Consider the following 113,951-nt stretch of genomic DNA (forward strand, 5'->3'; position numbering starts at 1 on the left):
AGTCGAGACACGCTGCGCGAGGTGTCTCGACTTCGCTCGACACGAACGGATGGATGGTGAAATTTCTGTGCTCGGTCAGTAAACCGCCGCCGGGTTCTTCGGGTTCGGGCTGCCCAGCATTTCGCGGTGCGAGGGGCGGTCGTTCCCATGGTCCTTGATCCCGAGTTCACGGGCGATTTCCGCGCCGATCAGGGTCTGGCCGGACAATTCGTCGCGGTTCGGGGCGCGGCTGATCGCGTCGATGATGTGGCCGGTGAACTCCGGGTTTTCGGCCATCGCCATGAACCCTTCGTATTGTTCGGGGTTCACGTCTCTGGCGATCATCGCACGTTCGGTGATTTGCGGCCCAAGCCAGATCGACACCGCAACCACGCCGGTTCCGCGCAAGTCATGTTCCATGTCGTGCGCCAGCTTGTCCAGCCCGGCTTTCTGCGCGCCGTAAGCCGGTCCGTGCATATAGCAGCTGGCACCGAACGACGATCCCATCGCAATGATCCCGCTGCCCTGCGGCACCATGATCTGCGCCGCGTGCCAGCTGGCGACATAGGCCGAGCGCAGGCCCACATCGAGGATCTTCATCGCGTCCAGCTCCTTCTCCCAGAAGGGCAGCTTCTCGATCAGCTGGTGGTGCATGTAGGCGGCGTTGTTGACCAGCACGTCGAGTCGGCCCTGCTCGTCGCGAATCTGCTGGAACAGGCGGGCGACTTGCGCGTCATCAGCATGATCGCAGACCACCGCAATGCCCTTGCCGCCGCGCTCGGTGATGATCGCGGCGGTTTCCGACACGGTGCCGGGCAGGACGGTGCCGTCCCAGCCCTTGGCATCACCCGGCGTGACGGTGCGGCCCGTGACATAGACGGTATAGCCCAGTTCCCCCAGCCCGCGCGCAATCCCCGCGCCCGCGCCGCGGCTGGCGCCGGTTACCAGTGCGACCTTGCCGCTGCCCACTTTGCTATCGCCCATCTTGTCTCTCCTGAAAGTCCTGGCCGTTCGTCTATGGCGTTTGCTGTCCGGCGCAACGGCCTTTGGTCACGCGGTGGCACGATCTGTGCCGGTTCTCAGCGCGGCTTGCCGACCTTCCCGGCCTTTTGCTGGCGGTATTGCAGCGGCGTCATGCCGGTCGCCCGGCGGAACGTGCGCGAAAAGCTGTTGGCGTGATCGAACCCGGCGGCCTGTGCAATCTGCTTCACCGTCAGCGCGGAGGAGCCGAGCATGGTCTTGGCCTGATTGACCAGATGCGTTTCGACATAATCCGAAATCGTCACGCCGGTCAGGTTCAGGAACTGACGGTGCAGATGCCGCACGCTGATCCCGCACAGGGCGGCGAGTTCCGGCACGCTGGGGCGGTTGCCGCCCGCTTCAAGCCGTTCACGCACGCGGCGGAACTGCCACGGGGCCAGCCGCCCGCCCGCCTTGGGTTCCAGGTCCTGATCAAGCAGGCGGGTGATCTCGATCTCCAGCAGCTTGACGTGGGCGGCCGCGGCGACGGGCGAGGCAAGGTGCGGGCTTTCCACCTCGCGCAGCATCATCCGCATCACCGCGCGGATCGTGTCCTGGCGGATGTTCATCAGCGTCTGCATCATCGCCAGCGACGGATGATGGCGACTGCCCAGCATCTCGCGCCGTTTCGCTTCGCTGAAGGTGCAGCGCAGGATCCGCATCTGTCCGCCCTGCGCGCGGGTCTTGATCGCGAGGCCGGGGTAGCGGATGAACAGGGTGCCCATGTGGCAATTGGTGCCGGGCGCGAGCGTCGGGAACATTGCCGAGGCATGATTGGCCAGCGGCGGCAGCGACATTTCGATCATCAGGTCATGCTCGACCATCACGTGTTCCGCCAGTTCGGGCCAGTGCCATTCCAGCACCTGCACCAGTGCGTCAGGCGTGACGACTTCTGCCAGGATCATTGGAGGAATGCTGGTTTCCTGCGCCACCTTGGAATCGCTGCTGCGCTTGGGCAGGGCGGCGGGCGAGCGGACAAAAACCGTGCCGGGCAAGTGATTGCCGTTCAACGGAGTGCCGGTGATCGGAACGGGCGTATGCGGCGTGATGCTGTGCATGATACCTCAACAATCGTACTGGCTGGTGGGAATGATATCGATCCGGGTAAAGTCGATGAAACGGCTGCAACTGTCCATCATCGTGGCCAGGTTCGCCTGGAGCTTTGCCGGATCGCCTGCGGCATCGAAGAATGCGGCCGGATCGTCCATCGCCTCGGCGGGGAAGCATTCCTCGACGAACGCGTCATAGGCCGGGGCATCTTGCGTCAGCGGGCGGACGATCAGGTTCTGGACATATTCGAAGTTCGCCTGGGTATCGATCGCCACGCGGGTGTGGTGCGAATGCCAGGCCTTGATCGCCTCGATCCGCGTCAGGTCCGGGCGAAACGTGATGAAGCTGGCCTGCGACCAGCCCCAGCCGCGCGTGCCGGTGGGCATGGGATGGGCGTGGTTGGGGATGATCGTCGATTCCGCGACCAGCCAGGCGGCAAACCGGCCTGAATGCGCGGACAATGCTGCATCAATGGCCGTGCGGAAAATCGCATTGGCGCTGGGCACCCAGAACTGCACGACGGCGTCCTGCTGGGGGGCCTGCCATTGCTGGATCAGCCGGTGGGCGGGTTCGACCGCGACGTCGCGCAAGTTGAGGCGAACCTTGCTTGCACCGGCAGCACGCAGCGCAGCTGGAAGGGACTGCACCAGCTGTGCATTGAACCCGGGCCGGTTCTGGTCCGGGGCGGCCCAGAGGGCAGCAATCACCTTTTCCATCGTGCCGCCTCCCTCTGGCTCAGTCGAAGTTCGCTTGCCCGCCGTCGAGCGGGATCGTCGCGCCGGTCAGGTAGGACAGGTCGGTGCCGCACAGCGCCGCGACCGCACGGCCGATATCTTCTTCCAGCTGGCCAATCCGGCCGAGCGGGATTGTGCGGAAGAACGCGGCGGCTTCTTCCGGGTTGTTCTCGACCCACCATTTCAGGCCGGGCGATTCCGCGTGCGGTGCAATGGTCAGAACGCGGATGTTCTCCCGGCCCCACTCTGCCGCACCGGCCCGGGTGAGTGCGCGGATCGCCTGCTTGACCGCCGCATAGGCACCGTATCCGGTCATGTCCCAGCGGATGCCCGCAGAGGAGGCCAGGTTGATGATCGTGCCGCCGCCGCGCGCGGCCATGATCGGCTGGACCAGTTTCATCAGCCGGAACGTGGCGAGCGGTCCCGATTCGAATCCGGCCAGAAAGGCCTCATCGGTCACGTCGAGCAGCTTGCCCTGCGGTACTTCCTGCGCGTTGTTGACCAGAATATCGACGCCGCCGAACGCGCCTTGCGCGGCGGTCACCAGTGCGGCCAGATCCGCCACATCCTTCACGTTGCAGGCCAGCGCCAGGGCTTTGCCGCCACGCGATTTTATCAGGTCGGCCGCTGTTTCGACCTTGCTGAGCGTGCGCCCGGCGAGCACAACCGACACGCCCGCCGCAGCCAGCGCGAGGGCGATACCCTGGCCGACACCCTGTCCAGCGCCGGTGACAATCGCGGTCTTGCCTTGCAAGTCAGTCATCCATTCCCCGTTCACGTAATTTTCGTCCGCCATATTTACGCATGGCGTTGACTTTGTCACCCATATAACCACAAATTGCGTTAAAGCATAGCGGGAGAGGAACTTAATCGTGATTCGTGATCTTACCGGGCGCGTGGCGCTTGTGACGGGCGGCAGCGACGGGATTGGTTTCGCCACGGCCAAACTGTTGCTGGAACGCGGGGCTATCGTTGCGATCTGTGCCCGCCGTCAGGAAAAGCTGGATGAGGCCACCGCCGCGCTCAGCGGGCTGGGCACGTTCGAAGCGCATCAGCTCGATGTGACCGATGAGGTTGCCTACAACGGCTTGATCGAGGATCTGGCCAAACGCCACGGCCGGTTCGACATGCTCGTCAACAATGCGATGTCCGTGCATTACGCGCCGCTCACGCAGCTGACGATGGCCCATTGGCGCAAGGATTTTGCAGTCAATGCCGATGCGGTGTTCACCGGCACCCGCGCGGCGATGCGGATCATGCTGAAGCAGGGTTCCGGATCGATCGTGAACATCGCTTCGACCAACGGGTTGAAGGCCGCGCCCTACATGACCAGCTATTCCGCATCGAAGGCGGCGCTGATCCACTTCACCGCCGTCGCAGCGATGGAAGGCGCGCCCTATGGCGTGCGGGTCAACACGATCGTGCCCGGCATGATCATGACCGCCGCGACCGAGGATTACCTCGCCAAGGCGGGTGAGCAGGGCCAGAAGACGATGGACGCGATCCCGATGAAGCGCGGGGCCAACCCGGTCGAAGTGGCCAGGGCGATTGCGTTCATGCTGTCGGACGAGGCCAGTTACATCACCGGCGTCGCCTTGCCGGTCGATGGCGGCAAGGCCGTCCAGCTCTATTTACCCTGATGCGAAAGAGTGCTGCCATGATCGACTTCACGGGCCAACACGTGCTGGACCGCGCGGTTCCCGGAATGCTGGCGGAGCAGATCGCCAGGACGGCGGGGTGGACCCGCACGCCGACGGGTGAATGGACGGCGGTGCCGATGGTCGTCGGCAATGGCCTGAAGATTCCCGGTCAATGACGCCGTCTGACGCTGAACTGGCCGATCTGGCCCGCCTTCGCCACGCGGCGGAAACCTATGCGCGCGGGGCAGATCGCAAGGATAAGGACTTGTGGAGCGCGGTGCTGGCGGCGGACTGCGTGATCGCGGGTCCGGGGTTCCGGACCGAGGGTCGCGATGCGGTGTTGGGCCTGATCGACACGCTGGGGCAGATGTTCCGCGCGACGCTGCACCAGATCCATCAGGTCACCGCGACGTTCGACGGCGATACGGCGACCGGTGAGACATACTGCATCGCCGAACACGTGCTGAAGGATTCTGACACCGTGCTGGTTTGGGCGATCCGCTATCAGGACCAGTGGCGGCGCGCGGACGGCGCATGGCAGTTCACGCAGCGCGAACTGATCGTCGAATGGGAAGAAACAAGGCCGGTCACGGTCACGGCCGGTGCGCCGGCGGGGGAGCAGGAAACATGAAAGTTCTGGTAGTCGGCGGCACGGGCGCGCTGGGCGGTCATGCCGCGATCCATCTGGCCGCGCAGGGCCATGACGTTTCGATTGGCGGGCGCAACCCAGCCAACCCGGATACGCCGATGGCGGCAATGCCGTTCGTGCAGGGTGACTATGTGGCGGGCGATTTCACGCCGCAGCGGCTGGCCGGGTTCGACTGGGTGGTGTTCGCCGCCGGGAACGATCCGCGTCATGTCCCGCAGGGGGCGGACTTTGCCGAATTCCTGATCAAGGCCAATCACGAAGCCGTTCCGGCCTTCTTTGCCGCCTGCCGCGAGGCCGGGGTGAAGCGCGCGGTGCAGCTGGGCAGCTATTACCATCAGGCCGCGCCCGAGCTGCTGGAAAACAACGGCTATATCCGTTCACGCAAGGCGGCGTGCGAAGGCGCGCGGGCACAGGGCGCACCGGGGTTCGATGTCGTCAGCGTCAATGCGCCCTTCATGGTCGGATCGGTGCCGGGGCTGCCGAGCGCGATTTTCGAACCTTATGTGCAATGGGCCAAAGGGCTGATCCCGATCGAGGCCTATGCGCCGACCGGCGGCACCAACTTCATGTCGTTCCGCTCGCTGTCCGAGGCGATACTGGGCGCGCTGGAGCGGGGTGAACCGGGCAAGGCCTATCTGGTCGGGGATGAGAACCTGTCATTCCGCGAATATTTCCAGCTGTTCTTCGATGCCGTTGGCAGCGCCGTGCAGGTGGAGGAACGCGATGCGGAAATGCCGCTGTTGCCCGATGTCGCGATCCCGCAGGGGCGCGGCAACTGGGTGAGGGTCAATCCGCCAGCGGACGAAGTGGCTTTGCTGGGCTATCGCCGCAATGACGTGGCGCAGGCCGTGGCCGACGTTGCAGTGCAGTTCGGGGGCTGAGGGCATGGCCGTTGCAGTCATCACCGGCGCGGCAGGCGGGATCGGCGCGGGTCTGGCGCGTGAGGCGGCGCGGCGCGGCATGCAGGTCGTGCTGGCAGACCGTGACGCGGATGCGCTGGCGCAAGTTGCCGCCGGAATCGGCGCGGCGGCGCTGGCGGTGCCGACCGATGTGACGGACGCGGCCTCGGTCGAGGCGCTGGCCGAGGCGGCTTATGCAACATACGGGCAGGTCGACCTGCTGTTCAACAACGCGGGCGTGCTGACCACAGGCTTCAGCTGGGAAATCCCGGCGGACAAGTGGCAGCAGTCGCTGGACGTCAACGTGACCGGCATCCTCAACGGCATCCGCGCGTTCGTGCCGCGCCTGCTGGCGGCGGATCGCCCGGCGCGGATCATCAATACGGCGTCGGTCGGCGGGTTCCTGCCATCGCCGCTGATGGCGCCCTATTCGGTGACGAAGTTTGCGGCTGTGGCGCTGACTGAATGTTTGGCGGGCGAATTGAAAATCGTGAAATCGCCGATCGAGGTGTCACTGCTCGCTCCCGGTCCGGTCAAATCCGGCATTTTCCGCGAAGCCCCGCCCGGCGTGGCCGAGCAGTTCCACCGCGCGATGGTGGATCTGCTGGAAGCCAACGGCCTGACCGGCGATGAATTCGCGCCGCTGGTGTTCGATGCGATCAAGCGCGGCGAATACTGGATCATCCCGCAGCCCGGTGCGTTCGAGCCGGGCTTTTCAAACCGCAACGCAGGGATCGCAGAGCGGCGGCCCCCGCAGTTTTTCCTGGTGGAAGAAGACTGAACATGACGGCTGGTTGGGACAAGGAAGTCGATGTGCTGGTGGTCGGCTCGGGCGCGGGCGGGATGCTTTGCGCGCTTGCTGCGGCAGACCGGCACGCCGATGTGATGATAATCGAAAAGGAACCGCTGTGGGGCGGCACGTCCGCCACGTCGGGCGCGGGGATCTGGATTCCGAACAGCGATGTGGCCAAAGCCGCCGGGTTCGTCGACGATCTGGACGATGCGTTTACCTATGTCCGCGCGCTGTCGGCGGACAACGTGCCGGATGAAAATATCCGCGCCTTCGTGACCAATGCTGCGCCGATGCTGCGCTGGCTGATGGACAACACGCCGATTGAATACATGGCGTTTCCCTATCCCGATTATCATGCCGAAAACCCGGGCGGATCGCCGACCGGCTTTCGCACGCACATGCCGATGCCGCTGGACGGGCGGGCGCTGGGCAAGGATGTGGAGACGCTGCGCTTCTCGTCCCCGGCGGCGAACCTGTTCGGCTATCTCAACTGGCATTTCGATGAGACGTATCTGCTGCTCTATCGCGGCAAGGGCTGGGCTACCCATCTGGCCAAATCGCTGGCGAAATACTGGCTCGACCTGCCGTTTCGACTGAAATCGCGCAAGGACCGCCGCCTGACGCTGGGCAATGCGCTGGCGGGGGGCCTGCGCATGGCGCTGAACCAGCGCGGCGTGCCGTTGTGGCTCGAAACGCCGATGACCGATCTGGTCCGCGACGGCGACCGGGTGACCGGCGTGGTCGTCACCCATCAGGGCAAGACGATGCGGATCGGCGCGCGCAAGGGCGTGGTGCTGGCGGCGGGCGGCTTTGACAAGAACCCCGAAATGCGCGCGCAATATGCGCCGCTCTATCCCTCGGCGCAGTATTCGGGCGGGATCACCGGCAACACCGGCGACAGCATCCGGGCGGGAATCGCGCTGGGCGCGCAGACGCTGAACATGCAGTCGGCCTGGGCCGCGCCGGTGTTCTACATTCCGGGCGAGGACCGGGGGCGGCTCTGCACGATCGAGCGCGCGCTGCCGGGCTGCATCATGGTCAATCAGGCGGGCGAGCGCTATCTGAACGAGGCCGCGTCCTATCACGTGACCGGGCAGGTCATGGCGCGGCATCAGCAGGAACATGGCAACACCAGCCCCAGCTGGATGGTGTTCGACGCCACGTACCGTGCGAAATTCCCGATGGGGCCGGTCTATCCCGGCGTGCCCGATTTCGCGCTGAACCCCCGCGTCCGCAAGATCCTGAAAAAGGGCCGCACGGTGGAGGAACTGGCGCGCAAGATCGGTGTCAATCCGGCCAGCCTCTCGGCCACGGTGCAGCGCTTCAACCAGAACGCTGCCAAGGGCGAAGATCCCGATTTCCAGCGCGGCGCGGCGGCCTATGACAAGATGTATGGCGATCCGTCGCAGACCCCCAATCCTTGCCTGCGGGCGCTGGACAAGGGGCCGTTCTATGCCCTGCCGATCTATCCCGGCGACATCGGCACCAATGGCGGCTTGCTCACCAACGCCAAGGCGCAAGTGATCGGGCAGGACGGGCAACCCATTCAGGGACTGTACGCTATCGGCAACAACGCGGCCTCGTCGATGGGTGAAAGCTATCCCGGCGCGGGCGTGACGATTGGCCCGGCGATGACCTTCGGCTTCATCGCGGCGCAGGACATGACAGGAGCAAATGCATGAGCGGCGGGCGATTGGCCGGGCGCGGGGCGATTGTCACCGGCGCGGGGCGCGGGATCGGCAAGGCGATTGTCGAGCGGCTGACGGCGGACGGTGCGCGGGTCGCCGCGCTCGACATGGACGAAGCGGCGGCGAAAGCCAGCGGCGCGGAGCTGGGCCTTGCCTGCAACGTGGCGGATTCGGCGGACGTTGCGCGCTGCATCGCGGCGGCGCGGGCCGCGTTCGGGCGGCTCGACATCGCGGTCAACAACGCCGGGATCGGCCGCGCCGAGGGCGATGGGTCAGACGAATTCTATGCCGCGATGGGCCAGCGCAACGCAGAACTGGCCGAGCATGGCAAGAGCGACGTGATCGTCGATCACCTGATCCACATGGGCGATGATGGCTGGGCGGGCGTGCTGGCGGTCAACATCAACGGTACGTTCTACGTCTGCCGCGAATTCACCCGTGTGCTGGCGCAGGACGGCAATCCGGGCGCGATCATCAACATCAGTTCGACCAGCGCCCAATCGGGCGAGGGCAGCGCGCATTACGTCACCAGCAAGGCGGCGGTGATCGGGCTGACCCGGCAGCTTTCGCGCGAACTCGCCCCGCGCAAAATCCGCGTCAACGCGGTCGCGCCGGGGCCGACCAATACGCCGATCATGTCGGGCATTCCGGCGGAATGGATCACCGCAATGGAAGCCAGCGTGCCGCTGGGCCGCATGGCCGACCCGGCCGAAATCGCAGCGGCGGTGGCTTACCTAGCGAGCGACGATGCCAGCTATGTCACCGGATCGGTGCTGGTGGCGAATGGAGGCAGCTATTTCTTCTGACCTCCGGCCGCGTCTCGGACAGCCCGGCAGCGGCGTGATTGTGACCGGCGGTGCGTCCGGCATTGGCCTGGCCTGCGCACAGGCGCTGGCAGCCGTGGGACGCGGCGCGGCGCTGTGGGACATCAACGGCGACAAGGCGCGGGCCGAAGCGGCGGCACTGCATGAGCAGACCGGAGTGCCTGCCATCGGCGTGGCGATCGACCTGACCGACCTGTCGGCCTATCCGTCGGCAATCGAGTCCAGCCGTGCGGCACTGGGATCGCTGGGCGGTCTGGTCCATGCCGCAGGCGTGGTCGATACCGGATCGCTCGACGGGCTGGACGAGGATGTCTGGGCCGCCGGGATTAATACCCACCTGCGCCCGCTGGCGATGCTCGCCAAGGCACTGCTGCCCGATTTCAGGGCCAATCCCGGTTCGGCGATTGTCGGCATTGCCTCGATCAACGCGACGCTCGGCCACATGGCCAACCCGGTCTACAGCGCGGCCAAGGGCGGGATGCTGGCGCTGATCCGCTCGGTGGCGGACCGGCTGGCGCAGGATGGCATCCGCATCAACGCGGTGTCGCCGGGGCAGATCCTGACCCCGATGCTGAAACCCACCGTCGATCTCTTGCCCAAGGGCACGTTCGAACGGCGCATCCTGCTGGAGCGGCTCGGCGATCCGGAGGAAGTGGCCCGCGCCGTGCGCTTCCTGCTGTCGGACGAAGCCAGCTATGTCACCGCCGCCGAACTGGTGGTCGACGGCGGTAACATCTCCTCGCAGCGGATGTAGGGTCAGGTAATAGGTCCTGACCCTAATCAGCCGCCCGCGAGCGCGCTGGCTTCCGCCGCGCAGTCGCGCGCCGGGGCCTGACGCGGCGCTGACGCAAGCTCTTCGCGCACGGCGGCGAGGTCGGCCTGATAGGCGGCATCGGCCTGCAACCGTGCATAGACGGCAGCGGCCACGATGCGGCCTTCCTCGACATCGCTTTGCCAGTGGACGTTGCAGAACCGGCGGCTTTCACCAAACGCCCGCCCGCGTGAGACCACTTGCGTGGCGCGATCCGGGACCAGTCCCGCCAGCATCAGTCCCCAGCCGAACCCGATGGCCGAATGGCCCGATGGGTACGAGCCATCCTTGCGCAGCATGGCATCCTGATCGGGCGTGCAGATTGGCCGCTTGTTCGTTTCGAACGGGCGATCACGATTGAACTTCTGCTTCGCGCGGTAGGTCGAAAAGCCGAAGTCGATGATGGTGCGGCGCAGCAACTTGTCGAGTTTTGGCGTGGTCTGCGGCGAAATCTCAAACCCTGCCGCGCAAGACAATGCGCCAGTGGCCTTGGGGCTGAATAAGTCCGCATCGCTGGCGGCAAAGGCCCAGCGCGGGGTGCTGCGCGCGGCCAGCGCAACCCTGGAGGCGGCCTTGTCGCGCGCCTCTGTGCCCGATTTCTTCGCAGGCGCGGGCGGAACCAGCGCGGCGCTGTCGGGCACGGCTTCAAGCGCGAGGTATCCCGGCACCATCCCCGGCGGCAAGCGGGGCGGGGCGCCAGCCTGTTCGGCCGCGACGGCAGTGCTGCCCAGCAGCAGCGCAGCAATCGTCAGGTTGCGGATGTTCATGGCAGTTTCTCCCCCGGTTCTGAGCGGTCCTACCATCGCTTCTGCCGCACCGTCACGGGTCAATCCGCACGAACTTTCACCTTTGGCGCATTCTGGCCGCGCCGCATCGTTTCAAGGAACTGTTCGAGCGGTGCGGGTTCGGCCACCGGTGTTCCGGCATCGCCTTCGCGCGCCCAGAATTCGGCGAAGCTGGGGAACAGCTTGTGGAAATTGCCTTCTGCCCATTCGGTATCGGGCCAGCGCATCTTGCGATCGCCGATCGGCGGCTGGTTGAGGTCGGTCGCATACCAGTAAAGCGGCAGGCGGCGCGCAAAGAACCAGCGGCCATCATGGCGGACATAGTCGTCCGAATACATCATCTGCATGATCACCCATTCGGCGCCGGTTTCATGCTCGTTCTTGGAATAGACGATGCCGTGGGCATGGTCGGCGTCATCGAATTCGATCACGTGTCCGCCGATGTGATGCGACGTGCCGGTGAAGGGCGAGCGCAGCGTGCGGTCCATATAGGACCGCAAGGCCTGTCGCCCGGAGGCATCCTTGCCGACCCGCACGTCTGCGGGGAACAGTGAAACCATCGCGTCCATATCCCGCATGTCCAGCGCCAGCGCGTACTTGGCGGGCAGCTGGCGGATGGCATCGAGCGATTCCAGCCGGTCGATCCGGGCTTCGAGCGAAAGGGTGGTCATGGTCATGGCGGCGGCGTCCTTCTGTGGCATAGCGGCAACGCAATGCGGAAAATTATGCGATATAATTTAGCTTATCGATTGGACTGGTTGCAATGGATAATCGAAAAGCGTATCTGACGGCCAACAATCTTACGCGAATGGTGGTTCGCGTGGCTATAATCGGAGGGACCCTATGCGCCACTTTGCCTTTGCTACTGCCTTGAGCACCAGCCTTGTGCTGATTCCCGCCCCCGCGCTTGCGCAAGACGCACAGAACGATGCCGAATCCGTCGGGATCGGCGATATCGTCGTCACCGCGCAGAAGCGTTCGGAAAACCTGCAGGACGTGCCGATTGCGATTTCCGCCGTCAGCAGCGCGTTCATCGAAAGCCGCGGGGTCGATTCCATCGACAACCTGGGCACCATTGCCCCGAACGTGAAAATTGAACGCGCGCCGTCGAGCAAGACGATTTCGCAGATCGCCATTCGCGGCTCGGTCACCATCAACCCCGCGATTACGTGGGAACCGGCGGTCGGCCTCTATATCGACGGCGTTTATATCGCCAAGGCGCAAGGTTCGATCTTCGACGTCGCCGATCTGGAGCGCGTGGAAATCCTGCGCGGGCCGCAAGGGACGCTCTATGGCCGCAACGCGCTGGCCGGTGCCGTCAACCTGGTGACCAAGAAGCCCAGCGGTGAAATGGGCGGCTTTGCCGAACTGACGTATGGCAGCTTTGATGAAATCAAGGTGCGCGGCTCGCTCGATCTTCCGCAGGTCGGGATCTTCTCGGCGAAGGTGTCGGGCCAGTACCGCAAGCGTGACGGGCTGGTGAAGCTGGTGCCGAACCCGGTGGCCGGCGTGTTCACGGCGCAGCCCAACAAGTTCAGCGATACCGACACCATCGACAGCGCCAGCGTGCTGGTGCAGCTGCGCGCGGAGCTGAGTGAAACGATCACCGCCGATTACACCTATGACTACAGCAAGCAGGATCAACGCCCGCCGTTCGCCCAGTTGATCAGCGTGAACCGCAACGGCGATCCGCGCGATATCTTCGATCCGAATTCGCCCAGCTATGCCTATGGCGGGGCGTACTTCCCACTCGACAAGTACACCAACCCCAACCGCGTCGAAACGGCGTCGATGGACGGGGCGGTCTATGAAAAGTCGCGCAGCTATGGCCACGCGCTGACGCTGACGGCGGAACTGGGCGATGCCACGCTGAAGTCGATCTCAGCCTATCGCGATCTGGCCTGGTCGGACGGGCTGGACCTCGATGGTTCGCCGACCCCGGTGGCGTTCACCCAGCGCATTACCGATTACAACGCATTCAGCCAGGAACTGCAGCTGACGGGCCGGGCGTTTGATGACCGGCTCGCCTATGTGCTGGGCGGGTTCTATTTCAAGGAAAAGGCTGAAACACTTGGCCCGCAATCGTTCTTTGGCGGCGCGGCCGATTACCAGTCGGACTATGGTTCCAACACCGAGGCGTTCGCGCTCTACACCCAGCTGGACTACAACCTCACCGATGCACTGAAGCTGACGCTCGGCGCGCGTTATACCCACGAAAAGAAGGATATCCGCCGGTACATGCGGATCAACTATGACGCGGCGAACGGCATCACCAGCCCGCTGGTGGTGGCCAACATCGCGTACGGCGCGGTGCCGGATGCGAAATACAACGACTTCTCGCCCGCCGCGACGATCAGCTATGCCGTGAACGATGATATCAACGTCTATGCCCGTTATGCGCGCGGCTTCAAGTCGGGCGGGTTCAACGGCGAAACCAACCTGTTCGCCGCGCCGACCGCCGCTTGCCCGACCGGGGCGCTGGAACTGTGCGAACCCTACCGCCCGGAAAAGGTCGACAGCTATGAACTAGGGCTCAAGACCCGGCTGCTGGACGGCAAGCTGATCTTCAACGTCGCCGCCTTCCAGGATGAGCACAAGGACATCCAGCTGTCGGTATTCACCGCCAGCGGCGCGGCGGCATCGATTGTCCGCAACGCGGCGGCAGCGCGCATTCGCGGGCTGGAGTTTGAAACCGTGGTCCGCCCGGTCGATGCGATCACGCTCAACGCCTCGCTCGCCATTCTGGACGCGAAGTACAAGAGCTACCTCGACGGCGGCGTTGATGTGTCAAACAACCGCGCGTTCCCGCACACGCCCAAGACCACCGCTTCGGCCGGTCTGGATGTGCGGCTGGCCAAGGGCGATTGGGGCAAGGTCAACGTCTATGCCGACGTGAACCACGTGTCGTCCTACTACACGTTCCCTTATGCCTTCACGACGCCGACGGTGTCCGATCAGGATGCGTTCAACACCCGGTCCAACGGGCGGACGATCGTGAACCTGCGGCTGTCGGTGGCGGATATTCCGCTGGGCGGCGCGCGCGCTGAAATCTCCGGCTGGGTGCGCAATCTGACCAAGGAAGCCAACGCGTCGAACTTCATCGATTTTGGCCCCGGCTTTGGCGGGCTGACGCTGGGGTACTTCCCCGATCCGCGCACGTTCGGCGTGACCGGCGCGGTCCGCTTCTAAGCTGGACAGACAAGGGCGCTCCGGACCATCCGGGGCGCCCTTTTCCTATCGGGAGAGAACTTGATGACACTGGCGGGCAAGCATGCGCTGGTAACCGGCGCGGCATCGGGTATCGGACGGGCCACCGCGATCCGCTTTGCGGCAGAGGGTGCGGTGGTGACGATTGCGGACCGCAACGCCGCAGGGCTGGCTGAAACGGCCGCGCTGATGGCCAGTGCGCCGGTGATCCAGACATTCGACGCGGCTGACTATGCCTCGTGCCGCGAACTGGTGGCGGTGGCGGCGAAGGACGGGCTGGATATTCTGGCCAACGTTGCCGGGGTGCTGGATTGGGGCAATTCGCTCGACTTTGATGAAGACCGGTTCGACCGGGTGATGCGGATCAATCTGGGCAGCGTGTGGTGCCTGTCGCGCGCAGCTTTGCCGCACCTGATCGAGAGCAAGGGCAACATCGTCAACACCGCTTCGACGGCTGCGTTGCAGGGGATTGCCTATACCTGCGCCTATGCCGCGTCGAAGCATGGCGTTGCGGCGCTGACCAAGAGCCTGGCCGTGGAATTCGCCAGCAAGGGCGTGCGCGTGAATGCGATCTGTCCGGGGCAGGTCAACACCGCAATGGGGCTGAGCGCGCCGCCGCCTGGCGATGTCGACTGGTCGCTGGTCATGCGCAACGCGCCCAAGCTGCCCAACGGATCGTGCGAGCCGGAAGATATCGCCGAACTGTTCGCTTATCTGGCCAGTGACCGCGCGGCGAAAGTGACCGGGTCGCTGTTCACGATCGATGGTGGTCAGCTAGCGGGGTGAGCCCGCCCAAGGCCGCAGCAATTCTCTCGCCGCTTCATCGCCTTGCAACAAGGCATTGTCGCGGCGGGTGACTTGCCAGCCAGAATCGCTGCGCGCCAAGACCCAGCGATTGGCGGCGACCCGCAGCACTTCAAACGCTGTTCCCGTCCAGCGCAGCACGACGCTGTGCCCGCGTGCGGTGGCAGAGTCGTCCGCCAGATCGATGGCGACCGGTCCCAGCATGTGCGCGCAGCCATCGGTCAGCAGTTGCTGATGATAGGGCGCGTTGATCAGCGCGGCGATTTCATTACGTCCCGTAGCATCGGCAAACCCGGCCACGCCGTAACGGCCGTCTTCGGACCATAACGCGGCCGCGTCCTGCGCCGCGCCGCAATCGGCCAGCGGGCCATAGCTGGCGATCAGTTCACGGATCGCTTCGCGGTCCTCAAGCGCGCGCAGGCGCTGCTCAAGGTCCGCCATGGTCCGTTCAACCCGCTGCTGCGCGTCCGGCCTGCCGCCCGAAGAACGTGCAGTCGGCCAGGCTCAGGCCCGATGAATAGCCATGCCCCCATGCGGGCAGGCCCGATGTGCAACGCCCCGCTGCAAACAGGCCGGGAATGGCCGCGCCCGCCCGGTCCAGCACTTCGCCAGCCGTGCTGGTGCGCAGGCCGCCGAGTGTGAAGAAGCTGAAATAGCTCGACTGGAAATTGAGTTCGAGCGCGACGAACGGTCCCTGATCGAGCGGGGTCAGGATTGGCGGGCGCTTGCCGAACAGCGGATCGCGGCCTTCGCGGGCGTGTTCGTTATAGACCGCCATGGTCGCGCTGAGCGTGCCCTTGGGCAGTTCCAGTTCCGCCTCGACCTCGTCCCAGCTGTCGCCGGTCCCGGCGATGGTGATCCGCGCGAAGTCCATCGGCTGCACGAAATGCGCGTTGTCGAGCAGCAGGTAGACCTTGCCGCCGGGCTGATCGACCGCGCAGCGGCTGACCCGGCCGTGATAGCAATCCTCGTTGATGAAGCGCGCGCCTTGGGCGTTCACGAACACGCCGCAGGCGTGGCTTTCGGGCATGGTCCACGGGCAGGTGGTGAAGAATTGCTCCATGTGGATCGCATCGCCGCCCGCGCCGAGGCCCAGTTCGATGCCGACGCCGTCGTCCTTGTCGCCGATCGGATCGCTCAGCCTGAAGGTTTCAGGGCAGTATTTGCGGCGCATATCTTCGTTGAACACGAAGCCGCCCGTGGCCAGCACCACGCCCTTGTCCGCTTTCACGAACCGGGTCTGGTTGTCGATCCGGACCACGACGCCGACGATCTTCGCGCCATCGCGCACCAGCGCCACGGCGCGGGCATCGGTGACCACGTCCACACCCTTGGCGCGGGCGCTGGCTTCCAGAATATCGACCAGCGGGCGTCCGCCGCCCCAGCCCATGTGCTGGATCACGTGGCCGCGCGGGGCGGGCTTGGCGATGTCGCAGAACGGCGCGGCGGCCTCGCTGCCGGACCAGATCAGGGTGGAATCGTCAGTCGGCTCGATATGCTTGCCGGGCAGGAAATTGCCGCGATACGGCACGCCCTGCGCCTTCAGCCAGCCGAAATGGTTGAGCGCCTCGGTGGCATAGAGATCGCACTTGGCCTTGTCCGCGCAAGCGCCCCCGGCGGCCTTCAGATAGGCTGCGAAGTCCTCGGTCGTGTCGGAAAAACCGGCGGCGATCTGGGCATCGGTGCCGCCGTTGCCGCCGATATAGATTTCCCCGCCCGACAGCCCGGATGCGCCGCCGCTGCCCGAATTGCGTTCGAACAGCATGACTTTCGCGCCCGCATCCGCCGCTTCGATTGCCGCGCAGGCGCCGGTGGCGCCGAACCCGATCACGGCCACGTCGGTGCTGAAATCCCACTGCGGAACGTCAGCGGCGGGGAAGGGCACGTGCCGCGAAATATCGGTCATCGGATCAGGCCTTGTGCGCTTTCAGGAAGTCGATGGCATAGCTGTTGAATTCGGCGGCGCGTTCAACCTGCACCCAGTGGCCGGTGCGGGCGAAGGTGATCGCGCGCACGTCATCGCAACTGTCCAGGAACAGGCGCGCGTGCGCTTCGGGGCAGAATTCATCGTTCAGGCCCCACAGCACGAAGATCGGCTGCTTGATCTCACCCAGACGCGGCGACAGATCGGGGGTGCGCATCCGCACCAGCACGTCCTTGGGCTGGGTGCGGGCGACGGCAAAGCGTTCCGCGATCAACTCGTCCGAAATGTTCGGCGCGAAATCGGGGTGGACCAGATTGGACACCAGCCGCTTCTGCTCGGCCAGGTTGAAATCCGGCCCGCCGAAGTTGGACACCATCTTGGCGATCCCCGGCATCACGAAATAGCTTTCGCGTTCCGCCACGCAGCCCGCTGCCATCAGCACCAGCGAACTGGTAAACTCCGGATGGTCGAGCGTCAGCTGCAACGCGATCCCGCCGCCCAGCGAATTGCCGACCAGTGCCGCGCGTTCCACGCCGTGCTGGCGCAGCGCGTCATAGACCGTGTCGGTGAACAGCTGCAGCGTGTAGTCGATCCCTTCGGGCTTCGATGACGCGCCGTACCCGATCAGGTCAGGCAGGATCACCCGGAAGCCCGCGTCCACGAATGCATCGATGTTCTGGCGAAAGTTCGATGCACCCGACGCGCCCGGACCGCTGCCGTGGAGGAACACCACTGCGGGGCCGGACCCGGCCTCCGCCACGTGAATGTCGTAATCGCCCGCAACGCGGTAGGTCGCCTGTTTCAGTTTGGTCATGCTGCGCCCCCGTTACTGGAAGGTGAAAGTCGGCGCTTCGCCGAACATCGCGCCGACCACGTCGCCGTAGCGGTTACCCGGATCGTTGGCGACGTGGGCGCGGCCCGCGTTGATATCCAGCCAGGGCTGAATGATCTCGCTGGTCATGTAGACCGCGCGGCCGCCCAGCAGCTGCACCATGTCATCGACCAGATCGGCCAGCCGGCGCACCACGCTGGAGGAGTTGTAGGCATAGAGCGAGCGCTTCTCCATCGGGATCGGCTCGCCGCGTTCGGCATAGACCATCAAGTCATCGAAGGTCAGCCGCAGGGTGGTTTCCATTTCCAGGATCTGCGCGTGCGCCCTGGCAATCGCCGCCTGAAGATAGGGGTCGGCTTTCGATGCCTTGCCGGTGTTGGTCGAAACGCGGCTTTCCATGATGCTGGCCGCCGCTTTCACGGCTGCCCGCGCACCACCGAAGGCGGCGGTTGAAACCGAGCGAACGAACACTTGCGCCCACGGCAGCGAATAGAGCGGACCGGTGTTTTCAGCCTGACCGGGGTTCTGGCAGAGGAATCCGTCGCTGGCCTTGTGCGTGCGATATTCCGGCACGAACACATCGCTCACGTGGATGTCGTGGCTGCCGGTCCCCTGCAAGCCAAAGGTGTGCCAGGCGTCGCGGTCAATCGTATAGTCGCTGCGCGGCAGCAGGAAGGTGCGCATGTCGAACGGATCGCCATCCTTTTCCGGCGGTACGACCGCGCCCAGCAGCACCCAGCCGCAGTGGACCGATCCGGTTGAAAAGCCCCAGTGGCCCGACAGCCGGAAACCGCCCTCAACCCGCGTCACTTTCCCGACTGGCTGATAAGTCGACGATACCAGCATGTCGCTGTCCGAAGCCCAGACTTCTTCCTGCGCTTCGCTGTGGAACAGCGCCAATTCGTAAGGGTGGCAGCCGACCACACCGTACATCCAGCCGGTCGACATGCAGCCTTCGGCCAGCGCCTTTTGCACGTCGAAGAACACGTTGGGGTGCATTTCATAGCCGCCCCAGCGTTTGGGCTGGAGGATCTTGAAAAAGCCGGCCGCTTTCATTTCCGCGATGGTCTGTTCCGAGACGTCGCGGTTGGCGATGCATTCTTTCGCGCGCGATTTCAGCACTGGAATCATGGCATGGGCACACGCCACGAGTTCTTCCGGTGCGGGGCTGATCGGGGCGACAGAAATGGACACTGCGGCGCTTGCCATAAGAGCGGCTCTCCCTTGCTCGAATCGTGCCGGCTCATTGGCCAGCCTTCGTAATTTTTTCTGCCATCGAATACGCAAATCGTCAATTGAAAAGCATTCCGGCTTTCGATAATGAAGATTTTCGAATCCGTGAAACAGGCAAACCCTGCTTTGACGGCATTATGGGGAGAGTGGGCTGTGAAAGGTGGCAACGCCATCGATCTGACCGGGCGCGTGGCAATCGTGACGGGCGGTACGCGCGGGCTGGGCAAGGATATTGCCGCCGCGCTGGCACAGGCGGGCTGTGCGGTGGTCGTCTGCGGCCGAAACGCGCCTGCTGAACTGCCGGACGGCGTGTCATTTGTCGCCGCCGACATTCGCGAACCGGACCAGGCCAGGGCGCTGGTCGATCACACGATTGCGGCGCACGGGCGGCTCGACATCCTGGTCAACAATGCCGGTGGATCGCCGACGGTTGAGGCGGCGAGGGCCAGCCCGCGCTTTTTCGATTCCATCCTGAAGCTCAACCTGCACGCCCCGATGTACATGGCGCAGGCGGCCTATCCGCACATGGTTGCAGCGGGCGGCGGCAACGTGATCAACATTGCCAGTGTATCGGGCATCCGCCCGTCACCCGGCACCGCAGCCTATGGTGCTGCGAAGGCGGGCCTGCTGAACCTTACGCAAAGTCTGGCGCAGGAATGGGGTCCGCAAGGCGTGCGTGTGAACGCAATTATCGCTGGGCTGATGCAAACCGAAACTGCCGATCTGACTTACGGCGATGCGCAGGCCCAGGCCGAAGTCGGCCGGTCCATGCCGCTGGGCCGCATGGGCACCGGATCGGACATCGCCGGGGCCGTGCTGTGGCTCTGCTCCGATCTCGCCAGCTGGGTCAGCGGTGCAAGGATCAACGTCGATGGCGGGGGCGAACGCCCCTACTTCCTCGACCTCGTGAAAGGAAATTGACAGCTATGGGCATCAAGGCGCTCGGCTATGTGGTGATCGAAACCGCGCAGCCGGACAGATGGGATCACTTCCTGACGCAAGTCGCAGGTGTGATGCGCGCACCCGACGCCGCCGATGGCGCGGCGCTTTACCGTGTCGATCAGCGCCCGTTCCGGTTCCGGATCGAGCAGGGGCGGCGTGAGTATTTCCTGGCCGCCGGGTACGAAGTGGCTGATGGTGCTGCGCTTGAGGCGCTGGCCACCGCGATTGGCGCTGCGGGCCGTCCGGTTGAGCAGGGCAGCCCTGCGGATGCCGCGCTGCGCGGGGTGGCAGCATTCTTCCGCACCAGCGATCCGGCGGGCAACGGGCTGGAGTTTTACCATGGCGACAGCGCGACCGACCTGCCGTTCGTCTCCCCGGTGGGCGTGCCGTCGTTCGTGACCGGCGCAATGGGCATGGGCCATGCGGTGTTCTCCGCGCCGAACTTTGACGAATGCGTGACGTTCTACCGCGATGTCGTGGGTTTCCATGAAACCGATATGCCGCGCTTTGAACTGTTCGGACCCGAAGGCCCTTCAATGGGCTTTGCTTTCATGCACGCCGACAATGGCCGCCATCATTCGATCGCGCTGGGCGAAGGGCCGATCCCGCCGTCTGGCGCGGTCCACATCATGCTGGAAATGCCGACCTTGATCGAAGTCGGCAAAGCGCACGACCGGATGAAGCAGCACGGCTATCCTGAAAGCGCCACGCTGGGCAGCCACGTGAATGACGAAACGACCGGTTTCTATGTCCAGACCCCCGGCGGGTTCGATCTGGAAATTGGCTTCGACAGCCTGGTGATTGATCCGGTCAACTGGAAAACCACCCGGCACACCGCCATCAGCGTCTGGGGCCATGACTGGGCCTGGATGAAGGCCTTGAACGAACAGCAACAGAACGCGGCGGAATGAACATGCTCGATAAACGGATGACGCCGGCGGAAATCGTCGCGCAACTGAAAGACGGAATGACGCTGGGGATCGGCGGCTGGGGCCCGCGGCGCAAGCCGATGGCGCTGGTCCGCGAAATCCTGCGGTCTGACCTGAAAGACCTGACCGTGGTCGCCTATGGCGGCGCGGACGTGGGGATGCTCTGCGCGGCGGGCAAAGTGAAGAAACTGGTCTTCGCGTTCGTCAGCCTGGACGCGATCCCGCTGGAGCCGTGGTTCCGTAAAAGCCGTGAGGCCGGGCAGATCGAGGTGATGGAACTCGACGAAGGCATGTTCCAGTGGGGCCTCAAAGCCGCCGCGTTCGGTCTGCCGTTCCTGCCGACCCGCGTGGGCCTTGGCACCGATCTGGCGGACCTCGGCGGGTTGAAGCACGTGCAGTCGCCCTATGATGATGGCGAAGTGCTGATCGCGATGCCCGCGCTGAAGCTGGATGCGGCGCTGCTGCACGTCAACCGCAGCGACTGGCGCGGCAACGTCCAGCTGTTCGGGCCGGATGCCTACTACGACGAATGGTTCGCCAAGGCGGCGGTGAAAACCTACCTCAGCTGTGAGGAACTGGTGGACAGGATGGAGGACCATTATCCTGACACCGCGCAGGCCAACGTGTTCGAACGCTGCTTCGTCAGCGGCGTCACCCATATCCCGTGCGGCGCGCATCCCGGTTCGATGCCGCCGGCCTATGGCTGGGACATGAAGGCGTTCAAGGCCTATACCGATGCAGCGAAAGATCCGGGCGACTGGAACGCAGTCAAGGACCGTTTCGTCGGCGCGGATGAGGCCGCATATCTGGAATCCGTTGGCGGAAAGGAGGCGGTTGCGGCTCTCCCGCTGCCGGTGTTCTGATGAGCGAAGTTACCCTGGCAGAACTCTGCATTTTCGCAGCTTCGGAAGCGTTCCGGGGCAATGGTGAAGTCGTCGCGACCGGCGTTGGCCCGGTCCCGCGTCTCGGCGCGAGCTTGGCCAAGCTGACTCATACCCCCGAACTGATGATGACCGACGGCGAGGCCTATCTGGTTGAGCAGCCCGTGCCGCTCGGCCCGCGCGGGGATTATCAGCCCAAGTTTGCCGGACACCTGCCGTTCTCGCGCTTCTTCGACAGCGCGGTGTGGAGCGGGCGGCGTCATGCGATGGTCACGCCGACGCAGATTGACCGGTTCGGGCAGATCAACCTGTCGCAGTTGGGCGGCACGCACCAGCAGCCCAAGACGCAGATGCTGGGTGTGCGCGGATTTCCCGGCAACACGATCTACCACCCCAACAGCTTCTTCTTCCCCAGCCATACGCCCCGCGTGTTTGTGGCCGGTGAAGTCGATATGGTGTCGGGCGTGGGCTATAACCCGGCGAAGCGCGTGCCGGGGGGGAACTATTCCGCCGTCGATCTGCGCGTGATCGTGACCAACCTGTGCGTGATGGACTTTGGCGGCACGGACAACGCGGTCCGCGTCGTGTCGCTGCACCCCGGCGTGACGTTCGAGCAGGTGCAGGAAGCGACCGGCTTCGCGCTGGAGCGCGGTGCGCTGACCGAAACGTCGCTGCCGGGAGCCGAGGAACTGGCGATCATCGCCCGGCTCGATCCGCACAATATCCGCGCCAGTGTCATCAAGGATAACCCGCCAGCCCGTCCCGGGCAGGCCTGAGGGGAGAGAGAACCATGAGCGATCTAGTCGAGCCGAAACAGGTGGACGTCGTTTACGAAACCGACCAGCCGGTGCTGTATGAAGTGATCGATGGCGTGGCCTGGGTCACGCTCAATCGCCCGGACTTCAACAATGCCCAGAACGGGCAGATGACGTATGCGCTGGATGATGCGTTCATGCGCGCGACCAACGACGATGCGGTGAAGTGCATCGTGCTGGCGGGCAACGGCAAGCACTTCAGCGCGGGCCATGACATCGGCACGCCGGGGCGCGATCTGTACACGCAGTTCGAAAACCGCCTGATGGTGCCGCCGCACGTGACGCGCCCCGGTGCGGAACTGCTCTACACGCGCGAGCAGGAACAATACCTCGGCATGTGCCGCCGCTGGCGCGACATTGCCAAGCCGACCATTGCCATGGTGCAGGGCGCCTGTATCGCGGGCGGACTGATGCTGGCGTGGGTCTGCGACCTGATCGTGGCAACCGATGACGCATTCTTCCAGGACCCGGTCAACCGCATGGGCATTCCCGGCGTGGAATACTTCGCCCACGCGTTTGAACTGCCGCCGCGCGTGGCCAAGGAATTCCTGCTGCTGGGTGAACGGATGAGCGCGAGCCGCGCCGAACAGTTCGGCATGGTCAACAAGATCGTGTCCCGCGCGGAACTGCGCGACACGGTTGCGGCGATGGCGGCCAAGCTGGCCGCGCAGCCGCGCCTTGGCAACTGGCTGACCAAGCAGGCGATCAACCACGTCGAGGAACTGCGCGGCAAGCGGACCGCGATGGATGCGGTGTTCCACATGCACCACTTTGCCCACGCGCAGAACGATCTGGTGATGGGCAATTCGCTGGGCGGGCTGGACGGCAAGACCATGGCGGCGCAGAACAAGCAGCAGGCCAAGGAAGGCTGACCGGCGTGATCGAAACTGCGCTGACACAGGCACTGGGCTGCCGTGTTCCCGTGATCCAGACCGCGATGGGCTGGATCGCGATGCCCGAACTGGTGGCCGCCTCCAGCAATGCCGGGGCGTTCGGGTTCCTGGCCTGCGCGGTGATGACCCCGGCCGAGGCGCGGGCGGAAGTGGCGCGGCTGCGCGATCTGACGGCGCACAATTTCGGCATCAATTTCCACAGCTTCCAGCCGGGCGCTGCGGAAATCGTCGAAGTGATCCTGGCCAACCGCGACCGGGTGCGCGCGGTCAGTTTCGGGCGCGGTCCGGATTCGAAGATGATCGCCCGGTTCAAGGATGCGGGTATCCTGTGCATCCCCACGGTCGGCGCGGTGAAGCATGCTGAAAAGATGGTGCAACTGGGCTGCGACATGGTCGTGGTGCAGGGCGGCGAGGGCGGCGGGCATACAGGATCGGTCCCCTCTACCGTGCTGCTGCCACAAGTGCTGGACGCGGTGGACGTGCCGGTCGTCGCGGCGGGCGGATTTGGCGACGGGCGCGGGCTGGCGGCGGCGCTGGCCTATGGTGCCTGCGGCATCGCGATGGGCACGCGGTTCCTGATGACGGCGGAAAGCCCGGTCCCGGCCAGCACCAAGGGCCGCTATGTCAAAGCGGGCACGAACGACATCGTCGTCACCACCAAGGTTGACGGCATCCCGCAGCGGATGATCCTGAACCCCGCGCTGCAGCGCATCGAGCAGTCCGGCCGGATCGGCATGTGGCTGCGCGCGGTGGAGGCGGGGCTGGCGATGAAGCGCCAGACCGGCGCATCCTTCGCGGACCTGTACCGCGCGGCGAAGGGCATGACCTCGCACGGCGGGCTGTCGCTGATGCAGGCGATGATGGCCGCAGCCGCCCCGATGTTGATCCAGCGCGCCGTGGTCGACGGCGCTGACGCAGACGGCCTGATGGCCACCGGTTTGGTGGGCGGACGGCTGGGCGACCTGCCGACCTGCGCCGCCCTGATCGACAGCATCGTGGCGCAAGCGGACGCGCGGCTGGCCGCGCTTTGCCAACATTCAAACACCCCGCCGTTCGTGTCGAGCGAAGTCGAGACACGGGTGCCGGGCTTCTCGACTTCGCTCGAAGCGAACGGAGAATAATATGCCGATTACAACTCATATCGCTGACCGGATCGCGGAAATCGTGTTCGATGTCCCCCCGGTCAACGCGTTCGACAGCCAGACCTGGATGTCCTTGCCCGACATCATCACCGCTGCGGCGCGCAACCCCGAAGTCAACTGCGTGCTGATCCGCGCGGCTGAGGAATCGCGCGGGTTCTGCGGCGGGGTCGATATCAAGGAAATGCAGGCGCATCCGGAACGGATCACCGTGCTCAACCGCGGCAATTACCTGACCTTCAAGGCGATCCGCGATGCCGAAGTGCCGGTGGTGGTCGCGGCGCACAAGTTCGTGATCGGCGGCGGGATCGGGATTTGCGGCGCGTCCGATACGATCATCGCGGCGGACGATGCGTTCTTCTCGCTGCCGGAGGTCGATCGCGGCGCGATGGGCGGGGCCAGCCACTTGTCGCGGATGCTCCCCCTGCACAAGGTCCGCGCGGCGTTCTTCACGGGCGGCAATATTCCGGCGGCGGAAGCCTACCGGCTGGGCGCGGTCGAACAGGTGGTGCCGCGCGCCGATCTGGTGGCCGAAGCGCGCGCGTTCTGCGCGGTCATCGCATCCAAGAGCCGCAAGGCGCTGGTCATCGCCAAGGAAGCGCTCAACGGGCTGGAGCCGCGTGACGTCGATCGCGGTTATCGCTGGGAACAGGGCTTCACGCTGGAAATGTACATGCACGAAGACAGCCAGAAGAGCCGCGACGCGTTCGTCGAAACCGGCAAGGCGGCCAAATTCTGATGCAACTGGTATATACCGCCGAACAGCAGGCGTTCCGGGCCGAAGTGCGCGCCTGGATGGAAGCGCACGTGCCGAAGGAGCCGCTCGTCACGCTGGAATGCCGCGAAGGCTATGACCAGCATGTCGAGTGGGAGCGCACGCTGGCCAGCGGCAACTGGGGCATGGTCACCTGGCCCGAAGCCTATGGCGGGCGCGGGCTGGACCTGATCCAGTGGCTGATCTTCGAGGAGGAATATTTCCGCGCAGGGGGGCCGAACCGGGCCAATCAGAACGGCATTTTCCTGCTCGGCCCGACGATCATGGAATTCGGGACCGAGGAACAAAAGGCCCGCTTCCTGACCCCGATGGCCAAGGGCGAAGTGATCTGGGCGCAGGCCTGGTCCGAACCCGGTGCGGGCAGCGATATGGCCGCGATCCAGTCAAAGGCGGTGCGGAACGGCGATCACTACGTCATCACGGGCCAGAAAACGTGGTCGAGCCGCGCGGCTTTTGCCGACTGGGGCTTTGGCATTTTCCGCACCGACCCGGACAGCACGCGCCACAAGGGCCTGACCTTCATCCTGTTCGATCTGAACAGCCCCGGCATCACCCGCCGCCCGATCCGCCAGCTGCACGGCGACACAGGCTTTGCCGAACTGTTCTTCGATGAAGTGCGCGTGCCGGTGGAAAATTGCCTGGCGGGCGAAGGGCAGGGCTGGAACGTGGCGATGGCCACTGCCGGGTTCGAACGCGGACTGATGCTGCGCTCGCCCGGACGGTTTCAGGCGACGGCGAAGCGGCTGGTCGAACTCTACCGCCAGCACGCCGATCATGCCGCACCGTCGGCGCGCGAGGCAGTGGTGCAGGCGTGGGGCGCGGCGCAGGCCTATGCCTATAATACCTATGCCGTGGCCGCGAAAATCATGGCCGGGGGCAAGATCGGCGCAGAGGCGAGCCTCAACAAGATCTTCTGGTCCGAACTCGACCGCTCGATGCACCGCACCGCGATGCAGCTGCTGGGCGCAGCGGCTGAACTGAAGCGGTTTGACGATGGCCGCATCAACCAGTGGCTTGAAGGCTATATCTTCTCGCTCTCTGGCCCGGTCTATGCCGGATCGAACGAGGTGCAGCGCAACATCACGGCCGAACGCCTGCTCGGCCTTCCTCGCGTGGGAGCGGGCTGATGGATTTCCGGTTTTCCGACGACCAGCTGACGCTGGCGACAAGCGTGCGCGATTACCTGTCGGGCACGCACGGCCCCGAAGTGCTGCGGCATCTGGACGAGGCCGGCCCGCGCGATCCGGCGATCTGGCAGGGGTTGGTCGATATGGGTCTGACCGGGCTGCTGGTGCCAGAAGCGCACGGCGGGCTGGGCATGGGGCTGATCGAAGCCGCGCTGATCGCGGCGGAATGCGGGCGCGCCTGTCTGGCCGAACCGCTGGTCGATACCGCATTTGTTGGCGTGCCGTGGCTGCTCTCGCAAGGACAGACGGACGGCCTGGCCGATGTGGTGGCGGGCACGCGCAAGCTGGCCCCGGCGCACGCGATCAATCCGTGGGTGGCCGATGGGGACGGGGATGCGCTGGTCAGCGTTGATCCACTCAGAAAACTCACCGTTCGTGTCGAGCGAAGTCGAGACACGGCAGCGCAAGGCGTCTCGACTTCGCTCGACGCGAACGGCGCGGGGGATGACTATCTCCTCAACCTTGGCGCATTGATGAGTGCGGCGCAGCTGGTCGGGCTGGCCGATGCGATGCTGCATCAGGCGGTTGAGTACGCGAAGCTGCGCACCCAGTTCGGCCAGCCGATTGGCGCGTTTCAGGGGATCAAGCACCAGCTGGCGAGTTGCTCGGTTGCGATCGAGTTTGCCAAGCCGGTGGTCTGGCGCGCGGCGGCGGCGCTGCAGGACGGGCTGGCCAGCGCTGCTGCCCATGTCAGCCATGCCAAGCTGGCGGCAAGCGACGCGGCGATGCTGACCGCCGAAACCGCGATCCAGGTCCACGGCGCGATGGGTTACACCTATGAAGTGGACCTGCACTTCTGGATGAAGCGCAGCTGGGCACTGTGCGGCGCCTGGGGCGACCGCGCGTTCCATCTCAAACGGATTGACGATGCCGTGCTGGGCGGCAGCTTGCCGATCGGCCCCGAACACACCTTTGCCTGAGGATCACCATGGCTGAAGCATATATCATCGACGCTGTCCGCACGCCCATCGGGCGCAAGAAGGGCAGTCTGGCCGGGGTTCATCCGGCGGACCTTGGCGCGCATCCAATCAAGGCGCTGGTGGAGCGCACCGGGATCGACGCCAATCTGGTGGACGACGTCGTCTGGGGTTGCTGCGACACCATTGGACCGCAAGCGGGCGACATTGGCCGCACCGTGTGGCTGGTCGCAGGCCTGCCGCAGCACGTTCCCGGCACCACGATTGACCGCCAGTGCGGATCGAGCCAGCAGGCCGTCCACTTCGCCGCGCAAGGGGTGATGAGCGGGACGCAGGATCTGGTCGTCGCGGGCGGCAGTCAGGCGATGAACGCGATTCCCATTTCGGCGGCAATGCTGGCAGCGGAGCCGTACGGCTTCTCCAACCCGTTCAACACCTCGCCCGGCTGGGTCGCGCGCTATGGCGACGGGATCCTCAACCAGATCAATTCGGCGGAAATGATCGCGGCAAAGTGGGGCCTGTCCCGCGCCGAGATGGAGGCGTTCGCGGTCGAATCCCATCAGCGCGCGCAGGCGGCCGCGGACAACGGCTGGTTCGCCAATGAAATTGCACCGATGGCCGAACTGGCAGCGGACGAAACCATTCGTCCGACCACCTCGCTCGAAGGGCTGGCGGGCCTGCGCACCGTGCAGGAAGGCGGGATCATCACCGCCGGGATTTCCAGCCAGAACTGCGACGGGGCCGCCGCGATGCTGGTCGCCAGCGAACGCGCGGTGAAGGAACACAACCTGAAGCCGCGCGCCCGCATCCACCACATATCTGTCCGCGCCGACGATCCGGTGTGGATGCTGACCGCGCCGATCCCGGCCACCGAATATGCGTTGAAGAAAGCGGGCATGACCGTTGCCGATATCGATCTGTTCGAATGCAACGAGGCGTTCGCATCCGTGCCGATGGCATGGATGAAGGAACTCGGCATTCCGCATGACAAGGTCAACATTCACGGCGGCGCGATTGCGCTGGGCCATCCGCTGGGCGCGACCGGCGCGCGGCTGATGACCACGCTGCTGAACGCGCTGGAACGCACCGGGGGGCGCTACGGCCTGCAGACCATGTGCGAAGGCGGCGGCCAGGCCAACGTCACGATTATCGAGAGGCTGTAATGGGTATTTGCGAAAACCGGACCGTCATCATCACCGGCGCCGCACGCGGGCTGGGCCGGGCCTATGCGCTGGCCTTCGCGGCTGAAGGCGCCAACGTGGTAGTCAACGACATCGGCACCTCGCTGAACGGCGAAGGGCGCGACACCAGCGCTGCCGACGGCGTGGTGGCCGAAATCGTCGCCGCTGGCGGTAAGGCCATCGCCAATTACGAAGACATCACCGACTGGGACGCCGCCAAGCGGATCGTCGATGCCGCCGTGGCTGCATTTGGTGACCTGCACGTGGTGGTCAATAACGCCGGGATCGTGCGCGACCGGATGTTCGTTTCCGCCACGCTGGAGGAATGGGACGCGACGATGCACGTCCACTTGCGCGGGCATTTCTGCCTGTCGCGCCACGCTGTGGACTATTGGCGCGCCAAGCAGAAGGCCGGGACCAATCCCGACGCGCGGATCATCAACACCTCGTCCGGTGCGGGGCTGCAAGGTTCGATTGCGCAGGCCGCCTATTCGACCGCCAAGGGCGGGATTGCTTCGCTCACGCTGGTGCAGGCGGCGGAACTGGGGCGTTACGGCATCACCGCCAATGCGCTCGCCCCGTCGGCCCGCACCCGCATGACCGAGCAGGCCTTTGCCGACAAGATGGCGACCGAAGGCCAGACGTTCGACGTGATGGACCCGGCCAACATCGCGCCGACCGTCGTGTGGCTGGGCAGCGGTGAAAGCGCCGACGTGACCGGCTGCGTCTTCGAACTCGAAGGCGGCAAGATCATGCTGGAAGACGGCTGGCGCGAAGGTCCGGTGGTGGACAAGGGCGCGCAGTGGGCACCGGCCGAAGTCGGCGCGGCGGTCGAACAACTGATCGCCGCCCGCGTGGCTCCACGCAAGGTCTGGGGGACCGCCTGACATGGAATTCGCATTTACCGACGAACAGGCGATGATCGCGGAAACCGCACGCGCCTTTTTCACTGAAAACGCCACCTCCGAACGCACCCGCAAGGCGATGGCGGCAGACGGGATCGACCACGCACTGTGGACGGCGTTCTGTCAGGAACTGGGCCTGTCGGGCATCGGCATTCCCGAAAACGCTGGCGGCGCCGGGCTGGGGTTGGTCGAGCTGGCGATCATTGCCGAAGCGGCGGGCGCGCAAGTTGCCGCGCTGCCGATGCTGGGCTCGCTCGCCATGGCGGCGCAGGCGATTGCCGCTGGCGGCAGCGCCGAACAGCAGGCCGAATGGCTTCCCCGGCTGCTGTCGGGCGAGGTGATCGCGGGCTATGTCCACGATGCCGCGCTGACGGCGGATGGCAATGCGCTGACCGGCGCGGACCAGTTCGTGGCGCATGGCGCAGCGGCGCAGGTGTTCGTCGTCACCAGCAACACGGGCGCTTGGATTATCCCCGCCGATGCGGCCGGTGTGACCGTCACCGCCTGCACCACGATGGACCAGACCCGGCCCTATGCGCGCGTTGCGCTGTCCGGCGCGGCGGCAGCACCTTTGGCGGACGCCGCCAGCGCAATCGCGGCGGCGCACCGCGCGGGCTTTGTCACGGTTGCCGCCGAGGCATTGGGCGGGGCGCAGGCTGCGCTCGACCGCACGGTGGGCTACGCAAAGGAGCGCGTCCAGTTCGGCCGCGTGATCGGGTCGTTCCAGGCCTACAAGCACCGCCTGGCCGACATGATGATCGAAATCGAACAGGCTCGCTCTGCTGTCTATTGGGCGGCTTGCGCGGTCGACGAAGGCTCGGACGAGGCGGAGCTGGCGGTCCATTCCGCGAAGAGCTTTGCTGCCGACACCTACTTCATGTGCGCGGGCAACATGATCCAGCTGCACGGTGGGATCGGCTTTACCTGGGAACACGACGCCCACCTCTATTTCAAACGCGCCCGCGCGCTCCAGTCGATGCTGGGGAGCGGGAACTGGCACCGCGAACGGATTGCCAGCATGATCCTGGGAGACGCGGCATGAAGCTGGGCTTTTCACGCGCGGACGAGCTGTTCCGGGCCGAATGCGCCGACTGGCTGAACGGCCAGATGGCGGGCGAGTTCAGGGACATCAAGGGCATCACCAAGCTGACCGCCAGTCCCGAACGCCGCAAGGAATGGGAACAGCAGCTGGCCGCGCACAAGTGGTCGTGCATCGGCTGGCCTGAGGAATGGGGCGGCCGCAATGCCAGCCTGGCCCATCAGGTGATCTTTGCCGAGGAATACGCCCGCGCCGGGGTTCCGGGCCGGGTCAACCACATTGGCATCGAGCTGGCCGGGCCGACCATTCTGGCGTTTGGCACCGACGCGCAGAAGCAGCGCTTCCTGCCCGATATCGCGGCGGGCAAGACGATTTTCTGTCAGGGCTTTTCCGAACCCGGCGCCGGGTCCGACCTGGCCTCGGTCCGCACCAAGGCGCGGCTTGAGGTGGTGAGTGGCCAAGAGGAATGGATCGTTAACGGCCAGAAGATCTGGACCAGTCTGGCGCATATTTCCGACTGGATTTTCGTTGTTTCCCGCAGCGAGGAGGGTTCGAAGGGGCCGAAGGGCCTGACCTTCCTGATGATGGAAATCGACCAGCCGGGGATCGAGATCCGCGGGATCACGCAGATCAACGGCGATGCCGAATTCAACGAAACCTTCTTCACCGACGCGCGCTGCCCGGCGGACAGCCTGATTGGCGCGCCGGGTGAGGGGTGGAAGATCGCGATGGGCCTGCTGGCGTTCGAACGCGGCGTCTCGACGCTCGGCCAGCAGATGGGCTTCCGCAACGAACTGGATGAGATTATCGCTGCGGCGAAGGCCAATGGCGCGGCCAGCGACCCGCTGATCCGGCAGCGCATTGCGAAGGCCGAAATCGGCCTCAACCTGATGCGCTATGGTGCCCTCAGGATGCTGTCGCAGACCGATCATTCGAAGATCGACGGGGCGGCGCTGACCTACAAGATCCAGTGGGCCAGCTGGCGGCGCGCCTTGGGCGAACTGGCAATGGACGTGCTGGGGCAGGCCGGGGAAGTGGCCGATGGCGCAGAGTATGAATGGGACACGCTGCCCAACCTGTTCCTCTACAGCCGCGCCGACACGATTTACGGCGGGACCAACCAGATTCAGCGCAACCTGATTGCCGAACGCGGGCTGGGTATGCCGCGCGAACCCAGAGGAGACGTCTGATGGCCGCCCCGATCCCGGCTTATCCGCAGGGCCGCAATCTGCTGACCGGCAAGACCGTGGTGGTGACCGCCGCTGCCGGCACCGGCATTGGCTTTTCCGCCGCCAAACGCGCGGTGGAAGAAGGTGCGACCGTCTTGATGAGCGATTTTCACGAACGCCGTCTGGGCGAAGCGGCGGACCGGATCGCGGCTGAATGCGGCCAGCGTCCCGCGACGGTCGTGTGCGATGTGACCAGTCAGGATCAGGTCGACGCGCTCCATGCCGGTGCGCTGGCGCAGCTGGGCCATGTCGATGTGCTGATCAACAACGCGGGCCTTGGCGGCGAAGTCGATGTGGTCGACATGACCGACGATCAGTGGTTCCGCGTGCTCGACGTCACGCTCAACAGCGTGTTCCGGATGAGCCGTGCGTTCCTGCCCGCGATGTATCAGCGCAAGTCCGGCGTGGTGGTCAACAACGCCTCCGTGCTGGGCTGGCGCGCGCAAAAGGGGCAGGCGCATTATGCCGCTGCCAAGGCTGGCGTGATGGCCTTTACCCGCTGTTCGGCGGTCGAGGCGGCAGAACACAACGTGCGGATCAACGCGGTTGCCCCGTCGATTGCGATGCACGCGTTTCTGGCCAAGGTGACGACCGACGATCTGCTGGCCGAACTGTCGGCCAAGGAGGCCTTCGGGCGGCCTGCCGAAGTCTGGGAAGTCGCCAATGTGATGCTGTTCCTTGCGTCAGACCTGTCGTCCTACATGACCGGCGAAGTGCTGTCGGTTTCCAGCCAGCGGGCCTGACCATGACCAAGATCTTTGCTTCCCCCCGCGACCTGATCGGGCAAGAGGGCACGGCCCTTGGGGCCACGGAGTGGCTCACCATTGAGCAGGACCGGGTCAACGGCTTTGCCGAAGTGACCGGCGATCACCAGTGGATCCACGTTGACGTTGACCGCGCCAAGGATGGCCCGTTCGGCGGCACCATCGCCCACGGCTACCTGACCATGAGCCTGGTCAATTTCTTCCTGCCCGACCTGATCGAAGTGCGTGGGTTCTCCCACGCGGTGAACGTCGGCGCGGATCGGTTGCGGTTCCTCAGCCCGGTCAAGGTCGGCAGCCGCATTCGCGGAGTGGGCGAGATCGTGAGCGTCGAGGAAGTGAAGGGTGCGATCCAGTCGGTCGTGCGCGTCACCGTGGAGATCGAGGGCGGTGATAAGCCGGCCTGCGTGGTCGACACCATCAGCCGCTATTTTCCGGAAGGATGACCATGCCAACACCTGAACAGATGGAAGCCGCCGTCCACGCCTATGTCGCCGCCTTTGCGGCGGGCGATCCGGAACAGGCCGTGGCGATCTTTGCCGAAGATGCCGTGGTCGAGGACCCGATCGGCACCCCGCCGAAAGTGGGGCGGGCGGCGATCCGCGAATTTTATCAGGCCTCGATGGCGACCGGCGCGAAGCTCGTGCTGGATGGGCCAGTGCGCGTGGCAACCGATCACGCCGCTTTTGCGTTCCACGTGCTGCTGCACTTCGATGGCAAGGACATGGAAATCCACGTGATCGATACTTTCGCCTTCGACGGGAACGGCAAGGTCAGGGAAATGAAGGCCTATTTCGGTCCCGGCAACATGATTGCCGGTTGAGGACAAGGACCCAGACCATGCGCGACGCCGCCATCGCTTCCGCCGCCCGCACCGCCATTGGCAAAGCCTGTCGCGGGGCGTTCAACGATACCGAGGGGCGCGTGCTGTCGGTGCATGTCATCGATGCCGCGCTGGACCGCGCCGGGATCGATCCGGCCCGCGTGGATGATGTCTATCCGGGCGGCGGCATCGGCGCGGCCGGTCTGTTCGAGGTCGCCTGATGCTCAGTCCGCTGCCCGCCACGATCCCTCACGCTGCCGAGGCCGCCGCGCGGACCTGGCCCGATGCTCCGGCGGTGATTGAGGGCGCGGTGACCTGGACCTTTGCCGAGCTGTGGGGCCGGTCGCGCGCCGGGGCCTCTGCGCTGCTGGCGCGCGGGGTCGGTCCGGGGGACCGGGTGGCGATCTGGGCGCCGAACCGCCGCGAATGGATCGTCGCGGCGCTGGCGGCGATGAGCGTTGGCGCGGCGGTGGTCACGCTCAACACCCGCCTGAAAGGGCGCGAGGCGGGGGACATCCTGCGCCGTACCCAGGCGCGGCTGCTGTTCACCGTGAACGACTTTCTGGGGATCGATTACCGCACGCTGCTGGCGGATGAGGATCTGCCGGACTTGCGCGAAACGGTGATGCTGGACGGCGAGTTTGACGCGTTCCTGACCAGCGGCAAAGGCGCGTCCGATCCGGCGGTGGATGCGGCGTTGGCGGCAATCGATGCCGACACGATCAGCGATATCCTGTTCACCAGCGGCACCACCGGCAGCCCCAAGGGCGTGCTGATGACGCACGGCCGCGTCCTGCCGCAATGCGCGGTGTGGATCGGCAACACGGGGCTGGCATTTGGCGAACGCTACCTGATCGCCAATCCGTTTTTCCATTCGTTCGGGCTGAAAGTGGGCTGGGTGGCCTGCCTGTTGTCCGGCGCGGTCGCGGTGCCGATGGCGCAGTTCGATGTGCATCAGGCGATTGACCTGATCGAGCGGGAGAAGATCAACTTCTTTCCCGGACCGCCCACGGTTTTCCAGATGCTGCTGAGCGAGCTGGAAAAGGCCGCGTTCGATACCGCGTCGCTGCGCGGCGGGACGACCGGCGCGGCGACGGTTCCGCCGGTGCTGGTCGAACGCATCCGCAGCGAACTGGGCATCCGCGACATCATCACCGCCTATGGCATGACCGAATGCGTCAACATCACCGGCTGCCGCCCCGGCGACCCGGTGGACCTGATCGCGCAGACTTGCGGCGCGGCGATTCCCGGCAACGAAGTGATCATTGCCGATGCGGCGGGCGATGAAGTGCCGCGCGGCGAGACCGGCGAGATTCTGGTGCGCGGGCAGGGGGTGATGCTGGGCTACCTCGATGATCCCGAAGCCACGGCCGAGGCGATCGACGCCGACGGCTGGCTGCACACCGGCGATGTCGGGACGATGGACGAGGCTGGCTATGTGCGGATCACCGACCGCATGAAGGACCTCTATATTTCGGGCGGCTTCAACGTCTATCCGGCGGAAGTTGAAAAGCTGCTGGCAGTTCATCCGGCCATTGCGATGGTTGCCGTGGTGGGCGTGGCGGACGAGCGGATGGGCGAAGTCGGCAAGGCCTATGTCGTACAGCGCCCCGGCGCGCGTGTGACCGAGGCCGAACTAATCGGGTGGAGCCGCGAGAACATGGCCAACTACAAGGTGCCGCGCAGCTTTGTGCTGGTCGACGACCTGCCCCGCAACGCCAGCGGCAAAGTGCTGAAAACCGAACTGCGCGGATAGGGCGCGTTTAGTCGCGGACGTGGTGTTGGCGCTTGGGGTTGGAGGCCGCGCTCAGCCCGCCACCCCTGCAATCGCCCGCACGGCAGCCCGCGCACCGTGCATCGCGCCTTCAATGTAACCGACCCCGGTGGCGTCACCGATTGGGTAAACGGTGAAGCCGGCGGTTTTCAGATTGTCGGCCAGTGTCAGATCGCCTTCCGCGCCCTTGGCGACAATCACGTTGTCCGCCGGCACAGTCTGCGCAGTGCCCTGCATGTCGGTGAAGGTAACCGTCTTCGCCCCAATCGTCACCGCGCTGGCCCCGCCGTGCAGGGCGACCCCGTGTTCGGCCAGTTCGGTCAGGATGCGCATCCGCCGCACCAGCGTGAGGCCCTTGCCCAGGCGCGGGGATTCCTCGATCACGGTCACCTTGCGGCCGCGTTCGGCGAGGAATTCGGCGAGTTCGATGCCGACCAGTTCGCCGCCGATGATCGCGATGTTGTCGCCCAGCGGCATCCACGCGTGGGTCGCCTTGCGCACCAGCGCGAGGTTGGCCGTGGCCCCGGTCGCCGCGCCAACCTTGGTCGCCAGCCGCGTGAACAGGCCGGTCTTGCGCTTCAGTTCCTCGGAACTTTCGCCCAGCATCATCCGGCGCATGTCATCGCCCGAAAAGACGTGCGGCAGATCGCCGCCGGGGATTTCGGGCATACCCCGGATTGCGCCGGTTGCCACGATCACTTCATCCACGTTCAAACCGCGCAGCAAGTCGGGCGTGGCAGTGGTGGACAGGCGCACGTCGACGGCGGCTTCGGTTACTTCCAGCCGCAGCCAGTCGAGCAGGCGTTCGTTGGCCGGGTAAGCCAGGCTGGCAAAGCGCAGCGTACCGCCCAGCCGGTCGCCCTGTTCGATCAGCGTCACCTTGTGGCCCAGCGCGGCGAGGCGGCGCGCGCTTTCCATGCCGCCGGGGCCGCCGCCGATGACGGCCACGTGCTTGGGCGCAGATGCCGCCAATTCGGCCGGTTCATGTTCGAACGACAAGTCCGGATTGACCGCGCAGCGCGCCCCGCCGCCCATGTAGATCGCGCTGATGCAGGTGTAGCAATAGACGCAGGGCCGGACCTTGTCCGGATTGCCCGCCAGCAGCTTGTTGGGCAGCGCCGGATCGGCCAGCAGCTTGCGGCCCATCGCCACGAAATCAAGCTCACCAGCGCCGATGGAGCGGTCGGCCACTTCGGGTTCGACCCGGCCTGATCCGATCACCGGGATGCTCACCGCGCTGCGCATTTCGGCGGTGGCGGACATGTTGAAGCTTTCCACGTGCGGGGTGTGCGATTCCGAATGGAGCGCGCCCTTGCCGGTTTCGTGATAGGCGGTGACGGTGATCGCGTCGGCCCCGGCGGCTTCGACCAGCCGGGCCGCCGCCTTGCCATCCTCAATCGTGATGCCGTCCTTGCCGACTTCGCGCGAGTCCAGCTTTACCCAGACCGGGTAATCCGCCCCCACTTCGGCGCGGACCGCCGCCAGCACTTCCAGCAGCAGCCGCAGCCGGTTTTCCAGCGATCCGCCATACAGGTCGGTGCGCTGGTTGGTGTAGGGCGAAATGAAGCTGGAGAGCAGATAGCCATGCCCGGCGTGGACCTCCACTCCGTCGAACCCGGCTTGCTTCGCCCGGCGCGCGCCCGCGCCGAACTGGGCGACGACCAGATCGATGTCGGCCTGTTCCAGCACCTTGATTTCGGGCGGCTTCATGTTGGCGAACCCGGCCATTTCCTCGATCAGGAAATGCTCGGTAAAGTTGCCCTTGGGGGCGGGGGGATAGCCCGGTGCCCACAGCGGGTGGCCATATCGCGCGTGCGAATAGCCCGCCACCAGACCGCCGTGGTGCAGTTGGATTGCGATTTTCGCGCCGTGGGCATGGACCCGCTCGGTCAGGCTCTTCAGGCCGGGAATGAACTTGTCATCCGAAATCGCGGTCTGCTGCCATGCGACCTGACCCACCGGCCAGGCAACCCCGGCCACCCCGCAAATGATCAGCCCGGCACCGCCGCGCGCCTGTTCCTCGTGATAGGCGATCAGCTGTTCGCCGACGGTGCCGTCGTCTTCCGAAAGGCTGACCCCCATCGCGGTCACGGCGATGCGGTTCTTGAGTTCCAGCGTGCCGATCTTGCCGGGGGAGAGCAGGTGGGGATAGCGGTTCGAGGTCATCGCAGGGGTTCCATCGTCAGGTCGGTAAGGGCCAGGCAGGCATCGAGCGCGTCGGCGCAGGCCTGCATGGCAAAGCCGGTGGTTTGGGCATCAAGCTCGGCGTTGAACGCCTCGACCCCGATGGGGCAAAACGTGCCGGTGGCGGCCAGCGCCTGCATGAAGGCGGGCCAATCGACCGCACCTTCGCCGGGCAGCAGACGGTTGGTCATTTCCTTTGCCAGATCGGCATCCGGGACGGCGGGGGCATCGGACAGCTGGACTGACAGAATCCGGTCACCGGGGATACCGGCCAGTTGATCCAGCGACGATCCGCTGCGCAGGAAATGCCAGCTGTCGACCATCAGACCGCCGTTGAGGCAGTCAGCCCGCTCGATCACTTCCCATGCCTCGGACAGCGAGCGCACGCCGCCCGTCGGCACGAATTCCAATGCAACCGACAGGCCGTGATCAGCAGCAGCGCGGCACAGTTCGCGGAAATGGCAGGCGAAATCCGGACCATCGAACGGCACGGCGAACAGTTCCGCCACCGATACGCACTGCGCCCCCAGCGCCGCTGCAATCGGCAGCACGTGCGCCGCCGTCTGCCATTTGATCGCGCGCCATGGGCCATCCGGAACAGCGGCATGAGCAGGCAGCCAGTTACCGACCAGTTCCACGTCGGTCACCGTCAGCCCGGCAGCGTCGATCGCTGCGCGTAGTTCGGCCAGGTCAGCCCCGCGCGCATCGCTGGGCCAGATCGACAGGGCGGTGAAGCCAGCGGCGCGGGCAGGGGCCAGACGCTCCAGCACCGGAGTGTGGAGCCGGGATCCCGCATAAAGGACGCGGTGCCGCCCGTTCATGTCCGCTAGCGCTCCTTCCCTTGCCGCGCGGGCCGTTGCCAGCGGGGCGCGCAAATGACTAAGCATCTGGGGCGGGCGCGTGCAATCGGCAGTCCGGGCCGGGCGGCACACATTCGGCCACTTACTGGCGCGCTTGCCGCCGCTGCCGGTCCGCCGCGAACAGCGGCAAGCGGGAATAGAGCGGGTCGAGCCCGCTGGGCTGGCCGGTCGCCACGCCCTGATCAATTGACGGCCCGGCGCTGCGCTGCACGGCGCGGTCCTCGAACCAATCCAGCACGAGCGAGCGGCGTTGGAATTTCCAGACGCCGTCCGCCTTGCGGTATTGGTCCAGATAACGGCCGTGGGCGATGATTTCCCGCAGGCCATCGGCGGTGCGGTGATAGGCGGTGGTGGCCAGTTCGCCCTCGGCCAGATCGCCCGCGATCAGGAAATGCATGGTGCTGATCGTGTGCGATGTCAGCGCCCAGTTGGCCAGCATCGCGGGCAGCCACGCCACATATTCATCGGGCGAGCCAATGAACATCGGGCTGTGATCGTCCACGGCGTCATCGTGATAAAGGCTGCGGACCAGCGCCAGATCCTGCCGGTCAATCGCGTGGCAATAAGTCCAAGCCAGCTTTTGCAGCGCCAGCCGGTCGAGCGCTTCGGCAAGGTCCAGCGGAGCGGGGCCGAGCGTGTCAGACACCGAAGCCGCCCGACACCGAAATCGTCTGTCCGGTCACGTAATTGGCCTTGGCCGATGCAAAGAACACCGCCGCCGCGCCGATGTCCGCCGCCTGGCCCCAGCGGCGCAGGCACAGCAGCTTGTGGGTTTCCTGCACCCACTGGTCATCGAACACGCCTTGCGCGGACAGTTCATGGAACATCCCCGCATCGATCACTCCGACCAGCACCGAATTGGCGCGGATGTTGTGCTCGCCCTCTTCCTTGGCGATGCCCTTGATCAGGGCTTCGTTGGCCGCCTTGGGGACCACCGACAGTCCATCCAGCTTGGGGAACCAGTCATGCCCGGCGGACCCCAGATGCACGAAGCTGCCCCCACCGTGGGCGCGCATATGCGGGATCAGCGCGCGGGTGGCGTTGTAAAAGCCGAATACCTCGACCTCCATCGCACCCCGAAACTGGTCCTCGCTCCACTCCGCCAGCGGGGTCTGCGCGACCAGCGGCCCAGCGCCCCAGACCATCGAGTGAATCCGGCCATGCTGCGCAGCAATCGCGGCGATTGCAGCGTCCACGCCCGCCCGCTCACGCACATCGACCTGATGGGTTGAGGCTTTGACCCCCAGCGCGCGGATCGCGTCGGCGGTGCGTTCGGCGACGTCCTGCTTGGAGCGATAGCAGATCGCCACAGCGCTGCCCGCGCGGCCGAATTCCAGCGCCACGCCCTGACCGATTCCGCCGCTGCCCCCGAACACCACGCAGGCGCCTGTCGGAAAGTCCGTTGTCATCACTGTCTCCCACGCTCGTTGTTCTTTGAGCGGACTGTGCCAGACGGTCCAGGATTGAACATAACCCTAATGGGTGATGTTGGCGCAGGTTCGGACCCATATGCCATGCTCCAACAAACAATCGGCAGAGGAACCCGTTCATGACCAGCACACCCAAGGCACTGCGATACGCGATCATCGGCGCGGGGATGGCCGGCGTTCTGGCCGCGATCAAGCTGAAGGAGCGGGGCGAGCAGTTCACCGTCTATGAAAAGGCCGCGAAGATCGGCGGGACCTGGCGCGAAAACCGCTATCCGGGCCTGACCTGCGATGTGCCGGCCCATGCCTATACCTACTCGTTCGAACCTTATGCCGAATGGCGTAATTATTACGCCACGGGCAGCGAAGTGCAGGGCTATTTCGAATATGTCGCGGACAAGTACGGCATCCTGCCGTCGATCCGGTTTGGCTGCGAGGTCGTGTCCACCGTATTCGATGATGCCCGGCAGGTCTGGACGCTGGGGCTGGCGAATGGCGAAACGGTGGAAGCCGATGTCGTGATCGCCGCATCGGGCGTGCTGCACCATCCCAAGATGCCGGATATTCCGGGGCTGGATACGTTCGCGGGCAAGGCGTTCCACACCGCCCGGTGGGATGACAGCGCACAGATCGATGGCGCCAAAGTGGGCCTGATCGGCTGCGGATCGACCGGCATCCAGATCGTTACCGCGATCAACAAGCAGGTCGACAAGCTGGTCCATTTCCAGCGCAGCCCGCAGTGGGTCATGCCCGTGCCGCAGTTCGAATACACCGATGAGGAGCGCGCGGCATTCCGCAGCAATCCGGAACTGATGGATGCGATCCGCTATAACGAGGAATACATCGGCGCGATCAAGCGGTTCACCGACGGCGTTACCGATATCGAAGGCCCGGAGATGCACGAGATCGAGGAAGTCTGCCGCCAGAACCTGGAAAACAGCATCCCCGATCCGGAACTGCGCGAGAAGCTGCGCCCGAACTATCGCGCAGCGTGCAAGCGGCTGATCTATTCGTGGTGCTATTACGAGGAAGTGCAGCACCCGGCGGTCTTTGTCGAAACCGGGCGGATCGAGCGGATCGAGCCGACCGGGGTGCGGATGCAGGACGGCACGTTCCACGAACTCGATACGCTGATCCTGGCGACCGGCTTTCAAGCCGACCGGTTCATTCGCCCGACCACGGTGCTGGGGGCGGGCGGAATATCGCTCGACCATGTGTGGGAACGTCGCCCGACGGCCTATCTGGCGGTCACGCTGCCCGGTTTTCCGAACTTTTTCATGCTCAACGGCCCGACCGGCCCGGTCGGCAATTTCTCGCTGATCGACATTGCCGAGCGGCAGTGGACTTATATCGATCAGCTGATCGAACAGCTGCGCAGCGGCCATGCGCGGAGCGTGGTGCCGACACAGGCGGCGTTTGATGATTACGAAACCCGGCGGGTCGCGGCAGCGAAGAAAACGATCTTCGGATCGGGTTGCACCAGCTGGTATCTGGACAATGAAGGCGTGCCCGCCACCTGGCCGTGGAGCTATGACGCCTTCGCCGATGCGATGGCCGCGCCAGTCATGGAAGATTATGCGCTGATCGCCTAACCCGACAGCGCGCCGAGCAGGTTCATCAGCTGCGACTGGCGGTGAACCTGCGTTTTGGCGAAGACGGAGCGCAACTGCGCCTTGGCGGTGTTGTGCGCGATGCCCAGCAGGCGCGCGGCTTCGACCAGGGAATGGCCGTGGGCCAGTTCCGCGCAGAGCCTCGCTTCTGCCGGGGTCACGCCCAGCAGGTCGCGGATCGCGGCGGGATCGAGCACGCGGTCATTGTCCGGCCGGGCCAGGAACAGCGCCAGCGCGCCGGTGCCGGAATGGATCGCAGGCAGGTCGATCGCGCGGGCGGTGGCGACCAGATCGCCATGCTCGGCGCGGGGGATGCGAAAGCGCGTAACGCTGCCGGTCTCGCTGCCGCTGGCCAGCAGGTCATCGACCTTGCGTTTCAGCACCGTGGCATCAAACCGCACGGCATCGCCCGCGCGGCGAATGCCTTCGCCTTCGGCCATGATCCGTTCGGCCAGCAGGTTGCTGCTGACGATCCGGCCCTGCCGATCCAGCACCAGCAGGGCGAGGCCCAGCCCCTCGGTCGCACTGCGGAACACGGCGTGCTGGGCACTGGCGAATTGCAGCTTTTCATACAGGCCGACCGCGATCCGCAAATGCGGGACCAGTTGTTGAAACCGGGTGCGCTCACGTGCCGAGAAGTCGGGCCGGTCGGCCAGCCGGGTGATGCGAAAGCGGGCCTCGAACTGGCCGCCAAAGCGCAAGTCCACGGCGAGCACTTGCTCGCCCCCTGCCAGCACCAGGTATTCGCGGTAGGCGGCGTGCTCGCCCGGTGGCTTGCCCGCAATGAATTCGCCGAACGAGATGACCCGACCTTCGGGCAGGTTCTGGAACGGGTCGTCGTTGAAGTATTGCCCCAGATAGAGCCGCGCATGGTCCGGATCGGCCCCCGGCGTGATGAACGTACCCGGAAGGCCGCGCCCCGGCGAGGCGATGATCAGTGTGGCGAACGTCGCGTCCAGCCACTCCGCGAGCGCTTCCAGAAAGCTTTCCCACGGCTGCGGCGCGTCGATGCCGCGGTAAAGGCGCGCCAGCAGATCGGAAAAGCGGGGATCGGCGGTTGCGTCCGGGGGCGATCCGGTCATGGCTCAGTCGCCCGCCAGAATATCGAGCACCAGTTGCGCGTGCTGCGGGCGGCAGATCAGCAGATCGGGCATGTAGGTATCGGGCTGGTTGTAGACCAGCGGGCTGCCGTCGACCCGGCTGACGTGCAGGCCGTGCGCCAGCGCGACGGCGGCGGGGGCGCAGCTGTCCCATTCGAACTGGCCGCCGGTGTGGAGGTAGATGTCGGCCTGCCCCAGCACGACCGCCATTGCTTTCGCCCCGGCGCTGCCCATCGGGATCACTTCGGCGTCGAGCGCGGCGGCCACCTGCATGGCTTCGGCAGCAGGGCGCGTGCGGCTGACGACCATCCGCAGCCGCTCTGGCGCGGGCGGAACAGGCTGCGGCTGGTCGCTCCGCAGCATTACCGCAGAGCCCGGCAAGGCGACCGCGCCGTGAACCGGGCGGCCATCGATGGCGAGCGCCACGTGGACGGCCCAGTCGGTCCGCTCCTCGCCATATTCGCGGGTGCCGTCGACCGGGTCGACAATCCACACGCGCGAAAAGCTCAGCCGGTCGAAGTTGTCCTTTTCCTCTTCGGACAGCAGGCCGTCGTCGGGCCGCAATTCGCGCAGCGCGTGGCACAGGAACTGGTTCGCGGTGGCGTCCCCGGTCTTGCCCAGCGCCCTGGCGGGGAGCAGCCCGGCGGCGCGCACTTCCAGCAGCAGCTGCCCGGCCACATCGGCCAGGTGGGCAGCCAGCTGCGCGTCGGTCATATGGTCGGCATCCATGTTTCGTTGCGATTCCCGGTGATCAGATCGACGATCCGTGTCGCCGCTTCTTCGGGGGTTTCGCGCGTGGTGTCGACCCGGATTTCGGGATTTTCCGGCGCTTCATAAGGGCTGTCGATCCCGGTGAAGTTCTTGAGGCTCCCGCTGCGGGCCTTCTTGTAGAGGCCTTTCACATCGCGCGCCTCCGCCACTTCCAGCGGGGTATCGACGAAAATCTCGATAAATTCGCCGCCGGGCAGCATCGACCGGATCATGTCGCGTTCCGCCGCGAACGGGCTGATGAACGCGGTCAGCACGATCAGCCCGGCATCGGTCATCAGCTTTGCCACTTCACCGACGCGGCGGATATTCTCGATCCGGTCGGACTCGGTAAAGCCCAGATCCTTGTTGAGCCCGTGGCGGACATTGTCGCCGTCGAGCAGGAAGGTGTGGTGGCCCAGTGCATGGAGCCGCTTTTCGACCATGTTGGCGATGGTCGACTTGCCCGATCCCGACAGCCCGGTGAACCACAGCACGGCGGGCTGCTGGTGCTTCAGCGCGGCATGCGCGGCGCGGGTGACGTCGAGCGCCTGCCAGTGGACATTCTGCGCGCGGCGCAGGCTGAAGTGCAGCATTCCGGCGCCGACCGTGCGGTTGGACAGCTTGTCGATCAGGATGAACCCGCCCAGCGTCCGGTTGGTGGTGTAGGCATCGAACACCAGCGGCTTGTCGGTGGTGATTTCAGCCACCCCGATGGCGTTGAGGTCCAGCGTCTTGGCTGCCAGCCGCTCCATCGTGTTGACGTTGATCGTGTATTTGGGCGCTGCCACCGTCACCGAAACGGTCTGCGTGCCCAGCTTCAACCAGTAAGACCGGCCTACCAGCAAGGCATCGTCATCCAGCCAGACCAGCGTGCTTTCGAACTGGTCGGCGACTTCGGGCGGGGCATCGGCGGCGGCAATCACATCGCCGCGCGAACAGTCGATTTCATCGGCGAAACACAGCGTAACCGATTGTCCGGCAACGGCTTCATCCAGATCACCGTCCAGCGTGACGATCCGCGTGACGGTGCTGGTCTTGCCCGACGGCAGCACGCGCACCGCATCGCCGGGGCGCACGGTGCCGCTGGCGATCAGACCCGAAAAGCCCCGGAAATCGAGGTTCGGGCGATTGACCCACTGCACCGGCATCCGCAGCGGCGCGGCTGCGGCGGCGGTGGTATCCAGCTCGACCGATTCCAGATGCTCGACGAGCGCCGGGCCGGTGAACCACGGGGTGTTGGCCGAGAGCGCGGTGATATTGTCGCCCTTGAACCCCGAAATTGGCAGCGCCGTGAATTCAGTGATCCCGATGCTGTCGGCAAAGGCGCGGTAATCGGCAACGATCCGGTCGAACACCGACTGATCGTAACCCACCAGGTCCATCTTGTTGACCGCCAGCACGATGTGGCGGATGCCGATCCGGTGGCACAGGAAGCTGTGGCGGCGGGTCTGGGTCAGCACGCCCTTGCGTGCGTCGATCAGGATCACCGCCAGATCGGCCGTGGACGCCCCGGTCACCATGTTGCGGGTGTATTGTTCATGCCCCGGACAATCCGCGACGATGAACTTGCGCTTTTCGGTGCCGAAAAAGCGATATGCGACGTCGATCGTGATGCCCTGTTCGCGCTCTGCCGCCAGTCCATCGACCAGCAGCGCAAAGTCGATTTCCTGCCCTTGCGTACCTTGTTTTTTGCTGTCGGTTTCCAGCGCGGCCAGTTGATCTTCGAAGATCATCTTGCTGTCATAGAGCAGCCGTCCGATCAGGGTGGACTTGCCATCGTCCACGCTGCCGCAGGTGATGAACCGCAGCATCGACTTGTGCTGGTGCTTGTCGAGATAGGCGTCGATGTCCTCGGCGATCAGGGCTTCGGTCTGATAGACGGAAGTATCGGTCATCAGAAATACCCCTGCTGCTTCTTCACTTCCATGCCCGCGCCGCCCGCGTCCTTGTCGATCGCGCGGCCCTGCCGTTCGCTGGTGGTGGTCAGCAGCGTTTCCTGAATGACTTCGGAGAGAGTCGCCGCCGTGCTCTCGACCGCACCGGTCAGCGGATAGCAACCCAGCGTGCGGAACCGGATCGAGCGTTCGACCACCGCTTCGCCGGGCTGGAGCGGGAAGCGACGATCATCGACCATCAGCAGCATCCCATCGCGCACCACCGTCGGGCGCCTGGCCGCGAAATAGAGCGGGACGATGGGAACGTCGTTGAGCTGGATGTATTGCCACACGTCCAGTTCGGTCCAGTTGCTGATCGGGAAGACGCGGATGCTCTCGCCCTTGTGCTTCTTCGCGTTGTACAGGTTCCACAGTTCCGGCCGCTGGTTCTTGGGATCCCAGCCGTGGCTGGCGGTGCGGAAGCTGAAAATGCGTTCCTTGGCGCGGCTCTTTTCCTCGTCACGCCGGGCGCCGCCAAAGGCTGCGTCGAAGCCATACATTTCGAGCGCCTGCTTCAGCCCTTCGGTCTTCCACATGTCCGTGTGGAGCGCGCCGTGATCGAATGGGTTGATGCCCCGCGCGGCGGCTTCGGGGTTCTGATAGACCAGCAGGTCCATCCCGCTTTCGCGCGCCATCCGGTCACGCAGCTTGTACATTTCCTGAAACTTCCAGGTCGTGTCGACATGCAGCAGCGGGAAGGGCGGGGGCGAGGGGTAGAACGCCTTGCGCGCCAGGTGCAGCATCACCGCGCTGTCCTTGCCCACGGAGTAGAGCATGACCGGACGCTCGGCCTCGGCCACGACTTCGCGCAGGATGTGGATCGCTTCGGCTTCCAGCCGCTGGAGATGGGTCAGGGTGTTCGACATGGCCGCCTTCTATACTCAATGCCCCACCTAATCGCCGGTGCGGCGGAATCCACATAGCAATTCCTTTGAACGGGCAAGCCAGACTGTTGCCGCCTGCCCGATCGCCAGGGGTGATGTCCGTCGCTGGGCCGTATGGCATAATCTGTTCTGCAACCGCCGCGAAGCGAAGGGTTATGCGTTTTCGGCCAAGTAGGTGACATGCAGGCAATTGTGCGTAAAAATTGACTGTCTGGAATCCGCATATTGTGACAGGTTCGAAATAACGGCGAACCATCGCGTCGAATCGAGTGGGAGAGAGCATGTCTGCAACGCAACGTGCCCGCCAGCAACGGGGGCGGACCTGAAATGGCGCACCAGTATCACCTGGCCGACCTGTTCGAGACGGTCGCGGCGACCGTGCCCGACCGGGTGGCGCTGCTCTGTGCCGATGCGGTCAAGCGTTCGGCCGCAGGCAAGCCGGACCATCGCCGGGCCAGGGAAGTTGCGGCCAAGGCTGTTACGGCAGGAGCACAATGAGCCAGACCGATCCCGTATTCGCCGCCGTCACCGCGCCGGGCACCCCGTTCGAGATTGCCGAGCGGGACGGCTTGCGCCAGTTCGTCAACGCCGCGCCCGATCTGAACCTGATGATCGAATCCGCCCGGCGGCACGGCGACAAGACGTTCGTGGTCGATTTCTCCTCCGACGGGCAGGAACGGCGGCTGAGTTTTGAGCAGCTGTTTGCCTGGCGCGATCAACTGGTCCCCATGCTGCACATCCGGCGCGGCGACCGGGTGGCGATCTGCATGCGCAACCGGACCGAATGGATGGTGGCGTTCATGGCCACGATCAAGGCGGGCGGCGTGGCTGCGCTGCTCAACAGCCGGGGATCGCCAGACGAACTCGTCGCAATGATCGGCGATGTCACGCCCGCGCTGGTGCTGGCGGACACGGCGCGCGCCGAACTGATCCGCGCAGGCGGCTACACCGGTCGGATGCTCGATCTGACCAAGCCCTTCGAGGGTCAGGAGATTGAACGCCGCGCGGGCGAGCTGGTCCCCGATCCGGGGCTGGCGAAGCCGCTGGACCCTTGCGCTATCCTGTTTACCTCCGGCACGACGGGCCGGGTCAAGGGCGCGGTGCTGACCCATCGCAGCCTGATTACCGGGTTGATGGCGACCCAGCTGACCGGCGTGATGGTGCTGCACAACATGGCCCGCGCGCATGGCATTCCGGTCGAAACGATCCTGGCCAATCTGCCGCAGCAAGCCACCTTGCTGGTCTATCCATTGTTCCACGTTTCGGGGCTGGGCTCCTCGTTCCTCTCGCCGTTGTTCGCAGGCACCAAGGTCGTGATCATGCGCCGCTGGGATGCGGATGATGCGGTGCGGCTGATCCAGACCGAACAGATCACCCAGTTCTCCGCCGTGCCGACCATGCTGTGGGATATCCTGCACAAGGCGCGGCTGGAAGGCGCGGATCTTTCGACGCTGCGCAACATCGCCTCGGGCGGACAGGCGCTGCCGGTCAACCTGCTGGATGAAATCCGGAGCGCCTGCCCGCAAGCGGTGATGGGCACTGGTTACGGCATGACTGAAGCATCGGGCGCGGTGGCGCAGGCGGTGGGGGAGGACTTCATCCGCAATCGCGCGTCCGCCGGACGGGTGCTGCAACTCGCCGACGTGCGAATCGTGACGCCTGACGGAACTGTACAGGGCACTGGCGACAGTGGTGAAATCCAGGTGCGCGGGGCGATGGTCATGCAAGGTTACTGGAACCGCCCGGAAGAAACCGCCGCCGCGTTCACTGCCGATGGCTGGCTGCGCACCGGCGATGTCGGTTACGTCGATGCCGAAGGGTATGTCTTCATCGTCGACCGGGTGAAGGACATGGTCATTTCCGGCGGCGAGAACATCTATTGCGCCGAGGTTGAGCGGGTGATGGGCGAAGTGCCCGGCATCACCGAATGTGCCGCCTTTGGCATCCCCGATGAGCGTCTTGGGGAACTGCTGGTCGCGGTCGCGGTCGCTCAGGACACCGATGAAGCGGCGATCAAGCAGTGGGTCGGCGAACGGCTCGCCCGCTACAAGGCCCCGGCGCACGTCGCCTTCAGCCCCGACAGCCTGCCGCGCAATCACCTTGGCAAAGTCGACAAGATCAAGCTGCGCGCCCTGTGGCCGCACCTTTTCGGAGTACAATAAAATGACCTTTCCCAAGGACATCGGCATCATCGACTGCATGCTGGGCATCCCGGATGCCGAGGACCGCGCCGAATGGTTCGCGCCGTTCCGCCCGCTGATCAAGGACGCGCAGACGCTCCAGCAGTTCGCGATGCCCGCGCAGTACATGTTCAAGGACATTCCGCAGACCGGCCAGCAGGATGACTACATCAAGTGGACGGTCGAGCAGATGGACAAGCACAATGTCCAGAAGGCGCTGATCGGCTGGAACGAGAACGAGACGTCCTACCGCGCCAAGGAACTGTACGGCGACCGGTTCTTCTTCGATCTGCCGTGCGATCCGAACAAGGGCATGGAAGAAGTGCGCCGGATCAAGCGGATCCACGCCGAAGTCGGCCTGTCCGCGATCAGCGTGTTCCCCAGCGGCACGCTGCCGCAAGTGGCGATCAACCATAAATACATGTTCCCGCTCTATGCCTGCGCGGTCGAACTGGACATTCCGATCCTGCTCAACGTCGGCATTCCGGGGCCGCGCATTCCGATGGAAACCCAGAAGGTTGAGCATCTGGACGAGGTTTGCTGGTTCTTCCCGGACCTGAAGATCGTGATGCGCCACGGCGCGGAACCGTGGGAAGCACTGGCGGTGAAGCTGATGCTGAAATGGCCGAACCTTTATTATTCGACCAGCGCCTTCGCGCCCAAGCACTACCCCAAGGCGATCATCGACTACGCCAACACGCGCGGCGCGGACAAGATCATCTACGCCGGGTACTTCCCGATGGGTCTCAGCCTCGACCGGATCATGTCCGACATGGAAAACGTGCCGTTCAAGGATGACGTCTGGCCGAAATTCCTGCGCGACAACGCAGCCAAGCTGTTCAAGCTGTAAAGCGGAGCCAACCCGATGACCAACCCCGCAACCGATGCCCGCACCGCGCCTGTCGCCGTCTGGCAGATCCTTGAAAAGCTGCGCGGTCAGGACCTGACCGACTGGCGTCTCGCCGACGTCACAGGTCGCGCCAGCATCGCGGAGCGCAACCTCGATATCGGCATTCCGTTCGGCTGGTATCCTATCGCGCTGTCCAAGGATCTGGCCGTGGGTGAGGTCAAGCCGCTGCGCTATTTCTCGCAGGATCTGGCGATGTGGCGGGGCGAGGACGGGCAGGTCCGGATGCTCGACGCTTATTGCAAGCATCTGGGCGCGCATATGGGCCATGGCGGCAAGGTTCATGGGAACCTGCTGGAATGCCCGTTCCATGCCTGGCGCTATGACGGCGACGAAGGGGTTGTGAAGGACATTCCCTATGCCAAGGCGATCCCGCCGCAGGTCAAGCGCAAGTGCACCCGCACCTGGCACGTGACCGAGGCAAACCGCTGGATCTGGGCGTGGTATCACCCGCAGGATGTCGCCCCGCTGTTCGAAGTGGCGCACTTGCCCGAATGTTCAGACCCCGACTGGACCGATTTCGACGTCTATGAATGGAACGTCTGGGGTTCGATCCAGAACATGGCCGAAAACGGCGTCGATGTGGCGCACTTCCGCTATATCCACGGCACCGCCAACGTGCCGCTGGGCGAACTGCGCTGGGGCGACTGGGGACGGGGCGCCGATGTGCGGGCCAGGATGGGCACGCCGTGGGGCGAGGTTGATGGCTGCATCAGCTATGACACGATGGGGCCGGGGCAAAGCTGGACGCGCTTTACCGGCATTTCCGAAACGCTGCTGGTGGCCTGCATCACGCCGGTGGAACTGGACCACGTCCACGCCCGGTTCTGCTTCACCCAGCCCAAATCGCAGGCCGAAGGCGAACGCGCCGGGGTGGCCAAGGCGATCATCCGCGACATCTGCAAGCAGTTCGATCAGGACAAGGTGGTCTGGGACCGGCAGAAGTATGAGCCGAACCCGATCATCTGCGACGGCGACGGACCGATCCCGCAGTTCCGCAAGTTCTATGCGCGCTATTACGCCGAAGCGGCGGAATAGGGGGCGGTGGTGACCCGGCGCGAAGTGGTGGCAGGCGGCGCTGCCGTGGCTGCAGTGGGCCTGACCGGCGCGGCTGCGGCCAAACCGGTGGCTGATGTGCTGGTGCAGTATGATGCGCTGGGGCTGGCGCAGCTGGTGGCGAAGCGCAAGGTCTCGCCGACCGAGCTGCTGGAAGCGGCGATTACCAAGGCCGAGGCGCTGAACCCGCGTTTCAACTTCATCGCGCAGCGTCATTATGACCATGCCCGCAAGGCGATTGCCGCCGGTCTGCCCAAGGGGCCGTTCACCGGCGTGCCTTGGCTGCTGAAGGACCTCAATACCCACATCGCAGGGGAACTGAGTGAAGGCGGGAGCCGGTTCTACAAGGGCAACCGGGCGACCGTGACGTCCGAACTTGTCACGCGGATCGAGCGCGCCGGGTTTGTGGTGTTTGGCAAGACCACCACGCCCGAACTGGGCCTGACCGGCACGACCGAAAACAAGCTCACCGGCGATACCCGCAACCCGTGGAACCCGGCGCACATCGCGGGCGGATCGTCCGGCGGGGCGGCGGCGGCGGTTGCGGCGGGGGTGCTGCCAGCGGCGCACGCGACCGATGGCGGCGGCTCAATCCGGATACCGGCATCGTGCTGCGGACTGTTCGGGATGAAGCCCAGCCGGGGCCGCATCCCTATGGGGCCGCTGCGGACCGAAGGGTGGGGCGGGTTGTCCGCGCACCATGCCGTCAGCTGGAGCGTGCGCGATAACGCCGCGATCATGGATGTGACTCACGGGACGGAACCGGGATCGCGCTATGGCGTGCAGGCTCCGGCGGAGGGCTTTCTGGCGCAAGTTGGCAAGCATCCGGGCAAACTGCGGATCGCGCTGATGCTCAATTCGCCGTCGGGCAGTCCGGTCGATCCCGAATGCCGCGCGGCGACGCTCGCGGCGGCGAAGCTGTGCGAGAGTTTGGGGCACCATGTGGAAGAAGCGCAGCCCCAATGGGACGTCGGCGCGGTGGGCATGGCCAGCTTCGCGCTGATCGGTGCATCCATCGCGGCCGATATTGCCGACCGGGCGAAGCTGACCGGGATCACGCCGGGGCCGGATGTGCTGGAGCCGATCTCGCTGGGTTTCATCGAAGTCGGCAAGAGTTTCAGCGGGATGGACTTTGCCCGTGCCAACAACACCTTGCAGACGCTGGCGATCAACGTCGCGCAGTTCATGCATAACTACGATGTGATCCTCGCGCCCACGCTGGCCGCGCCGCCGCTGCCGCTGGGGCGGATCAACCTGACGCCTGATTGCGATTTCCAGCAGTGGGGCCAGCGGGCTGCGGTGTTTTCGCCCTTTACCCAGATGGCCAACATGACCGGCCAGCCGAGCATGTCCGTCCCGCTCGCGCAGTCCGCCAGCGGCTTGCCGATCGGGGTGATGTTCACCGGCCGGTTCGGGGATGAAGCGACGCTTTACCGCCTCGCCGGACAACTGGAACGCGCCGCCCCGTGGTGGGACCGGCGGCCAAAACTCTGAGCAGAGATTGGCTGACAGCCGCTCCGTTCGTGTCGAGCGAAGTCGAGACACCGATGCGCCAGCGTTTCTCGGCTTCGGGATCGCCCATCCGGTTGGACTCGCAGCCTCGATCCGCTCGATCATGCCGGATTGCAGCTCCATCACCCGGCGGGTCAATTCTGACATAGCACCGGGCGATGCCCCTGCCGATGCCGCTGCCCGCGCCGGTAATTCGCAGTGACGGCGGATAACTTGCACTTATCTGGCGCAATTTGCGTGTTTCAGCACGCGACTTGCGTTAGGAGTCGTGGGCAAATGAACGAAATTGCGATTGACCGCGCCGTGGGCGGGCGGCACTTGTCACGTTCAGCTATGAGGGACTAATCGCGGAAATGAGCGATGATTTTTCGGTCGATGATGTCGACCTGGCGATTGTGGAGCAGTTGCGCTCCAACGGGCGCGCAACCAACCAGCAGATCGCCAACAACCTGGGTCTGACTGCGGCCACCGTTTCCACCCGCATCCGGCGGATGGAAGACGCCGACAAGCTGCGCGTGGTCGCCGTGTCGGATTTTTCGGCGCATGGCTATAACGTGCTGATGGAACTGGCGATCGAGGTGGATGGCCGCCCGGCATCGGAAGTGGCGGCGGAACTGGCGGAGTTTCCCGAAGTGTTCGCGGCCCATCTGGTGACGGGCCGCTATGATATCGATATGCTGGTGGTGCTGCGCGATTTCAGCGATTTGCCGACCCTGCTGCTCGACAAGTTTTCCAAAGTGCGCGGCATCCGATCAATGATGCCCGCCATCGCCGTCGATGTGCTGAAATACAAGTTCGACGTCGCCCCGCTTGAAGCCCGGAGCCCGCAATGATCGCCGCCCAACTCGATGATCTTGATCGCCAGCTGATCGAAGTGCTGGCGCGCGACGCCCGCGTCTCCAACCGCAAGATCGCGGGCGATCTGGGGGTGACCGAAGGCACGGTGCGCGGCCGGATCAAGCGGTTGCAACAGGATGGGCTGATCGCCTTTACCGCGATCACCAGCTTCGGGCTGTCCAACACGTCGAAGATGGCGTTCATCGGCATTCAGGCCAATGTGGAAAATGTCCGCGATGTGGCCGCGCGGATTGCGGACATCCCGCAGATCAATGCGCTGATGATCACGATGGGGCGCTTCAATATCCTGGCGTTCTGCCTGTTCGATACGCTGGAAGCGCTGATCGAGCTGACGTCTGACCAGATCCTGGCCATCCCCGGCGTCCACCACGTGGAAACGTCGATCGCGGTCAAGACGATGAAATACAACGCCCGTGTCGTGCGGATTACCGAGCGCGACAAGTCGATTGACGACGGCGATTGAGTTTGTGGCGGGGCACCTCGGCTGAGGTGCCCGCACCCGTCGATCACACTGCCGTCGCGCCGCCGTCGATCACCAAGGGGTGGCCGGTGACGAAACTGGCCTGATCCGAACACAGCCACAGCACCGCTGACGCGATTTCCTCGGCCTTGCCCATTCGGCCCATCGGGGTCATCCCGTCCAGAATCTTGCGCATGTCCGGGTTGGCTACCAGCGGCGCGGTCATCGGGGTTTCGATCACGCCGGGGCAGACCGCGTTGACGCGGATGCCCGCTGCCGCCCAGCGCAGCGCACCGTGGCGGGTGAGGCCAACCACGCCGTGCTTGGTGGCGGTGTAGCCCGGCTGCGCGCCGTTGCCGACCAGTCCGTTGATCGAGGCGGTGTTGACGATTGCGCCCTTGCCTTGCTTGAGCATGACTTCGGCTTCCTCGCGCATGCAATACATCACGCCCGACAGGTTGATCGCAATGGCGCGGTCCCACACGTCGTCGTCGTATTCGTTGGCGCCCATGTTGTTGATGCCGGCGTTGTTGTGCGCGAAATCAAGCCGGCCATATTCGCTGACGGCGCGGGCAATGAGGGCCTTCACTTTGCCGGATTCCGCCACGTTGCAGCGCTGGTACACGGCCTTGCCGCCTGCCGCCGTGATCAGCGCGACGGTTTCCTCACCGCCTGCGTCGTTCACATCGGATACGACGACCGCAGCGCCCGATGCGGCAAAGGCCACGGCCGTGGCGCGGCCGATCCCGCCGCTGGCCCCGGTTACCAGCGCAACTTTGCCAGCGAATCCGTAATTCATTCTGCCTCTCCTTGATATGCGTAGATTTTTGCTTACAGGATAACGCAAACACCGGTCAATCCGCGATTGATGGAGCGAATCTCGAATGTCTGACAGCCTGTTTTCACCGGTCACGCTGGGTGCCATCAATCTCGCCAACCGCATCGTCATGGCCCCGATGACGCGCGACCGCGCCGGACCGGGCGATGTGCCGACCGACCTGATGGTAAAGTATTATGCCCAGCGCGCCAGTGCCGGACTGATCGTGACCGAAGGGGTTCAACCCAGCCCAGTGGGCAAGGGTTATTGGCGCACGCCGGGTATTCATTCGGCGGAACAGATCGAGGGTTGGCGCGCCGTCGCCGATGCGGTCCACACGCGCGGCGGGCGGATCGTAATGCAGTTGATGCACTGCGGGCGCGTGGTGGTCCCGGCCAATCGCGGGTTCGACGCTGACGTAATTGCGCCGTCAGCTATTGCCTGCCCGACGCCGGTTCCGGGGCCGGATGGCGTGCCGGTGCCGACCGCCACCCCGCGCGAGATCGCGGCAGAGGAAATCCCTGCGCTGCTGGAGGAATATACCCAGGCAGCACGCAACGCCATCTCCGCCGGGCTGGACGGGGTGGAACTGCACTGCGCCAGCGGCTACCTGATCAACCAGTTCCTCAACCCCGCCAGCAACCAGCGCACCGATGCCTATGGCGGCAGCGCCGAGAACCGCATCCGTTTCCCGCTGGAGGCACTGCGCGCACTGGCTGGTGCCATCGGCGCCGACCGGGTCGGTTTTCGCATCTCGCCCGGCAATCCCTACAACGGGATGGACCCGGCCGATCCGGCGGTCACGTTTGGTCCGTTCGTGAAAGCGGCGGATGCGCTGGGGCTGGCGTTCTGCCACGTGGTCGACATGGGCCTGCCTGACCTTGATACGCTGGCGCTGGTGCGGGCCAGTTTCAGCGGACCGATCATCGCCAACAACAATCTGAAAGCAGGCAGCGCCCGCGCACTGCTGGACGCGGGGCAGGCCGAGGCGGTCAGCTTTGGCCGTGCCTACATCGCCAATCCCGATCTGGCGGAGCGGATCGCCGCTGGCGCACCGCTGGCCAAGCCGGATTTCAGCTTGCTCTATACCGGTGAGGAGCGGGGCTACACCGATTACCCGGCGCTCTGATCTACCGACCCGCTCGCAGAATTCGTCACCCTGAACTTGGTTCAGGGTCCATTTCTCGTCCTGCGCAGTTGGTGCGTGCCGCGCGATGGATGCTGAAACAAGGTCAGCATGACGGTTGATTTTTCCCAAGCAGCCACACCGCAGAACGGCCCCCGATCATCAGACCGGGGGCCGTTGCGGCGTCGGCGGACTGTGAAGAGATCAGCCCACTGCGCGCAGGTTCGTGTCGCCTTCCGGCTTGGCGTAATAACGGCTGTACCACTGGCGGAACTGCGGGATCGGGCCGTCGCCGTCGCAGATGATCGGGTTCGGTTCATACCGCATCCGGTCCCAGATCACCTTGTCCTGATCCAGCTGCTTGCAGATGTCGCGGATCAGGGCCTTGGCAAGACCCGCACCGGGGCCTTCGGCCTGCGCCTTGGGCTGGGTGAAGCAATAACGCACCCGCAGGACGTCTTCCTCGACCGGCACCAGACTGGCGACCAGCAGCGTTTCGGAAATCCCGCGGAAGCGCACCCAGCTTTGCCCCGGACCCATCGTATCATAGCTGATCAGGCCATCGACGATCCCGGTCGGCGTGCCCATCTGCGCCTTGACGTCCGCGCCGCGGCCCCAGTCGCCCCAGCGCAGTTCGGCCTGCGGAACGTCTGCCGTGCCGTGGATGTACTTGAAGTGCGCTACGTCGACGCCGTTTTCGGCCATGTTCTGGATCGATCCGTGAACCGTCCATTCGACGGTGTCGAACGGCGACCATTCCGGATCGCCGACTTCGTCGTGAACGACGACCTCCCACATCGGCGCGACGTTCTGATCGGGGTGATACCACACCCAGAGCCAGCCGTTCGCCTCGCTCACCGGCCAGGTCCGCAGGCACTTGCGCTTGACTTGCGGGGGGATCGCCTTGGCATAGGGGATGTCCTTGACCGTGCCGTCATCGCCGTCATAGCGCCAGGCGTGGAACGGGCATTCCAGCAGGTTGCCGTGGACCCTGCCGCCGTGGCCCATGTGCGCGCCAAGGTGCTTGCACCAGGCATCGGTGACGCGGACCGCGCCGTCTTCGCCGCGCCAGATCGCCAAATCCTTGCCGAAATAGCGCAGCGGCTTGACCTGTCCGGCGGTGACAAAGTCGGTCTGTTCGACCGCATACCAGCCGAACGGAAAGCCGATGTCCATCCCGCGCTCGGCGGGGGATGGACGGCCGTCCAGCGGCGCAACGCGCCAGTCGGTCAGGTCTTGCCCGCGCAGCTTTTCAAGCAGTTGCCAGACGGCAACAGGCGGGGTGCGGGCGTCATTGGCGGGATGGGGATTGGTCATGGCTGGTGCTCCTGCTCACGCAGCCCTGGACTTGGCGCCAGGCCGCTTGTCGATGGAGGTGTGGACGCCGTTCACGCGCCCGTGGAAATCCGCTGCCTTGTCGCGGGGGTTGTAGAACTGGCGATACCAGATGCGTTCCTTGTGGAACGGGCCATCGTCGGGGATCTGCATGATGTTGATTGCGGCTTCCTTGTGCTGCCACACTTCGAAATCCTGCGCGAAGGCATCAAGCGCAACGTCCTGATAGGACCGGGCCATCGATACGCCCGCCTCATCGGCGCGGGCATCGGAAACTTTGACCATCAGCGCATACCAGACCCGCACTTCGCCGTCCTCGACCGGCGTGTTGCAGATCATGATGATAGACGGGTGCTGCCCTTCCATCCGCGACAGCAGGATGCCGGGGCCGGTGTAAGAGGTATCGGTGACCAGCAGGTCGTGCTCACTGTCTGACACCAGCGTGCGGTGCCCGGCGCCGAACCGCTGGAAGATCAGGTGATCCCGAAACTCGTTCTCGAACCAGACGATATCCTTGCTGCCGTGAACCGGGATGAAGTGGGCAACGTCTGCCATGTTGTCGAGGATTTCCTGCGGGTGGATCGGCAGGGTGCCAAGGTGATCGAGCCGCCAGCGGACCCAGCCATGTTCCTCCATGTCCCATTCGGCAAAGGCGGGCAGATCGAAATCGGGCGCGCCGCCTTCGACGTCGTGCCACATCCAGATGCAGCCTGCGCGTTCCTCAACCGGGAAGGTCTTGATGCACGCGGCCTTGGGGATGCCGTGGGTGGAATAGGGGATGTCGTCGGCCATGCCATCCGGGCCAAACCGCCAGCCGTGGCCGGGGCAGCGGATGGATTCGCCCTGGATCTGCTCACCGTCCTTCACGATGTAGCTGGTGGTGTTGCGGCCAATGTGGATGCGCATGTGCGGGCAATAGGCATCGACCAGATAGACCCGGCCGCTTTCGCCGCGATAGGCCACGAATTCGCGCCCGAAGAAGTGCAGCGGTACCGGCTTGTCGGCGATGTCGTCGGACGCCGCGATCATGAACCAGCCGCGCGGGAAGGTGTGCGGGCCAAGCCCGTATTCTGCTGTGGTAGCCATCGTCTCTCTCCCCGTTGGCGTCAGATGAAGGTATCGGCGTTGGGCTTGCCGAGCATGACCGCGCCCATGTTGCGGCCGGTCTTGGCAAAGCTGTTGGCGACGTGGGTGCGGCCGCAGTGGATATCGACGAACGTGCGCCCCAGCGGCCGGTCAAGGTAGATGCCGTCCGCCCCGCTGGCATAGAACATCCGCGTGATCAGCTGCGCGCAGCGATCAACGACTTGCGCCGACTGGTGGCGATAGAGCAGCCGGTCTTCGAGGTTCAACTCGGCACCCGCCTGCGCGGCCGCCATCAGCGCATCGAAATTGCGGTTCAGCGTGGTCTTCATCTCGTCGATCGCGCAGGCGGTGTCTGACAGGATGATCGTGACGTCGGGATCGTCGGCCAGCTTAGCGAAATCGTTGTTGCTGACGCGGTTGCCGGCATAGCCCGCAAAGTCATTGAGCGCGCCTTGCAGCGCCCCGATCGACGAGGACGACACCGCCCGCACGAAGATCTGGCCGAACGGCAGCTTGTAGAGCGGCGCGTCGTTGACTTTGAGGCCGGGGCTGGTGGCGGCGAACCCGTCTTTTGAGCGGTGCGAGCGATAGGCAGGCACGAACGCGTCCTTCACCACCACGTCCTGACTGCCGGTGCCGCGCAGGCCCAGCGTGTTCCAGACATAGTCGATTTCAAAGTCGCTGCGCGGGATCAGGAAGGTGCGATAATCGGGCGCGCCGCCTTCGGGATCGGGCACCAGCCCGCCCAGAAACGCCCATTCGCAGTGATCGACGCCCGATGAGTAACCCCACCGACCCGACACGCGATAGCCGCCCTCTACCGGCGTCACTTGCGCGCGCGGCATATAGCTTGATGCGATCAGCGTGGCCGGATCAGCACCCCAGACGTCTTCCTGCGCGCGGGCATCGAACAGCGCGAGCTGCCAGTTGTGCACCGCGACCACACCCAGCACCCAGGCGGAGGACATGCAGCCTTCGGCCACGGCCATCTGCACGGCATAGAATGTCTGCGGGTCCAGCTCATACCCGCCATAGCGCTTGGGCTGGAGGATCTTGAAGAACCCGGCGTCCTGAAAGTCCTGAATCGTGTCGGCGTGGACTTTGCACTCGGTCTCGCAAATCGTGGCGCGGGCGCGCAGGGCGGGGATCATGGCGCGGGCGCGGTCGATCAGCTGGGCGGTCAGGTCGGTGGGGGCGGGGTTGGTCTGGGGCATCGCTTGTCTCCCGATATGAATGATGGTCAGGCCGCGTCGGCCAGCTGGGCCTGCTCGTCCGCGCCGAAGCCGACGCTGAAATCGTGGCCCCACAGGCTGACCGAGGTGCTTTCGAACACGGTGTGGTGATCCCAGTCGATCGTCCGTCCGCCGCAGCCGTACTCAATCGCGAAGCCGCCGGGGGACATCAGGTAGAAACTGGTCATGTGATCGTTGGTGTGCTTGCCCAGCGTGGCCATCAGCCGCGCGCCGGATTTCAGCATCCGGTCATAGGCGCGGCCCACTTCGTCCATGTTCGCCACTTCGAACATGAGGTGGACGCAGCCCGACGGCACTTCGCCTTCGAACAGCGCCAGGCTGTGATGGCGGCCGTTGCCGCAGTGCATGAAATCGATCCGCTGGGCCATGTCCGGCAGCGGGCGGTGGACCAGAATGTCCGACAGGCCAAAGCCCAGCACATCCATCAGGAAATCGCGCGTCGCATCGATCTGCGGCGCGGGCAGGACCATATGGCCAAGGCCCAGATCGCCAGTGACGAATTCCACGCCCTGCGGCGAGACGAACCGGGCGAAATCGGTGACATAGCCATAGGCCAGCTCGTGCCGGTTGCCCGATGGGTCGTTGAACCACACCATGTCGAAGACATGGCGCAGCGCGCGTTCAGCCGGGGTGGCGGGGTGGAAGGTTACGCCGTGCCGGGTCAGTGTTTCCTTCGCGGCCTCAAACTCCGCGGCGCAGCGAAGTTCCCAGCCGGAGGCGAAATAGCCGTCGGTCACGCCCGGCGCGATGAACACCCGGCCTGCGCGTTCGTCCATCCGCAAGGCCAGCCCGCCGGGAACGTCGTGCGCGCTCATTCCCAACATGTCCTGCCCAAAGGCACGCCATGCATCGGGCGCGGTGGAGCTGACCACGACATAGCTGAGGCTTGCGATTTCCATGACCATCCTCCGGCAGCGGTTTATGGCCAGAGGCTAGGTCGGGAAGGGGTTGGCAGTATTTGACAGGGATCAATCAATTTGATGATTGCGTAAAAAATAATGATTTAGAAAACGCAAAAATTGATGAAATTGAGAATTCATTGATAGTTTGCGGCCAGCAGACTCGGTCAGGCCTGACGCAGAAATCCCGGTGCCAGCGAACCGGCACCGGGATCTGCAATCCGCTGAACCAGATCAGGTCAGGTCAGAACTTTACGCCAACCGTCACGCCGTAAGTGCGCGGATCGGCGAAGTAGCCGCCCGCATAACCCAGCGCGCCGAAATCGATCGCGCGGGCGAAGTCGTGGCTGTTGGTCAGGTTCTTGACCCACAGCTTGATCTCCCCTTCGCCGCCGCCCAGCGCAATCCGGTCAACCCCGATCTGCGCATCGACGATGTTGCGGGAATCGCCCTTCAGCGCATCGTTGAACGGGGTACCGATGATGTTGCTGAAGCTGTACTTGCCATCTTCGTAGGTATAGCTCGCGCGGCCCACCAGCCGCAGCTCGCCGCTACCCAGCGGGAACTGGAAGTTCAGCGCCGCATTGGCCGTGAACGGCGAGGTGTAGCCGGGGTGCGAGATCGAGGCGACGTTGACAGGCGGGGCGCCCGGCGTGGTCGATTGGCCAGCCAGCAGTTCCTTGATCTTGATGTCGACGTAACCCAGGTTGCCTTCCAGCGTGAAGTTCTGAGACAGCTTGGCCTGCGCTTCGATTTCGAAGCCGGTGTAGGTTACCTTGCCGGCGTTGCCGACGCGGGTTGCGAACGTTCCGGCCGGGGCATCGGTGCGCGGTATGTTGACGGCCAGATCCTTGTACTCGTTATAGTACCCGGCGACGTTCAGCCGCAGGCGGCGACCGAACAGTTCGGACTTCACGCCGACTTCATAAGAAGTAACGCTTTCCGGCTTGAACGCGTCCAGCTGGTTGGTGGCGGTGTTGATCGGATCCTGTGCGTTGAACCCGCCCGAACGGTAGCCGGTGGCGGCGCGGGCGTAAGTCGAAATGCCGTCCGCGATGTCGTAGCCCAGCATCAGGTTCCAGGTGAACTTGCTGAAGCTGGCGCTGCCGCGTTCCGGCACCGCAACGGCGGCTGTGCCGTTCTGGAACCGGACCATCGACTTGTTATCCCAGCTGTAGCGGCCGCCCGCCGTCAGCCGCAACCCGCTGTCGCGCCCGCCCGGATAAAGCGTGGCCTGACCGTAAACGGCGGTGCTTTCAGCAGTCGCCTGATAGCGCAGGCGGGCCAGCGTCTGGACCATCCGGTAACGCGCCGGGTTGGTCGCACGGAAACTGGGGGCCAGCACCGGGGCAAAGGCCGCAGCCGTCGCAGCGGGGAAGCCCACGCCGCGCAGCACGCCGACGAACGCCGCGTCAGAGAATATCGCCGAGTTCGTGTCCAGCACGAAGCCGCTGTTCTGCGGGTTGTTCTCCGAACCCTTCTCCCAGAAATAAAAGCCGCCCAGCACCCAGTCGAGGGTATCGGTATCACCCGAGATTTCCAGTTCCTGGCTGAATTGCTTGTGGCGACGCTGGTTGTTGGTGTCGAACAGGTTCTGCGACACGGTCGGGACCGGGGCGTCAGCCAGGAATGCCGAGGTGCCAGCCGGGAAGCCCAGATTCTGGAGCAGGGCGGCGGGGAAGCCGTTGAACAGCGAGGCATTGGTGAACTGCGGACCGCGGAACGCGCCCATGCCGTCGAGATCAGTGTTGCTGTCGTTGTTCCAGAACCGGTAACCGGCGGTCAGCTTGACCTGAAACGCGTCGAAATCGTTTTCGACCTGCAGGTTGTGGCCCCAGGTCTTGTCCATCGATGTGCTGGAAATGTCGTTGCAGACCTTTTCCTGCCAGACGCGGGTCGGGGTGGCGAGTGCGCGGCATTCGGCCTGCGCAAAGGTCGCGCCCGCCAGATACTGCTGGACCGCCGCGCCCGAGGTGACGACGACCGGCTGGCCGCCCACCACCAGCGGCGCGCGGACCGTGCCGTCGGCGACGTTGGTCAGCTGGAAGTTGATCGGCGCGGCATCGGTCTTGGCCCAGTCGAAGATGTACTGGACCGAACCGGTGCCGCCCAGTTCGGTCCGGGCGGCAAACCGGAACGCGTCGCTCTGCCGAGCGCCCGGATCGCGGCTCTTGTCGGCCTGAAGGATGTTGTCGACCACGCCGTTGCGTTCACGGTGGCTGTAGGAAAAGCTGGTGTCGATGCCCATGATCCGGCCCGGATCGACCGAGAGCTTGCCGCTCCACGCTCCGTAGTTGCCATAACCGGCTTCGGCTCTCACGCGCAGTTCTTCGGACGGCTTGCGCGAGATGAACGCGATGCCGCCGCCAGTGGTGTTGCGGCCAAACAGCGTGCCCTGCGGTCCACGCAGCACTTCGACGCGTTCGATGTCCATCACGTCGAGCGCGCTGGCGCCCGAACGGCCGATGTAGATGCCATCGACGTAAAGGCCATTGGCGGTGTCGAGGCCGAAGGTTTCGCTCGCCGGGGTGGGAATGCCGCGGATCGAGATCACGGCGGCGCCGCTGCTGGTGGTGCCCTGCACGATGGTGACGTTGGGGGCCAGGCCGCTGAGATCGCGCGCATCGCGGATGCCCAGCTGCTCGACTTTTTCGGCGCTCAGCGCGCTGATCGCGATCGGCACATCCTGAAGGTTCTGCTCGCGCTTTTGCGCGGTGACGACGATTTCGCCCAGTCCGCCGTCTTCGCCTTCGCTGTCCTGTGCCAGCGCCGGGCTGGCGACTGCGATCAGGCTGGCCCCTAGCAGGAACCGTGTGGCAATGCGCGTGTTACCGGAAATCGTCATGTTCACTCCCTTATCACCCATATTCTTGCCCATGGGCGGGCCAAGGGCGGCGAATTGCGTAATAGGGGTGAATTGTAAATGCGCAAACGCCTCATCGTGGCGCAATCTGGTCCGGCGTTCAATGCACGCAGATGACCGTGAATCGCCGAGTTCTGCGGCTTATTGCCTGCACAGCCGGTTCCCGGCATGGGTGTTCACGCGCCTCCTTGGCCGAAACTGTGCATTCCGGCCGGTGGTGAATTGCGGAGCCTGCTGCGGCCTAGGGCCGCACCGCAGCTTCGATCAAGGCTGGCACTGCCGGATCTTCGATTGTGGGCGGGGTGACGTAGTCCCCGCCATTCACGATCGTGCGCAGCAGGTTGCGCAGGATTTTGCCGGACCGCGTCTTGGGCAGTTGCGGCACAATATAGGCGGTTTTCAGCGCGGCGACCGCGCCCAGTTCATGGCGCACGGCAGCAATCACGCGCGCGGACATTTCGTCCGCGCTGCCCGCCCCGGCGCGGGCGACCACGAAGGCCACCGGGACCATCGCCTTGATCGGATCGTCCGCGCCGATCACCGCGCATTCGGCCACGCCGTCCTGCGCGGCGACGATCTGTTCCATCTGTCCGGTCGACAGGCGGTGGCCCGCAACGTTGATGATATCATCGGTACGGCCCATGATGTTGAGGAACCCGTCGGTATCGAAATGGCCCGCATCGCCGGTTTCGTAATAGCCGGGGAAGGCGGCGAAGTTCTTCTCGAACCCGGCCTGGTTGTTCCACAGCGTTCTGAATGCGCCGGGCGCGAGCGGAGCCTTGATCGTGACCGATCCGCTCTGCCCATCCGGCACCGGCTGCCCATCCTCGCCCAGAATGGCGAATTCGAACCCCGGCACCGGAAACCCGGCCGAGCCGCGCCGCCGCCTGAGGTCGCCCAGCGCAAAGCAGCTGGCGATGGCGGGCCAGCCGAGTTCGGTCTGCCACCAGTGGTCGATCACCGGCAGGCCGGACTTTTCCTCCAGCCAGGCGATGGTGTCCGGGTCGGCGCGTTCGCCGGCCAGAAAGATCACGCGGCAGTCACCCGTGCCGATGTCCTTCAGGAACGCCGCGTCCGGGTCTTCTTTCCGCACCGCGCGGATTGCCGTCGGGGCGGTGAAGAAGCTTTTGACGCGGTGGCGGGTCATTACCCGCCAGAACGTGCCGGGATCGGGCGTGCCAACGGGCTTGCCCTCAAACAGCACCGTGGCCGCGCCGACCAGCAGCGGGGCATAGACGATATAGCTGTGGCCCACGACCCAGCCCACGTCCGACGCGGCCCAGAACGGATCGCCCGCGCCGATGCCATAGATGTTGGCCATCGACCACGCGAGCGCGACCGCATGGCCGCCGTTGTCGCGGACCACGCCCTTGGGGGTTCCGGTCGTGCCGGAGGTGTAGAGAATGTAGAGCGGATCGGCCGCGGCCACTTCGGCGCAATCCGGCACCGGATCGGCGGCGGTTGCGGCGCGCAGCATCTCCCAGTCATGGTCGCGCGTATCGCCAAGCTCGGCCAGCAGGCGATCACGCTGGTACACCACCACATCGCGGACGGCGTACCGGGCCAGGTCCAGCGCCTCATCGACCATCGGTTTATAGGCAATCGTCCGCGCGGCTTCGATCCCGCAGCTGGCGGTGAGGAGCACCTTGGGCTGCGCATCGTCGATGCGCTTGGCCAGTTCCAGCGGGGCGAACCCGCCGAACACGACCGAATGCACCGCCCCCAGCCGCGCGCAGGCCAGCATGGCAAATACGGTCTGCGGGATCATCGGCATGTAGATGATGACACGGTCGCCCTTGGCCACTCCAAGCCGCGCCAGCATCGCGGCGACCCGGCCCACTTCGTCATACATCTGCGCATAGGTGAACTGCTGCACCACATCGGTGACCGGGCTGTCATAGACCAGTGCCAGAGCATCGCCGCGCCCGGCGGCAATATGGCGGTCAATGCAGTTGTAGGCGGTGTTGAGCGTCCCGCCGGGGAACCACCCTTCAGCGTCGTCCCATGTGGCGGCGGGCGGGGTGAACCAGTCAATCGCGGTAGCCGCTTCGCCCCAGAAGGCTGAGGGGTTTTCGATGCTGGCGCGCCGTGCGCTTTCGTAGGCTTCGCTCATGATGGCAGGACCGTTTGGTTGGAATTGAAATCAGGTTAGGCAAACAGGCTACGCCGCGCCTTGATCATGCTCAAGACGCGGCGCAGTTCCTGGGGTATTGCCCTTAGTCGTCGATGTTTCGCTTGAAGGTTTCAGGCAGGAACAGCAGGCCCGCGACCAGCGTCAGTCCGGCGACCACGATGGGATACCACAGGCCGTAGTAGATATCGCCGGTGGCCGCGACCATCGCGAAGGCGGTGGTCGGCAGGAACCCGCCGAACCAGCCGTTGCCGATGTGATAGGGCAGCGACATCGAGGTATAGCGGATCCGGCTGGGGAACAGTTCCACCAGCAGCGCCGCAATCGGCCCGTAAACCATCGTCACCAGCAGCACGAGGTAAGTCAGGATCGCCACCGTCAGCGGCTTGTTGATCTGATCCGGTTCGGCCTTTGACGGATAACCAGCCTTCGTCAGCGCAGCCTTTACGTCACCCTGGAATGCGGTGATCGCGGCCTTGCGGTCATCGCCGGTGACCTTGGCCGGATCGGGCGCGGTGAAGGTTTCGCCGCCCACGGTGACTTGCGCAACCGTGCCAGCCGCCGCTTCGACCGAGGAGTAGCTGACCGAGCTCTTGGCCAGGAATGCCTTGGCGATGTCGCAGCTTTTCGCGTCGAACTTGTTCCTGCCGACCGGATCGAACTGCAGCGAGCAATCGTCATCGTTGGTGATGACGGTGACCGGCGCATTGGCCTGGGCGTGGGCGAGGGCCGGGTTGGCGGCTTCGCTCAGCGCCTTGAACGCCGGAAAATAGGTCAGCACGGCCAGTGCGCAGCCCACCATGATGATCGGCTTGCGTCCGATCTTGTCCGACAGCCAGCCGAAGAAGATGAAGAACGGCGTGCCGATGGCCAGCGCGATGGCGATCAGGATGTTGGTGGTCGCACCATCGACCAGCAGCATCTTTTCGAGGAAGAACATCGCGTAGAACTGGCCAGTATACCAGACCACGGCTTGCCCCGCGACCGCGCCGACCAGCGCGATCAAAACCCACTTGGCGTTCTTCCACTGGCCGAACGCTTCGGTCAGCGGCGCCTTGGAGGTCGTGCCTTCATCCTTCATCTTCTGGAACACCGGGCTTTCGGCCAGCTGCATCCGGATCCACATCGACACCGCCAGCAGCAGGATCGAAACCAGGAACGGCACGCGCCAGCCCCAGTCCTTGAACGCTTCCTCACCGATCAGGGTGCGGGTGCCGATCACGACCAGCAGCGCCGCGAACAGCCCCAGCGTGGCCGTGGTCTGGATGAAGCTGGTGTACAGCCCGCGCTTGTGGTTGGGGGCGTGTTCAGCCACGTAAGTCGCCGCGCCGCCATATTCACCGCCCAGCGCCAGACCCTGAACCAGCCGCATGATCAGCAGCATGATCGGCGCTGCAACCCCGATCGAGGCATAGGACGGCAGGATGCCGACCATGAACGTGGACAGGCCCATCAGCCCCATGGTGACGAGGAACGTGTTCTTGCGGCCGACCATGTCGCCGATCCGCCCGAACACCAGCGCGCCGAACGGGCGCACCGCGAACCCGGCCGCGAAGGCTGCCAGCGCGAAGATGAACCCGGTCGTTTCGTTCACGCCCGAAAAGAACTGTGCGGAAATGATCGTCGCCAGCAGGCCGTAGAGGTAGAAATCATACCATTCGAACACTGTTCCCAGCGACGAGGCGGTGATGACCAGTTTTTCACTCTGGGTCGCCTCGTGATGCTTGGGCATTGTGTCATCGGTGGACGTAGCCATTGCACTCTCCCTTGTTATCTCGTCAGAAGCCGTATTTCGCGGCGAATTCGATGCGGTTCACGGCCCCGTCTGCCCCGCTGACGAGCTTGCGCTCACCATGGCGGTACTCGATGCCGAGGTCGATATTCTTGACCGGCGACCAGAACAGGTTGGCCGCCGCGCTCCAGGCGCGCTGGTTGAAACTGGCCAGACTGGCCAGCGGCAGCGCGTCGGCGTAATCGACCGACTGGTAACTGCCCATCAGGTTGGCCCGCACGCCCGGTGCCAGCGGCACGCGCAGCGCGGCAATCGCGGCGAACACGCGCACATCTTCCAGCCGGTTGGTGGCCGGCACATAGACCGCGTCGGGCGCGAAGTTCAGCCCGACATAGCGACCGATGTTCTGGCCATACGTCGCCATGAACCGCAGATCGCCGGTCCTGGCCTCGTTCAGAAACAGCTTGCCCGCCGCGCTGATGCCATAGCCGCCGGCGCTGGCCGTGACGCCCGCATTCTGGACGCGCACCTGACGGCCGAGCGCCGCCAGCGACATTTCGCCCGCCTTGCCAGCCCAGGCCAGCCGCGCGGCAAAATCGGGCAGGCGGTCATCGCCGTTCTCGATCAAGGCGGGCGCGCCCAGATTGGCGGTGCCGGATTCGTCGTTCTCGGCCGACAGGTGCAGCGTCATGCCGTTGCCCAGCGGCGCGGAGTAACGGATCAGCGGCTGACGGACGAACACTGTGCCTTCCGCCCCGCCGACATAGTCGGTCGTCTCAGGCAGCGCGCCGGTATACTGGAAGGTCGACCAGTCCTGCCCGAAAGTCCACTTGTCGAACTGGATGAATGCGCGGCGCAGTGCCGGGTTGTACCCGTTGGTGGTGCGCTGCGACCCTTGGGTGCCGGGCGCGGTCTGGAAGTCCGCCTCAACATAGCCTTTCAGCGTGTGGCCGGAAATGTCGGTGGCGAAGTTCACCCAGAAGCGGGATTGCTTGGCGGTGAAATCGGTCACCGTGCTGGCCGGACCGGTGCCGGTGGGGACCGCCTGCGGCAAATAGAAATCGCGGCCCAGCGAGTTCGTTGCAACCTCGCCCTCGCTGTAGGACGTGCTGGCGGCTAGCAGCTTGATATAGCCGCCGACCTTGATCGTGGTCGATCCGGCGCGGAAGCCGTCCGGCTGAGGTTTCGTTTCCAGCGCGGCGACTTTGCTGGCGGCGGCGGTGCTGGTTGTCACGGCTGTTTGCGCCTGTGCGGCGGTGGCTGCCTGTTCACTGCGCGCCGTGCCGAGATCGGCCTTGAGCGTCTGCATTTCCTGTTCAAGCTTGGCCAGCCGCGCTTCCAGTTCCGCTTCCCGGGCGGTCTGGGCGCTGGCGAGCTGCGGCGCGATCAGCGCGGATCCGGCCAGCAGGGCGGCTATGAGAGCCTTTGTCCCTCGTTGCATTGTCCCACTCCATGTCCCCCGATGTCAGTCCTCGAGGTCACGCCACCATCCGGTGTTCAGGGGGTGGGATACCATCCCGACATAGGTCGCACGTCTACGACCATGGTCTAATGTCGCGCTCCATCGCGGCGGAGTAGGCTGCGCCGCAAAAGGCGAATGCCGCCGCTTGAGAGGAGCATCTGGATCATGGCCGAAGCCGTCTATCCCGTCCCCGCGAACTGGGCGCAGGACGCCCTGGTTGACGAAGCCGCGTATCACGCGATGCACCGCGTATCGGTGGCTGACCCCGACGGGTTCTGGCGCGATGCGGCGCAGCGGATTGACTGGATCAAGCCGTTCACCACCGTGAAGCAGACCAGCTTTCACGAAGCCGATTTCGGGATCGAATGGTTTGCCGACGGCACGCTGAACCTGTCCGCCAACGCGCTTGACCGCCATCTGGACACGCGCGGCGATCAGGTCGCGATCCTGTGGGAGCCGGATGATCCAGCCGACGCCGAACGCCGGATCACTTACCGTGAACTCCACGCCGATGTCTGCCGCTTTGCCAACGTGCTGAAAAGCCGCGGCGTGCAAAAGGGTGACCGGGTGACGATCTATCTGCCGATGGTGCCCGAAGCCGCCGTCGCGATGCTGGCCTGCGCCCGGATCGGCGCGATCCATTCGATCGTGTTCGCGGGCTTCAGCCCCGAAGCGCTGGCGGGCCGGATCATCGATTGCGACAGCACTATCGTGCTGACCGCCGACGAAGGTCTGCGCGGCGGCAAGAAAGTCCCACTGAAGGCCAATGTCGATGAAGCGCTGGGCCACTGCCCGGCGGTCGAGACCGTTATCGTTCTCCAGCGCACCGGAGCAGAAGTGCCAATGGTGCAGGGTCGCGACGTGGACTGGGCAGTGGCCACATCTGCCCAGTCTGCGGTTTGCCCGCCTGAGGAGATGGGGGCGGAAGATCCGCTGTTCATCCTTTACACCTCCGGCTCCACCGGCAAGCCCAAGGGCGTGCTGCACACCACCGGCGGCTACAGCGTCTGGGCGTCGATCACGCATCAGTACGTGTTCGATTACCGGCCGGGGCAGATCTACTGGTGCGCGGCGGATATCGGCTGGGTCACGGGCCACAGCTATGTCGTCTATGGTCCGCTGATGAACGGCGCGACGACGGTGATGTTCGAAGGCGTGCCGAACTATCCCGATGCCAGCCGGTTCTGGCAGGTGGTCGACAAATTCGGCGTCGAAATCTTCTATGGCGCGCCGACCGCGCTGCGCGCCCTGATGCGCGAGGGCGATGACTGGGTGAGGCGCACCAGCCGCAAAACGCTCCGCCTGCTGGGCAGCGTGGGTGAGCCGATCAATCCCGAAGCGTGGGAATGGTATCACAAGGTGGTGGGCGAGGGGCGATGCCCGATTGTCGACACCTGGTGGCAGACCGAAACCGGCGGCGTAATGATCTCGCCGCTCCCCGGCGCGACCGCGCTGAAACCGGGCAGTGCGACCAGGCCGTTCTTCGGCGTTCAGCCCGCATTGGTCGATAACGAAGGGGCGGTGATCGACGGCGCGGGCGATGGCTGCCTGGTCATCACCGACAGCTGGCCGGGGCAGATGCGCACCGTGTGGGGCGATCACGAACGGTTCTTCCAGACCTATTTCAGCACCTTCCCCGGCACCTATTTCACCGGCGACGGATGCCGCCGGGATGCGGACGGCTATTACTGGATCACGGGGCGGATCGACGATGTGATCAACGTGTCCGGGCACCGGATGGGCACGGCGGAAATCGAAAGCGCGCTGGTCGCCCATGCCAAAGTGGCCGAGGCCGCCGTGGTCGGTATGCCGCACGACATCAAGGGGCAGGGCATCTATGCCTTTGTCACCACCAACGCCAATGTCGAACCGGACGAGGCGCTGCGGCGTGAGCTGGTGCAGTGGGTCCGCCACGAAATCGGCCCGATCGCCACGCCTGATGTGATCCAGTTCGCGCCGGGCCTGCCCAAGACCCGGTCGGGCAAGATCATGCGCCGCATCCTGCGCAAGATCGGTGAGAATGACGTGAGCAATCTGGGCGATACGTCAACGCTTGCCGATCCGTCGGTTGTCGATCATCTCTTGGCGAACCGCCCGCATCTGGCGACGGCGTAGTTCAGGAAAGCGGGCGGCGTGACCGAAACCGTCCTCATTGCCGATGACCACCCGCTGTTCCGGCAGGCGCTGATGCTCGCCGTTCAGCGGGTGCTCCCCGATGCGCGGATTGCAGAGGCCGGTACGCTCGCCGCAGCTGCGCGCGCGGTCGAAGCGGCGGAAGGGCTGCGGCTGATCCTGCTCGATCTGAAAATGCCCGGTGCGGTGGGATATTCCGGCATTGCGCTGCTCCATGCCGAACGGCCCGATGTGCCGATTTTGGTCGTGTCCAGCGCCGAAGGCACAGCGGCAGCGGACGAAGTGCGCGCGTTCGGCGCCATCGGTTTCCTGCGCAAGGACAGCGATCTTGGCGCGATCGAGGATGCGATTGCGCGCGCAATTCAGGCCCAGCCGCCAGCCAGCGCGCCAGTGCCGGACGACCAACCCATCGCCGCGATCCGCGAAACGGTGGCGGGCCTCACTCCCACGCAATTGAAAGTGTTGCTGGCGGTGCTGGACGGCCAGCTCAACAAGCAGATTGCCCACAGTCTGGGGATGAGCGAGGCGACGGTGAAAGCGCACATGACCGCGATCATGCGCAAGCTGGACGTCCGCAACCGCACGCAGGCGGCATTGGTCGCGCGCTCACTCGGGCTTGATCTGCGGCACTGACAGTTCGTTGAGCGTGCGTTCCAGCACTTGCGGATCGACCGGCTTGGCCATGATCCGGACCCCCAGCGCGGCCGCGCGGGCCTTCATCGCCGCCCCGCTTTCCGCCGTCACCAGCAGCGCGGGTAGGGCAGGGCGGCGCTGGCGGACGGCGGCAATCAGGTCCAGCCCGTTTTCGTCGTGATCGAGCTGGTAATCGGCCAGCAGCACATCGGCCTGTTCGCACAGTGCCAGACCGCCCGCGATATCCGCCGCGCCGAGCGGGTGGTGGCCCAGCCCTTCGAGCAGGGCCATGCTGGCCTCGACGATCCGCTCGTCATTGTCGACCACCAGCACGTTCAGCGCGCGGCCGGTTCCGCTCGCCGATTGCTCGCCGCGCGTTGAAGGTGGGACTTCCACGCCGTCCAGCGCAGGCAGGATCAGACTGAACCGGCTGCCCTTGCCGGGATTGGACGCGACATCGACCCGCCCGCCCAGCAGCCGCGTGATCCGCTCCACCAGCGCAAGGCCCAGGCCCAGCCCTTCGACCTCGACCTGCCCCAGCCGGGTGAATTCGCCAAACACAGCGCCCAGCTGGCCCGGTGCGATCCCGATCCCGGTATCGACCACGTCAACCCGCCATTCTTCGCCGCGCCGCCGCACCCCGATCAGGATGCCGCCTTCGGGGGTATAGCGCACCGCATTGGTCACGAAGTTCTGCATGACCGAGCGCAGCAGCCCCGGATCGGTCATCACCGCACCGGGCACTGGACCGAGCCGCAGCGTCAGTCCCTTTTCCTCGGCCAGCGGTCGGAAGCTGTCAGCCAGATCAGTCAGGAACGCACCGAGCCGCACCGGTTCAGGCCGGGGTGTCACGCCGCCTGCGTCCAGTTTGCTGATATCGAGCAGCGCGCGCAGCAGGTCTTCGGCCGCCACAATCGCGCTGTCGACCCGGCGGACGAGTTGCTGCGCGCGGCCCTCGACATCGCGGTCGAGCGCGGCGGTGAACAGACGGGCGGCGTGGAGCGGTTGCAGCAGATCGTGGCTGGCGGCGGCAAGGAAGCGGGTCTTCTCGCGGTCAGCCTTGGCCAGCCGGCGGTTCGCCTCGCTCAGTTCGCGGGTGCGGTCGGTGACGCGCGTTTCCAGCTCTTCCAGCGTGCGGCGCAGTTCCTCACGCACACGGGCTTCCTCGGAGATGTCGGTAAAGCTCATCACATAACCGCCGCCCGGCATCGGCCCGCCGACGGTCTTGATTACGCGGCCATCGTTGCGCTGCCGTTCAAAGCTGTGCTCCTGCCCGCGCCGCATGTGGCCCAGCCGCTTTTCGACGTGGTAGTCCGTGTCGCCCGGCCCGAAATCCCCACGCGCGGCGTTATGCCGGATCAGGTCGGCAACCGGCACGCCGACCCGCAGCAGGTGCGGCGGATACCGGAATATCTCCTCATACCGGCTGTTCCACGCGATCAGGTTCATTTCGGCATCGACCACGCTGATCCCGGCATCGATGTTCTCGAACGTGGAGGCCAGCAGCTGGCGTGAGAAGCGCAGGCTTTGCCCGCCCTTGTCGAGCAGCTGGGTGACCTGTTGCAGGTTCATCGTCCCGCCCGCCAGCGCCGAGGCGACCAGTGATCGTGCGGATGAGGCGCCGACCACGCTGGCGATCAGGCGCTGGGCGCGCTGGGCCGTGTCGGGGGTAATCGGCTGACCGCGCCGAACGCCCGGAAACTCTGCCTCCACCCGCTCGCGCCCGACAAAGCTGGCGGTCAACTGGACCAGTTCGGCCAGATCGGTGACCGTCCGGGCGGCGCGGACCAGCCGTGGCAGCGGCGCGCCGGACACTTTGCGCGCGGCAAAGGCGGCCAGCACTGCCAGATTGGCACCAAGGCTCCAGATCACGCCGTGGACCAGCGGGCTGACTTGCCCCAGGCCCAGCAAGTGCAGCGGATCGAGTGGGGTCAGCGCCAGCCACGCCAGCCACGCGGCGGGCAGGATGGGGGGCAGCGCCAGCGTGTAAAGCCACAGCACCAGCCCGACGCTCAGGCTGGCCCGCGCCGGGACCGGATCGCGCGCCCGGCCATAGGCGGCCATGATCAGGTGCGGCGTGAACTGCGCCATTCCGGCAAAGGCGATCAGCCCGATCGATGCGAGCGAATCCTTGGGTGAAACCAGCAGCGCCCAGGCCGATGCCAGCGCCATGATCCCCAGCACGGATCCGCGCCGCACCGCCAGCATCCGCCGCCCGATCGCGCCCGCTTCGGCGCGCTGCGGGCTGCGCATCAGCGTCGGGAAGATCAGGTCGTTCGACACCATTGTCGAAAGCGCGGTGGAATCGACGATCGCCATCGATGCCGCCGCTGCCACCCCGCCCAGCAGCGCCGCCACCACGACCCAGCGATACCCGCCCGCGTTGGGCAGTTGCAGCACATAGATATCGGGCGAAGTCTGCTCACCCAGCAGCACCACGCCGGCCAGCGCAATCGGCAGCACCAGCAGCGCCATGATCCCCAGATAGGCCGACAGCCCGAACCGGGCCCGCACCAGATCATCCGGTGCGCGCGCTTCGACCAGCGCCATGTAGAACTGGCGCGGCAAGGTGATGATTGCGGTGACGGAAATCAGCGCGATAATCAGCGTTTCGCCCGACAGCCGCGCGGGATCGAACTGTTCGCGCAGGACGGCAATGCCGCCCGCCGTGGCCGGAGACGTCCAGTCCAGCAGCATCACGGCCAGTCCTGCCACGGCGGCCAGCGCAACCAGCTTGACCAGCGATTCCAGGCCAATCGCATAGAGCAGCCCCTCGCTGCGGCCAGCCAGTTCGAACCGGCGCACCCCGAACAGGATCGAGAACAGCGCCAGCAGCAGCGCCGCGGCGATCATCATGCCGGTGGTGCCGGACTGGCCGGACACCACGGCCAGCGCCGTGCCGATTGAGCGCAGTTGCAGCGCGACGTAGGGAATGGTGCCCAGCAGCGCGATCACTGTCACCAGCCGCGCGATCACCACATCGTGGCCAAACCGCGCGGCAATGAAATCGGATACCGTCGTGGCCTGTTCCTCGGCCACGGCTTCGGCCAGTCGGCTCAAGAAGCGGGGGGCGGCCAGCAGCAGCAGGATTGGCGCGGCATAGATCGGCAGGTAATTCCAGCCATCGCGCACCGCGCTGCCAACCGCGCCATAGAACGTCCAGCTGGTGCAATAGACGCCAAGCGCCAGCGTGTAGGTGCGGTGGCGTAGCTTGACATGCCGGTCCAGCCGGGGGCCGCGCGCCTCAACCCATGCGGCCAGCGCGAACAGCACGAGGATCAGCGCAAGCGCAAGCAGGGCGGCCGACCGTAACTCCATTTGCGCCTCCCGCTCCCCCGACTTACGCCAGTGGAGCCTAGCGGTTACCGGCAGTTACGCAACCGGCCCGGAAAGTCAGGCGTGGGAGGTCTGGCAAATCTCGCACAGCGAATGGATGATTGCGCGCACGACCGGGTCGGTCAGCCGGTAAAACCGCACTTGCGCTTCGGCGCGGATGCCGACGATATCTTCATCGCGGAGCATCGCCAGATGCTGCGAGACGGCCGATTGCGACAATCCGGTCAGCGCGATCAGTTCACTGACCGAAACCTCCCCCTCGTCCATCCGGCACAGCATCAGCAGCCGTTCCGGATGGCTCATGATCCGCAGACGCGTGGCCATGCGGTTGGCGTTCGATTTCAGTTCGGTCAGATCACTGGGCGTCATAGGCAGGGCAGGCTTCCGGAAAATAACATTTACACTTGCTAATATAAAGGTGTGTGCATATTAGTAATACACAATATGAGAGCGTGAGTCGAGTCCCCCTGTTCCGCTGCGCTTCCCCCCAAATCTGGCGCGGCGGAACACCACGGCGGCGATCCCGGTCCGACAACGGAGCCGAGCCGGGATCGCCGTTCGCGCGGTGGCTTGGCGTGAAGCTGGCAGATGGATCAGAATGCGATGACCGACACCGTGCTTGAAGCCGCTATTGCCCAGATCACTGCCGCGCGCGCCGCCGGACGTGTGCCGGTGGTCAAGACGTTTTTCGATGAGCCGACCTTCACCGCCACCCATATAATCCATGATCCGGTGACCCGCCGCGCCGCGATTGTCGATTCCGTGCTCGATTTCGACCAGCCTTCGGGCCGCACCAGCCACGCATCCGCCGATGCGGTGATCGCCTATGTCCGGGCGGAAGGGCTGACCGTGAACTGGCTGCTGGAAACCCACGCCCATGCCGACCACCTGTCCGCTGCGCCGTATCTGAAGCAACAGCTGGGCGGGCAGATCGCCATCGGCGCGGAAATCCGCACCGTGCAGGATGTGTTCGGCAAAGTGTTCAACGAACCGGCCAGCTTTGCGCGGGATGGATCGCAGTTCGATCACTTGTTCAGCGATGGCGAACGTTTTGCGCTGGGCGATCTGGAAGTGATCGCGCTGCACGTGCCGGGGCATACCCCGGCCTGTCTGGCTTATGTCATCGGCGATGCGGTGTTCGTGGGCGATACGCTGTTCATGCCGGACTATGGCACCGCCCGCGCCGATTTCCCCGGCGGCGATGCGCGCGTGCTGTTTCGCTCGATCCGCCGCCTGATGGCATTGCCGCCCGAAACGCGGGTGTTCCTGTGCCACGATTACAAGGCACCGGGGCGCGACGCGTTCATCTGGGAAACGACCATCGGGGCAGAGGTTGCGGCCAACGTCCATGTCCACACCGGCGTGGCCGAGGATGATTTCGTGACCATGCGTGAGGCGCGCGACGCCACACTGGCGATGCCCCGGCTGATCCTGCCGTCGGTGCAGATCAACATCCGCGCCGGGCATTTTCCGGAGCCTGAGGAAAACGGCGTCCGTTACCTCAAGCTGCCGCTGAACCTGCTGTAAGCCGGTGGAGCACCTGCAATATATCCTCTCGGCGCTGAGCGGCATCCTCGTCGGGTTCTCATTGGGGCTGGTCGGTGGGGGCGGGTCGATCCTGGCCGTGCCGCTGATGGTCTATGTGATCGGCGTGAAAAGCCCGCATATCGCCATTGGCACCAGCGCGCTGGCGGTGGCGGCAAATGCGCTTGCCGGATTGGCCAGCCATGCGCGCGCCCACAACGTCAACTGGCGCTGCGGCGGGGCTTATGCGCTGGCCGGGGTGCTTGGCGCGTTTGCCGGATCGAGCGCGGGCAAGGCGTTCGACGGTGAAAAGCTGCTGTTCCTGTTTGCGCTGCTGATGGTCGTGGTCGGCGCGCTGATGTTCCGCCAGCGCGGCGATGCGGGCGTCGAAGGCGTGGTCTGCAACCGCGACAACTTCCCCAAGGTCGGCGCGTTCGGGTTCGGCACCGGGGCGCTCTCGGGCTTTTTCGGGATCGGCGGCGGTTTCCTGATCGTGCCGGGACTGGTGCGGTCCACCGCCATGCCGATCTACCGGGCGATCGGCACGTCACTGGTCGCGGTCAGCGCATTCGGGCTGACCACCGCGTTCAACTACGCGGTATCGGGCCTGATCGACTGGCCGGTTGCCGCCAGCTTCATCAGCGGCGGCGTGATCGGCAGCGTGGCGGGCACGGCTGCTTCGACCCGGCTGGCGGCACACAAGGGCATGCTGAGCACCGTGTTCGCGGTGATGATCCTGTTTGTCGCGGGCTATACAATCTACCGCAGCTGGGGCGCGTTGTTCGGCTAGGCGTTCCTTGCCATCAGTCCGCCATCGACCGGGATCGTCACGCCGGTGATGTAACTGGCTGCCGGAAGGCACAGGCTGAGCGTGATGTGCGCCACTTCCTCCGGCGCGCCATAGCGGCGCAGCGCGGTGCGGCGGTGGGCGTACGTGGTCTTGTCGGCGTCGGGCACTTTTGCGGTCATGCCGGTGTCGATCGGGCCGGGGCAGATCGCATTGACGGTAATTCCGTCGCGCCCCAGTTCCACCGCCAGCGCGCGGGTCAGGCCGGTGACGCCCGCCTTGGCGGCGCAATAGGGGCTGTCGCGCGAGGTGGCGCCCAGCGCCTCGGTCGAGGCGATGTTGACAATGCGCGGGCTGGACGATTGCCGCAAATGGGGCAGGGCGGCGCGGATGATCCGCTGGTGCGCGCTCAGCAGTACCACGACGGCGCGGTCCCAGATCAGGTCATAGCCGTCATCGTCAATCGGGCAGAACGCGCTGATCCCGGCGTTATTGACCACCGCGTCCAGCCCGCCGAACGTGGCGGCAACATCATCCACAACGTGCCGGATTGCGGCGTGGTCGCTGACGTCCAGCGCCCAGGCTTTCGCGTTATACCCTTGTGCGACCAGATCCGCCGCAACCTGGTCCAGCGCCGGGCCGGGCAGATCGGTCACGGCCACGTTCGCGCCTTCAGCCGCAAAGACTTGCGCCGTCGCGCGGCCCATCCCGCTGGCCGCGCCCGTGACCAGCACCGTCTTGCCCGCGACCGAGCGGCTGAGGTTCAATCCTGTCATGTCATCATCTTCCCGTTTGATTTGCCCGCAACCAACCACCTAACCCCGTTCGTGTCGAGCGAAGCGGGGCGCGGAGCGAGCAATTTCAGTCGTTGTCGAACCCGAACGGCGCGGTATCGCGGCGGAAATCGTCGGGCAGGATTTCACGGCCCACCGGCGGCACGGCGCGGGCGGTGCAGGCGGGGCGGTTGCACAAGCGGCAGGTGACGCCGATGGGGGTAGGCTCAGGGGCGATATCGCTGCGCGCGTAAGCGATTTTCGGTGCGTGTTCGGCGGCGCAGGCCAGCGCAATGGCGCGGGTGACGGCTGGCCGGTCAAACGTGCCGCCCCCCGCGCGCACGGTCCGTGCGATCGAGAAGAACCGCTGGCCGTCGGGCAGTTCCAGAAACTGCGTGATGACTTCGCCCGGCGTGCGGAACACCGAATGGACGCTCCACAGCGGACAGCCGCCGCCATGCGCCGCGAACGGAAAGCCCGCGCCGTCCAGCCGCTTGGACACGTTCCCGGCCTGATCTACGCGGATGAAGAAGAACGGAATGCGCAGCATCCCCGGCTTGTTCAGCGTGGTCAGCCGGTGGGCGACTTGTTCGAAGCTGGTGCCGAACTGGCGGCTCAGCGCCTCGATGTCATAGGCCCGGGCCTCGACCGCGCGGGCGAACCGGTCATAGGGCATCAGGATCGCCGCTGCGCCGTAAGACGCGAGGGCGCGCCGGACCAGACTGGTGGCGGTCGGGCTGGCGAATTCCTCCGCCCGGACGATGGCGGCGATCTCCTTGCGCAGCGCGGTATAGGCGATGTGCGTGGCGATCTGGAACGCGCGGCTGGCGGCGTCGAGCGTGTCATCGATCAGCAGTTGCTCGTTGTGCCGGTCATAACGGCGCAGCGCATCCATCATCACGTCGGGCGGCAGGAACCGCACGCGGACGCCGGTCGTACTACGCAGCCATTCCGCCGCGCTGCCGGCCTTGGCAATTTCGGCGGCGATCTCTTCGGCGCGGGTATCGATGGCGTGGAAATAGTTGCGCTGGCTGGCCACGAACCGGCGCGCTTCAGCCACGGGATCGGAGGCGCCGGGGGCATCGCGCTGTTCGGCCAGCGCGCGCTGTTCCTTGGTATACGCGCCGTGCAGCCGCAGCAGCGCCTCGCTCACGCCGGGAAAGCTGGAGGCGAGGTCGGCGATTTCCAGCGCGGGCAGGTCGATATCGGCAAAGATCGGATCGCGCAGCATGTCGGACAGGCGGCGGGCGTAATCGTCGCTGTCTTCGCCTGCGAAATCGGCCAGGTCGAACTTGTAGCTTTTGGCCAGCCGCAGCAGCAGGTCCGCCGTCAGCGGGCGCTGGTTGCGTTCCAGCAGCGCGACATAGCTGGGCGAAATGCCCAGATCGCCCGCCATCGTCTGCTGGGTCAGTCCCAGTTCGCGGCGCAGTCGCTTGAGGCGCGGACCAAGGTAAAGGGGGCGGGATTCGGCCATGAGCGCCATTCTGTCATTTCTGCACAACTTTACAAGGAAAAGGTGTAAAGCCTTACAGGCTGACTCCGCATGACCTTTCGGGGCGCAGCGCGGCGCGGCATTGGGCGTCCCACAGATCGTGCCCCGCTGCGGGGCAAAAGCCAAGGGACAGTGTAATGACCTATCAGCAGACCATCACCGAAGCCGGTCAGGAAATCGGCCGTTTCCAGCAGACCTGGAACGGGATCGAAGCTGAATCCGTGGCGCGGATGCGGCTCCAGAACAGGTTTCGGACCGGGCTGGATATCGCCCGCTATACCGCGAAGATCATGCGTGATGACATGGCTGCCTATGATGCCGATCCGGCGGCCTACACCCAGTCGCTGGGTTGCTGGCACGGGTTCATCGGCCAGCAGAAGATGATTTCCATCAAGAAGCACTTCGGCAGCACCAAGGGCCGCTACCTCTATCTGTCGGGCTGGATGGTCGCCGCGCTGCGTAGCGATTTCGGCCCGTTGCCGGATCAGTCGATGCACGAAAAGACCACCGTGCCGATGCTGATCGAAGAACTCTACACGTTCCTGCGTCAGGCCGATGCCCGCGAACTGGGCATGTTGTTCCGCGATCTCGACGCTGCCCGCGCCGCCGGGGATGAGGTCAAGGCCAAGCAGATCAGCCACGCGATCGACACCCATCAGACCCACGTCGTGCCGATCATTGCCGACATCGACGCGGGCTTCGGCAACGCGGAAGCGACCTACCTGCTGTCCAAGCAGATGATCGAAGCCGGTGCGTGCTGCATCCAGATCGAAAACCAGGTGTCCGACGAAAAGCAGTGCGGCCATCAGGACGGCAAGGTTACCGTCCCGCATGAAGACTTCCTCGCGAAGATCCGCGCGGTCCGTTACGCATTCATGGAACTGGGCGTCGAAGACGGCGTGATCGTGGCCCGCACGGACTCGCTCGGCGCGGGCCTGACCAAGCAGATCGCCTTCACCCGCGAAGCTGGCGACATTGGCGATCAGTACAACAGCTTCCTCGATTGCGATGAAGTCGATCCCGCCAACCTGGGCCACGGCGATGTGCTGATCAGCCGGGATGGCAAGCTGATGCGCCCGAAGCGGTTGCCGTCGAACCTCTATCAGTTCCGTCCGGGCACCGGCGAAGACCGCTGCGTGCTCGACAGCATCACCTCGCTTCAGAACGGCGCGGACTTGCTGTGGATCGAAACCGAAAAGCCCCACATCGCGCAGATCGCGGGCATGGTTGACCGCATCCGCGAAGTGATCCCGAATGCCAAGCTGGTCTACAACAACTCGCCCAGCTTCAACTGGACGCTGAACTTCCGCCAGCAGGTGTTCGATGCGTGGACGGCCGAAGGCAAGGACCTGTCCGCTTATGACCGGGCCAGGCTGATGAGCGTGGATTACGACGGCACCGATCTGGGCAACGAAGCCGACGAACGCATCCGCACGTTCCAGCGCGATGCCGCCGCGCGCGCCGGTATCTTCCACCACCTGATCACGCTGCCGACCTACCACACCGCCGCGCTCAGCACCGACAATCTGGCGAAGGAATACTTCGGCGATCAGGGCATGCTGGGCTATGTCAAGGGCGTCCAGCGTCAGGAAATCCGTCAGGGCATCGCCTGCGTGAAGCACCAGAACATGTCCGGCAGCGACATTGGCGACGATCACAAGGAATACTTCGCCGGTGAAGCCGCGCTCAAGGCCGGCGGGTCCGCCAATACTATGAATCAATTTGCGGCCTGACGCCGCGGGGGAACCAGTTCGCGGCCTGACCGTCGCACAAACCATCCTGGGGAGGATGCATTGGCCCGTCGCACTTCGGTGCGGCGGGCCTTTCGCTGCTGGCACCGTTCAGGGCCTTGGCAGCGTGACCTTGCGCATCAGCAGAACGATCGGCACCGCTGCCAGCGTCACCCACGCCATCGCGTAGAAATCGTTGATATAGGCGACCATCATCGCCTGCCGGGTCACTTCGCCATCGATCATCCGCACCGCCGTTTCGCCGACGGCCTGGAACCGGTCGATCGTGGTGATGTCGATGGCTTCGGTGAACGATCCATCGACATGGGTGGCCAGGTCCGCATGGCTGATCTGCACGTTGCGGGCGAACAGCGTGGTGCAGATCGAGATGCCGACCGATGCCCCCAGCGACCGCGACAGGTTGAGCAGACTCGCCCCTTCGGTCCGCATCGTCGGCGGCAGCGTGGAAAAAGCGGCGTTGTTGAGCGGGATGAACACCAGCCCCATGCCCAGCCCCTGGATAACCCCCGTCACCAGGATGTGCCAGCTGTCCACTTCCAGCGACCAGCCCGACATCATCCACAACGATATGCCCGCCAGCAGGAAACCCAGCATCATGATCGGCCGTGCATCGACCCCCCGGCGCACCAGAATGCCCGATACCTGCATGGAGATCAGCGTGCCGACCCCGCGCGGCATCAGTGCCCAGCCGGTGTCGATCACGCTGTAGCCGAACAAGTGCTGCATCATCGGCGGCAGCAGCGCCATGGATGCCATCATCACCATCCCGACCACGATCATCAACAGCAGCGACACCGCAAAGTTCGGATCGGCAAACAACTCGCGCCGGAACAGCGGATCGCTTGTGGTGGTCAGGTGGATCATCCCAATCCAGGTCGCCGAAACGGTGATCGCGGCGTAGATCCAGATCTCGAGAGATTCGAACCAGTCGAGATGATTGCCCCGGTCCAGCAGCAGTTGCAGCGATCCCAGCGCCAGCGCGACCAGCGCAAAACCGAACATGTCAAACCGCCGTTCGCTCCTGGGGCGGTCGGGCAATTCGGCAATCAGGATCACCAGCGAAACGATCCCCAGCGGCAAGTTGATGTAGAACACCCAGCGCCAGTTCCACTCCTCGGTCAGCCACCCGCCCATGATCGGGCCAAGGATCGGGCCGATCATCACGCTCATCCCCCACAGCGCCATCATCTGCGGCTGCCGTGAAGGCTTGGTGCTGTCGATCATGGCGGCCTGGCTAAGCGGGCTGATGAACGATCCGGTGACCCCCTGCAATGCGCGGAATATGACCATGCTGGTCATGTTCTGCGCCATGCCGCACAGCATGGACGAGATGATGAACCCCGCGACTGACCAGATGAACAGCCGCCGCGTGCCGACGCGTTCTGCCAGCCAGCCGGTGATCGGCATGGCAATGGCGGCGGCGACGATATAGCTGGTCAGCACCCAGTTGATCGTATCCGCATTCGCCCCAAGCGATGTCTGCATATGGGGCACCGCAACGTTGGCGATCGTGGTATCGAGGATCTGCAACAGCGCCGCGATCATGACGCCCAGCATCATCAGCCTGTGGTTGCGGACCGGATAGAGCGGAACGTCCGCTTCGGTGGGCAGGAGGGCGGGGGCGCTGGCCATCGGCGCAGATCAGCGCTTTACGGTGTCGTCGATCAAGACCTTCACCTTGGCCGAAAGTCCCGCCAGCAACGGACGCGGGCTGGCGTCGTCCAAGGCAATGCGCACCGCCACGCGCTGGGTCACTTTCACCCAGTTGCCGGTCGCATTCTGCGCGGGAAGCATCGAAAACTCGCTGCCGGTTCCGGCCCCGATCGAGGCGACATGCCCGTTCAGCGTGACATCCGGATAGGCATCGAACCTGATCTCTGCCCGTTGGCCGGGGCGCATGCGGTCGAGATCGGTTTCCTTGAAGTTGGCTTCGACATAGCCGCCCTGGCTGGCGACGATGGTAACCACCGGCAGTCCGGAAATCGCCTGCTGTCCCACCAGCAGGCGGCTGGCCTGTGACAGACGCCCGGCGATCGGCGCGCGCACGTCGGTGCGGCGCAAGTTGAGCTCTGCGGCGGCACGCTGCGCGCGGGCCTGCGCGACCTGTGGATTGACGCCGGGAACCTGCGCCCCGGTAGCCAGCCGGGCTGATGCTTCGCGCGCCTTGGCCTGGGCAAGGTTCAGTTCCTCGCGCGCTTGCTGCACCGTATGTTGCGCAGCATCGAAGGCCGCCTTGGTGGTGAAGCCGCGCTCCATCAACGCTTGCTGGCGGACAAAGTTTGACTGGGCAAAAGCCACGCTTTCGCGCGCGGCGGCAATATCGGAACCCGACAGCGCACTGGCGTTCGACAGCGCAACCACATTGGCCTGCGCCGCAGCAATCGCCGCATCGGACTGCGCAATCTGCAACTGATAGGGTTCAGGATCGATCTGGAACAGCAGGTCGCCTGCTTTGACCGTCTGGTTGTCACGCACCGCGACAGCGATGATCCGTCCGCTGATTTCCGCGCTGACCGATACCTTGTCCTGTTTGACATAGGCATTGTCGGTGGACACCTGACCTTGCAGGCTGAGCCAATACCAGCTGCCCGCGGTCAGGATCAGCACCGGGACGGACAGCATCGCCAGCAGTCGCCCGAAGTGGCGCTTGGGCGGCGGCGCGGCGGCGTCAGTGTTCGGGACGGTGTCGTCGCCAGCCGGGAAAGTGGGGTCTGCTTCAGCCATTGGCGCTGGTCCGATAGGCGGGGGCGGGGTTGCCTCCCAGATTCATCCGCACGCGCTCCAGCGCATCGGCCAGCGCGTTGCGCTCGGCTGGGTTCAGGCCGGCTTGCATGTCAGCGTCCAATTGTTCGACGCAGTCACGCAATGCTTCGATCAGCGGGCGGCTGCGGTCAGTCAGGTGGAGCTGCCAGGCGCGGCGGTCAGCCGGATCGTGGCGGCGCTCCAGCATTCCGGCTTCCTCCATCCGGTCCACCATCCGGCACAAGGTGATCGGTTCCACATCCAGCCGCTCGGCATAATAGCCTTGATTTTCGCCTTCGCTGACGGACAGCACCAGCAACAGCCGGGCCTGCGGGCCGGTCACGCCCAGCGTCCGCACCCGGTTGTCGAACGACCTGCGCAACAGCCGCGAGCTGTCACTGATCAGATAGGTGGTCGGGATGGTCATCGCCGCACATTTAGTAAGCGCACTTAGAATGTCCAGACTTAATGTAACTGTGTATTGTTGGCCCGTCCGGGCACTTGCACTTTTCGATCATTCCGGCAAAGCATGAGCCCATGGCTCAACCCACCCGGCAGATCGCGGAATTTGCTCTCTACGGCGACAAGCAGGGCGCGATTGCGCCCGAGTTCGTGCATGTCGAGCCGATTTCCGAACGGTCGAGTCTGTATGAATGGACCATCGCACCACATTCGCATCCCTGCATATTCCAGCTGTTGCTGATCACGGACGGGGCAGGGGCGTTGGCCGATGGCGAGGGGGAGGCGCCGCTCGGCCCCGGGATGCTTGCGCTTGTGCCAGGCGGAATCGTCCACGCGTTCCGGTTCGCGCCCGATACGCAAGGATGGGTGCTGTCCGTGGCCGATGCGCTGCTGGATGATCCCCGGATCGCGGCATTCCGGGTTTCCGGGTTGGTGCGTGGCGGCAAGGCGCTGCGCCTGCCGGTCGCGCCGCTGACGGCCCGTCTGCTGGAACGCCTCCATGGTGGCCGGGGGCTGCCCGATGCCGCCACACTGGCCGCACTGGCGCTGTTGCTGGCGCTGGTCGAGGAATCCGCAGCGGCGCTGGCTGCCGCGGCAACCGGGCCGGTCGATCACCGCATCCTGCTGGTCCGCCGCTTCACCGCTCTGGTCGAGGCGCGGTTCCGCCAGCATTGGCCGATTGCGCGCTATGCCGCAGAGCTTGGCACCACGCCCCAGACCCTGACCCGCGCCTGTCGCCGGGTGACCGGCAAGTCCCCCGGCGACATTGCCCTTGACCGCCTGCTGCGCGAAGCGATGCGCGCGCTGACGTTCACGGCGGGGGCTGTGGCCCAGGTTTCAGAGGATCTGGGCTTTGCCGACCCGGCCTATTTCTCGCGGTTCTTCAAAGGCCGGGCGGGAGTGGAGCCATCACGCTTCCGGCGTGACCGCGGGTGGTTCAGGCAAACGCCCACAAATACAGCGGATCGGCCGCGCTGATGACGCCAGCGGCTCCCACCGGGTCGCTGTCCTCAGCCGTCAATCGCGCCAGCGCGGCGGTTTCGCTGCCCGGAACATGGCCCAGGGTGCGCTTGCCAGCGGGCGTGCGCGCCACGACGACGCCCGATCTGGGCTGGCCGTCCCGGCCATAGAACACGGTGTAGGTCTCAATCGTGGCAGGTCCGGCATATGTCCGGTCCTGTTCCGGAATGGGCCCGCGCAGCCGATCGGCCTCGGCCTGGAAATCATAGCTGCGGGGGAAGCTGGCGGCCGCGATGGGCTGGCTCGACACGACGATCGAATGGTTGTGCGTGGCGAACCCGCCGTTGGCAAACAGCAGTCCCGTGCCGGGCTGCGCGCGCAGCTGATCGACCATGCTGGCGACCGCGTGACTCATGTAATTGCCGATCGGGCCGCCGCCGAATGTCAGCCCGCCGAACACGGTCGCGGGCTTGTCCAGCGGCCAGTCGATGATCCGGCGGGCCAGCTTGGGAATGCAGGGGAAGCAGCTGTACAGCTCGACCGTATCCAGATTGCCCGGTGCAACCGCGTTCAGTTCCAGCGCGCGGCGGATCGATACTTCCATGCTGGCGCTGTGGTCATAGGTGTCGCGTTCCAGCCAGCTGTCATGTTCATGCGCCGCTGCGCCGTTGCCGACATAGATCCACTTCGCTTCCGGTATGCCGCGCCGCCGCGCTTCGCCGACGCTGGTGACGATGAACGCCGCGCCCTGATTGACCGCCGCGTTGGCGACCTGGAACTTGGTGTAGGGAAAGGCAATCGGGCGGTTGCTGTTCGATGGTGTGACAATATCGGACGCGCTGACCGGCTTTCTGATCCACGCGTTTTCGTTCGCGGCGGCGACTTGGCTGAACGTGCTCCAGATTGCGCCGCTTTCGGCCTGCGCCTGCGCCAGCGTCTGACCCAGGCTGTGGCGCAGCGCGTTTTCATAGAGCGGATAGACGTCAACCGGCGCGACCAGTCCGTGGCTTTGCGCGTAGCCCAGCTGCTTGCGGTGTGCAGCCTGGCGCAGCGCATCGGGTTTCTGCCCGTCCGCCGCCGCCGCAGCGGCGCGCGCGCCAGCGGTGCGCAGGGCTTCGGCCCCGGCGATGATGGCAATGGTGGCTTCGCCCGCACCGATCCGGTTGGCGGCTTCGTTCAGCAGCATGACCGGACTGTCGCCGTTGGGGCCGTGGCTCTGAAACATTTCAGCCGGGGTCGCACCAAGCCGCGCGGCCAGCGGCGCGCAGGCATCGGCGATGTCGGGAAATGCAATCTGCTTGATCACGCCCAGATAGTCGGCATCGGCCAGCAGGCTTGCGCCGGCGTCCGCTTCGGCCTGTTCCAGCGCGGCCGCCATCAGCTCGACCGGATCGCGCCCTTCGACCGGATTGGCCGGACGGTCGTTCACCTGACCCACGCCGACGATCACCGGCAGCCGTTCATCCAGCATTGCATTTCTCTCCCTTGCGTTCCGACTTAACCTAGCGCATTGCCAAAGTTAATCGAGCGATTAAACCGTGAATCGGAAAAATGGAGAGAATCGTCCATGTCGATACTGTATGACGAAGGCCAGCAAGCCATCGCGACCGAATCGCGGCGCGTGCTGGATGCACGGGTCGGTAAAGACCGCTTGCTCAAACTGCTTGAACAGGTCGGCGAATATGACCAGCCGTTCTGGGATACCGCGGTTGAACAGGGCTGGACCGCGCTGGCGATTCCGGAAGAACATGGCGGTTTGGGGCTCGGCCTGGTGGAACTGGGTCTGGTGGCGCTGGCCACGGGCGCGGCAACCGCTGGCGCACCGTTCCTGACGGTGGGTTATGGTGCGGCTCAGGCGCTGATTGGTTCGGGTCAGGCTGATTTGCAGGCCGCTTGGTTGCCGAAACTGGCCGCTGGAGAAGCGTTGGCGACTGTCGCCTTTGCCGAGGGCAACGCACCGTTGCCGCCGCTGCCGACCACCATTTTCGCCGGGGGCAAGCTGTCCGGCGCGAAAGAAGGCGTGACCGGCGGGCTGAAGGCCGATTTCGCCATCGTCTGGGCGGCCCACGAAGGCAAGCCCGCGCTGGTGCTGGCCGAGCTGAAGAACGCCGCGCGAACGGCGGTTGAAAGCTATGATAATTCAAGGCTTTATGCAGACATTGCGTTCGCAGGCGCACCCGCGACGCTGCTGGCCGAAGGCGACTCTGCACTGGCGCTGGCGCGTGATGTGCTGGCCCGGATGGCGGTTGTGACTGCGCATGAGCAAGTCGGCGGAGCCGAGGCGCTGCTGTATATCGCCCGCGATTACGCAACCACGCGCCGCGCGTTTGGCCAGTTTATCGGCGCGTTCCAGTCGATCAAGCACCGCATTTCGGAAATGTACGGGCTGGTCGAAATCGCCCGTGCCAACTGCATCCACGCCGCTGCCAGCGAAGGGAAGGACAACTTCCTGATCGCCGCTGCCGATGCGCGGATTTCCGCGACGGACGCTTATGACACCAATTCGCGTGACTGCGTGCAGATCCACGGCGGCATCGGTGTAACGTGGGAACAGGGCCTGCACCTGCACATGCGCCGCGCGCGCAGTCTGGCCGTAGAGCTGGGCAACCTCTACTATTGGGAAGATCTGCTGGTTGAACAGCTGACGGGAGTGGCCGCATGAGCGATCTGGAAGCCTATCGGGCCAAGGCACACGCCTGGCTGGAAAGCATGAGCCCCAAGTATGGCCGCGAAGCGCGCCGGGGCATGACGGTTGAACAGGAACTGGCGCTGGGGCGCGAGTTTCAGGCGCTGAAGTATGAAGCCGGTTATGCCGGCATCAACTGGCCCAAGGAAATCGGCGGGCAGGGCCTCGGCCATCTCGAAAAGATCACCTATGATTCGGAAGAAATGCAGTTCGGCATGCCGACCGTGTTCTTCGGGATTTCGCTGGGGATGCCGGTGCCGATCCTGATCCGGTTCGGGCAGGGCGCCAACGGCGAACACAACGAATGGGTCAAGGAACGCGTGGTCAAGGCACTGCGCGGTGAGGAAATCTGGTGCCAGCTGTTCTCCGAACCGGCAGGCGGGTCTGACCTTGGCGGTCTGCGCACCCGCGCCGAACCCGATGGCAACGGCTGGAAGATGAACGGTCAGAAGGTCTGGACCAGCTGGGCGCAGTATTGCGATTACGGCGTGATCGTGGTCCGCACCGATCCGACGGTCGAAAAGCACAAGGGCCTGACCTATTTCTGGGTCGATATGAAGGCCAAGGGCGTCGATGTGCGCCCGATCAAGCTGGCGGGCGGCGACAGCCACGTCAACGAAGTGTTCTTCGACGATGTCCGGATGGAAGATTCGCAGCGGATGAGCCCGGTTGGCGGCGGTTTTGGCGTGGCGCTGACCACGCTGATGATCGAACGCTATATCGCGACCGACAGCGGCGGGTTCGGCCCGCATCTGGATGTGTTCACCGATCTGGTGAAGGGGCTGGAGATCAATGGCAAGCCAGCGCTGGCCGATGGCCGCGTCCGTTCCGCCATTGCCCGCAACCATGCGATGCGCGGCGGACTGGATTCGATCACGAAGCGCGCTTTCCAGATGATGCAGGCCGGGATGGAACCGGGGCCGGAAGGATCGTTGCAGAAACTGGTCGCGGTGCGCAGCCGTCAAAAGCTGTCGGAACTGGCGATGGACTTGCAGGGCAATCTCTCGCTCCACTTCGATCCGCATGCTTATGTGAAGGAAGACTGGAGCGCGAGCTGGCTCAATGCGCCGACTGGCCGCATCGCCGGCGGCTCGGACGAAGTCCTGCTCAACACCATTGCCGAGCGCGTGCTTGGCTTGCCGCAGGACCACCGTCCCGACAAGGGCGTGGCATTCAATCAGATCCCGGCCTGAGGAGGGGAAACCAATGGCTATCAAGACCCGGATTACCGAACTGCTCGGCATCGAGCATCCCATCGTTCAGGGCGGCATGCAGTGGGTGGGCACCGCCGACATGGCCGCTGCCGTATCCAACGCGGGCGGCCTTGGCATCATCACCGCGCTCACCCAGCCCAGCCCGGAAGCGCTGTCGGCTGAAATCGAACGCTGCAAGGGCATGACGTCGAAGCCGTTCGGCGTGAACATCACGGTGTTCCCGACGATCAACCCGCCTGATTACAAGGCCTATGCGCAGGCCGTGATCGACGCCGGGGTGAAGGCGGTGGAAACTGCCGGGACGCCCGCCGTGCGCGAAATCTGGGAGCAGCTCAAACCCCACGGGATCAAGATCCTGCACAAGTGCACCGCTGTCCGTCACGCCTTGTCGGCGGAACGGGCCGGAGTCGACGTGATCTCGATCGACGGGTTCGAATGCGCCGGGCATCCGGGGGAAGACGATATTCCGGGCCTGATCCTGATCCCGGCCGCAGCCGACAAGGTCAAGATCCCGATGCTTGCCTCAGGCGGGTTCGGCGATGGGCGCGGTCTGGTGGCCGCACTGGCGCTGGGGGCTGACGGCATCAACATGGGCACGCGGTTCTGCGCGACGGTCGAAGCGCCGATCCACCAGAACTTCAAGCAGGCGATGGTCGACAACGACGAACGCGCCACCGCGCTGATCTTCCGCAGCTATCGCAACACCGCGCGCGTCGCGAAGAACGGGATTGCGCAGGCCGTTGTCGCCGCCGAGGCCGAAGGCAAGCCGTTCGAGGACGTTGCCAATCTGGTCAAGGGCGTGCGCGGCAAGGAAGGTCTGGATACGGGCGATACCGAACATGGCATCTGGACCGCCGGAATGGTGCAGGGCCTGATCCACGATATCCCCACCTGCCAGGAACTCGTCAGCCGCATTGTCGCGGATGCCGAAACGATCATGCGGAGCCGTCTCAGCAGCATGCTGGGCTGAACCGCGAATATTACGCCATAAAGGAGAACACCAATGGCCGAAGCTTATATCATTGACGCCTGCCGCACCCCGCGCGGCGTTGGCAAACCCGGCAAGGGCGCGCTTTCGCACCTGCACCCGCAGCATCTGGCCGCGACTGTGCTGAAGGCGCTGAAGGACCGCAACAACCTTGACACCTCGACCGTTGACGACGTGATCTGGTCAACCTCGACCCAGAAGGGCAAGCAGGGCGGCGACCTTGGCCGTATGGCCGCGCTGGCCGCCGGTTATGACATCAGTGCATCGGGCATGACGCTGGACCGCTTCTGCGGCGGTGGCATCACCACGGTCAATCTCGCCACGGCGGCGGTCATGTCGGGCATGGAAGACTGCGTGATCGCAGGCGGCACCGAAATGATGAGCTACACCGCCCAGATCGGCGCCGAAGAAGCGAACGCCGGGCTGAAGCCGCTGGGTATGGGCTCAGGCAACCCCGAACTCGACGCGCTGCACCCGCAATCGCATCAGGGCGTCTGCGGCGATGCGATCGCGGCCATGGAAGGCATCCCGCGCGAGGCCCTCGACGCGCTGGCGCTGGTTTCGCAGGAACGTGCCGACCGCGCGATCCGCGAAGGCCGTTTCGACAAGTCGCTGGTCACGGTCTACAACCCGGACGGCACGGTCGCGCTGGACCGTGAAGAATTTCCGCGCCCCGAAACCACTGCCGAAGGCCTCGCCGGGCTGAAGGCCAGCTTCGATGGCATCGCCGATTTCGATCTGGGCGGCGGGGTAACCTTCCGCAAGCAGATCCAGCGCCGCTATCCTGACCTGACCTGGAAGGGCGTGCATCACGCCGGCAACAGCTCGGGCGTGGTCGATGGCGCGGGCGCTGTGCTGATTGCCAGCAAGGCTTATGCCGACAAGCATGGCCTCAAGCCGCGCGGCCGCGTGGTGGCTTATGTCAACTGCGGAGATGACCCCACGCTGATGCTCAACGCCCCGGTTCCGGCCGCGAAGAAGGTGCTCGAAAAGGCTGGCCTCAAGGTTGAAGACATCGACATCTTCGAAATCAACGAAGCCTTTGCCGTCGTCGCTGAAAAGTTCATCCGCGATCTCGATCTCGATCGGACCAAGGTGAACCCGAATGGCGGCGCGATGGCGCTGGGCCACCCGATCGGCGCGACCGGATCGATGCTGATCGGCACCGCGCTCGATGAACTGGAGCGCACCAATGGTCGTTACGGCCTGATCACGATGTGCGCCGCTGGCGGCATGGCTCCGGCGATCATCATCGAACGGATCTGATCGGACCGACGGCTGTCCTGCCTCCGGGCGGCCTGCAAGATTGCCCCTCCCCCTAGCGGGGAGGGGTTTTCATTTGTTGCGCGCACATGGCTGATTTTGATGCAATTCACCCTTGTCGACTCGCGCCGCTCGGCCTAGGCGAACCGCACTTGTCGAGGGGTTCGAGCGATGCATTATGATGTTCTGATTGTCGGCGCGGGACAGGGCGGGGCAGGGGCCGCGATCCAGCTGCGCCAGCAGGGGTTCGAAGGTTCGGTCGGGATGATCGGACGCGAGCACGAACCGCCGTATGAACGCCCGCCGCTGTCCAAGGAATACATGCTGGGCGACAAGACGTTCGACCGGCTTTACATCCGTCCGCGCGAATTCTGGGCGACCAAGAATATCGACCTGGTCCTGGGCGTCGAAGTGTCGGCGATCGATCCGGCGGCGAAGTCCGTCACGCTGTCCGATGGCCGAAGCTGCACTTATGGCAGCGCAATCTGGGCCACTGGCGGTGATCCGCGCCAACTGACGATTCCGGGTGCGCAACTGCCCGGTGTTCACGGCGTGCGCACCCGCGAGGATGCCGATGCAATCCTGGCCGAACTGACGGACGTGACCCGCGTCGTTGTGATCGGCGGCGGGTACATCGGGCTGGAAGCGGCCGCCGTGCTACGCAAGCTGGGCAAGGACGTGACCCTGCTGGAAGTCCTGCCGCGCGTGCTGGCACGTGTCGCCGGTCCGCAGTTATCCGAATTTTTTGAGGCCGAACACCGCGCCCACGGCGTCGATCTGCGGACCGAAACCGGCGTTGATGAAATCCGGGGCGATACCCGCGTCACCGGCGTGAAGCTGGCTGATGGCAGTGAGATCGCCTGCGAACTGGTGATTGTCGGCATCGGCATTATCCCGGCGGTCGGCGCGCTGCTGGCGGCTGGTGCGGGCGGCGGCAACGGGGTGGATGTTGACGAGTTCTGCCGGACCAGCCTGCCAGACGTTTACGCGATTGGTGACTGCGCTGCCCATGCCAACGGCTTTGCCGAAGGCGCGGTAATCCGGCTCGAATCGGTCCAGAATGCCAACGATCAGGCGGCTGTCGCGGTAAAGTCCATCCTTGGCGATCCGGAGCCTTACAAAGCGACGCCGTGGTTCTGGTCGAACCAGTATGACCTGAAACTGCAAACCGTTGGCCTGTCCGCGGGGCATGACACCGCCGTGCTGCGCGGCGATCCGGCGGCGCGCAGCTTTTCGGTGATCTACCTGAAGCGGGGCAAGCTGATTGCAATCGACGCTGTCAACGCGGTGAAGGACTACGTTCAGGCCCGCAAACTGGTCGAAGAAGGCGCGGTTATCGCTGCCGACGATCTGGCGGACAGCACCCGTCCGCTGAAGGAACTGCCGCGCGCCTAATCGCCCGCGCGTTGATACGCGGGCAAGTGGATACCGAACCGGATCGCCGCGCCGCGCAGGGCAAATCCGGCCAGCGCGGCGACGCTCCACGCGATCTCGCGCGGCAGGCCCAGCACATCGCCGAGTGCGCATAGTCCGGCGCTGAGCGCGGCGGCGGTGACGTAAAGTTCCGGGCGCATCAGGATCGATGGTCGCCCGGCCAGCACATCGCGGATGATCCCGCCGACGCAGCCGGTGATGACTCCCATCAGCACGGCGGGCACCGGGGCAACGTCGAAAGCCAGCGCTTTGGCCGTGCCGAGCACCGCATAGGCCGCCAGCCCCGCCGCATCGGCCCATTCCAGCAGGCTGCCTTCCCACCATTTGCGAGGGGTGAACCATGCGATCAGGGCGACTGTCAGGCAGACCGGGGCAACCCATGGATCGCGCACCCAGAACACCGGCGCGCCGATCAGCAGATCGCGGACCGAGCCGCCGCCCACCCCGGTAATCAGTGCGAAGAACGCCATTGTCACGAACGTCTGCCTGAGCCGCGCCGCCAGCAGCGCACCGGTCAGCGCGAAAACTGCCGTGCCGAGCAGATCAAGCGGGGCGGGAATCGTGGGGATCATGTCCGCGCCTTGCGCCGCCGAAACAGCAATAGCGTGCCCAGCAGGACACTGACCAGTGCCAGCGCGGCACTGACAATCAGCAGCGGGTGACTGGTGTCTTCGCGCTCCACCGGGTCCATGATGTGCAGTCCCCACATGAAATCGAACGCCCGCCACCAGCGGGTCCGCACCGCCTCGATCTCACCGGTATCGCGCCCGACATAGACGTGGGTCTGGTCGGTCAGCGTGACTTGCCAGACGGGCATGGACTTTCGAAAATCGAACGGCACGGCCTTGGCGGGAAAGAACCGAGCCGCGCTGATCCGGTCGCCGCCCTTGATGGCGTAAATGACCGCGCGGCGGGCTTCTGCTTCATCGACAGCGGGTAGCGGGCGGTTGGTGGTCAGGTCGATCCGTGCGGCCGAGCCGTCCGGGTACGTCGCCAGCAGGATCGAACGGCCGCGCTGGTTGATCAGGCGTCCGTCACGCAGCAGGGTTTCTGCGGACGAACCGTTCAGCGTTATGCGCACCGGTTGCGGCGGATGCTCGATCCGCAGGGTCGTGCCGCGAACGACCTCGATCGGGCGGGCGACCATCAGCAACCCGCTGGCAGTCCACAGCAGCAGCGGGATCGCCACCAGCCAGCCCAGCCAGATGTGCCAGCGCGCAAACCGCCGCATGATCGTGCGCATGTCCATCACCGCGTTCATCACAGCCGATTAGCCGTTGCCGTGATGATCAGCAAATCAGTCGTCGTCCCCGACCAGATCGCGCAGCTTGGCCATCAGCGTCTGGATGCGGGTGGCCGCTTCGGTGAAGGTCGCCACATCGGCGCGGTTGTTGTTGCCGCGCGCTTCCTTGGCGGATTCGACATAGCCTTCCATATCGACTTCGAGGGCATCGACGATCATTTCGATTTCGTCGGTGGTCAGCTTGACGGAGATGGGTTTGGTCACGGGATAAGTCCTTGTCGAAAGACGGAATTGGAAAGGCTGGGGCCGCCCGGACGAACCGGACGGCCCCGATAATGATAGGTGGTCGATCGAAAGTCGATCAGATGTGGATCGGCCTAGATGTGGATGGGCTTGCCCTGCACGGCCATCGCGGCTTCCTTGATGGCTTCCGAATGGGTCGGGTGGGCATGGCAGGTATAGGCGATGTCTTCGCTCGTCGCGCCGAATTCCATGGCCTGCGCAACTTGCGCGACCATCGTTCCGGCCAGACTGGCGATCATCCACGCGCCCAGCACGCGGTCGGTCTTCGCATCGGCGATGACCTTCACGAAGCCGTCCGGCTCGCCGTTGGTCTTGGCGCGGCTGTTGGCCATCATCGGGAACTTGCCGACCTTGATCTCGTGGCCCGCTTCGCGCGCAGCTTCCTCGGTCAGGCCGACCCCGGCGAATTCGGGCATGGTATAGACGACGCCTGGGATCACCGCGTGATTGACGATCCCGGTCAACCCGGCGATGTTTTCCGCGACGGCAATGCCCTCGTCCTCGGCCTTGTGGGCCAGCATCGGGCCGGGGATCACGTCACCTACCGCCCAGACGCCGTCCACCTTGGTGGCGAAATCATGGTCGGTTTCGATCTGACCGCGCCCGTTCAGTTCCAGCCCGATGTTTTCCAGGCCCAGCCCGGTCACATTCGGGCGGCGGCCGATGGCCACCAGCACGCAATCCGCTTCGATCGTTTCAGCCGCTCCGCCAGCCGACGGTTCGACCGTCAGCGTCGCGGTCTTGCCCTTGACGGAGACTCCGGTGACCTTGGTCGACAGCTTGAGCGCCATGCCCTGCTTCTTGAAGATCCTGGCGGCTTCCTTGCGGATATCGCCGTCCATGCCGGGCAGCAGCTGGTCGAGGAATTCGACCACGGTGACTTTCGCCCCCAGACGCCGCCAGACCGAGCCGAGTTCCAGCCCGATAACGCCGCCGCCGATCACCACCAGATGGTTCGGCACACGGTCCAGCGCCAGTGCGCCGGTGCTGTCAACGACAATGCCCTTGTCGTTATCGACTTCAACGCCGGGCAGCGGGGTGACCGACGACCCGGTCGCGATCACGATGTCGCGCGCGGTATAGGCCTTGCCGGCCACTTCGACGGTGCCGGCATCCTTGAACGTGGCGTAGCCCTTGATCCAGTCGACCTTGTTCTTCTTGAACAGGTATTCGATCCCGCCGGTCAGCCCTTTTACGGCATCGTCCTTCTCGGCCTGCATCTTGGCGAGATCGAGTTCGACCTTGCCGGTCTTGATCCCGTATTTGGCGAGCGTGCCGCCGGCGGCTTCCTCGAACAGTTCGGAGCCGTGCAGCAGCGCCTTGCTGGGGATGCAGCCAACGTTGAGGCAGGTTCCGCCCAGCGTTTCGCGGGCTTCGACGCAGGCGGTCTTCAGCCCGGCCTGCGCCGCACGGATCGCGCCGACATAACCGCCGGGACCGGCACCGATGAACAGGACGTCGTAATCGTAATCAGCCATGGTTTGCGTCCCTTAAAGGTCGATCAGCAGACGGGTGGGATCTTCGATCGCTTCCTTGATGGTCTTCAGTGCGGTCACTGCTTCACGCCCGTCGATCAGGCGGTGGTCATAGGACAACGCGATGTACATCATCGGCCGGATCACGATCTGGCCGTCGCGCACAACCGGGCGGTCCTCGATCCGGTGCAGGCCCAGCACGGCGCTCTGCGGCGGATTGATGATCGGGGTCGACATCAGGCCGCCGAATACGCCGCCGTTGGAAATGGTGAATGTGCCGCCGGTCATGTCGGCCATCGTCAGCGAGCCGTCCTTGGCGCGCTTGCCGAGGTCTGCAATCGCCTTTTCGATGTCGGCAAAGCCCATCTTGTCGACATTGCGGACCACCGGGACGACCAGCCCATTGGGGGCGGAGACGGCGACCGACAGGTCCACATAGGGGTGATAGACGATCTCATCGCCCTCAATCCGGGCGTTGACCGTCGGAATATCCTTCAGCGCCAGACAGGCAGCCTTGGCGAAGAACGACATGAAGCCGAGCCGCACGCCGTGCTTCTTTTCAAAGCTGTCGCGGAAGGTTTCGCGCGCCTTCATCACCGCCGACATATCGACGTCGTTGAAGGTGGTGAGCAATGCGGCGGTATCCTGCGCATCCTTCAGGCGGCGGGCGATGGTCTGGCGCAGGCGCGTCATCCTGACGCGTTCCTCACCCCGGTCGCCCGAAGCGGCGGCAGCCGGAGCGGCAACGGCGGCGGGGGGCGGGGCGGCGCTCTTGGCCTGAGCGGCGGCGGTTACGTCTTCCTTGGTGATCCGGCCATCCTTGCCGCTGCCCTTGATCGTCGCCGGGTCGATCCCGTGTTCCAGCACCGCGCGGCGCACGGCGGGCGAGAGGACGGCGGCATCGTTGCCAGCGGCCGGAGCGGCCACCGGAGCCGGAGCAGCGGCCGGTGCCGGGGCAGGCGCCGCAGCGGGAGCGGCCGCAGGCGCAGCCGCCGCGCCCGAACCGGCCTCGATCGTGGCGATCACCGCGCCGACAGCCACGTTCTCACCGACTTGTGCGATGTATTGGCCCATCACGCCCGCTGCCGGTGCGCCGACTTCGATGGCAACCTTGTCGGTTTCCAGGCTGGCAATCGGCTCATCGAGCGCGACGGCTTCACCCGGCTTCTTCAGCCATTCGCCGATCGTGGCTTCGGCAACGGATTCGCCCAACGTCGGGACTTTCACTTCGGTGGACATGGTGACTTTCCTCAGGCCTTCTTGCGGCGACGGATTTCGGAGCGGACCGACAGGCCCAGAGCATGGCTGATCAGCGCACCCTGTTCGCTTTCATGGCGCTTGGCCAGCCCCGTGGCGGGCGAGGCGCTGGCGATACGGCCAGCGTAGCGGGCGCGGGCGATCTTGCTGTTGGCGGCGGCGAGCGCTTCTTCGATGAACGGTTCGACGAAGAACCAGCCGCCGTTGTTCTTCGGCTCTTCCTGGCACCACACCACGTCTTCAAGGTTGGGCATGCGCGCCAGGCGCAGCGCCAGCGGCTCTCCGGGGAAGGGATAGAGCTGTTCCAGCCGGATGATCTGCGTATCGTCCAGTTCGGCTGCGTTGCGGGCTTCCATCAGGTCATAGGCGACCTTGCCCGAACACAGCACCACGCGCCTGGTTTTCGCGTCCTGCGCTCCATTGGTGTCCGACAGGATGCGCATGAAGTGCGATTCACCGATGAACTCCGCGCCTTCGCTCTTGGCCAGTGGATGGCGCAGCAGCGACTTGGGGGTCATGATGATCAGCGGCTTGCGGAACGGACGGTGCATCTGCCGGCGCAGCACGTGGAAGTAGTTGGCCGGGGTGGTGATGTTGCAGACTTGGATATTGTCCTGCGCACACAGCTGCAGGAAGCGCTCCAGCCGGGCCGAGGAGTGTTCCGGACCCTGACCCTCAAACCCGTGCGGCAGCAGCATGACCAGCCCGTTCGCGCGCAGCCACTTGGCCTCAGACGCGGCAATATACTGATCGATCATGATCTGCGCGCCGTTGGCGAAATCACCGAACTGCGCTTCCCACAGCACCAACGTCTTGGGGTCGGCGCTGGCATAGCCGTATTCAAAGCCCAGCACGCCGTATTCCGACAGCGGGCTGTCATGCACTTCGAACTTGCCGTGCGGCACGGTGGAGAGCGGGATATACTTGCGTTCATCGGTCTGGTCGACCCACACCGCATGCCGATGGCTGAACGTGCCGCGCCCGGAATCCTGGCCCGACAGGCGGACATTGTAGCCTTCGCTGCACAAGCTGCCATAGGCCAGCGCCTCACCGGTCGCCCAGTCAAACCCCTTGCCGTTGGCGAACATCTCGCGCTTGGCGTCCAGCACGCGGGCCAGCGTCTTGTGGACGGTCAGCCCTTCCGGGATCGTGGTGAGCGTGCGGCCCAGACTTTCGAACAGCTTGCCCTCGATGCCGGTCGGCACGTTGCGGCGCGCGGTTTCGGGATCGGCCGGGGCGTGCAGCCCGGTCCAGCGTCCGGCAAACCAGTCAGCCTGGTTGGGCTTGTAGCTTTTCGCGGCCTCGAACTCGTCTTCCAGCGTGGCGACGAACTGGGTTTCCACTTCGGTCGCATAGCCAGCCTCGATCACGCTGTCGCGGACCAGCCGGTCGGAATAGATCTTGCTGACGCCCGGATGCTGGCGGATCTTGGCGTACATCAGCGGCTGGGTGAAGCCAGGTTCATCACCCTCGTTATGGCCGAACCGGCGATAGCACCACATGTCGACCACGATGTCGCGGCCGAACGTCTGGCGATAGTCGATCGCCAGCTTGCACGCGAACGTCACTGCTTCGGGATCATCGCCGTTGACGTGGATGATCGGTGCCTGCACGCCCTTGGCCACGTCGGACGGATAGGGCGAGCCACGCGAAAATTGCGGGCTGGTGGTGAAGCCGATCTGGTTGTTGATGATGAAGTGGATGCAGCCGCCGGTGTTGTAGCCCTTCACGCCGGAAAAGCCGAAGCATTCCCAGACGATCCCCTGGCCCGCGAACGCGGCGTCGCCGTGGATCAGCACCGGCAGCACCTGCTTGTGCTTGCCCTTGCCGATATCGTCACGGAACACCTGATTGGCGCGGACTTTGCCCAGCACCACCGGATCGACCGTTTCCAGGTGCGACGGGTTTGGCACCAGGCTCATGTGGACCTTGATGCCGTTAAATTCACGGTCCGCCGAAGTGCCGAGGTGATACTTCACATCGCCCGATCCGCTGACGTCTTCCGGATTGGCGGTGCCACCCGAAAATTCGTGGAAGATCACACGATAGGGTTTGGCCAGCACGTTGGCGAGCACGTTCAGGCGGCCGCGGTGGGCCATCCCGTAAACGATTTCGCGCACGCCCAGCTGGCCGCCATACTTGATCACGGCTTCCAGCGCCGGGATCATCGATTCCCCGCCATCCAGGCCGAACCGCTTGGTGCCGACGTACTTGCGGCCCAGGAACTTTTCATATTGTTCGCCACGGATCACGGCGGCCAGAATGGCCTTCTTGCCTTCCGGGGTGAAATCGATGTGCTTGTCGCCGCCTTCGATCCGGTCCTGCAGGAAGCGGCGTTCCTCCACGTCCGAAATGTGCATGTATTCCAGGCCGACCTTGCCGCAATAGTTCGCGCGCAGGATCGCCACCAGTTCGCGCACCGTGGCCCAGTGCAGGCCCAGCGTGCCGCCCAGATAGACCTTGCGGTCCAACGCCGCGCCGACGAAACCGTGGTATTCGGGCGAAAGGTCCGCCGGCAGGTCCTGCCGGGCGAGGCCCAGCGGATCGAGATCAGCCGCCAGATGCCCGCGCACGCGATAGGTGCGGATCAGCATCATCGCCCGGATCGAATCCGCCGCCGCTTCTTCGATCGCACGGCCATCGGGGGCAGCGCCGCCCTTGGTCGCGGCCTTGATCGCGGCCTGCATGGCGGTGGGGTCCATCGCCTGGGTCAGGTCATCCTCAAACCCGCCGCCGACCGCAGGCCAGTTGCCGCGCGCCCAGCTGGGGCCGGGTTGCTGGCCAGACTCGAGGGGATCGTCGGGGAGGAAATCGTGGCTTTCATTGCCCATCGGAACTGACCCTTCCGGGGCGGCCGCTGGCCGCCCGTTGCTTGCACTGACTTCAGGGGCAGTCCGCACCTGGGGAGGACGCGTCTATGCCCGTAACTTGCTGAACCGCGGCTTAGGAGCTGGCTCAGGCCAGTTCCTTAAGCACCTCGGCCAGCGTTTCACCCAGCAGCGACGGTGAGGGGCTGACGCGGATGCCCGCTTCTTCCATCGCCGCGATCTTGTCGTCCGCGCCGCCCTGACCGCCGGAGACGATCGCGCCAGCGTGGCCCATGCGGCGGCCCGGAGGTGCCGTGCGGCCCGCAATGAAGCCGACCATCGGCTTCTTGCGCCCGCGCTTGGCTTCGTCCTTCAGGAACTGCGCGGCTTCTTCTTCGGCGCTGCCGCCGATTTCGCCGATCATGATGATCGACTTGGTTTCATCGTCCGCCAGGAACAGTTCCAGTACGTCGATGAAGTTGGTGCCGTTGACCGGATCGCCGCCGATGCCGACCGCGGTGGTCTGGCCGAGGCCGATCTGGGTGGTCTGGAACACGGCTTCATAGGTCAGCGTGCCCGAGCGGCTGACAACGCCGACGCTGCCCTGCTTGAAGATCGAACCCGGCATGATGCCGATCTTGCATTCGTTCGGCGTCAGCACGCCGGGGCAGTTCGGGCCGATCAGGCGGCTCTTGCTGCCTTGCAGCGCGCGCTTCACCTTGACCATGTCGAGCACCGGGATGCCTTCGGTAATGCAGACGATCAGTTCCATTTCAGCGTCGATCGCTTCCAGGATGGCGTCAGCCGCACCCGGAGGCGGCACGTAGATGCACGATGCGGTCGCGCCGGTCGCGGCCTTGGCTTCGGCGACGGTGTCGAACTGCGGCAGGCCGATGTGGGTGATCCCGCCCTTGCCGGGGGTAACGCCGGCCACCATCTGCGTGCCGTAATCGAGCGCCGACTGGGTGTGGAATTCACCGGTCTTGCCGGTCATCCCTTGCGTGATGACCTTGGTATGCTTGTTGACGAGAATCGACATGTTCAGAATCCTCCGATGGCTTGCGCCGTAAGTACCAGGCCCTTGAGGCCGAATTTTTGCGAAACCGGGTCAGTCCCGGTCAGATAACTGACTTCCACGCTGTGGCCTGATTTCCAGCCCGGTTCCCACAAGTGCCTGGCATTGCCATCGGGCAGGGGAACCGTGCCGGTGTTGGGCTTGCCCATCAGCGCGACCAGCGTTTCGAGCGGGAGCGGGGCGGCCGCCGCAAAGTCATAGACCCGGCAGCCATTGCCCCAGTACCCGCTCTTGTCTTCATAGCGTGAGGCGACGAGCCAGAGCGTGCGCCCGCCCACGTCCTTGCGGAACTGGGTGCCATAGACTTTGGCGTCCGGCTCATCTTTGAGCAAGGCTTCACGTCCGCCGCGCACCAGCGAAGCCAGGTTGGGGTGGGCGTCTTCCGCCACTTCCTGCCACTGTGCCTTGCGCGCGGCTTTCGCCACCCGGTCCAGCTTGCGGACCTGGCTGCACGGCGCCTTGAACGCGGCAAACAGCGCCTTGTCCTCGGCTGAGGGCAAGGGCGCTGTTGCGGCTGCGGTGGCAGCAAGCAGAGTGAAGATCGCCACAGGTGTCAATCAGCCCAGCGAGGGGTCGATGCCCTTGCAGGCCACCAGCAGTTCCTTGACCGCATCGACCGAGACCTGAAGGCCAGCCTTGTCGGCGTCGTCCAGTTCGATTTCGATCACCTGTTCCACGCCGCCCGCACCGATCATCACCGGCACGCCGACATACAGCCCGTCCAGGCCATACTGGCCGTTCACATAGGCTGCGCACGGCAGGATGCGCTTCTGATCATTGAGATAGGCTTCGGCCATTGCGATGCCCGATGCAGCAGGCGCATAGAAAGCCGAACCGGTGCCCAGCAGGGCAACGATTTCACCGCCGCCGCCGCGAGTCCGCTTGACGATCGCGTCGATCGTTTCCTGGCTCGACAGGCCCATCTTGACAAGGTCGGGCACGGGGATGCCGTTGACGGTGGAATAGCGCACGACCGGGACCATGGTGTCGCCGTGGCCGCCCAGCACGAAGGTGTTCACATCGCGCACCGACACCTGGAATTCATCGGCGATGAAGTGGCTGAAGCGCGCCGAATCCAGCACGCCGGCCATGCCGACGACCTTGTTGTGCGGCAGGCCCGAAAATTCGCGCAACGCCCAGACCATCGCATCGAGCGGGTTGGTGATGCAGATCACGAACGCGTCGGGGGCGTTGTTCCTGATGCCTTCGCCGACCGACTTCATCACTTTCAGGTTGATGCCCAGCAGGTCATCGCGGCTCATCCCCGGCTTGCGGGCGACCCCGGCGGTGACGATGATCACGTCGGCGCCAGCGATGTCGGCATAGTCGTTCGAACCGGTGATCTTTGCGTCGAAGCCTTCGACCGGGCCGCACTGCGACAGATCCAGCGCCTTGCCCTGCGGCACGCCTTCCATGATGTCGAACAGGACAATGTCGCCCAGTTCCTTTTGTGCGGCAAGGTGAGCAAGCGTGCCACCGATGTTGCCTGCACCGATAAGGGCAATCTTCTTGCGCGAAGTGGTCTTGGCCATAATCCGACGATGTCCTTCCCTGAATGCGGGATCACGTCTGGCAAAACGACCGGCCCATACCATCCCGCTGGAATCCGGGCCAACCGGCGAATGAAAGTCGCCCTAAGCCCCTGCCGGAGCGATTGCAACCCGGTAAAAACCCCCTCGGTCAACTATTTTCTGATAACAGTTCGCAATCGCAATTGAGGCTGCGTGGCGCTGTTCTCACCAGCCGGGAACAGCAGGGACGCGCCTTGCCGTAGCGGTAAGCAATTTCGCTAGCCTGCCGCGCGCTGCGGCCCGTCGAGCTGTTCGCGTTCGCGCGCCAGCAGCATTCCCGCCAGATAGTCCGGCACCGCGCGGCTGAAGTAATAGCCCTGGCCAAGCGTGCACCCGGCAGCCTGCACAGCCTGCACCTGCTCGATCGTTTCCAGCCCTTCGGCCACGATCTGCATGTCCAGCGTGGAAGCCATGCCCGATACCGCCCGGATGATCGCATCGCTCTTCTTGCCGACGTTGACGCCCGACACGAAGCTGCGATCGACCTTGATCTTCCCGAACGGATACTTGTTGAGATAGCCCAGCGATGAATAGCCGGTGCCGAAATCGTCCAGCGCGAAGCGCACGCCTGCGGCGGACAGTTCGGCCATGAAGTCCTCGGTCTGCTTGGAATGGTCAAGCAGCACCGTTTCGGTGATTTCCAGTTCCAGCCGGTGCGGGGGCAGGCGTGCTTCGCGCAGCGCGTTGAGAATGCCCAGCGCCGCGCCGGGTGCCTTGATCTGAAGCGGTGAGAGGTTGACCGCGACCGTCACATCGTCTGGCCACTGCGCCGCGGCGCGGGCCGCCTGCGTGGTGATCCAGTTGCCCAGCGTGATGATTGCGCCGGTTTCCTCGGCCACGGGGATGAACTCGTCAGGCCGCAGTTCGCCCTTGATCGGATGGAACCAGCGCACCAGTGCCTCGAACGCGCGAATCCGGCCGGTGGCCAGTTCAATGATCGGTTGGAAAAAGATCGACAGTTCGTCGCGTTGCAGGGCCAGGCGCAGTTCCGCCTCGATCTCGCGCCGACGCACGAGGTTGCGCGACATCGACGGATCGTAGAAGCTGACCTGGTTCCGACCGTTGACCTTGGCGTGATAGAGCGCCAGATCGGCGCCCTGAAACAGGGTTTCCAGGTCTTCGCCATCGTCGGGTTGCAGGGCAATGCCCATCGAGCAGCCGATTTCCAGCCGGTCATCGTCGATCCGGATCGGCCGGGTCACTTCGGCCAGCACGGCCAGTGCAATGGTTTCAGCCTCGCGCCGGTCACGCACATCGCAGGCGACAATGAATTCGTCCCCGCCAAACCGGCCGATGACGGCATCGGGCTTGGCCTGCGCGCGCAGCCGTTGCCCGACTTCGGACAGCACCCGGTCGCCGACCTGGTGGCCCAGCGCGTCATTGATGTCCTTGAACTTGTCGAGGTCCAGCCAGAACAGCGCCAGGCTGGGCAAGGCCCGGCGGCGTGACATATACTCGACCAGATAGTGGTTCAGGCCGGCGCGATTGTGGAGGCCGGTGACAACATCGGTGCGAGCCAGATGTTGCATCTTTTCCGCCAGCCGCGCGCTGGTATCTGCCGCCGCGACAGAATCGCGCAAGGTATGGAACACTTTGAGCGTGATCGAGATCATCCCCACCCACAGCAACACGATCGCGACGGCAAGGGCTTGTTGGGCCAGTTCGCCACCCGACCACAACGCCAGGTTGATCGGCGTGAAGATCAGCAGCATCTGAACGATCGAAATCGTCGGACGGCCAGCGTTGCGGGCCGCAATTCCGGTGCCGTAGCCAATGGCATAGCCGACCATCAGCAACTGTGCGGTTGCGGGCAACTGATACCACACGGTCATTGCTCCGAACACGCCCAGCACGGCCGAATAGGTGAACGCGCCCAGCTCGTAGAGCAGTTCCATCCGGCGCGCGTCGCGATTGCGCAGGCGCGGCAGCATCACCGCCATCGCGATCCGCGCTACGGCAACCGCACTGAGCAGCACCGCGACTTCAAGAAAGATCTGATCGGGGGAATAGCTGGCGGCAACCAGGCTGCATAGCACGCCGGTGATGGCACCGATCGCCAGGTTGGCGGGCTGCATATACAGCGTGTCGACCAGAGTCTTCCTGACCCGGTCGTCCAGCGCATTGGTGCGCAGCAGCACCCGCAACATGGTTCGCCAACGTTTGATAGCGCGCTCCGTTTCCTGACCATTCGGCTCTAGCGGCAGCAGGTCACTGAATGGTTAATGCAGTGCTTACTTTAATACGCAGGCGCAGCAGTGGTCGTGGTCAGCGCGGACCAGCCTCGGTCCGGGCATGGCAGGCGATGGCCATGCGGCGATCGAGCGCCCGGCAGATTTCCAGCCAGTGGCGATAGGATTGGCGATCCCCGGCGAAGAATGCCCGTTCCGCATTCTGGCGCGCCACCTCTGCCGCGCGCAGACCATGGCGGGCGAAGTGTTTCAGTGCATCGCGCAGCAGCACGTCGTGGGTTTCTGCAGCGTTGTCGTTCGCAGCCAGGGCGGGCAGATCAGCGCAGGCAACCGGCTTTACAAAGGCGGCAGAGGTGGCGGTGGCTGACGCAAAACGGATGGTCATGGAAATCGCCCTGAGATTGTTATCTGGACGGAATTCCTAGGGCCAAAGCGGTTAGCAGTTGGTGAGAACCTATGGTTGCCGGGATTTAACCTTGTTCGGAAACAGGCCGAAAATCAGGTGCCTGGCTGGCTGATCCAGCGTCCTGAATTCTGGTATTCGGGGCGCACCTGATTGTTTTCCGGCAACTTTTCACCGCGATAGATCGCATCGCCGCCGCGGCTTTGCACTTCGGCGGAATAAGCCGGAGCGGGCGCTGGACGCGCCGGGGTGAGGCCGCTTCCCGCCGCTGGGGTCAGCGCGCCGCCCTGGGCGCTCTTCAATCCGGCTTCATAAGCCTTTTGCACGGCCAGCGGATCGAGCGTGGGATCGGGCTGCTTGTCGGCGGCGGCGCTGCGGGGATGCGGCGCGGGCAGCGGCTCGCCCCCGCCATAGGCAAAGCGGAACGCGCCCGGCTGTCCGGCCGCGCCATTGAAACGGTAGAACCGGTGCGCGCCAATCGTGGTGATATGCGTCAGCGACGGCGCCCAATAGGGGTGGATCGCGATGGTGTGGTAATGCGTCGCCAGCCCCACGCTGCGCTCGACATAGCCGGACAGCGCGGCGCGCGCGGTGTCCATCGCCCGCAGCCAGAACATCCGCCCCGGTTTGCGTGCAAGGGCGCCGTCACAGGTGAAACTGAACTGGCAGCCCGTCACGCGTTCCGACCCCTGATAGACCACACCGCAGACGGTATTGGGATAACTGGGATGGGCCACCCGGTTCAGCACGACCTGGGCGACCGCGCGCTGGCCCTGATCGGATTCGCTGGCCGCTTCAAAATAGATCGCGGCGGTCAGGCATTCGAGCGCGCGGGTCCGGTCAATCCCGGAGTTATCAACCCGCAAGGCGCGGGCGATGGCCCCCGCGATGGGATCGGTGGCGGGGCCTGCATCGGACGTGATCCCGTCACCCAGCTGCGGCAGCGGTTCTTCCGGGGCAAGGTAATAGAATGCAGAACCGGGAAAGCTCTCGCCCGATTTCTCGAACGGCATCGGCTCGACCGTGATCGTGCTTGATCCGGCATTGCCGATGCTGAAGCTGGCCCACTGATCCGGCGCGGCCAGCGCGGGAACAGCGATCGCCGCCAGCAGCACGAGCGCCCGCCGCCCCAGATGCCGCCGCCGCATCCGCATCCCCAGCGTGCGCGCCCGCGACCGGCCCAGCCGCGCGGCGAAATCGCGCGGGCGGGTTTCCAGGGGCAGGGCGAGGGCGTGGATCATCGGGACTTTCGGTTGCGGCACTACGCGGCCTGGCGCGTAACCCGCTTTGGCCGTGCGCGCATCCGCGTTGTCTGCGCCGTGCCGTTGCGGGACAGCTATGCCTCTATCCGTTAAGCGGTTAAGAAATCGCGCCATTCCGGCATGGACTTGCGCAGCCCGGTGACCGGGACTAAAGGCTGCCTCACGTCATGGGTTGTCTGCGCAAGCAGGCCTAAGAGGGAAGCGGGTGGAATACCCGCGCTGCCCCCGCAACTGTGACCGGGGAGCGAACCGCCAATTTCGCCACTGGGTAACCGGGAAGGCAGGCGGCCAGCGTTGATCCGGGAGCCAGGAGACCTGCCGATGACGGTCGTTCCGCGCCGGGCGGGGTGTACCGGAATGCAGCGTGATCCCGCGAATTCGTGCGGGGTCGCTCGCCATGAACGGCATTCGTTCATGACGGGAGTATTGCGTTTGAAATATCTGTTTTTGCTGGGTTGTTCAATGTTGTCCACCGCTCCGGCGCTGGCGCAGGATAGTGTTGCCGATGAAGCGGCGGGTGATCCGATCATCCTCTATCACCCCTACCGCGATACTTACATCACGGTGCTCGCCACGGGTCACGCCGAACCGATCGTGCGGTCCGGACAGTCGATCAGCGTCGTCGGCGCGGATGAAATCGAGGCAGTGCAGGGGCCAGACCTGACCCGCGTGCTGGAACGCCTGCCCGGCGTCACCACCGCGCGCAGCGGCGGCCTCGGCAGCCAGACCAGCTTGTTCGTGCGCGGGGCCAATTCGCAGCAATTGCTGGTCACTATCGACGGCGTGCGGATGGCCGATGTCGCCGCGCCCAGCGGCGGGTTCGATCTTGGGACGCTGCTGACCGGTGGGATCGCCAAGCTGGAACTGCTGCGCGGATCGAACAGCGTGGCCTGGGGTTCAGACGCGATGGGCGGGGTGCTGGCGGTAACCAGCAAGACGCCGGGTGGCCTCGCCGGATCGCTGGAATATGGCGCGAACGATACCCTGACCGCCGGGGCCGAAGCGGGCCTTGCGGGTGATGGCTACAGCCTTGGGGTGAGCGGCGGTTACACCCGCACCGATGGCATTTCGGCCTATGCCGCCGGGACGGAGCCGGACGGGTTCCGCCAGTGGCACGGCACGGTGAATGGTGAGGCCGAACTGGCATCGAACCTGTCGCTTCGAGCGGTCGCACGCTATGCCGACAGCACGGTCGATTTCGATGGCTACCCAGCGCCGAACTATACCTTTGCCGACACACCCGAATACCAGAACACCCGGCAGGGATCGGGTCGGGTGGGGCTGGATTACAATGGTGACGGGCTGAATCTGGCCGCAGGGCTTGCGCTGTCGGATACGCGCCGGGCCTACTTCGATCCGACCTATGGCACAGCGCCGAACTTTGAAACGCAGGGCCGCAGCTGGCGGGCGGATATGAAGGGCCGGGCTGACCTGACCGACGCTTTCGTGCTCGATTTTGGGGCGGACAGCGAATGGACGCGGTTCTCGACTACTTATGATGCGCAGCAGGACGCGCGGCTGAGCAGCGGCCATGCGCTGCTGGGCTATCACGGCGGCAGCGTCCACCTGACTGGCGGGGTGCGGCTGGATGACCATGACCGGTTCGGTTCGCATTGGACCTTCGGGGCAAACGGTGCCGTCGAACTGGCGGGCGATCTGCGGCTGCGGGCCAGCTTTGGCGAGGGCTTCAAAGCGCCGACGCTGTATCAGCTTTATGGATACGGCGGGAACGTAGCGCTGCGGCCCGAAACATCGACCGCGTTCGACGCCGGGGTCGAGCTGGGCGACCGGGGTGGTTACCGCCACTTCGCCGTTACACTGTTCCGCCGCGACAGCCGCAACCTGATCGATTACGTCTGGCCGACCGGCTATTTCAACACCGCCCGCGCCCGCGCCGAAGGGGTTGAAGCCGAACTGACCGGTGAACTGACCGAGGGGCTGCGGGGCTATGCCAGCTACAGCTATACCAAGTCCGTCAACCGCCAGACCGGCAAGGATCTGGCCCGCCGTCCGCGCCATGCGTTCAGCACGGGGCTGGAATGGACCACGCCGCTGCACGATCTGGCCGTGGGCGCGGATTTGCGGGTGCTGTCCAGCAGCTTTGACGATGCCGGCAATTTCACCCGGCTCGGCGGCTTTGCGCTGGTCACGCTGCGGGCCAGCCTGCCGGTGACGGAAACGGTGGAACTCTATGGCCGGGTAGAGAATCTGGGCAACAAGCAGTATCAGACCGTCGCCGGTTACGGCACCTATGGCCGCTCTGCCTTCGCCGGGATCAGGGCGCGGTGGTAAGGCGCCTGACGCCGCTTATCGCGCTGGCGCTGGGGGCTTGTACCTCTGCCCCGGCGCGAGAGGCGGCGTCGCCGCTGCCCCGGATCGTCAGCCTGAACCCGTGTACTGACGCGATTCTGGCCGAAGTGGCCGATCCGGCGCAAGTGCTGGCGCTCTCCAGCTATAGCAGCGATCCGGCATCGAGTTCGATGGACGTCGCGCTGGCCCGGCGGTTCCGCGCCGTGGGCGGCACGGTCGAGGAAGTCGCGGCGCTGCGGCCGGATGTCGTGCTGTCGGGAAATTTCATCGCCCCGGCCACGCGCGGCGCGCTCGAACGGCTCGGCGCGCGGCTGGAATTGCTCCCGATTGCCACCACCGTGGCCGATAGCCGCGCGCAAGTGCGCCAGATCGCCGCGCTGGCGGGCCATCCGGCGCGCGGCGAGGCGCTGGTGGCGCGGATCGATACGGCACTGCTGGCGGCGCGGCCCGCTGCCGGCCAGCCGATCCCGGCGCTGGTTTGGCAATCGGGCGGGATGGTGCCGGGGCCGCAGACCCTGATCGCGGACTTGCTCACCCGCACCGGCTTCACCAATGCCGCCGCCGCGCGCGGGCTGGGGCAGGCAGACCTGTTGCCGCTGGAACAAGTGCTGACCGATCCGCCGCGCGTGATCCTGACCGCCGGGAACCTCCACGGCAACGAAGACCGACTGTTGCGCCATCCCGCACTCGATGCGCTGGCCGGAAAAACCGCGCGGGCGCGACTGGACGGCAACTTGCTGTGGTGCGGTGGGCCGACGATCATCCACGCGGCAAAGCGGCTGGCCGAAGTGCGGCGCACGCTATGACCCGGCTGAACACGCTCCTGCTGCTGGCATTGGCCGTCACGGTGCCGCTGTCGTTGCTGGCAGGCCGGGTGTGGATCGATCCGTTCGATCCCGCGCTCCCCAACGCTGCCGTGATCTTTGCCGAACTGCGCCTGCCGCGCGCGGTGCTGGCGCTGCTGCTCGGCGCGGGGCTGGGCGCGGCGGGGGCGACGATGCAGGGCTATTTGCGCAACCCGCTGGCTGACCCCGGCCTGTTTGGGATTGCGCCGGGCGCGGCGCTGGGCGCGGTGCTCAGCTTCTGGACCGGCTGGGCAGCGAGTGGCTGGGCGCTGCCGCTGTTTGCACTGATCGGAGCCGCTGGCGCGATGGCACTGCTCGGCGCGATTGCCGGGCGAGGCGGCGGCGTGCTGCTGTTCACGCTGGCGGGCATGATGATCGCCAGTCTGGCCGGCGCGTTGATGAGCCTGGCAATCAGCCTGTCGCCCACGCCGTTTGCGATGAGCGAGATCGTTACCTGGCTGATGGGCGCGCTGGTCGATCGCGGCTGGGCCGATGTGTGGATCGCCGCGCCGCTGACGCTGTTGGGGCTTGCAGTATTGCTGCGGGCCGGGCGCAGTCTCGATGCCCTGACGCTGGGCGAAGTCGCCGCGCGTTCGCTGGGGATCGATCCGCGCCGCCTGCAACTGTTGATGATCGCGGGCGTCGGGCTGACCGTGGGCGCAGGCGTTGCGGTCGCGGGAATCATCGGGTTTGTCGGCCTGATGGTGCCGCATTTCGTCCGCCCCTTCACGGATCGCCGCCCGTCCAGCCTGATCGTGCCGAGTGCGCTGGCGGGGGCGCTGTTGCTGCTGGTGGCGGATTGCCTGTGCCGGGTGCTGCCGCTGGCGGGCGGCGAATTGCGGCTGGGCATCGCGCTCTCGCTGCTGGGCGCACCGTTTTTCCTGCACTTGTTGCTGCGGTTGCGGCGGGAACTGGCGTGATCAAACAATCCAACCCCACGCCATCCGTTCGTGTCGAGCGTAGTCGAGAGACGGGTGCGCGACGTGTCTCGACTACGCTCGACACGAACGGCGGTTTGGAATGTGCCGGGGTCGTGCTGAAGGCGCGGCTTGCGGATGTGACCGCCAGCCTGAAGCCCGGCGAAGTTACCGCGATTTGCGGGCCGAACGGAGCGGGGAAGTCATCGCTGCTGGCCGTGCTGGCGGGGCTGCTGGCGTCCGATAGCGGTGCGGTTTCGCTGGATGGTCAGCCGCTGAACCAGCTGCCCGCACCGAAGCGCGCGCAGGCCATCGGGTTTCTGCCGCAAAGCGCCGAAGTGGCATGGGACATCTCGGTTGAAACGCTGGCCGCGCTGGGCCGCCTGCCGTGGCGCACCAGCGCTGCGGAGGATGCGGCGGCGGTGCAGGGCGCATTGGCGGCGCTGCAACTGGAATCGCTGCGTGACCGCCCGGTATCGCAGTTATCCGGCGGCGAACGCGCCCGCGCGCTGCTTGCACGGGTATTGGCGGGCGAGCCGCGCTGGCTGCTGGCGGATGAACCGCTGGCCAACCTTGACCTTGCGCACCAGCTGGCGCTGCTCGCGCGGCTGCGCGAACTGGCGCGCCGGCGCGGGCTGGGGGTGGTGCTGGTGCTGCACGATCTGGCGCAGGCGATGAACCATGCTGACCGTGTGCTGGTGCTCGATCTTGGCGCGGTGGTGGCCGACGGTCCGCCCGAAATGGTGCTGACGGCCGACCTGATCAGCGTGGTGTGGGGCGTACCCGCGCGCTGGCTGGGAGAGCCGGGCGCGCGGGCATTGCTTCCCGGCTGAGTTACTTCAGCCCGCGCGCTTTCAGCATCGGTTCGACGCTGGGATCGCGGCCCGCGAAGGCACGGTACATCTCGGCGTAGTCCTTGCTGTTGCCCTGGCTCAGCACCATGTCGCGGAACCGCTGGCCGTTTTCACGGGTCATGCCGCCGTTGTCGACGAACCACTGATAGGCATCGTGGTTGAGCATTTCGGTCCACTGATAGGCGTAATACCCGGCCGCATAGCCGCCGCCCCAGATGTGGCGGAAATAGCTGGTGCGATAGCGCGGCGGCACCTTGCCGGTCAGCAGCCCGAGCGAGCCGAGCGCCTGCGTTTCAAACGCATTCACGTCCTGTCGCCCTGCGCTGGCGGGCAGCGCGTGCCACTTCTGATCAAGGATTGCGCCGGTCAGCGCCTCGCCCAGCGCATAGCCCTGATTGAAACGGGCGGCGCGTTCCACCTTGTCGACCAGTTCCTGCGGCATCGGCGCGCCGGTCTGGTAGTGCTTGGCGAAGTTGGCGAACACGCGCGGCTGGGTCATCCAGTTTTCGTTGAACTGGCTGGGGAACTCCACGAAATCGCGCGCCGTGTTGGCGCCCGAGATCGAGGGGTAGCGCTGGTTCGACAGGATGCCGTGCAGCGCGTGGCCAAATTCGTGGAACATCGTTTCAGCATCGGTGAAGCTGACCAGCAGCGGCTGGCCCGGTGCGGGCTTGGGCGAGTTCTGGACGTTGAACACCACCGGCTTGGTGCCCATCAGGTGCGACTGGTCGACAAAGTTCGACATCCACGCGCCGCCCTGCTTGTTGTCGCGCTTCCACGGGTCGAAATAGAACAGCGCCATCTCGCTGCCGTCCTTGTCATAGACGGTATAGACGGTGACGTCCGGGTGATAGACCGGCAGGTCGGTGCGCTGCTTGAAGGACAGCCCGTAAAGTTGGTTCGCGGCGAAGAACACGCCGTTTTCCAGCACATTGGTGATTTCGAAGTACGGCTTCACCTGGCTTTCGTCGAACGCGTACTTTTCCTTGCGCAGCCGCTCGGCATAGAAATCCCAGTCCCACGGTTCGACGCTGAACTTGCCGCCGGTGCGCTTGATCAGCCCGTCCAGTTCAGCCGCTTCACGCCTTTGCGCAGCGGCGAGGGCGGGGACCAGACCTTCCATGAACTTCAGCGCGTTGCCGGGGTTCTTGGCCATCTGGTCCGACATGGTGAAGCTGGCATAATCGGCAAAGCCCAGCAGCTGGGCCTTTTCGGCGCGCAGCTGCGCCAGTTCGGAAATCAGCGCGCGGGTATCGTTCGCGCCGCCCCGTTCGCTGCGGTTCCAGCTGGCTTCGAACAGCGCCTTGCGGGTGGCGCGGTTGGACAGCCGGGTCAGCAAAGGCTGCTGGGTGGTGTTCTGAAGCGGGAGCAGGAACTTGCCCTTCATCCCCCGGTCCGCCGCAGCCTTGGCCGCAGTGGCGATTTCGGCGTCCGAAAGACCCGCCAGTTCCGCCCTGGTGTTCACCACCAGCGCCGCATCGCGTGTGCCGGCGGTCAGCTTTTGTCCGAAATCGGTCTGGAGCGTTGAAATCCGCCCGTTAAGCGTCTTCAGCTTTTCCTTTTCCGCCCCTGCCAGCAATGCGCCGTTCTGGACGAAGCGGTCATAGGTGATCTTCAGCAGGCGCTGCTCATCCGCGGCAAGACCCAGGCTGTCGCGCTGATCGTAGAGCGCCTTGACCCGCCCAAACAGCTTTTCGTTGAGGTAGAGCGAATCTCGCAGCGCGGCGAGTTTCGGCGCGGTCGCGCTGTCCACCTTGTCAAGCGTGTCATTGGTATTCGCCGCCGTCAGCGCGCTGAACACATAATAGGCACGGGTCAGCATCTGGCCGGTCTTTTCCAGCGCGATCATGGTGTTTTCGAACGTCGGCGCGGCGGGATTGTTGGCAATCGCCGCAATCTCCGCCTCGTTGATGGCGATGCCCTGCTCGATGGCGGGCTGGAAATCGCTGTCCTTGATCTTGCTGAAATCGGGGGTCTGGAATGGCAGCGTGGAGACTTGCGCGAACACGCCGGTCCCGGTGGGGATCACCGGGGCATACGGGGCAGGTGCCGGGGCGGCTTCGACGGCCGGGACGGAGGCGACGTCGTCCACCCGGCCAGTGCAACCGGCCATGGCCAGCGCGGACAGTGATACGAGAGCAAGCTTGTGCATGAAAAGTCCTTGAATAATCCGGTCCGGGGCAGCGCGGCGGCTACCTCCGGTTCGTGTGATGGCCTGGCTTACCAGATTTTTGCGCGTTGTTCCGGTGCAATATACATCGCATCGCCCGGCTTAACCCCGAATGCCTGATACCACGCTTCGATGTTCCGGGTCGGGCCGAGCAGGCGGAAGCGCTGCGGGCTGTGCGGATCGGTCGCCACCTGGTTGCGGATCGCGTCTTCGCGCGCCTTGCCGCGCCACACTTGTGCGAAGGCCAGGAACAGCCGCTGTTCACCGCTGAGGCCGTCGATCACCGGTGCGTCCTTGCCGCCCAGCGACTTGCGATAGGCATCCAGCGTGACCAGCAGCCCGGCCAGATCGGCGATATTCTCACCCATCGTCAGGTCGGGATTGACGAATGCACCGGGCGCGGCCTCATACTTGGCATACTGATCGCCGAACACTTTGGCGCGTTCTTCAAAGCGCTTGCCATCGTCTTCGCCCCACCAGTCGCGCACCGCGCCATTGGCGTCGATCTTGCGGCCCTGATCGTCGAACCCGTGGATGATTTCGTGGCCGATCACCGCGCCAATCGCGCCATAGTTGACTGCATCGTCCGCCGCCGGGTCGAAGAACGGGGCTTGCAGGATCCCGGCCGGGAACACGATCTTGTTTTCCAGCCCGCCGTTATAGGCGTTCACCGTCTGCGGGTTCATGCCCCACTTCTTGCGATCCACCTTCTTGCCCAGATCGGCCATCGTGTAGGCATAGTTGAACTGGCCCGCGCGCTTGACGTTTCCGTAAAGGTCATCGGACTTCACTTCCAGCGCATCGTAATTGCGGAACTTGTCGGGATAGCCGACCATCACGTCCATCCGCGTCAGCTTTTCCAGCGCGGCGGTCTTGGTGGACTCGCTCATCCAGTCATTCGCCTTGATCCGGTCCGCCATGGCGAGGTTGAGGTTGACGACCAGCGCTTCCATCTTGGCCTTGGACGATGCCGGGAAATACCGCGCGACGTAATCCTGCCCGACCAGTTCGCCCAGCGAGCCATCGACCTGTCCAACGGCGCGGCGCCAGCGCGGGCGCTGCTGGGCCTGGCCGCTCAGCGTCTTGACGTATTCGAACCGGCTGTCGACCAGCGCCTTGGTCAGGTACGGTGCGGCCTGATCGGCCACGTGGAACGCCTGCCACAGCTTCAGCGTAGCCAAAGGTGTCTTGTCATACAGCGCCGAAATATCGCGGATTGCGGTGTTTTCGTTGACGATGATCCGCTGCTGCGCGCCGATCCCGGCGCCTTCCATCAGCGCGGTCCATTCGATGCCGGGCGCATAGCTCATCAGCTGCGCGCTGCTCATCGGGTTGTTGACCTTGTCGATGTCGCGGCGGTCGGCCACTTTCCAGCTGACCTGCGCAAGCGCAGTTTCGAACGCCATGATCGTTTTGGCCGCCGCTTTGGGGTTGGCGTGGCCGATGGCCTTCATCGTGCGCTCGATATAGCCGGCATAGGCCGCGCGCTGGGTCTTGAACTGATCCGCGAAGTAATACTCACGCTCGGGCAGGCCGATGCCGCCCTGGCTCATCCACAGCACGTTGACGGTCGGATCGGTGGTATCCGCGTAAGGCCCGGAATC

101 protein-coding genes, 1 pseudogene and 1 riboswitch (1 of these 103 running past the window's edge) are annotated in these 113,951 nt (G+C 64.8%); of the genes and pseudogenes, 53 read left to right on the forward strand and 49 right to left on the reverse strand.

Annotated elements, in window-relative coordinates:
* Positions 1 to 75: 75 nt before the first annotated feature.
* The 4 genes from Q8Q53_RS09095 to Q8Q53_RS09110 form a co-directional block, all read right to left on the reverse strand.
* Positions 76 to 963 carry an SDR family NAD(P)-dependent oxidoreductase gene (locus tag Q8Q53_RS09095; protein WP_305701451.1) on the reverse strand — a complete coding sequence of 296 codons (888 nt, stop codon included), beginning with the start codon at positions 961 to 963 and terminating at the stop codon, positions 76 to 78.
* Between the two features lie 95 nt (positions 964 to 1,058).
* Positions 1,059 to 2,057 carry a helix-turn-helix transcriptional regulator gene (locus Q8Q53_RS09100; protein ID WP_305701452.1) on the reverse strand — a complete coding sequence of 333 codons (999 nt, stop codon included), beginning with the start codon at positions 2,055 to 2,057 and terminating at the stop codon, positions 1,059 to 1,061.
* Positions 2,058 to 2,063: 6 nt separating this feature from the next.
* On the reverse strand, positions 2,064 to 2,765 hold the full coding sequence (locus tag Q8Q53_RS09105) for an EthD domain-containing protein (protein WP_305701453.1): 702 nt from the start codon (positions 2,763 to 2,765) through the stop codon (positions 2,064 to 2,066).
* A gap of 19 nt (positions 2,766 to 2,784) precedes the next feature.
* On the reverse strand, positions 2,785 to 3,546 hold the full coding sequence (locus tag Q8Q53_RS09110; protein ID WP_305701454.1) for an SDR family NAD(P)-dependent oxidoreductase: 762 nt from the start codon (positions 3,544 to 3,546) through the stop codon (positions 2,785 to 2,787).
* 109 nt (positions 3,547 to 3,655) lie between these two features.
* Between Q8Q53_RS09110 and Q8Q53_RS09115 the strand changes: the two genes are divergently transcribed.
* From Q8Q53_RS09115 to Q8Q53_RS09150, 8 genes are read left to right on the forward strand one after another with little or no spacing between them, the layout of a single operon-like run.
* Entirely contained in the window at positions 3,656 to 4,423 is a 768-nt protein-coding gene (locus Q8Q53_RS09115) for an SDR family NAD(P)-dependent oxidoreductase (RefSeq protein WP_305701455.1), read from the forward strand.
* Between the two features lie 17 nt (positions 4,424 to 4,440).
* The gene (locus tag Q8Q53_RS09120; protein ID WP_305701456.1) at positions 4,441 to 4,599 is read left to right on the forward strand and encodes a hypothetical protein; all 159 of its coding nucleotides are present in this window, start codon (positions 4,441 to 4,443) and stop codon (positions 4,597 to 4,599) included.
* The gene (locus Q8Q53_RS09125) at positions 4,596 to 5,054 is read left to right on the forward strand and encodes a nuclear transport factor 2 family protein (RefSeq protein WP_305701457.1); all 459 of its coding nucleotides are present in this window, start codon (positions 4,596 to 4,598) and stop codon (positions 5,052 to 5,054) included. The genes Q8Q53_RS09120 and Q8Q53_RS09125 overlap by 4 nt, the downstream gene beginning before the upstream one ends.
* Positions 5,051 to 5,953 (forward strand): NAD(P)-dependent oxidoreductase, encoded by a 903-nt coding sequence (locus Q8Q53_RS09130; RefSeq protein WP_305701458.1) that lies wholly within the window; start codon positions 5,051 to 5,053, stop codon positions 5,951 to 5,953. The genes Q8Q53_RS09125 and Q8Q53_RS09130 overlap by 4 nt, the downstream gene beginning before the upstream one ends.
* 4 nt (positions 5,954 to 5,957) lie before the next feature.
* A complete protein-coding gene (locus Q8Q53_RS09135) occupies positions 5,958 to 6,752 on the forward strand; it encodes an SDR family NAD(P)-dependent oxidoreductase (RefSeq protein ID WP_305701459.1) in 795 nt (264 codons plus the stop codon).
* 2 nt (positions 6,753 to 6,754) lie between these two features.
* Positions 6,755 to 8,446, forward strand: a complete 1,692-nt coding sequence (locus Q8Q53_RS09140; RefSeq protein ID WP_305701460.1) for an FAD-dependent oxidoreductase — start codon at positions 6,755 to 6,757, stop codon at positions 8,444 to 8,446.
* A complete protein-coding gene (locus Q8Q53_RS09145; protein WP_305701461.1) occupies positions 8,443 to 9,258 on the forward strand; it encodes an SDR family NAD(P)-dependent oxidoreductase in 816 nt (271 codons plus the stop codon). Before Q8Q53_RS09140 ends, Q8Q53_RS09145 begins: the two co-directional genes overlap by 4 nt.
* Before the next feature lie 34 nt (positions 9,259 to 9,292).
* Complete coding sequence (locus Q8Q53_RS09150; protein WP_371136538.1) at positions 9,293 to 10,030, forward strand: SDR family NAD(P)-dependent oxidoreductase; 738 nt, start codon at positions 9,293 to 9,295, stop codon at positions 10,028 to 10,030.
* A gap of 26 nt (positions 10,031 to 10,056) precedes the next feature.
* Here Q8Q53_RS09150 and Q8Q53_RS09155 read toward each other — a convergent pair whose 3' ends face one another.
* Both Q8Q53_RS09155 and Q8Q53_RS09160 read right to left on the reverse strand, forming a co-directional pair.
* Positions 10,057 to 10,854 (reverse strand): phosphatase PAP2 family protein, encoded by a 798-nt coding sequence (locus Q8Q53_RS09155; RefSeq protein ID WP_305701463.1) that lies wholly within the window; start codon positions 10,852 to 10,854, stop codon positions 10,057 to 10,059.
* Between the two features lie 59 nt (positions 10,855 to 10,913).
* The gene (locus tag Q8Q53_RS09160) at positions 10,914 to 11,543 is read right to left on the reverse strand and encodes a nuclear transport factor 2 family protein (protein ID WP_305701614.1); all 630 of its coding nucleotides are present in this window, start codon (positions 11,541 to 11,543) and stop codon (positions 10,914 to 10,916) included.
* 199 nt (positions 11,544 to 11,742) lie between these two features.
* Here Q8Q53_RS09160 and Q8Q53_RS09165 point away from each other — a divergent pair, with 199 nt between their 5' ends.
* Both Q8Q53_RS09165 and Q8Q53_RS09170 read left to right on the forward strand, forming a co-directional pair.
* Positions 11,743 to 14,061 carry a TonB-dependent receptor gene (locus tag Q8Q53_RS09165; RefSeq protein WP_305701464.1) on the forward strand — a complete coding sequence of 773 codons (2,319 nt, stop codon included), beginning with the start codon at positions 11,743 to 11,745 and terminating at the stop codon, positions 14,059 to 14,061.
* Positions 14,062 to 14,124: 63 nt separating this feature from the next.
* Positions 14,125 to 14,865: an SDR family NAD(P)-dependent oxidoreductase gene (locus Q8Q53_RS09170; protein ID WP_305701465.1), complete on the forward strand. Its 741-nt coding sequence runs from the start codon at positions 14,125 to 14,127 to the stop codon at positions 14,863 to 14,865.
* Here Q8Q53_RS09170 and Q8Q53_RS09175 read toward each other — a convergent pair.
* From Q8Q53_RS09175 to Q8Q53_RS09190, 4 genes are read right to left on the reverse strand one after another with little or no spacing between them, the layout of a single operon-like run.
* Complete coding sequence (locus Q8Q53_RS09175; RefSeq protein WP_305701466.1) at positions 14,854 to 15,324, reverse strand: nuclear transport factor 2 family protein; 471 nt, start codon at positions 15,322 to 15,324, stop codon at positions 14,854 to 14,856. The genes Q8Q53_RS09170 and Q8Q53_RS09175 overlap by 12 nt on opposite strands.
* A gap of 7 nt (positions 15,325 to 15,331) precedes the next feature.
* Positions 15,332 to 16,789, reverse strand: coding sequence for an FAD-dependent oxidoreductase (locus Q8Q53_RS09180; RefSeq protein ID WP_305701467.1), 1,458 nt, complete (start codon positions 16,787 to 16,789; stop codon positions 15,332 to 15,334).
* A gap of 4 nt (positions 16,790 to 16,793) precedes the next feature.
* Positions 16,794 to 17,621: an alpha/beta fold hydrolase gene (locus tag Q8Q53_RS09185; RefSeq protein WP_305701468.1), complete on the reverse strand. Its 828-nt coding sequence runs from the start codon at positions 17,619 to 17,621 to the stop codon at positions 16,794 to 16,796.
* A 12-nt stretch (positions 17,622 to 17,633) separates the two neighbouring features.
* Positions 17,634 to 18,848: an acyl-CoA dehydrogenase family protein gene (locus tag Q8Q53_RS09190; protein ID WP_305701469.1), complete on the reverse strand. Its 1,215-nt coding sequence runs from the start codon at positions 18,846 to 18,848 to the stop codon at positions 17,634 to 17,636.
* Between the two features lie 177 nt (positions 18,849 to 19,025).
* Between Q8Q53_RS09190 and Q8Q53_RS09195 the strand changes: the two genes are divergently transcribed.
* The 18 genes and pseudogenes from Q8Q53_RS09195 (at position 19,026) to Q8Q53_RS09280 (ending at position 35,044) form a co-directional block, all read left to right on the forward strand.
* Entirely contained in the window at positions 19,026 to 19,793 is a 768-nt protein-coding gene (locus tag Q8Q53_RS09195) for an SDR family oxidoreductase (protein ID WP_305701470.1), read from the forward strand.
* A 5-nt stretch (positions 19,794 to 19,798) separates the two neighbouring features.
* A complete protein-coding gene (locus Q8Q53_RS09200) occupies positions 19,799 to 20,725 on the forward strand; it encodes a VOC family protein (protein ID WP_305701471.1) in 927 nt (308 codons plus the stop codon).
* 2 nt (positions 20,726 to 20,727) lie between these two features.
* On the forward strand, positions 20,728 to 21,606 hold the full coding sequence (locus Q8Q53_RS09205) for a CoA transferase subunit A (protein ID WP_371136539.1): 879 nt from the start codon (positions 20,728 to 20,730) through the stop codon (positions 21,604 to 21,606).
* Entirely contained in the window at positions 21,606 to 22,400 is a 795-nt protein-coding gene (locus Q8Q53_RS09210; protein ID WP_305701473.1) for a CoA-transferase subunit beta, read from the forward strand. The genes Q8Q53_RS09205 and Q8Q53_RS09210 overlap by 1 nt, the downstream gene beginning before the upstream one ends.
* Before the next feature lie 14 nt (positions 22,401 to 22,414).
* Positions 22,415 to 23,311, forward strand: coding sequence for an enoyl-CoA hydratase (locus Q8Q53_RS09215; protein ID WP_305701474.1), 897 nt, complete (start codon positions 22,415 to 22,417; stop codon positions 23,309 to 23,311).
* A 5-nt stretch (positions 23,312 to 23,316) separates the two neighbouring features.
* Positions 23,317 to 24,453 (forward strand): nitronate monooxygenase family protein, encoded by a 1,137-nt coding sequence (locus tag Q8Q53_RS09220; RefSeq protein WP_305701475.1) that lies wholly within the window; start codon positions 23,317 to 23,319, stop codon positions 24,451 to 24,453.
* Position 24,454: 1 nt separating this feature from the next.
* Positions 24,455 to 25,210 (forward strand): enoyl-CoA hydratase family protein, encoded by a 756-nt coding sequence (locus Q8Q53_RS09225; RefSeq protein ID WP_305701476.1) that lies wholly within the window; start codon positions 24,455 to 24,457, stop codon positions 25,208 to 25,210.
* Positions 25,210 to 26,373: an acyl-CoA dehydrogenase family protein gene (locus Q8Q53_RS09230; RefSeq protein WP_305701477.1), complete on the forward strand. Its 1,164-nt coding sequence runs from the start codon at positions 25,210 to 25,212 to the stop codon at positions 26,371 to 26,373. The genes Q8Q53_RS09225 and Q8Q53_RS09230 overlap by 1 nt, the downstream gene beginning before the upstream one ends.
* Entirely contained in the window at positions 26,373 to 27,353 is a 981-nt protein-coding gene (locus Q8Q53_RS09235; RefSeq protein WP_305701478.1) for an acyl-CoA dehydrogenase family protein, read from the forward strand. The genes Q8Q53_RS09230 and Q8Q53_RS09235 overlap by 1 nt, the downstream gene beginning before the upstream one ends.
* A gap of 8 nt (positions 27,354 to 27,361) precedes the next feature.
* Positions 27,362 to 28,513 carry an acetyl-CoA C-acetyltransferase gene (locus tag Q8Q53_RS09240; RefSeq protein WP_305701479.1) on the forward strand — a complete coding sequence of 384 codons (1,152 nt, stop codon included), beginning with the start codon at positions 27,362 to 27,364 and terminating at the stop codon, positions 28,511 to 28,513.
* Positions 28,513 to 29,418: an SDR family oxidoreductase gene (locus Q8Q53_RS09245; protein ID WP_305701480.1), complete on the forward strand. Its 906-nt coding sequence runs from the start codon at positions 28,513 to 28,515 to the stop codon at positions 29,416 to 29,418. Before Q8Q53_RS09240 ends, Q8Q53_RS09245 begins: the two co-directional genes overlap by 1 nt.
* Before the next feature lies 1 nt (position 29,419).
* Entirely contained in the window at positions 29,420 to 30,478 is a 1,059-nt protein-coding gene (locus tag Q8Q53_RS09250; protein ID WP_305701481.1) for an acyl-CoA dehydrogenase family protein, read from the forward strand.
* Positions 30,475 to 31,665 (forward strand): acyl-CoA dehydrogenase family protein, encoded by a 1,191-nt coding sequence (locus Q8Q53_RS09255; protein WP_305701482.1) that lies wholly within the window; start codon positions 30,475 to 30,477, stop codon positions 31,663 to 31,665. The genes Q8Q53_RS09250 and Q8Q53_RS09255 overlap by 4 nt, the downstream gene beginning before the upstream one ends.
* Positions 31,665 to 32,447, forward strand: a complete 783-nt coding sequence (locus Q8Q53_RS09260; protein ID WP_305701483.1) for an SDR family oxidoreductase — start codon at positions 31,665 to 31,667, stop codon at positions 32,445 to 32,447. Before Q8Q53_RS09255 ends, Q8Q53_RS09260 begins: the two co-directional genes overlap by 1 nt.
* A 2-nt stretch (positions 32,448 to 32,449) precedes the next feature.
* Positions 32,450 to 32,911, forward strand: coding sequence for a MaoC family dehydratase (locus Q8Q53_RS09265; RefSeq protein WP_305701484.1), 462 nt, complete (start codon positions 32,450 to 32,452; stop codon positions 32,909 to 32,911).
* A 2-nt stretch (positions 32,912 to 32,913) separates the two neighbouring features.
* Positions 32,914 to 33,288 (forward strand): nuclear transport factor 2 family protein, encoded by a 375-nt coding sequence (locus Q8Q53_RS09270; RefSeq protein WP_305701485.1) that lies wholly within the window; start codon positions 32,914 to 32,916, stop codon positions 33,286 to 33,288.
* 17 nt (positions 33,289 to 33,305) lie between these two features.
* Positions 33,306 to 33,476, forward strand: a pseudogene (locus Q8Q53_RS09275) (acetyl-CoA C-acyltransferase); the annotation flags it as partial.
* Between the two features lie 32 nt (positions 33,477 to 33,508).
* Positions 33,509 to 35,044: a FadD3 family acyl-CoA ligase gene (locus Q8Q53_RS09280; RefSeq protein WP_305701486.1), complete on the forward strand. Its 1,536-nt coding sequence runs from the start codon at positions 33,509 to 33,511 to the stop codon at positions 35,042 to 35,044.
* 51 nt (positions 35,045 to 35,095) lie between these two features.
* On the opposite strand, the gene Q8Q53_RS09285 is transcribed toward Q8Q53_RS09280, so the two are convergent.
* The 4 genes from Q8Q53_RS09285 to Q8Q53_RS09300 all read right to left on the reverse strand — a co-directional run bounded on the left by Q8Q53_RS09285 (position 35,096) and on the right by Q8Q53_RS09300 (position 39,515).
* Positions 35,096 to 37,228 carry an FAD-dependent oxidoreductase gene (locus Q8Q53_RS09285; protein WP_305701487.1) on the reverse strand — a complete coding sequence of 711 codons (2,133 nt, stop codon included), beginning with the start codon at positions 37,226 to 37,228 and terminating at the stop codon, positions 35,096 to 35,098.
* A complete protein-coding gene (locus tag Q8Q53_RS09290; protein WP_305701488.1) occupies positions 37,225 to 38,067 on the reverse strand; it encodes a sugar phosphate isomerase/epimerase in 843 nt (280 codons plus the stop codon). Before Q8Q53_RS09290 ends, Q8Q53_RS09285 begins: the two co-directional genes overlap by 4 nt.
* A 121-nt stretch (positions 38,068 to 38,188) precedes the next feature.
* Positions 38,189 to 38,752 carry a nuclear transport factor 2 family protein gene (locus Q8Q53_RS09295; RefSeq protein ID WP_305701489.1) on the reverse strand — a complete coding sequence of 188 codons (564 nt, stop codon included), beginning with the start codon at positions 38,750 to 38,752 and terminating at the stop codon, positions 38,189 to 38,191.
* Positions 38,745 to 39,515 carry an SDR family NAD(P)-dependent oxidoreductase gene (locus Q8Q53_RS09300; RefSeq protein WP_305701490.1) on the reverse strand — a complete coding sequence of 257 codons (771 nt, stop codon included), beginning with the start codon at positions 39,513 to 39,515 and terminating at the stop codon, positions 38,745 to 38,747. The genes Q8Q53_RS09295 and Q8Q53_RS09300 overlap by 8 nt, the downstream gene beginning before the upstream one ends.
* Positions 39,516 to 39,655: 140 nt before the next feature.
* On the opposite strand from Q8Q53_RS09300, the gene Q8Q53_RS09305 reads away from it, so the two are divergent.
* A complete protein-coding gene (locus Q8Q53_RS09305; RefSeq protein WP_305701491.1) occupies positions 39,656 to 41,125 on the forward strand; it encodes an NAD(P)/FAD-dependent oxidoreductase in 1,470 nt (489 codons plus the stop codon).
* Here the strand turns inward: Q8Q53_RS09305 and Q8Q53_RS09310 are convergent.
* Genes Q8Q53_RS09310 through cysD form a run of 4 tightly spaced genes read right to left on the reverse strand, consistent with a single transcriptional unit; the run spans position 41,122 to position 45,793 of the window.
* On the reverse strand, positions 41,122 to 42,225 hold the full coding sequence (locus tag Q8Q53_RS09310; protein WP_305701492.1) for a helix-turn-helix transcriptional regulator: 1,104 nt from the start codon (positions 42,223 to 42,225) through the stop codon (positions 41,122 to 41,124). The genes Q8Q53_RS09305 and Q8Q53_RS09310 overlap by 4 nt on opposite strands.
* A gap of 3 nt (positions 42,226 to 42,228) precedes the next feature.
* Entirely contained in the window at positions 42,229 to 42,957 is a 729-nt protein-coding gene (locus Q8Q53_RS09315; RefSeq protein WP_305701493.1) for a 3'(2'),5'-bisphosphate nucleotidase CysQ, read from the reverse strand.
* Positions 42,954 to 44,888 carry a sulfate adenylyltransferase subunit CysN gene (cysN, locus tag Q8Q53_RS09320; RefSeq protein WP_305701494.1) on the reverse strand — a complete coding sequence of 645 codons (1,935 nt, stop codon included), beginning with the start codon at positions 44,886 to 44,888 and terminating at the stop codon, positions 42,954 to 42,956. Before cysN ends, Q8Q53_RS09315 begins: the two co-directional genes overlap by 4 nt.
* The gene (cysD, locus tag Q8Q53_RS09325; protein WP_305701495.1) at positions 44,888 to 45,793 is read right to left on the reverse strand and encodes a sulfate adenylyltransferase subunit CysD; all 906 of its coding nucleotides are present in this window, start codon (positions 45,791 to 45,793) and stop codon (positions 44,888 to 44,890) included. The genes cysN and cysD overlap by 1 nt, the downstream gene beginning before the upstream one ends.
* Positions 45,794 to 46,138: 345 nt before the next feature.
* On the opposite strand from cysD, the gene Q8Q53_RS09330 reads away from it, so the two are divergent.
* The 8 genes from Q8Q53_RS09330 to Q8Q53_RS09365 all read left to right on the forward strand — a co-directional run bounded on the left by Q8Q53_RS09330 (position 46,139) and on the right by Q8Q53_RS09365 (position 52,787).
* Entirely contained in the window at positions 46,139 to 46,309 is a 171-nt protein-coding gene (locus Q8Q53_RS09330; protein ID WP_305701496.1) for a hypothetical protein, read from the forward strand.
* On the forward strand, positions 46,306 to 47,973 hold the full coding sequence (locus Q8Q53_RS09335) for a class I adenylate-forming enzyme family protein (protein ID WP_305701497.1): 1,668 nt from the start codon (positions 46,306 to 46,308) through the stop codon (positions 47,971 to 47,973). The genes Q8Q53_RS09330 and Q8Q53_RS09335 overlap by 4 nt, the downstream gene beginning before the upstream one ends.
* Before the next feature lies 1 nt (position 47,974).
* Complete coding sequence (locus tag Q8Q53_RS09340) at positions 47,975 to 48,841, forward strand: amidohydrolase family protein (RefSeq protein ID WP_305701498.1); 867 nt, start codon at positions 47,975 to 47,977, stop codon at positions 48,839 to 48,841.
* A 15-nt stretch (positions 48,842 to 48,856) separates the two neighbouring features.
* Positions 48,857 to 49,936: a Rieske 2Fe-2S domain-containing protein gene (locus Q8Q53_RS09345; RefSeq protein ID WP_305701499.1), complete on the forward strand. Its 1,080-nt coding sequence runs from the start codon at positions 48,857 to 48,859 to the stop codon at positions 49,934 to 49,936.
* Between the two features lie 9 nt (positions 49,937 to 49,945).
* Entirely contained in the window at positions 49,946 to 51,448 is a 1,503-nt protein-coding gene (locus Q8Q53_RS09350; protein WP_305701500.1) for an amidase, read from the forward strand.
* Between the two features lie 7 nt (positions 51,449 to 51,455).
* Positions 51,456 to 51,668 (forward strand): hypothetical protein, encoded by a 213-nt coding sequence (locus Q8Q53_RS09355; protein WP_305701501.1) that lies wholly within the window; start codon positions 51,456 to 51,458, stop codon positions 51,666 to 51,668.
* Between the two features lie 151 nt (positions 51,669 to 51,819).
* Positions 51,820 to 52,299, forward strand: coding sequence for an Lrp/AsnC family transcriptional regulator (locus Q8Q53_RS09360; protein WP_305701502.1), 480 nt, complete (start codon positions 51,820 to 51,822; stop codon positions 52,297 to 52,299).
* A complete protein-coding gene (locus Q8Q53_RS09365; RefSeq protein WP_305701503.1) occupies positions 52,296 to 52,787 on the forward strand; it encodes an Lrp/AsnC family transcriptional regulator in 492 nt (163 codons plus the stop codon). Before Q8Q53_RS09360 ends, Q8Q53_RS09365 begins: the two co-directional genes overlap by 4 nt.
* 43 nt (positions 52,788 to 52,830) lie before the next feature.
* Here the strand turns inward: Q8Q53_RS09365 and Q8Q53_RS09370 are convergent, their stop codons facing one another.
* Positions 52,831 to 53,583 carry a glucose 1-dehydrogenase gene (locus tag Q8Q53_RS09370; RefSeq protein WP_305701504.1) on the reverse strand — a complete coding sequence of 251 codons (753 nt, stop codon included), beginning with the start codon at positions 53,581 to 53,583 and terminating at the stop codon, positions 52,831 to 52,833.
* 85 nt (positions 53,584 to 53,668) lie between these two features.
* Between Q8Q53_RS09370 and Q8Q53_RS09375 the strand changes: the two genes are divergently transcribed.
* Positions 53,669 to 54,730 carry an alkene reductase gene (locus tag Q8Q53_RS09375; protein WP_305701505.1) on the forward strand — a complete coding sequence of 354 codons (1,062 nt, stop codon included), beginning with the start codon at positions 53,669 to 53,671 and terminating at the stop codon, positions 54,728 to 54,730.
* A 201-nt stretch (positions 54,731 to 54,931) separates the two neighbouring features.
* On the opposite strand, the gene Q8Q53_RS09380 is transcribed toward Q8Q53_RS09375, so the two are convergent.
* The 8 genes from Q8Q53_RS09380 to Q8Q53_RS09415 form a co-directional block, all read right to left on the reverse strand.
* The gene (locus tag Q8Q53_RS09380; protein ID WP_305701506.1) at positions 54,932 to 56,044 is read right to left on the reverse strand and encodes an aromatic ring-hydroxylating dioxygenase subunit alpha; all 1,113 of its coding nucleotides are present in this window, start codon (positions 56,042 to 56,044) and stop codon (positions 54,932 to 54,934) included.
* A 15-nt stretch (positions 56,045 to 56,059) separates the two neighbouring features.
* Positions 56,060 to 57,148 (reverse strand): Rieske 2Fe-2S domain-containing protein, encoded by a 1,089-nt coding sequence (locus Q8Q53_RS09385; RefSeq protein WP_305701507.1) that lies wholly within the window; start codon positions 57,146 to 57,148, stop codon positions 56,060 to 56,062.
* Between the two features lie 20 nt (positions 57,149 to 57,168).
* On the reverse strand, positions 57,169 to 58,362 hold the full coding sequence (locus Q8Q53_RS09390; protein WP_305701508.1) for a flavin-dependent monooxygenase: 1,194 nt from the start codon (positions 58,360 to 58,362) through the stop codon (positions 57,169 to 57,171).
* Between the two features lie 26 nt (positions 58,363 to 58,388).
* Positions 58,389 to 59,300: a VOC family protein gene (locus tag Q8Q53_RS09395; protein WP_305701509.1), complete on the reverse strand. Its 912-nt coding sequence runs from the start codon at positions 59,298 to 59,300 to the stop codon at positions 58,389 to 58,391.
* Positions 59,301 to 59,544: 244 nt separating this feature from the next.
* On the reverse strand, positions 59,545 to 62,145 hold the full coding sequence (locus Q8Q53_RS09400) for a TonB-dependent receptor (RefSeq protein WP_305701510.1): 2,601 nt from the start codon (positions 62,143 to 62,145) through the stop codon (positions 59,545 to 59,547).
* Positions 62,146 to 62,404: 259 nt separating this feature from the next.
* On the reverse strand, positions 62,405 to 64,276 hold the full coding sequence (locus tag Q8Q53_RS09405; RefSeq protein ID WP_305701511.1) for an AMP-binding protein: 1,872 nt from the start codon (positions 64,274 to 64,276) through the stop codon (positions 62,405 to 62,407).
* A 103-nt stretch (positions 64,277 to 64,379) separates the two neighbouring features.
* Positions 64,380 to 66,050, reverse strand: coding sequence for an MFS transporter (locus tag Q8Q53_RS09410; RefSeq protein WP_305701512.1), 1,671 nt, complete (start codon positions 66,048 to 66,050; stop codon positions 64,380 to 64,382).
* Positions 66,051 to 66,072: 22 nt separating this feature from the next.
* Positions 66,073 to 67,467 carry a DcaP family trimeric outer membrane transporter gene (locus Q8Q53_RS09415; RefSeq protein ID WP_305701513.1) on the reverse strand — a complete coding sequence of 465 codons (1,395 nt, stop codon included), beginning with the start codon at positions 67,465 to 67,467 and terminating at the stop codon, positions 66,073 to 66,075.
* Between the two features lie 186 nt (positions 67,468 to 67,653).
* On the opposite strand from Q8Q53_RS09415, the gene acs reads away from it, so the two are divergent.
* Complete coding sequence (gene acs, locus Q8Q53_RS09420; RefSeq protein ID WP_305701514.1) at positions 67,654 to 69,603, forward strand: acetate--CoA ligase; 1,950 nt, start codon at positions 67,654 to 67,656, stop codon at positions 69,601 to 69,603.
* 18 nt (positions 69,604 to 69,621) lie between these two features.
* A complete protein-coding gene (locus Q8Q53_RS09425) occupies positions 69,622 to 70,254 on the forward strand; it encodes a response regulator transcription factor (RefSeq protein ID WP_305701515.1) in 633 nt (210 codons plus the stop codon).
* Here Q8Q53_RS09425 and Q8Q53_RS09430 read toward each other — a convergent pair.
* Both Q8Q53_RS09430 and Q8Q53_RS09435 read right to left on the reverse strand, forming a co-directional pair.
* Positions 70,228 to 73,572: a PAS-domain containing protein gene (locus Q8Q53_RS09430; protein WP_305701516.1), complete on the reverse strand. Its 3,345-nt coding sequence runs from the start codon at positions 73,570 to 73,572 to the stop codon at positions 70,228 to 70,230. The two genes, Q8Q53_RS09425 and Q8Q53_RS09430, sit on opposite strands and share 27 nt — an antisense overlap.
* A gap of 75 nt (positions 73,573 to 73,647) precedes the next feature.
* A complete protein-coding gene (locus Q8Q53_RS09435; protein ID WP_305701517.1) occupies positions 73,648 to 73,959 on the reverse strand; it encodes a helix-turn-helix transcriptional regulator in 312 nt (103 codons plus the stop codon).
* A 234-nt stretch (positions 73,960 to 74,193) separates the two neighbouring features.
* Here Q8Q53_RS09435 and Q8Q53_RS09440 point away from each other — a divergent pair, with 234 nt between their 5' ends.
* Positions 74,194 to 75,117 carry an MBL fold metallo-hydrolase gene (locus tag Q8Q53_RS09440; protein WP_305701518.1) on the forward strand — a complete coding sequence of 308 codons (924 nt, stop codon included), beginning with the start codon at positions 74,194 to 74,196 and terminating at the stop codon, positions 75,115 to 75,117.
* A 4-nt stretch (positions 75,118 to 75,121) separates the two neighbouring features.
* The gene (locus Q8Q53_RS09445; protein WP_305701519.1) at positions 75,122 to 75,904 is read left to right on the forward strand and encodes a sulfite exporter TauE/SafE family protein; all 783 of its coding nucleotides are present in this window, start codon (positions 75,122 to 75,124) and stop codon (positions 75,902 to 75,904) included.
* On the opposite strand, the gene Q8Q53_RS09450 is transcribed toward Q8Q53_RS09445, so the two are convergent.
* Entirely contained in the window at positions 75,901 to 76,677 is a 777-nt protein-coding gene (locus Q8Q53_RS09450; RefSeq protein WP_305701520.1) for an SDR family NAD(P)-dependent oxidoreductase, read from the reverse strand. The genes Q8Q53_RS09445 and Q8Q53_RS09450 overlap by 4 nt on opposite strands.
* Positions 76,678 to 76,762: 85 nt before the next feature.
* Positions 76,763 to 78,148 carry a short-chain fatty acyl-CoA regulator family protein gene (locus Q8Q53_RS09455; RefSeq protein ID WP_305701521.1) on the reverse strand — a complete coding sequence of 462 codons (1,386 nt, stop codon included), beginning with the start codon at positions 78,146 to 78,148 and terminating at the stop codon, positions 76,763 to 76,765.
* A gap of 155 nt (positions 78,149 to 78,303) precedes the next feature.
* Between Q8Q53_RS09455 and Q8Q53_RS09460 the strand changes: the two genes are divergently transcribed.
* On the forward strand, positions 78,304 to 79,899 hold the full coding sequence (locus Q8Q53_RS09460) for an isocitrate lyase (RefSeq protein ID WP_305701522.1): 1,596 nt from the start codon (positions 78,304 to 78,306) through the stop codon (positions 79,897 to 79,899).
* Between the two features lie 108 nt (positions 79,900 to 80,007).
* Here Q8Q53_RS09460 and Q8Q53_RS09465 read toward each other — a convergent pair whose 3' ends face one another.
* From Q8Q53_RS09465 to Q8Q53_RS09475, 3 genes are read right to left on the reverse strand one after another with little or no spacing between them, the layout of a single operon-like run.
* Positions 80,008 to 81,549, reverse strand: a complete 1,542-nt coding sequence (locus tag Q8Q53_RS09465; protein WP_305701523.1) for an MDR family MFS transporter — start codon at positions 81,547 to 81,549, stop codon at positions 80,008 to 80,010.
* A gap of 9 nt (positions 81,550 to 81,558) precedes the next feature.
* Complete coding sequence (locus Q8Q53_RS09470; protein WP_305701524.1) at positions 81,559 to 82,641, reverse strand: HlyD family secretion protein; 1,083 nt, start codon at positions 82,639 to 82,641, stop codon at positions 81,559 to 81,561.
* Positions 82,634 to 83,086: a MarR family winged helix-turn-helix transcriptional regulator gene (locus Q8Q53_RS09475; RefSeq protein WP_305701525.1), complete on the reverse strand. Its 453-nt coding sequence runs from the start codon at positions 83,084 to 83,086 to the stop codon at positions 82,634 to 82,636. Before Q8Q53_RS09475 ends, Q8Q53_RS09470 begins: the two co-directional genes overlap by 8 nt.
* Positions 83,087 to 83,196: 110 nt before the next feature.
* Here Q8Q53_RS09475 and Q8Q53_RS09480 point away from each other — a divergent pair, with 110 nt between their 5' ends.
* Positions 83,197 to 84,099, forward strand: coding sequence for a helix-turn-helix domain-containing protein (locus tag Q8Q53_RS09480; protein WP_305701526.1), 903 nt, complete (start codon positions 83,197 to 83,199; stop codon positions 84,097 to 84,099).
* On the opposite strand, the gene Q8Q53_RS09485 is transcribed toward Q8Q53_RS09480, so the two are convergent.
* The gene (locus tag Q8Q53_RS09485) at positions 84,059 to 85,552 is read right to left on the reverse strand and encodes an acetyl-CoA acetyltransferase (RefSeq protein ID WP_305701527.1); all 1,494 of its coding nucleotides are present in this window, start codon (positions 85,550 to 85,552) and stop codon (positions 84,059 to 84,061) included. The two genes, Q8Q53_RS09480 and Q8Q53_RS09485, sit on opposite strands and share 41 nt — an antisense overlap.
* Positions 85,553 to 85,648: 96 nt before the next feature.
* Here Q8Q53_RS09485 and Q8Q53_RS09490 point away from each other — a divergent pair, with 96 nt between their 5' ends.
* The 5 genes from Q8Q53_RS09490 to Q8Q53_RS09510 all read left to right on the forward strand — a co-directional run bounded on the left by Q8Q53_RS09490 (position 85,649) and on the right by Q8Q53_RS09510 (position 91,627).
* Positions 85,649 to 86,743 carry an acyl-CoA dehydrogenase family protein gene (locus Q8Q53_RS09490; protein ID WP_305701528.1) on the forward strand — a complete coding sequence of 365 codons (1,095 nt, stop codon included), beginning with the start codon at positions 85,649 to 85,651 and terminating at the stop codon, positions 86,741 to 86,743.
* Positions 86,740 to 87,960 carry an acyl-CoA dehydrogenase family protein gene (locus Q8Q53_RS09495; RefSeq protein ID WP_305701529.1) on the forward strand — a complete coding sequence of 407 codons (1,221 nt, stop codon included), beginning with the start codon at positions 86,740 to 86,742 and terminating at the stop codon, positions 87,958 to 87,960. Before Q8Q53_RS09490 ends, Q8Q53_RS09495 begins: the two co-directional genes overlap by 4 nt.
* Before the next feature lie 13 nt (positions 87,961 to 87,973).
* Positions 87,974 to 88,951, forward strand: a complete 978-nt coding sequence (locus tag Q8Q53_RS09500; protein ID WP_305701530.1) for a nitronate monooxygenase family protein — start codon at positions 87,974 to 87,976, stop codon at positions 88,949 to 88,951.
* A gap of 33 nt (positions 88,952 to 88,984) precedes the next feature.
* Positions 88,985 to 90,235 (forward strand): acetyl-CoA C-acetyltransferase, encoded by a 1,251-nt coding sequence (locus tag Q8Q53_RS09505; RefSeq protein ID WP_305701531.1) that lies wholly within the window; start codon positions 88,985 to 88,987, stop codon positions 90,233 to 90,235.
* Between the two features lie 168 nt (positions 90,236 to 90,403).
* The gene (locus Q8Q53_RS09510) at positions 90,404 to 91,627 is read left to right on the forward strand and encodes an NAD(P)/FAD-dependent oxidoreductase (protein WP_305701532.1); all 1,224 of its coding nucleotides are present in this window, start codon (positions 90,404 to 90,406) and stop codon (positions 91,625 to 91,627) included.
* Here Q8Q53_RS09510 and Q8Q53_RS09515 read toward each other — a convergent pair.
* From Q8Q53_RS09515 to Q8Q53_RS09570, 12 genes are all read right to left on the reverse strand, one after another.
* Positions 91,624 to 92,238: a trimeric intracellular cation channel family protein gene (locus Q8Q53_RS09515; RefSeq protein WP_305701533.1), complete on the reverse strand. Its 615-nt coding sequence runs from the start codon at positions 92,236 to 92,238 to the stop codon at positions 91,624 to 91,626. The two genes, Q8Q53_RS09510 and Q8Q53_RS09515, sit on opposite strands and share 4 nt — an antisense overlap.
* Positions 92,235 to 92,927 carry a PepSY domain-containing protein gene (locus Q8Q53_RS09520; RefSeq protein WP_305701534.1) on the reverse strand — a complete coding sequence of 231 codons (693 nt, stop codon included), beginning with the start codon at positions 92,925 to 92,927 and terminating at the stop codon, positions 92,235 to 92,237. The genes Q8Q53_RS09515 and Q8Q53_RS09520 overlap by 4 nt, the downstream gene beginning before the upstream one ends.
* Positions 92,928 to 92,963: 36 nt before the next feature.
* The gene (locus tag Q8Q53_RS09525; RefSeq protein ID WP_305701535.1) at positions 92,964 to 93,173 is read right to left on the reverse strand and encodes a hypothetical protein; all 210 of its coding nucleotides are present in this window, start codon (positions 93,171 to 93,173) and stop codon (positions 92,964 to 92,966) included.
* 113 nt (positions 93,174 to 93,286) lie between these two features.
* Entirely contained in the window at positions 93,287 to 94,690 is a 1,404-nt protein-coding gene (gene lpdA, locus Q8Q53_RS09530; protein WP_305701536.1) for a dihydrolipoyl dehydrogenase, read from the reverse strand.
* Positions 94,691 to 94,702: 12 nt separating this feature from the next.
* Positions 94,703 to 95,926 (reverse strand): 2-oxoglutarate dehydrogenase complex dihydrolipoyllysine-residue succinyltransferase, encoded by a 1,224-nt coding sequence (gene odhB / locus Q8Q53_RS09535; protein WP_305701537.1) that lies wholly within the window; start codon positions 95,924 to 95,926, stop codon positions 94,703 to 94,705.
* An 11-nt stretch (positions 95,927 to 95,937) separates the two neighbouring features.
* A complete protein-coding gene (locus Q8Q53_RS09540) occupies positions 95,938 to 98,775 on the reverse strand; it encodes a 2-oxoglutarate dehydrogenase E1 component (protein WP_305701538.1) in 2,838 nt (945 codons plus the stop codon).
* Positions 98,776 to 98,899: 124 nt separating this feature from the next.
* Positions 98,900 to 99,790 (reverse strand): succinate--CoA ligase subunit alpha, encoded by an 891-nt coding sequence (gene sucD / locus Q8Q53_RS09545; RefSeq protein ID WP_305701539.1) that lies wholly within the window; start codon positions 99,788 to 99,790, stop codon positions 98,900 to 98,902.
* A gap of 2 nt (positions 99,791 to 99,792) precedes the next feature.
* Positions 99,793 to 100,374, reverse strand: coding sequence for a hypothetical protein (locus Q8Q53_RS09550; protein WP_305701540.1), 582 nt, complete (start codon positions 100,372 to 100,374; stop codon positions 99,793 to 99,795).
* A gap of 9 nt (positions 100,375 to 100,383) precedes the next feature.
* Positions 100,384 to 101,358, reverse strand: a complete 975-nt coding sequence (mdh, locus tag Q8Q53_RS09555; protein ID WP_305701541.1) for a malate dehydrogenase — start codon at positions 101,356 to 101,358, stop codon at positions 100,384 to 100,386.
* A gap of 257 nt (positions 101,359 to 101,615) precedes the next feature.
* Positions 101,616 to 103,544 (reverse strand): bifunctional diguanylate cyclase/phosphodiesterase, encoded by a 1,929-nt coding sequence (locus Q8Q53_RS09560; RefSeq protein ID WP_305701542.1) that lies wholly within the window; start codon positions 103,542 to 103,544, stop codon positions 101,616 to 101,618.
* A 118-nt stretch (positions 103,545 to 103,662) separates the two neighbouring features.
* A complete protein-coding gene (locus Q8Q53_RS09565) occupies positions 103,663 to 103,971 on the reverse strand; it encodes a hypothetical protein (RefSeq protein WP_305701543.1) in 309 nt (102 codons plus the stop codon).
* Between the two features lie 113 nt (positions 103,972 to 104,084).
* Positions 104,085 to 105,251, reverse strand: coding sequence for a cell wall hydrolase (locus tag Q8Q53_RS09570; protein WP_305701544.1), 1,167 nt, complete (start codon positions 105,249 to 105,251; stop codon positions 104,085 to 104,087).
* A 152-nt stretch (positions 105,252 to 105,403) separates the two neighbouring features.
* Positions 105,404 to 105,589: riboswitch (cobalamin riboswitch) on the forward strand.
* A gap of 124 nt (positions 105,590 to 105,713) precedes the next feature.
* Here Q8Q53_RS09570 and Q8Q53_RS09575 point away from each other — a divergent pair.
* The 4 genes from Q8Q53_RS09575 (at position 105,714) to Q8Q53_RS09590 (ending at position 110,156) form a co-directional block, all read left to right on the forward strand.
* On the forward strand, positions 105,714 to 107,543 hold the full coding sequence (locus Q8Q53_RS09575; protein WP_305701545.1) for a TonB-dependent siderophore receptor: 1,830 nt from the start codon (positions 105,714 to 105,716) through the stop codon (positions 107,541 to 107,543).
* Positions 107,537 to 108,367, forward strand: a complete 831-nt coding sequence (locus Q8Q53_RS09580) for an ABC transporter substrate-binding protein (RefSeq protein WP_305701546.1) — start codon at positions 107,537 to 107,539, stop codon at positions 108,365 to 108,367. The genes Q8Q53_RS09575 and Q8Q53_RS09580 overlap by 7 nt, the downstream gene beginning before the upstream one ends.
* Positions 108,364 to 109,326, forward strand: a complete 963-nt coding sequence (locus tag Q8Q53_RS09585) for an iron ABC transporter permease (protein ID WP_305701547.1) — start codon at positions 108,364 to 108,366, stop codon at positions 109,324 to 109,326. The genes Q8Q53_RS09580 and Q8Q53_RS09585 overlap by 4 nt, the downstream gene beginning before the upstream one ends.
* A gap of 95 nt (positions 109,327 to 109,421) precedes the next feature.
* Positions 109,422 to 110,156 (forward strand): ABC transporter ATP-binding protein, encoded by a 735-nt coding sequence (locus Q8Q53_RS09590; protein ID WP_305701615.1) that lies wholly within the window; start codon positions 109,422 to 109,424, stop codon positions 110,154 to 110,156.
* A gap of 1 nt (position 110,157) precedes the next feature.
* Here the strand turns inward: Q8Q53_RS09590 and Q8Q53_RS09595 are convergent, their stop codons facing one another.
* Together Q8Q53_RS09595 and Q8Q53_RS09600 are read right to left on the reverse strand one after the other, a co-directional pair.
* Positions 110,158 to 112,329: a M3 family metallopeptidase gene (locus Q8Q53_RS09595; protein WP_305701548.1), complete on the reverse strand. Its 2,172-nt coding sequence runs from the start codon at positions 112,327 to 112,329 to the stop codon at positions 110,158 to 110,160.
* Between the two features lie 68 nt (positions 112,330 to 112,397).
* On the reverse strand, positions 112,398 to 113,951 hold the 3' portion of the coding sequence (locus Q8Q53_RS09600) for a M13 family metallopeptidase (protein WP_305701549.1). It continues 474 nt past the right edge of the window; the window shows 1,554 of its 2,028 coding nt (coding positions 475-2,028); its start codon lies beyond the right edge, outside the window; its stop codon occupies positions 112,398 to 112,400.

Source organism: Novosphingobium sp., assembly GCF_030699305.1.
GTDB lineage: Bacteria > Pseudomonadota > Alphaproteobacteria > Sphingomonadales > Sphingomonadaceae > Novosphingobium.

Bases quoted from the DNA above. Each gene is read 5' to 3' on its own strand.
- Q8Q53_RS09245 (WP_305701480.1), top strand. From the start codon at position 28,513: ATGGGTATTTGCGAAAACCGGACCGTCATCATCACCGGCGCCGCACGC.
- Q8Q53_RS09500 (WP_305701530.1), top strand. From the start codon at position 87,974: ATGGCTATCAAGACCCGGATTACCGAACTGCTCGGCATCGAGCATCCC.
- Q8Q53_RS09315 (WP_305701493.1), bottom strand. From the start codon at position 42,957: ATGACCGACGCGCAGCTGGCTGCCCACCTGGCCGATGTGGCCGGGCAG.
- cysN (WP_305701494.1), bottom strand. From the start codon at position 44,888: ATGACCGATACTTCCGTCTATCAGACCGAAGCCCTGATCGCCGAGGAC.
- Q8Q53_RS09230 (WP_305701477.1), top strand. From the start codon at position 25,210: ATGCAACTGGTATATACCGCCGAACAGCAGGCGTTCCGGGCCGAAGTG.
- Q8Q53_RS09455 (WP_305701521.1), bottom strand. From the start codon at position 78,148: ATGGCCGAATCCCGCCCCCTTTACCTTGGTCCGCGCCTCAAGCGACTG.
- Q8Q53_RS09345 (WP_305701499.1), top strand. From the start codon at position 48,857: ATGACCAACCCCGCAACCGATGCCCGCACCGCGCCTGTCGCCGTCTGG.
- Q8Q53_RS09120 (WP_305701456.1), top strand. From the start codon at position 4,441: ATGATCGACTTCACGGGCCAACACGTGCTGGACCGCGCGGTTCCCGGA.
- Q8Q53_RS09105 (WP_305701453.1), bottom strand. From the start codon at position 2,765: ATGGAAAAGGTGATTGCTGCCCTCTGGGCCGCCCCGGACCAGAACCGG.
- Q8Q53_RS09485 (WP_305701527.1), bottom strand. From the start codon at position 85,552: ATGCTGGATGAACGGCTGCCGGTGATCGTCGGCGTGGGTCAGGTGAAC.
- Q8Q53_RS09200 (WP_305701471.1), top strand. From the start codon at position 19,799: ATGGGCATCAAGGCGCTCGGCTATGTGGTGATCGAAACCGCGCAGCCG.
- acs (WP_305701514.1), top strand. From the start codon at position 67,654: ATGGCCGAAGCCGTCTATCCCGTCCCCGCGAACTGGGCGCAGGACGCC.
- Q8Q53_RS09375 (WP_305701505.1), top strand. From the start codon at position 53,669: ATGTCTGACAGCCTGTTTTCACCGGTCACGCTGGGTGCCATCAATCTC.
- Q8Q53_RS09290 (WP_305701488.1), bottom strand. From the start codon at position 38,067: ATGAACGGGCGGCACCGCGTCCTTTATGCGGGATCCCGGCTCCACACT.
- Q8Q53_RS09495 (WP_305701529.1), top strand. From the start codon at position 86,740: ATGAGCGATCTGGAAGCCTATCGGGCCAAGGCACACGCCTGGCTGGAA.
- Q8Q53_RS09390 (WP_305701508.1), bottom strand. From the start codon at position 58,362: ATGCCCCAGACCAACCCCGCCCCCACCGACCTGACCGCCCAGCTGATC.
- Q8Q53_RS09540 (WP_305701538.1), bottom strand. From the start codon at position 98,775: ATGGGCAATGAAAGCCACGATTTCCTCCCCGACGATCCCCTCGAGTCT.
- lpdA (WP_305701536.1), bottom strand. From the start codon at position 94,690: ATGGCTGATTACGATTACGACGTCCTGTTCATCGGTGCCGGTCCCGGC.
- Q8Q53_RS09365 (WP_305701503.1), top strand. From the start codon at position 52,296: ATGATCGCCGCCCAACTCGATGATCTTGATCGCCAGCTGATCGAAGTG.
- cysD (WP_305701495.1), bottom strand. From the start codon at position 45,793: ATGTCGAACACCCTGACCCATCTCCAGCGGCTGGAAGCCGAAGCGATC.
- Q8Q53_RS09360 (WP_305701502.1), top strand. From the start codon at position 51,820: ATGAGCGATGATTTTTCGGTCGATGATGTCGACCTGGCGATTGTGGAG.
- Q8Q53_RS09180 (WP_305701467.1), bottom strand. From the start codon at position 16,789: ATGACCGATATTTCGCGGCACGTGCCCTTCCCCGCCGCTGACGTTCCG.
- Q8Q53_RS09205 (WP_371136539.1), top strand. From the start codon at position 20,728: ATGCTCGATAAACGGATGACGCCGGCGGAAATCGTCGCGCAACTGAAA.
- Q8Q53_RS09370 (WP_305701504.1), bottom strand. From the start codon at position 53,583: ATGAATTACGGATTCGCTGGCAAAGTTGCGCTGGTAACCGGGGCCAGC.
- Q8Q53_RS09560 (WP_305701542.1), bottom strand. From the start codon at position 103,544: ATGTTGCGGGTGCTGCTGCGCACCAATGCGCTGGACGACCGGGTCAGG.
- Q8Q53_RS09160 (WP_305701614.1), bottom strand. From the start codon at position 11,543: ATGACCACCCTTTCGCTCGAAGCCCGGATCGACCGGCTGGAATCGCTC.
- Q8Q53_RS09145 (WP_305701461.1), top strand. From the start codon at position 8,443: ATGAGCGGCGGGCGATTGGCCGGGCGCGGGGCGATTGTCACCGGCGCG.
- Q8Q53_RS09310 (WP_305701492.1), bottom strand. From the start codon at position 42,225: ATGACCGGATCGCCCCCGGACGCAACCGCCGATCCCCGCTTTTCCGAT.
- Q8Q53_RS09380 (WP_305701506.1), bottom strand. From the start codon at position 56,044: ATGACCAATCCCCATCCCGCCAATGACGCCCGCACCCCGCCTGTTGCC.
- Q8Q53_RS09240 (WP_305701479.1), top strand. From the start codon at position 27,362: ATGGCTGAAGCATATATCATCGACGCTGTCCGCACGCCCATCGGGCGC.
- Q8Q53_RS09335 (WP_305701497.1), top strand. From the start codon at position 46,306: ATGAGCCAGACCGATCCCGTATTCGCCGCCGTCACCGCGCCGGGCACC.
- mdh (WP_305701541.1), bottom strand. From the start codon at position 101,358: ATGGCCAAGACCACTTCGCGCAAGAAGATTGCCCTTATCGGTGCAGGC.
- Q8Q53_RS09265 (WP_305701484.1), top strand. From the start codon at position 32,450: ATGACCAAGATCTTTGCTTCCCCCCGCGACCTGATCGGGCAAGAGGGC.
- Q8Q53_RS09480 (WP_305701526.1), top strand. From the start codon at position 83,197: ATGGCTCAACCCACCCGGCAGATCGCGGAATTTGCTCTCTACGGCGAC.
- Q8Q53_RS09515 (WP_305701533.1), bottom strand. From the start codon at position 92,238: ATGATCCCCACGATTCCCGCCCCGCTTGATCTGCTCGGCACGGCAGTT.
- Q8Q53_RS09520 (WP_305701534.1), bottom strand. From the start codon at position 92,927: ATGAACGCGGTGATGGACATGCGCACGATCATGCGGCGGTTTGCGCGC.
- Q8Q53_RS09435 (WP_305701517.1), bottom strand. From the start codon at position 73,959: ATGACGCCCAGTGATCTGACCGAACTGAAATCGAACGCCAACCGCATG.
- Q8Q53_RS09255 (WP_305701482.1), top strand. From the start codon at position 30,475: ATGAAGCTGGGCTTTTCACGCGCGGACGAGCTGTTCCGGGCCGAATGC.
- Q8Q53_RS09130 (WP_305701458.1), top strand. From the start codon at position 5,051: ATGAAAGTTCTGGTAGTCGGCGGCACGGGCGCGCTGGGCGGTCATGCC.
- Q8Q53_RS09405 (WP_305701511.1), bottom strand. From the start codon at position 64,276: ATGAGCGAAGCCTACGAAAGCGCACGGCGCGCCAGCATCGAAAACCCC.
- Q8Q53_RS09110 (WP_305701454.1), bottom strand. From the start codon at position 3,546: ATGACTGACTTGCAAGGCAAGACCGCGATTGTCACCGGCGCTGGACAG.
- Q8Q53_RS09140 (WP_305701460.1), top strand. From the start codon at position 6,755: ATGACGGCTGGTTGGGACAAGGAAGTCGATGTGCTGGTGGTCGGCTCG.
- Q8Q53_RS09280 (WP_305701486.1), top strand. From the start codon at position 33,509: ATGCTCAGTCCGCTGCCCGCCACGATCCCTCACGCTGCCGAGGCCGCC.
- Q8Q53_RS09465 (WP_305701523.1), bottom strand. From the start codon at position 81,549: ATGGCCAGCGCCCCCGCCCTCCTGCCCACCGAAGCGGACGTTCCGCTC.
- Q8Q53_RS09185 (WP_305701468.1), bottom strand. From the start codon at position 17,621: ATGACCAAACTGAAACAGGCGACCTACCGCGTTGCGGGCGATTACGAC.
- Q8Q53_RS09440 (WP_305701518.1), top strand. From the start codon at position 74,194: ATGACCGACACCGTGCTTGAAGCCGCTATTGCCCAGATCACTGCCGCG.
- Q8Q53_RS09400 (WP_305701510.1), bottom strand. From the start codon at position 62,145: ATGACGATTTCCGGTAACACGCGCATTGCCACACGGTTCCTGCTAGGG.
- Q8Q53_RS09250 (WP_305701481.1), top strand. From the start codon at position 29,420: ATGGAATTCGCATTTACCGACGAACAGGCGATGATCGCGGAAACCGCA.
- Q8Q53_RS09595 (WP_305701548.1), bottom strand. From the start codon at position 112,329: ATGCACAAGCTTGCTCTCGTATCACTGTCCGCGCTGGCCATGGCCGGT.
- Q8Q53_RS09125 (WP_305701457.1), top strand. From the start codon at position 4,596: ATGACGCCGTCTGACGCTGAACTGGCCGATCTGGCCCGCCTTCGCCAC.
- Q8Q53_RS09585 (WP_305701547.1), top strand. From the start codon at position 108,364: ATGACCCGGCTGAACACGCTCCTGCTGCTGGCATTGGCCGTCACGGTG.
- Q8Q53_RS09260 (WP_305701483.1), top strand. From the start codon at position 31,665: ATGGCCGCCCCGATCCCGGCTTATCCGCAGGGCCGCAATCTGCTGACC.
- Q8Q53_RS09235 (WP_305701478.1), top strand. From the start codon at position 26,373: ATGGATTTCCGGTTTTCCGACGACCAGCTGACGCTGGCGACAAGCGTG.
- Q8Q53_RS09430 (WP_305701516.1), bottom strand. From the start codon at position 73,572: ATGGAGTTACGGTCGGCCGCCCTGCTTGCGCTTGCGCTGATCCTCGTG.
- Q8Q53_RS09190 (WP_305701469.1), bottom strand. From the start codon at position 18,848: ATGGCAAGCGCCGCAGTGTCCATTTCTGTCGCCCCGATCAGCCCCGCA.
- Q8Q53_RS09510 (WP_305701532.1), top strand. From the start codon at position 90,404: ATGCATTATGATGTTCTGATTGTCGGCGCGGGACAGGGCGGGGCAGGG.
- Q8Q53_RS09505 (WP_305701531.1), top strand. From the start codon at position 88,985: ATGGCCGAAGCTTATATCATTGACGCCTGCCGCACCCCGCGCGGCGTT.
- Q8Q53_RS09575 (WP_305701545.1), top strand. From the start codon at position 105,714: ATGTTGTCCACCGCTCCGGCGCTGGCGCAGGATAGTGTTGCCGATGAA.
- Q8Q53_RS09285 (WP_305701487.1), bottom strand. From the start codon at position 37,228: ATGACCTCGAACCGCTATCCCCACCTGCTCTCCCCCGGCAAGATCGGC.
- Q8Q53_RS09410 (WP_305701512.1), bottom strand. From the start codon at position 66,050: ATGGCTACGTCCACCGATGACACAATGCCCAAGCATCACGAGGCGACC.
- Q8Q53_RS09340 (WP_305701498.1), top strand. From the start codon at position 47,975: ATGACCTTTCCCAAGGACATCGGCATCATCGACTGCATGCTGGGCATC.
- Q8Q53_RS09095 (WP_305701451.1), bottom strand. From the start codon at position 963: ATGGGCGATAGCAAAGTGGGCAGCGGCAAGGTCGCACTGGTAACCGGC.
- Q8Q53_RS09300 (WP_305701490.1), bottom strand. From the start codon at position 39,515: ATGACAACGGACTTTCCGACAGGCGCCTGCGTGGTGTTCGGGGGCAGC.
- Q8Q53_RS09415 (WP_305701513.1), bottom strand. From the start codon at position 67,467: ATGCAACGAGGGACAAAGGCTCTCATAGCCGCCCTGCTGGCCGGATCC.
- Q8Q53_RS09215 (WP_305701474.1), top strand. From the start codon at position 22,415: ATGAGCGATCTAGTCGAGCCGAAACAGGTGGACGTCGTTTACGAAACC.
- Q8Q53_RS09155 (WP_305701463.1), bottom strand. From the start codon at position 10,854: ATGAACATCCGCAACCTGACGATTGCTGCGCTGCTGCTGGGCAGCACT.
- Q8Q53_RS09395 (WP_305701509.1), bottom strand. From the start codon at position 59,300: ATGGAAATCGCAAGCCTCAGCTATGTCGTGGTCAGCTCCACCGCGCCC.
- Q8Q53_RS09100 (WP_305701452.1), bottom strand. From the start codon at position 2,057: ATGCACAGCATCACGCCGCATACGCCCGTTCCGATCACCGGCACTCCG.
- Q8Q53_RS09175 (WP_305701466.1), bottom strand. From the start codon at position 15,324: ATGGCGGACCTTGAGCAGCGCCTGCGCGCGCTTGAGGACCGCGAAGCG.
- Q8Q53_RS09450 (WP_305701520.1), bottom strand. From the start codon at position 76,677: ATGACAGGATTGAACCTCAGCCGCTCGGTCGCGGGCAAGACGGTGCTG.
- Q8Q53_RS09330 (WP_305701496.1), top strand. From the start codon at position 46,139: ATGGCGCACCAGTATCACCTGGCCGACCTGTTCGAGACGGTCGCGGCG.
- sucD (WP_305701539.1), bottom strand. From the start codon at position 99,790: ATGTCGATTCTCGTCAACAAGCATACCAAGGTCATCACGCAAGGGATG.
- Q8Q53_RS09475 (WP_305701525.1), bottom strand. From the start codon at position 83,086: ATGACCATCCCGACCACCTATCTGATCAGTGACAGCTCGCGGCTGTTG.
- Q8Q53_RS09270 (WP_305701485.1), top strand. From the start codon at position 32,914: ATGCCAACACCTGAACAGATGGAAGCCGCCGTCCACGCCTATGTCGCC.
- Q8Q53_RS09210 (WP_305701473.1), top strand. From the start codon at position 21,606: ATGAGCGAAGTTACCCTGGCAGAACTCTGCATTTTCGCAGCTTCGGAA.
- Q8Q53_RS09385 (WP_305701507.1), bottom strand. From the start codon at position 57,148: ATGGCTACCACAGCAGAATACGGGCTTGGCCCGCACACCTTCCCGCGC.
- Q8Q53_RS09305 (WP_305701491.1), top strand. From the start codon at position 39,656: ATGACCAGCACACCCAAGGCACTGCGATACGCGATCATCGGCGCGGGG.
- Q8Q53_RS09135 (WP_305701459.1), top strand. From the start codon at position 5,958: ATGGCCGTTGCAGTCATCACCGGCGCGGCAGGCGGGATCGGCGCGGGT.
- Q8Q53_RS09470 (WP_305701524.1), bottom strand. From the start codon at position 82,641: ATGGCTGAAGCAGACCCCACTTTCCCGGCTGGCGACGACACCGTCCCG.
- Q8Q53_RS09170 (WP_305701465.1), top strand. From the start codon at position 14,125: ATGACACTGGCGGGCAAGCATGCGCTGGTAACCGGCGCGGCATCGGGT.
- Q8Q53_RS09225 (WP_305701476.1), top strand. From the start codon at position 24,455: ATGCCGATTACAACTCATATCGCTGACCGGATCGCGGAAATCGTGTTC.
- Q8Q53_RS09460 (WP_305701522.1), top strand. From the start codon at position 78,304: ATGACCTATCAGCAGACCATCACCGAAGCCGGTCAGGAAATCGGCCGT.
- Q8Q53_RS09490 (WP_305701528.1), top strand. From the start codon at position 85,649: ATGTCGATACTGTATGACGAAGGCCAGCAAGCCATCGCGACCGAATCG.
- Q8Q53_RS09565 (WP_305701543.1), bottom strand. From the start codon at position 103,971: ATGACCATCCGTTTTGCGTCAGCCACCGCCACCTCTGCCGCCTTTGTA.
- odhB (WP_305701537.1), bottom strand. From the start codon at position 95,926: ATGTCCACCGAAGTGAAAGTCCCGACGTTGGGCGAATCCGTTGCCGAA.